This is a genomic window from Alteromonas sp. 1_MG-2023 (assembly GCF_030547075.1).
GTDB lineage: Bacteria > Pseudomonadota > Gammaproteobacteria > Enterobacterales > Alteromonadaceae > Alteromonas.
Map to the genome: position 1 here is coordinate 1 of NZ_JAUOQH010000004.1, position 115343 is coordinate 115343.

91 protein-coding genes and 1 tRNA gene (1 of these 92 running past the window's edge) are annotated in these 115343 nt (G+C 42.8%); 41 read left to right on the plus strand and 51 right to left on the minus strand.

Going from position 1 to position 115343, the window contains the following annotated elements:
* Positions 1–144: 144 nt before the first annotated feature.
* The 10 genes from Q4561_RS05210 to Q4561_RS05255 all read right to left on the minus strand — a co-directional run bounded on the left by Q4561_RS05210 (position 145) and on the right by Q4561_RS05255 (position 11280).
* Positions 145–735 carry a hypothetical protein gene (locus Q4561_RS05210; RefSeq protein WP_303458134.1) on the minus strand — a complete coding sequence of 197 codons (591 nt, stop codon included), beginning with the start codon at positions 733–735 and terminating at the stop codon, positions 145–147.
* A gap of 214 nt (positions 736–949) precedes the next feature.
* Positions 950–1477: an acyloxyacyl hydrolase gene (locus Q4561_RS05215; protein WP_303458136.1), complete on the minus strand. Its 528-nt coding sequence runs from the start codon at positions 1475–1477 to the stop codon at positions 950–952.
* Positions 1478–1615: 138 nt separating this feature from the next.
* On the minus strand, positions 1616–2422 hold the full coding sequence (locus Q4561_RS05220; RefSeq protein ID WP_303458137.1) for a hypothetical protein: 807 nt from the start codon (positions 2420–2422) through the stop codon (positions 1616–1618).
* Positions 2423–2486: 64 nt separating this feature from the next.
* Positions 2487–3284: a hypothetical protein gene (locus Q4561_RS05225; RefSeq protein ID WP_303458138.1), complete on the minus strand. Its 798-nt coding sequence runs from the start codon at positions 3282–3284 to the stop codon at positions 2487–2489.
* Between the two features lie 44 nt (positions 3285–3328).
* Positions 3329–6403 carry an error-prone DNA polymerase gene (locus tag Q4561_RS05230; RefSeq protein WP_303458520.1) on the minus strand — a complete coding sequence of 1025 codons (3075 nt, stop codon included), beginning with the start codon at positions 6401–6403 and terminating at the stop codon, positions 3329–3331.
* Positions 6400–7803: a DNA polymerase Y family protein gene (locus Q4561_RS05235; protein ID WP_303458139.1), complete on the minus strand. Its 1404-nt coding sequence runs from the start codon at positions 7801–7803 to the stop codon at positions 6400–6402. Before Q4561_RS05235 ends, Q4561_RS05230 begins: the two co-directional genes overlap by 4 nt.
* The gene (imuA, locus tag Q4561_RS05240) at positions 7803–8516 is read right to left on the minus strand and encodes a translesion DNA synthesis-associated protein ImuA (RefSeq protein ID WP_303458141.1); all 714 of its coding nucleotides are present in this window, start codon (positions 8514–8516) and stop codon (positions 7803–7805) included. The genes Q4561_RS05235 and imuA overlap by 1 nt, the downstream gene beginning before the upstream one ends.
* Before the next feature lie 117 nt (positions 8517–8633).
* Complete coding sequence (locus Q4561_RS05245) at positions 8634–9149, minus strand: hypothetical protein (RefSeq protein ID WP_303458143.1); 516 nt, start codon at positions 9147–9149, stop codon at positions 8634–8636.
* Complete coding sequence (locus Q4561_RS05250; protein WP_303458145.1) at positions 9149–10903, minus strand: DUF885 family protein; 1755 nt, start codon at positions 10901–10903, stop codon at positions 9149–9151. The genes Q4561_RS05245 and Q4561_RS05250 overlap by 1 nt, the downstream gene beginning before the upstream one ends.
* A gap of 41 nt (positions 10904–10944) precedes the next feature.
* Positions 10945–11280, minus strand: a complete 336-nt coding sequence (locus Q4561_RS05255) for a DUF1820 family protein (protein ID WP_303458146.1) — start codon at positions 11278–11280, stop codon at positions 10945–10947.
* A gap of 151 nt (positions 11281–11431) precedes the next feature.
* Between Q4561_RS05255 and Q4561_RS05260 the strand changes: the two genes are divergently transcribed.
* Complete coding sequence (locus tag Q4561_RS05260) at positions 11432–13069, plus strand: M28 family metallopeptidase (RefSeq protein ID WP_303458148.1); 1638 nt, start codon at positions 11432–11434, stop codon at positions 13067–13069.
* 376 nt (positions 13070–13445) lie between these two features.
* Entirely contained in the window at positions 13446–14282 is an 837-nt protein-coding gene (locus tag Q4561_RS05265; RefSeq protein WP_303458150.1) for a glycosyltransferase, read from the plus strand.
* 117 nt (positions 14283–14399) lie between these two features.
* On the opposite strand, the gene slmA is transcribed toward Q4561_RS05265, so the two are convergent.
* Both slmA and coaBC read right to left on the minus strand, forming a co-directional pair.
* Positions 14400–14987 carry a nucleoid occlusion factor SlmA gene (gene slmA, locus Q4561_RS05270; RefSeq protein WP_303458151.1) on the minus strand — a complete coding sequence of 196 codons (588 nt, stop codon included), beginning with the start codon at positions 14985–14987 and terminating at the stop codon, positions 14400–14402.
* 158 nt (positions 14988–15145) lie between these two features.
* A complete protein-coding gene (gene coaBC, locus Q4561_RS05275) occupies positions 15146–16363 on the minus strand; it encodes a bifunctional phosphopantothenoylcysteine decarboxylase/phosphopantothenate--cysteine ligase CoaBC (RefSeq protein ID WP_303458152.1) in 1218 nt (405 codons plus the stop codon).
* Between the two features lie 231 nt (positions 16364–16594).
* On the opposite strand from coaBC, the gene radC reads away from it, so the two are divergent.
* From radC to Q4561_RS05300, 5 genes are all read left to right on the plus strand, one after another.
* Complete coding sequence (gene radC, locus Q4561_RS05280) at positions 16595–17272, plus strand: DNA repair protein RadC (protein ID WP_303458153.1); 678 nt, start codon at positions 16595–16597, stop codon at positions 17270–17272.
* A gap of 94 nt (positions 17273–17366) precedes the next feature.
* The gene (locus Q4561_RS05285) at positions 17367–17714 is read left to right on the plus strand and encodes a hypothetical protein (RefSeq protein WP_303458154.1); all 348 of its coding nucleotides are present in this window, start codon (positions 17367–17369) and stop codon (positions 17712–17714) included.
* Positions 17715–17812: 98 nt separating this feature from the next.
* A complete protein-coding gene (locus tag Q4561_RS05290) occupies positions 17813–18496 on the plus strand; it encodes a YjbF family lipoprotein (RefSeq protein WP_303458155.1) in 684 nt (227 codons plus the stop codon).
* 5 nt (positions 18497–18501) lie between these two features.
* On the plus strand, positions 18502–19242 hold the full coding sequence (locus Q4561_RS05295) for a capsule biosynthesis GfcC family protein (protein ID WP_303458156.1): 741 nt from the start codon (positions 18502–18504) through the stop codon (positions 19240–19242).
* Positions 19239–21353: a YjbH domain-containing protein gene (locus Q4561_RS05300; RefSeq protein WP_303458158.1), complete on the plus strand. Its 2115-nt coding sequence runs from the start codon at positions 19239–19241 to the stop codon at positions 21351–21353. Before Q4561_RS05295 ends, Q4561_RS05300 begins: the two co-directional genes overlap by 4 nt.
* A gap of 96 nt (positions 21354–21449) precedes the next feature.
* Here Q4561_RS05300 and Q4561_RS05305 read toward each other — a convergent pair whose 3' ends face one another.
* Entirely contained in the window at positions 21450–21848 is a 399-nt protein-coding gene (locus tag Q4561_RS05305; protein ID WP_303458159.1) for an adenylyltransferase/cytidyltransferase family protein, read from the minus strand.
* Between the two features lie 12 nt (positions 21849–21860).
* Entirely contained in the window at positions 21861–22937 is a 1077-nt protein-coding gene (locus Q4561_RS05310; protein WP_303458160.1) for a CDP-glycerol glycerophosphotransferase family protein, read from the minus strand.
* A 364-nt stretch (positions 22938–23301) separates the two neighbouring features.
* Here Q4561_RS05310 and rpmB point away from each other — a divergent pair, with 364 nt between their 5' ends.
* From rpmB to mutM, 4 genes are all read left to right on the plus strand, one after another.
* Positions 23302–23538, plus strand: coding sequence for a 50S ribosomal protein L28 (gene rpmB / locus Q4561_RS05315; protein WP_013786149.1), 237 nt, complete (start codon positions 23302–23304; stop codon positions 23536–23538).
* Between the two features lie 11 nt (positions 23539–23549).
* Entirely contained in the window at positions 23550–23705 is a 156-nt protein-coding gene (gene rpmG / locus Q4561_RS05320) for a 50S ribosomal protein L33 (RefSeq protein WP_013786148.1), read from the plus strand.
* A 136-nt stretch (positions 23706–23841) separates the two neighbouring features.
* Entirely contained in the window at positions 23842–24318 is a 477-nt protein-coding gene (locus Q4561_RS05325; protein WP_303458162.1) for a hypothetical protein, read from the plus strand.
* Between the two features lie 114 nt (positions 24319–24432).
* Positions 24433–25242 (plus strand): bifunctional DNA-formamidopyrimidine glycosylase/DNA-(apurinic or apyrimidinic site) lyase, encoded by an 810-nt coding sequence (mutM, locus tag Q4561_RS05330; protein ID WP_303458164.1) that lies wholly within the window; start codon positions 24433–24435, stop codon positions 25240–25242.
* 98 nt (positions 25243–25340) lie between these two features.
* Here the strand turns inward: mutM and coaD are convergent, their stop codons facing one another.
* Complete coding sequence (gene coaD, locus Q4561_RS05335; protein ID WP_303458165.1) at positions 25341–25829, minus strand: pantetheine-phosphate adenylyltransferase; 489 nt, start codon at positions 25827–25829, stop codon at positions 25341–25343.
* 65 nt (positions 25830–25894) lie between these two features.
* Complete coding sequence (locus Q4561_RS05340) at positions 25895–26611, minus strand: 3-deoxy-D-manno-octulosonic acid kinase (protein ID WP_303458166.1); 717 nt, start codon at positions 26609–26611, stop codon at positions 25895–25897.
* A 94-nt stretch (positions 26612–26705) separates the two neighbouring features.
* On the opposite strand from Q4561_RS05340, the gene Q4561_RS05345 reads away from it, so the two are divergent.
* The 8 genes from Q4561_RS05345 (at position 26706) to glpG (ending at position 35520) form a co-directional block, all read left to right on the plus strand.
* Positions 26706–27707 (plus strand): glycosyltransferase family 9 protein, encoded by a 1002-nt coding sequence (locus Q4561_RS05345; RefSeq protein ID WP_303458168.1) that lies wholly within the window; start codon positions 26706–26708, stop codon positions 27705–27707.
* A gap of 94 nt (positions 27708–27801) precedes the next feature.
* Positions 27802–28275: a substrate-binding domain-containing protein gene (locus tag Q4561_RS05350; RefSeq protein WP_303458170.1), complete on the plus strand. Its 474-nt coding sequence runs from the start codon at positions 27802–27804 to the stop codon at positions 28273–28275.
* On the plus strand, positions 28272–29465 hold the full coding sequence (locus Q4561_RS05355; protein ID WP_303458172.1) for a hypothetical protein: 1194 nt from the start codon (positions 28272–28274) through the stop codon (positions 29463–29465). The genes Q4561_RS05350 and Q4561_RS05355 overlap by 4 nt, the downstream gene beginning before the upstream one ends.
* An 8-nt stretch (positions 29466–29473) precedes the next feature.
* On the plus strand, positions 29474–31933 hold the full coding sequence (locus tag Q4561_RS05360; protein ID WP_303458173.1) for a bifunctional diguanylate cyclase/phosphodiesterase: 2460 nt from the start codon (positions 29474–29476) through the stop codon (positions 31931–31933).
* A gap of 176 nt (positions 31934–32109) precedes the next feature.
* Entirely contained in the window at positions 32110–33306 is a 1197-nt protein-coding gene (gene kbl, locus Q4561_RS05365) for a glycine C-acetyltransferase (protein ID WP_303458175.1), read from the plus strand.
* Positions 33303–34328, plus strand: a complete 1026-nt coding sequence (tdh, locus tag Q4561_RS05370) for an L-threonine 3-dehydrogenase (RefSeq protein WP_013786138.1) — start codon at positions 33303–33305, stop codon at positions 34326–34328. Before kbl ends, tdh begins: the two co-directional genes overlap by 4 nt.
* Positions 34328–34645, plus strand: coding sequence for a thiosulfate sulfurtransferase GlpE (glpE, locus tag Q4561_RS05375; protein WP_013786137.1), 318 nt, complete (start codon positions 34328–34330; stop codon positions 34643–34645). The genes tdh and glpE overlap by 1 nt, the downstream gene beginning before the upstream one ends.
* The gene (gene glpG / locus Q4561_RS05380; protein WP_303458177.1) at positions 34642–35520 is read left to right on the plus strand and encodes a rhomboid family intramembrane serine protease GlpG; all 879 of its coding nucleotides are present in this window, start codon (positions 34642–34644) and stop codon (positions 35518–35520) included. The genes glpE and glpG overlap by 4 nt, the downstream gene beginning before the upstream one ends.
* Before the next feature lie 19 nt (positions 35521–35539).
* On the opposite strand, the gene Q4561_RS05385 is transcribed toward glpG, so the two are convergent.
* Positions 35540–35953, minus strand: coding sequence for a flagellar basal body-associated protein FliL (locus Q4561_RS05385; protein ID WP_303458179.1), 414 nt, complete (start codon positions 35951–35953; stop codon positions 35540–35542).
* A 199-nt stretch (positions 35954–36152) separates the two neighbouring features.
* Between Q4561_RS05385 and Q4561_RS05390 the strand changes: the two genes are divergently transcribed.
* Together Q4561_RS05390 and ubiA are read left to right on the plus strand one after the other, a co-directional pair.
* The gene (locus Q4561_RS05390; RefSeq protein ID WP_303458180.1) at positions 36153–36770 is read left to right on the plus strand and encodes a chorismate lyase; all 618 of its coding nucleotides are present in this window, start codon (positions 36153–36155) and stop codon (positions 36768–36770) included.
* Positions 36771–36792: 22 nt separating this feature from the next.
* A complete protein-coding gene (ubiA, locus tag Q4561_RS05395; protein WP_368411521.1) occupies positions 36793–37650 on the plus strand; it encodes a 4-hydroxybenzoate octaprenyltransferase in 858 nt (285 codons plus the stop codon).
* A gap of 191 nt (positions 37651–37841) precedes the next feature.
* On the opposite strand, the gene Q4561_RS05400 is transcribed toward ubiA, so the two are convergent.
* On the minus strand, positions 37842–38105 hold the full coding sequence (locus Q4561_RS05400; protein ID WP_303458182.1) for an accessory factor UbiK family protein: 264 nt from the start codon (positions 38103–38105) through the stop codon (positions 37842–37844).
* A gap of 172 nt (positions 38106–38277) precedes the next feature.
* Between Q4561_RS05400 and rep the strand changes: the two genes are divergently transcribed.
* Positions 38278–40293, plus strand: a complete 2016-nt coding sequence (gene rep / locus Q4561_RS05405) for a DNA helicase Rep (protein WP_303458183.1) — start codon at positions 38278–38280, stop codon at positions 40291–40293.
* 135 nt (positions 40294–40428) lie between these two features.
* Here the strand turns inward: rep and Q4561_RS05410 are convergent, their stop codons facing one another.
* Together Q4561_RS05410 and Q4561_RS05415 are read right to left on the minus strand one after the other, a co-directional pair.
* Entirely contained in the window at positions 40429–43029 is a 2601-nt protein-coding gene (locus tag Q4561_RS05410) for a GGDEF domain-containing protein (RefSeq protein ID WP_303458185.1), read from the minus strand.
* A 106-nt stretch (positions 43030–43135) separates the two neighbouring features.
* Positions 43136–43543 carry a cytochrome c5 family protein gene (locus Q4561_RS05415; protein ID WP_013786129.1) on the minus strand — a complete coding sequence of 136 codons (408 nt, stop codon included), beginning with the start codon at positions 43541–43543 and terminating at the stop codon, positions 43136–43138.
* A 277-nt stretch (positions 43544–43820) separates the two neighbouring features.
* On the opposite strand from Q4561_RS05415, the gene Q4561_RS05420 reads away from it, so the two are divergent.
* Positions 43821–43897 (plus strand) — tRNA-Arg (locus Q4561_RS05420).
* 72 nt (positions 43898–43969) lie between these two features.
* Here the strand turns inward: Q4561_RS05420 and Q4561_RS05425 are convergent.
* Both Q4561_RS05425 and Q4561_RS05430 read right to left on the minus strand, forming a co-directional pair.
* Entirely contained in the window at positions 43970–45256 is a 1287-nt protein-coding gene (locus Q4561_RS05425) for a type II toxin-antitoxin system HipA family toxin (RefSeq protein WP_303458187.1), read from the minus strand.
* A 1-nt stretch (position 45257) separates the two neighbouring features.
* Positions 45258–45518 carry a helix-turn-helix domain-containing protein gene (locus Q4561_RS05430; protein ID WP_303458188.1) on the minus strand — a complete coding sequence of 87 codons (261 nt, stop codon included), beginning with the start codon at positions 45516–45518 and terminating at the stop codon, positions 45258–45260.
* A 429-nt stretch (positions 45519–45947) separates the two neighbouring features.
* On the opposite strand from Q4561_RS05430, the gene nhaC reads away from it, so the two are divergent.
* The gene (gene nhaC / locus Q4561_RS05435) at positions 45948–47333 is read left to right on the plus strand and encodes a Na+/H+ antiporter NhaC (RefSeq protein ID WP_303458523.1); all 1386 of its coding nucleotides are present in this window, start codon (positions 45948–45950) and stop codon (positions 47331–47333) included.
* 151 nt (positions 47334–47484) lie between these two features.
* On the opposite strand, the gene Q4561_RS05440 is transcribed toward nhaC, so the two are convergent.
* On the minus strand, positions 47485–47733 hold the full coding sequence (locus Q4561_RS05440; protein ID WP_303458189.1) for a DUF2960 family protein: 249 nt from the start codon (positions 47731–47733) through the stop codon (positions 47485–47487).
* A 338-nt stretch (positions 47734–48071) separates the two neighbouring features.
* Here Q4561_RS05440 and Q4561_RS05445 point away from each other — a divergent pair, with 338 nt between their 5' ends.
* From Q4561_RS05445 to Q4561_RS05455, 3 genes are all read left to right on the plus strand, one after another.
* On the plus strand, positions 48072–49877 hold the full coding sequence (locus Q4561_RS05445) for a BCCT family transporter (protein ID WP_303458191.1): 1806 nt from the start codon (positions 48072–48074) through the stop codon (positions 49875–49877).
* Positions 49878–50027: 150 nt separating this feature from the next.
* Positions 50028–50654, plus strand: coding sequence for a hypothetical protein (locus Q4561_RS05450; RefSeq protein ID WP_303458192.1), 627 nt, complete (start codon positions 50028–50030; stop codon positions 50652–50654).
* Between the two features lie 67 nt (positions 50655–50721).
* Complete coding sequence (locus Q4561_RS05455; RefSeq protein WP_303458194.1) at positions 50722–51717, plus strand: restriction endonuclease; 996 nt, start codon at positions 50722–50724, stop codon at positions 51715–51717.
* A gap of 106 nt (positions 51718–51823) precedes the next feature.
* Here the strand turns inward: Q4561_RS05455 and Q4561_RS05460 are convergent, their stop codons facing one another.
* The gene (locus Q4561_RS05460) at positions 51824–52174 is read right to left on the minus strand and encodes a hypothetical protein (protein WP_303458196.1); all 351 of its coding nucleotides are present in this window, start codon (positions 52172–52174) and stop codon (positions 51824–51826) included.
* Between the two features lie 76 nt (positions 52175–52250).
* Between Q4561_RS05460 and Q4561_RS05465 the strand changes: the two genes are divergently transcribed.
* From Q4561_RS05465 to Q4561_RS05485, 5 genes are all read left to right on the plus strand, one after another.
* The gene (locus tag Q4561_RS05465) at positions 52251–52478 is read left to right on the plus strand and encodes a hypothetical protein (protein WP_303458197.1); all 228 of its coding nucleotides are present in this window, start codon (positions 52251–52253) and stop codon (positions 52476–52478) included.
* Positions 52479–53395: 917 nt separating this feature from the next.
* Positions 53396–54982 carry a DNA phosphorothioation-dependent restriction protein DptF gene (gene dptF / locus Q4561_RS05470; RefSeq protein ID WP_303458198.1) on the plus strand — a complete coding sequence of 529 codons (1587 nt, stop codon included), beginning with the start codon at positions 53396–53398 and terminating at the stop codon, positions 54980–54982.
* A gap of 4 nt (positions 54983–54986) precedes the next feature.
* Entirely contained in the window at positions 54987–56294 is a 1308-nt protein-coding gene (dptG, locus tag Q4561_RS05475) for a DNA phosphorothioation-dependent restriction protein DptG (protein ID WP_303458199.1), read from the plus strand.
* Positions 56275–61368, plus strand: coding sequence for a DNA phosphorothioation-dependent restriction protein DptH (gene dptH / locus Q4561_RS05480; protein WP_303458200.1), 5094 nt, complete (start codon positions 56275–56277; stop codon positions 61366–61368). The genes dptG and dptH overlap by 20 nt, the downstream gene beginning before the upstream one ends.
* The gene (locus Q4561_RS05485) at positions 61369–63126 is read left to right on the plus strand and encodes a DUF262 domain-containing HNH endonuclease family protein (protein ID WP_303458201.1); all 1758 of its coding nucleotides are present in this window, start codon (positions 61369–61371) and stop codon (positions 63124–63126) included.
* 64 nt (positions 63127–63190) lie between these two features.
* Here Q4561_RS05485 and dndE read toward each other — a convergent pair whose 3' ends face one another.
* The 10 genes from dndE to Q4561_RS05535 all read right to left on the minus strand — a co-directional run bounded on the left by dndE (position 63191) and on the right by Q4561_RS05535 (position 77505).
* Complete coding sequence (dndE, locus tag Q4561_RS05490) at positions 63191–63541, minus strand: DNA sulfur modification protein DndE (RefSeq protein ID WP_303458202.1); 351 nt, start codon at positions 63539–63541, stop codon at positions 63191–63193.
* Positions 63541–65529 (minus strand): DNA sulfur modification protein DndD, encoded by a 1989-nt coding sequence (gene dndD / locus Q4561_RS05495; RefSeq protein WP_303458203.1) that lies wholly within the window; start codon positions 65527–65529, stop codon positions 63541–63543. Before dndD ends, dndE begins: the two co-directional genes overlap by 1 nt.
* The gene (locus Q4561_RS05500; RefSeq protein WP_303458204.1) at positions 65526–67151 is read right to left on the minus strand and encodes a DNA phosphorothioation system sulfurtransferase DndC; all 1626 of its coding nucleotides are present in this window, start codon (positions 67149–67151) and stop codon (positions 65526–65528) included. Before Q4561_RS05500 ends, dndD begins: the two co-directional genes overlap by 4 nt.
* Positions 67148–68233 (minus strand): DNA sulfur modification protein DndB, encoded by a 1086-nt coding sequence (gene dndB, locus Q4561_RS05505; protein WP_303458205.1) that lies wholly within the window; start codon positions 68231–68233, stop codon positions 67148–67150. The genes Q4561_RS05500 and dndB overlap by 4 nt, the downstream gene beginning before the upstream one ends.
* Before the next feature lie 173 nt (positions 68234–68406).
* Positions 68407–70275, minus strand: a complete 1869-nt coding sequence (locus tag Q4561_RS05510) for a DNA phosphorothioation-associated putative methyltransferase (RefSeq protein WP_303458206.1) — start codon at positions 70273–70275, stop codon at positions 68407–68409.
* The gene (locus Q4561_RS05515; protein ID WP_303458207.1) at positions 70275–70955 is read right to left on the minus strand and encodes a hypothetical protein; all 681 of its coding nucleotides are present in this window, start codon (positions 70953–70955) and stop codon (positions 70275–70277) included. The genes Q4561_RS05510 and Q4561_RS05515 overlap by 1 nt, the downstream gene beginning before the upstream one ends.
* 110 nt (positions 70956–71065) lie before the next feature.
* Positions 71066–71512 carry an L-lactate permease gene (locus tag Q4561_RS05520; RefSeq protein ID WP_368411519.1) on the minus strand — a complete coding sequence of 149 codons (447 nt, stop codon included), beginning with the start codon at positions 71510–71512 and terminating at the stop codon, positions 71066–71068.
* A gap of 59 nt (positions 71513–71571) precedes the next feature.
* Positions 71572–73512, minus strand: coding sequence for a sialate O-acetylesterase (locus Q4561_RS05525; protein WP_303458208.1), 1941 nt, complete (start codon positions 73510–73512; stop codon positions 71572–71574).
* A gap of 40 nt (positions 73513–73552) precedes the next feature.
* Positions 73553–75832, minus strand: a complete 2280-nt coding sequence (locus Q4561_RS05530) for an FAD-dependent oxidoreductase (protein WP_303458209.1) — start codon at positions 75830–75832, stop codon at positions 73553–73555.
* Between the two features lie 17 nt (positions 75833–75849).
* Complete coding sequence (locus Q4561_RS05535; RefSeq protein WP_303458210.1) at positions 75850–77505, minus strand: sodium:solute symporter family protein; 1656 nt, start codon at positions 77503–77505, stop codon at positions 75850–75852.
* A 433-nt stretch (positions 77506–77938) separates the two neighbouring features.
* On the opposite strand from Q4561_RS05535, the gene Q4561_RS05540 reads away from it, so the two are divergent.
* Together Q4561_RS05540 and Q4561_RS05545 are read left to right on the plus strand one after the other, a co-directional pair.
* The gene (locus tag Q4561_RS05540) at positions 77939–80572 is read left to right on the plus strand and encodes a TonB-dependent receptor (RefSeq protein ID WP_303458211.1); all 2634 of its coding nucleotides are present in this window, start codon (positions 77939–77941) and stop codon (positions 80570–80572) included.
* Positions 80573–80678: 106 nt separating this feature from the next.
* Positions 80679–81428, plus strand: coding sequence for a hypothetical protein (locus Q4561_RS05545; protein WP_303458213.1), 750 nt, complete (start codon positions 80679–80681; stop codon positions 81426–81428).
* Positions 81429–81452: 24 nt separating this feature from the next.
* Here Q4561_RS05545 and Q4561_RS05550 read toward each other — a convergent pair whose 3' ends face one another.
* From Q4561_RS05550 to Q4561_RS05605, 12 genes are all read right to left on the minus strand, one after another.
* A complete protein-coding gene (locus Q4561_RS05550; protein WP_303458214.1) occupies positions 81453–82316 on the minus strand; it encodes an alpha/beta hydrolase in 864 nt (287 codons plus the stop codon).
* Between the two features lie 123 nt (positions 82317–82439).
* Positions 82440–84143: a BNR-4 repeat-containing protein gene (locus Q4561_RS05555; protein WP_303458215.1), complete on the minus strand. Its 1704-nt coding sequence runs from the start codon at positions 84141–84143 to the stop codon at positions 82440–82442.
* A gap of 430 nt (positions 84144–84573) precedes the next feature.
* A complete protein-coding gene (locus Q4561_RS05560) occupies positions 84574–85491 on the minus strand; it encodes a PEP-CTERM sorting domain-containing protein (RefSeq protein WP_303458217.1) in 918 nt (305 codons plus the stop codon).
* Positions 85492–85642: 151 nt separating this feature from the next.
* On the minus strand, positions 85643–87304 hold the full coding sequence (locus tag Q4561_RS05565) for an L-lactate permease (protein ID WP_303458218.1): 1662 nt from the start codon (positions 87302–87304) through the stop codon (positions 85643–85645).
* 104 nt (positions 87305–87408) lie between these two features.
* A complete protein-coding gene (locus tag Q4561_RS05570; protein ID WP_303458220.1) occupies positions 87409–88290 on the minus strand; it encodes an electron transfer flavoprotein subunit beta in 882 nt (293 codons plus the stop codon).
* Positions 88283–89833 carry an electron transfer flavoprotein subunit alpha/FixB family protein gene (locus Q4561_RS05575; RefSeq protein WP_303458222.1) on the minus strand — a complete coding sequence of 517 codons (1551 nt, stop codon included), beginning with the start codon at positions 89831–89833 and terminating at the stop codon, positions 88283–88285. Before Q4561_RS05575 ends, Q4561_RS05570 begins: the two co-directional genes overlap by 8 nt.
* Entirely contained in the window at positions 89826–91898 is a 2073-nt protein-coding gene (locus Q4561_RS05580; protein WP_303458224.1) for a (Fe-S)-binding protein, read from the minus strand. The genes Q4561_RS05575 and Q4561_RS05580 overlap by 8 nt, the downstream gene beginning before the upstream one ends.
* Before the next feature lie 147 nt (positions 91899–92045).
* A complete protein-coding gene (locus Q4561_RS05585; protein ID WP_303458226.1) occupies positions 92046–94106 on the minus strand; it encodes an NADH:flavin oxidoreductase in 2061 nt (686 codons plus the stop codon).
* Between the two features lie 57 nt (positions 94107–94163).
* Complete coding sequence (locus Q4561_RS05590; protein WP_303458228.1) at positions 94164–94694, minus strand: 4-vinyl reductase; 531 nt, start codon at positions 94692–94694, stop codon at positions 94164–94166.
* Between the two features lie 2 nt (positions 94695–94696).
* Positions 94697–95677 (minus strand): dipeptidase, encoded by a 981-nt coding sequence (locus tag Q4561_RS05595; protein WP_303458230.1) that lies wholly within the window; start codon positions 95675–95677, stop codon positions 94697–94699.
* 490 nt (positions 95678–96167) lie between these two features.
* Positions 96168–97238, minus strand: coding sequence for a GlxA family transcriptional regulator (locus tag Q4561_RS05600; RefSeq protein WP_303458231.1), 1071 nt, complete (start codon positions 97236–97238; stop codon positions 96168–96170).
* Positions 97239–97617: 379 nt separating this feature from the next.
* Positions 97618–98895, minus strand: coding sequence for an aromatic ring-hydroxylating dioxygenase subunit alpha (locus tag Q4561_RS05605; RefSeq protein WP_303458232.1), 1278 nt, complete (start codon positions 98893–98895; stop codon positions 97618–97620).
* 341 nt (positions 98896–99236) lie between these two features.
* Between Q4561_RS05605 and Q4561_RS05610 the strand changes: the two genes are divergently transcribed.
* The 6 genes from Q4561_RS05610 (at position 99237) to purU (ending at position 106839) form a co-directional block, all read left to right on the plus strand.
* Positions 99237–100334, plus strand: coding sequence for a hybrid-cluster NAD(P)-dependent oxidoreductase (locus Q4561_RS05610; protein ID WP_303458233.1), 1098 nt, complete (start codon positions 99237–99239; stop codon positions 100332–100334).
* 282 nt (positions 100335–100616) lie between these two features.
* Positions 100617–101867 (plus strand): sarcosine oxidase subunit beta family protein, encoded by a 1251-nt coding sequence (locus Q4561_RS05615; RefSeq protein ID WP_211069236.1) that lies wholly within the window; start codon positions 100617–100619, stop codon positions 101865–101867.
* A gap of 17 nt (positions 101868–101884) precedes the next feature.
* Positions 101885–102178 carry a sarcosine oxidase subunit delta gene (locus Q4561_RS05620; protein WP_062085503.1) on the plus strand — a complete coding sequence of 98 codons (294 nt, stop codon included), beginning with the start codon at positions 101885–101887 and terminating at the stop codon, positions 102176–102178.
* Entirely contained in the window at positions 102175–105318 is a 3144-nt protein-coding gene (locus tag Q4561_RS05625; protein WP_303458235.1) for a sarcosine oxidase subunit alpha, read from the plus strand. Before Q4561_RS05620 ends, Q4561_RS05625 begins: the two co-directional genes overlap by 4 nt.
* Positions 105311–105910: a sarcosine oxidase subunit gamma gene (locus Q4561_RS05630; protein ID WP_303458236.1), complete on the plus strand. Its 600-nt coding sequence runs from the start codon at positions 105311–105313 to the stop codon at positions 105908–105910. Before Q4561_RS05625 ends, Q4561_RS05630 begins: the two co-directional genes overlap by 8 nt.
* A gap of 38 nt (positions 105911–105948) precedes the next feature.
* Positions 105949–106839 carry a formyltetrahydrofolate deformylase gene (purU, locus tag Q4561_RS05635; RefSeq protein ID WP_303458237.1) on the plus strand — a complete coding sequence of 297 codons (891 nt, stop codon included), beginning with the start codon at positions 105949–105951 and terminating at the stop codon, positions 106837–106839.
* A 52-nt stretch (positions 106840–106891) separates the two neighbouring features.
* Here the strand turns inward: purU and Q4561_RS05640 are convergent, their stop codons facing one another.
* From Q4561_RS05640 to Q4561_RS05660, 5 genes are all read right to left on the minus strand, one after another.
* The gene (locus Q4561_RS05640; protein WP_303458238.1) at positions 106892–108244 is read right to left on the minus strand and encodes an MFS transporter; all 1353 of its coding nucleotides are present in this window, start codon (positions 108242–108244) and stop codon (positions 106892–106894) included.
* A gap of 74 nt (positions 108245–108318) precedes the next feature.
* Positions 108319–110019 carry a BCCT family transporter gene (locus Q4561_RS05645; RefSeq protein WP_303458239.1) on the minus strand — a complete coding sequence of 567 codons (1701 nt, stop codon included), beginning with the start codon at positions 110017–110019 and terminating at the stop codon, positions 108319–108321.
* 863 nt (positions 110020–110882) lie between these two features.
* Complete coding sequence (locus tag Q4561_RS05650; protein ID WP_303458240.1) at positions 110883–111779, minus strand: LysR substrate-binding domain-containing protein; 897 nt, start codon at positions 111777–111779, stop codon at positions 110883–110885.
* A gap of 260 nt (positions 111780–112039) precedes the next feature.
* The gene (locus tag Q4561_RS05655; RefSeq protein WP_303458241.1) at positions 112040–113005 is read right to left on the minus strand and encodes an NAD(P)-dependent oxidoreductase; all 966 of its coding nucleotides are present in this window, start codon (positions 113003–113005) and stop codon (positions 112040–112042) included.
* Positions 113006–113355: 350 nt separating this feature from the next.
* Positions 113356–114120: an IclR family transcriptional regulator gene (locus Q4561_RS05660; RefSeq protein ID WP_303458242.1), complete on the minus strand. Its 765-nt coding sequence runs from the start codon at positions 114118–114120 to the stop codon at positions 113356–113358.
* Positions 114121–114505: 385 nt separating this feature from the next.
* Here Q4561_RS05660 and aldA point away from each other — a divergent pair, with 385 nt between their 5' ends.
* Positions 114506–115343: the 5' portion of an aldehyde dehydrogenase gene (gene aldA / locus Q4561_RS05665; protein ID WP_303458243.1), read on the plus strand. 587 nt of this gene lie beyond the right edge of the window; the window shows 838 of its 1425 coding nt (coding positions 1–838); it begins with the start codon at positions 114506–114508; its stop codon lies beyond the right edge, outside the window.

Below are 115343 nucleotides of genomic sequence, written 5' to 3' on the forward strand. Positions count from 1 at the left end.
ATTCCGAACTCAGAAGTGAAACGTATTAGCGGCGATGGTAGTGTGGGGTTTCCCCATGTGAGAGTAGCACACTGCCAGGTCCCATTCGAAAGAAGGGCTATCCTAACGGATAGCCCTTTTTTTATGCGTGAAGAAAAGCGAAACTTAACGAGAAGCCCGTTGTTGGAGGTACTCATGAAGCTCAGTTTTACTGATAGACTGGTTTCGGTCAGTATCGAGATCCGTAAACTTGGCATCTATATTAGCGTTGTCTAACTCTTGCTTAGATAAACTACCATCAGCGTTAGTATCTGATTTATCGAAATTAGCCATCACGGCCGCTGACATATCACTGTTCTCAACCGCTTTTAAAGCATCATCTTTTGCTGTTTCCGTATCTGGTTCGCTGCGAGCTTGTTCTGAAATCTTTTGAGCCTCTACCGCATCTGTTGCATCTTGATCGTTTGCTTCTGAAGATACATCATCGCTAAATAGTGTAGGGTTGGCTTTAACAAAGCTGTTAAATTCATTTAGATTAATCGCCTTATCTCCATTCTCATCTATCCTATCCAAAAAATTAGTCAATTGATTAGCGTCTAATTCATCTTCAGAAATAAGAGAATCGCCATTTTTATCTAATTTAGCGAAATCCGTGTCTATCTTCGAACTATGTTCTTTTGTAGAAGAATTCCCATCTGCAAAAGAAAATGTTGATAAGGCACTACTTAAAACTATAGCTAAAGTGAGCTTTTTCATCACATGCTCCAAAGTGGGTTACACAGTAAAAATTAAGAAAATCATTTATCACTAGTAAGTTAAGCTACAGATTTCATGCCATAGCTTATCTATCTGTTTTAAAACATAAGTTTTTAAATTAACTAATTTATATGTTCCCATAAGGCTCACCGAGTGAAATATATACATGAAAGGATTAATCAGCATCAACTCACAAAAATTGAAGTAATGACTATTAGAAGCTGTATGCGTACGATAGATTCATAAAATCTAATCCAGGATTATCACTATTAAATCCGCCATTAGAAAAGTGCATGTAGCGTAAGGCGACATGTTGGCTTTCATCTAGCTCAAGCACTAAACCGAGCCTATCTTCAAATTGGTAATTAGAACCTATATCCTTACCTGCTACTTTCTCATCATTGATGAAACTTGCACCTATACCTGCTTCAACATACAAGGGGTAGTCGTACACGGTACTAATTTGCTTCATGAAAATTGGCGTGATTGATAGCGCGTAGCTTGTGCTATGGTGATTTTCTTCACCGTATTCCCAGTGGTATGCACTGAGTTCCCAGTAAAGGTTGATGTCACCAAACCATCCGGTGCTTAAGTTATGTTCTATGGGGCGATAAGCAAAGCGAATACCGTCGATATCGTCAAAGCCGTTCATATAGTCAATGCTAACGGTTTGCCTAGCTTGAGCTAAGCTAGGTAGTAAAAGCAAAACTAGTGCGGTAAGTTTGAATGTGTTTTTAAACATTGATGTCTCCTTAATATATAAGGAGAGAAGCAATATTATTACCAATCTATAAATTTCAATATTATCAATAGGTTATGATTTTTAAATAAAAAGAGTTCATTTAAATACTTTTTCTAAATTTCTTAAAATAAGTAATTATTACAGAGGCTTCCATACATCTTCTTTGTTCACCATTTGCTCTTTCCGAAACTTCTCTATAAGAGCATCGGGTAGACTAATGTCATATTGTTCGTAAATACTTGTTATTAATTTTTGGTTGTTTTCTAAAAAGAGGTTTAGTTCTTCTATCACGTCGGGGTGACGTAAAGTAGATAACAAAAAGGGAACATCGATAAAAGGAAGCGTAACATCTACTGAAAAAGGACCTAGTTGGGGATAACTCTGTGTGAAATACTTTCCCACGTGATATTCAAGATCTACAGCATCTACTTCTTTTTGTTGAAGTAATGAAATTGCATTGTAGGTTTTTTCAAGGGGGACTAAAGTCAAAAGGTTAGCGTCTAATCTGTTTTGCCATTTAACCGGTGTAAAACCTTGAGGAATGGCTAACTTCTTAACAAAGTCTATCCCTTTTCCAATATCTTCTGAGCGAACCAGAGTGCCAGATAGTGTATAAGCGACGGGGTTTGAGAAAGTTTTTTCACCAAGAGTAGTACCTTTACTATTCCAGCGAGGGTTATCAGGATAAACGAAATCTACATTCCCTTTATTTAATTCAATTTGTAACCTACGTACAGGCATATCTAAGTATACAAATTCGTGGCCAGAGGCATCAGAAAAAGCTTCTAATATTGCCCAGCCAACACCTTTATCTACTTTCGAAGTAAAGTCATAGTGGGGAAAGTATTCAATGTTCTGAGCACCAACAACGTATTGTTCTGCTTGGACTACATTTACAAACAAATACAAGAAAAGGCAGGAACAAAGCCGTTTAATAAAGCCCACTAATATTTCCCTGTTGAATTTTTCGAATAGTTAAACATACCGCTTAATAGTAGCGTAAAAACAACTATTGTGGCTGCCATATCTGTTCAGCAGTAATACCGTACTCATTTTTTATCTGTTGTTTTAGATTTTTTAAAGAGGTTATGCCGTAGCGGGCTTTTATTGAATTAATGAGAGGCGCATTATTTGTAATGAAATCATTAAACTCTTCAATTATTTCTGGGTGCCTTAAGGCTGAAAGCATGAATGGAATCTCATTGTGGGGAAGAGTGATATCTAATACAAAAGGTCCTATTTGAGGGGAGCGGTCAGTGTAGTAACTCCCAACATGATATTCAAAGTCTATAGCGTCAACCCGTTCCATTTGAAGTAATGATAAGCCAGCATAAGTATCCGAAATCGAAACAATTTCAACTAAGTTTTTATCTAATCTTATTTGCCAATTAACCGGCGTGAATCCAAGCGGCATAGCAATTCTTCTTATCGAATTGATGCCTTTATTAACATTTTTCGGTTTTACAAATGTACCGGTTACTGCATGTGTGAGTGCCAGAGAAAAAAACTTTTCTTTGGTTTTGGTGACATCGTTATACCAACCAGGATTATCTGGGTATACGAAATCAACATGGCCTTTTAACATTTCCATTTGAAGGCGACGAATGGGCATATTTAAATAGGAAAACTCATGGCCGGACGCTTCTGAGAAAGCTTCTAAAATTGCCCAACCCACACCTTTATCTATGGATGAAGCAAAATCATAATGAGGGTAATACTCAATATTTTGTGAGCCAACAATAAATTTTTCAGCATTTACCGTCGTACTAATCCACATCAGTAAAAGGCAAAACAACCCCTGTTTCATGCCGTACTCCTACTAATTTTAATGACAAAATGCGCAATCTAAACCTAGTGAAAATCTCTAGATGCCATATTGATTTTCTCCAGCCATGGTGTGCGGTCAATTAACTTTCCCGCAATAATATGAATAACTCCTTCCTTAGAGCATTCGATAATACCATTAACTTGCATAAGTTTTGCCTTTAAAAAGGTTTTATGCTGTGCACGAGAAGTGGCTTGCCAAACCACCACATTCATATTTCCGGTGTTATCTTCTAAAGTAAGGAAGGTAACGCCGGCAGCACTACCTGGAGCTTGTCGTCCTGTAACGCATCCAAGTACTTTTACCACAGATTTATGAGCCTTTAATGGTAAAGCGCTAGCGAGAGTGATAAACCCTAACTCTTGTTCTCTATGCAATAGTGCCACGGGATGGTCATTAACGGAAAGCCCAATAGATGCATAATCTTCAATTAGGGTTTCAGCTGTAGTTGGGGCAGTGGTAAAAGTGTCGGTATCGTGGGAATTCTCGAATAGAGGCAAATCGGCTTGTTTGTTCATAAGGCGCCATCGTGTTTGATAGCGATTGCCCGCTATATGTCTAAACGCATCAGCACTGGCCAGAGCCTCTAGCTCATCGGAGCGCACAGATAGTTGTCGTACTGCTTCTATATTTGAATAACCGATTGATGGTCTCTGGCTCACAATATGTATGGCGCTTTTTTCACTTAAGCCTTTAACCAGTGTCAGGCCAAGTTGAATTTGCTTCTCTCCCTTGTATTCAACGATTAAGTGTTCGTAGTTTGATGCATTCACACAAGGGGCATGCACGCTAATATGATGGCGTTTGGCATCTAGCACTAGCTGAGATGGAGTATAGAAGCCCATTGGCCAGCTATTTAATAAGGCGACATAAAACTCCACAGGGAAGTAGTACTTTAACCAGCATGACACATAGGCGAGTACAGCAAATGAGGCAGAGTGAGATTCTGGGAAACCATAGCCCGCGAAGCCTTTTATTTGTTCAAACAAGTTATTTGAAAAAGACGTATCGTAACCTTTCGAAACCATGCCTTTTATCAGTTTTTCTTTGAATTCGAAAATGCGGCCATCTTTTTTCCAGCTAGCCATCGCTCGGCGTAGTTGATCTGCTTCACCGCCGCTGAAGCCAGCAGCCACCATAGCGAGTTTTATTACTTGCTCTTGAAATATAGGCACGCCCATGGTGCGCGATAGCACTTCTTTTACTTCTTCTGATGGGTAGGTTATGGCTTCTTTCCCATGCCGCCGAAGTAAATAGGGGTGCACCATGTCACCCTGAATAGGCCCCGGCCTAACAATAGCTATTTGCACCACTAAGTCGTAATAGCGACGAGGTTTTAAACGAGGAAGCATCGACATTTGGGCACGAGATTCAATTTGAAAAACGCCAACGGTATCGGCTTGGCAAATCATATCGTAAACCTGTTTGTCATCGCCTAACTTGGTAATGAAAGGAATATCGACACCAATAGGAAATTGCTTGTTGAGTAAATCAAAAGTGCGGCGAATGGCGCTTAGCATACCTAAAGCCAATACATCTACTTTAAGCAACCCTAAGGTTTCAATATCATCTTTATCCCATTGAATAATAGTTCGCTCGGGCATGGCCGCGTTTTCAACGGGGACCAACTCATACAAGGGCCCCGAACTGATAACGAAACCGCCAACGTGTTGAGAGAGGTGGCGTGGGGTACCTAATAACTGCTCAGTAATATTAATCAGTAACTTCACTCTCTCATTCTTAGGATCTAGCCCTAAATTCTCTAGCTGGGACTGCCAAGGTATAACACTGTCTCGGCGATTTATTTGCTTCATAACAAAGGTTAATTGCGACTCGCTGAAACCCAAGGCTTTGCCTACATCTTTAAATGCAGATTTAAATCGGTAACAGATAACAGTAGAAGCGATGGCGGTTCTTTCTCTGCCATACTTTTCATAGATATATTGGATAATTTCTTCGCGGCGTTGATGCTCAAAGTCTACGTCAATGTCAGGTGGTTCGTTTCGCTCCTTAGAAATAAACCGTTCAAACAGCACATTGATTTGACGTGGATCGACAGCGGTAATCTCTAAGCAATAACAGACAATAGAGTTAGCCGCTGAACCTCTGCCTTGGTAAAGAATTTTGCGCGCTTTGGCGAATTGAACAATGTCGTAAATAGTCAGAAAGAAGTATTCGTATTCTTGCTCACGAATAAGAGAGAGTTCTTTTTCAATAAGCGCTCTAAGGACATCGGTAAGACCGTTAGGAAAACGCACTTTTATTCCAGCTTCTACCCGTTCTCTTAAATACCTAGTTGGTGAAGAACCTTCGGGAATAAGTTCAGAAGGGTACTGGTAGCGTAGCTCTGCTAAGGAAAACAAACAGTCTCTGGCGACGTCTAGCGCATTAGATATCCATTTTGCAGGGAACAACTTTTTTAATTTTGAAATCGTACGTAAACTACGTTCAGCGTTGCTTAGGGCACTTCGGCCTAGTTTGCTCACCGTCGTATGTGCTTGGGTAGCATGAAGTACGTGTTGTAGTGGCAGGTTATCTACATGATGCATAAGCACACCAGTGCAAGCCACTACAGGTAGCTCAAACTGATCCTGTAATTGGGTATAAGCCGCAAATCTATGATGGTCTTGGCCGTCTAATAAACGCTGAGCACCTATGTATGCGTTAATATTTGGTTGGCTAGTAAGCCACGTTGCCCAATAAGCATCTTTTTCTTGCTGGGTGCTAGGAAGCCAAATAAGCGTGCAGTGGCGAATAGTCCGTAAGTCCCACTCTGCGAGTTGATATTCTCCTTTTGAGCTACGTCTTCTGGCATTGGTAATAATGCGACATAGCTCGGTATAGGCTTCTTTATTAGGGCAGAGTAATACAAAAGACAATGAATCATCGAAGCGAAAATAACTGCCTGCAATAAGCTTGATAGGTAACTTTTGCTGAGTGATTTCAGCATAAGCGCGCACCACACCAGCCACGGAACATTCATCGGTAATAGCTATAGCTTCGTATCCAAGAAAAGAGGCTGTAGTTACTAACTGTGCAGGAGAAGATGCACCGGTTAAAAAACTGAAATGGCTCTGGCAGAAAAGCTCACTATACATCAGCTATACAGGCCTTGCGTCCACCAGTGGGCTTTTGCATCTTTAAAAACTAACAAGCGAACCCCGTGACTGGTTTCGGCAATGAAATAGTCTTTTTTACTCGGGTTATTGCTCCACCATTCAGTTTGAATTCGTATAGGGCCAAAGCAAATACGTGTAGATAAGTGCAATGGCATAGGTTCGCAGAACAAAAACGCTGGTGTTATATCTGAAGCGTAAGAGGGCGAGGTTTCTTCTATGTGGTTTACAGTCATGCCTTCAAAGGTATGACTGTCTCCCGCTTTAGGGTGAAGCGTGCTGCCATCACCTAGTTTTGCTTTTAATCTACCAATAAGTTGCTTTTGCGCCACTGTAGTAAACCGGTGGGAGAAGAAATCATTTCCATCGTTTTCTATTGGTTCGAATTGCTGGCAGGTTAAAGATACAGCAATGGCTGGCTCTGGTAGCAAGAGCGTTTCAACTTTAAGCTCAACCAGCACCAGCCAGTCTTTTTGTGTCGCAAAGGGCATAGCCCCATTAACCTCTATAGGTAAAGGCTCTTCTTCTCTAAAGTGCACTTGAAATAAAATGGATGAGGAGAGTAAATTTCTAGCTCGAAGATAGTGTTCTAATGACTGCAATAACGCTTTAATGCTCGGTAATAAGTGTTGGGTATTTTCCACCTCAAACGACAGGGTTTTCGTTTGCTGAAAACTTATCGAGGGCCTAAACAATACATACTGTGGAAAAGTTTCACCTCGCAGTGCGGTTAAGTAGCGAATGGTATCGTTCGAAAATCGTTGTCCGAGTTCATGAACAGGAAGTTTGAGGAGTTGGCCTATTTGCCTAACCCCAACTTTTGCTAGTGTGGCTATGGTTTTCGCATCGAGCTCGGTTTGCTCAAGCCTACAACCCGAAAGCAGCAAGGTGATAGTTTCTTTCTTGTCAGTGCACTTATTCGTTTTATTTTTAGCGAGGAGTCGGGCTGCTTCTACCCCCCATGCCGTTGAGAAATAAAAGTGAATACCAGCGATAGTAATTTCATCAAACAGTACACGCCATAAAGCTTCAAGGTTGCCGTAGTACTGAAGCAAATTGTCTAACCGTATGGCGATAGCATTGTGAGAGTCAATAACAATGTCAGATGCTAATGGGTACAGTCGATTTGCCAGCGAGAGCAGTGTTTCTTTTTCTGCATCACGGTTATATTCCAAAATATGAACTTGTGGGCAGAGCGCCGCGGCTTGTGCAAGCCCATGGCCGCATTCAATTCCTTCGTTAATGGCTAGCGTGTTCGCCTGTAAAATCTGATTCGCTTTTTCATGGTAAACCACAGTAGGCACTTCACTGCCTGTGGCGCTTTCCACTTTTTTGTACGAATCAAGGGTAAGTTGATAACAATAAAAATAAGCCCACAACATCATTAAATCACCGAGTGTAATGACGGCGTAGCTTCTTTATTATTTTGCATAGCCCATTGAATAGTATGATTGCTTGGGGTCCATGAATGTGAAATCTCAATATTTGAAACGGGCCATCCGTGGCGTTGTTTGACGATATTTACCATGAGTTTTGAATCTCGAATCTGAAGGTTCAAATCTAGAGAAATGGGAAAAGAAATAGCTTGCTGATCGGGTGAGGTAAAAAGTAAGCAAAGCGAATCGTTATGCGATGCGGCCACTTGCAAACGCCGAGCTGCTTTAGCGTCCATCGTGTTATTCCACAGCAATACACAGTGACAAGCTGTACTTTTCAAGCATTGCTCTGCGGCCCATAAGGCCTCTTTGTCTGTTTTTGGAAGCACAACGATGATTTGGTCTAGCGTTAAACCTAATGCGCTCAACCACGGTGCTTGGAGTTGAGCTGGGGGCTTTATAAAAACACGTAACTTATGTGTTCGAGGCGCTGCTAATACCTGTTTAAAAAGCGTGATTTCCCCGATTCCTGTTAACGAACCAACTCTTACTACACCAGATGTCACGATACCGCCATGAAGCGCTTCATCCAAAGCACTGACACCTAGCGAAAATTTATTTTCGCTTAAAGGCTTTTCTCGGGCACGCCATATCTGAGGGTGCTTATCAAAAATAGCAGCCTTTGATTGAGCATTATTTAATGGTGAAGTAGGTAGTTTCATAACACTATAATACTGTATGTATGTACAGCATTATAGTGTAGTGAGTTGCCTTTTCAAGTTAGGTAACGAGTAAAGGCTCAGAGGGATTTATAAATATTTGAAGTTTAAAGCAAATTTTTAAGCTGCTGTGGTTTCACTCTTAGCGGGGTTTTTTTTAGTATTACCACCCACCGAGCTAGTAATTAATTGGCAAGCGGCAATGAAACCATCGGCACTGTTTTTAGACCAAGCCATACGAATGGGCCCGGGCATTTCTTTAATTACGTCTCGTACATCGCTTTGTGATACATCCGTGCTGCTTAAAGCAGAATCTAATGCTTCTTCCAACGTAGCCCCTTTTTCACAGCAAGCCATTACGATACTAGAGAAGTTAAGCATTAGCGGCATCAGAGCAGTATGTTGTTGCTGACTTATCAAACGGCTTTTATAAGCACTTTCGATGCGAGCTGTATAAGACTTCTCTAATGCATCTGTCACTAAAACTAAATTTTTATAGGCATGGTTAACTTTATTGCCATTTTGTTTTGCAGATGAGCGAGTAAGCGTAAGCTCTCGTTGTAAGGTTTGTACACGAAGCGCCAGATAGACTAAAAAGAGAACAAGTAACACTATAACTACAAATGCAAATATCATTACATTGCCGCCTTTTGTTCTTCTATAAATTGATTAATTTTTTGTTCTAAAATAAACAGGGGTATAGAGCCATTTTCTAATACTGCTCGGTGAAACTTACGCACATCGAAATGCTGGCCAAGTGCCGTTTCTGCTTTTTTGCGTAGTGCTTTGATTTTGATTTCACCAATTTTATAAGATAGCGCTTGTGCTGGCCATGAGATGTACCGGTCAATCTCGGTATTCACATTATGTTCCGATAGTGCTGTATTAGACATCATAAAATCAACCGCTCTATCGCGACTCCAGCCCATGGTATGCATGCCGGTATCTACTACAAGGCGACATGCCCGCCACATTTCGTAGCTTAAGCGACCGAAATTATCATAGGGGTCTTCATAAATTCCCGCTTCTATTCCTAAGAACTCTGAATACAAGCCCCATCCTTCACCAAATGCCGAAATATAAGTATTACGACGCACCATGGGCAAATTTTCTAACTCTGCAGCTAAAGAGATTTGTAAATGATGGCCAGGCACAGCCTCGTGCAATGTGAGTGCAGGAAGGGCATAAAGTGGGCGCTTATCTAACGCATAGGTGTTTACCCAGTAGTAGCCTGGCTGGTCATCACGACTAGGGTGAATATAGCGGCCAGTCGTATACTTCGGGGCGATACTATCTGGAACAGGGGCTACGCCGTAGGGAGTACGTGGTAAGTATTCAAATAGCGAAGGTAATTTTGCATCCATTTTTTTTGCAATAAAAGAGGCTTCTTTAAGCAGTTCTTCTGCGCTGGTGGCATAAAATTGTGAGTCTTCACGCAAAAAAGTAATGAAATCGTTAATGCTGCCGTCGAATTCAAGGCTATCCACTACGTTCTGCATTTCAGAACGAATACGTTTCACTTCTTTTAAGCCAAGTGCATGAATATCTTCAGGGCTCATGTCAGTCGTGGTGTAGTGTTTGGCACGGTTTGCGTAATAAGCTTTGCCATCGGGCCACTCGTTAGCGGCAATAGCAGCTCTGGCACCAGGAATGTATTCTTCAACCATGAAGTCATAAAAAGCTTGGTAAGCAGGCATTACGCTGGCGGCGATAGCTTTTTGGCCTTGCTGCTTCAGTGCTGCTTGTTGTGAGGTATCAATGTGTTTAGAAAACTGCGTAAATGGTTCGTAGAAGCCGCTCTTAGTTACATCGTCCACAATATAAGCGGCTACAGCGTTTTCAAAGCCTTTTAAAACCACCTTAGGTTGAGTGTAACCTTCTTTGAGCCCTTGACGCATGTAGGTAATTTGCTGTTCAAAATAAGGCTTCAGTGCAGTTAAACGAGAGATATAAGCTTGGTAATCTTCCACAGTTTTAAACGTGGACAAGTTTGGCAATGAAGCCATCGCACCATGAAAACCATATTCAGAGTTAATGGGCACCAAGTAAGCACGAAAGTGATATTGGCTAATATAGTTTTCTAGCCGATATTGCTGCATCAGCAAGGAAATAAAGGCTTCATCAGATAGGTTTTCTTTAGAATAGGCTTTAAGTGCTTTGCTGTACGCTTGCCATTGCTGGTTTTGAGTTGCCAAGCCTTTGGGGGAGATATCAGGTAGTTTACTACTTTGTGTACTGTCGCCTTGTCTCGATGCCAAAAGCGGAGAAACGCTAAGTTCGTATTTCCAAATTTCATCTAACAAAGCGTAAAAAGGCTTATCTTCATTGGTACTGGCGAATGAAGTGAAGCTAGTAAGCACTAGTGTAAAAAGTAACAGATAACGATACATGAAAATCTCCGGCAACCTTAAACCGGATACTTCACGGCGGGTTACTCTTTATTAGGTGTATAGATTGGGCTAGGGAATGGAGTTACCTTATCAGATTTACCGTCTAATTTAGTAATTTTGGCTGTGCCTTTTTTACTGACCGCGTCAATTCTAAGTACATTATGCAAAGGAATATATGTACTAGTGACATCAGCGAACTCTGATTTTAGTTTTTCGTGGCTTGGATCTACCACTATGCCGGTGTGGGTATCCCATACAAAATCACCTATTTCAACAAACCCAAATAAGCCGCTTTGTGAAAGTGCTTTTACGTAAACATCGTAGCGTTCGCCATTACTGATAAATTGTACTCGATACAAAGGGTCAGTGTTTGTCATGAGATTTCGTTAACTTCGTGGTGCATGAAAAGGCGTGAATTTTACAATGGTCTAAAAATACGGGCAATAGTCGAAATTCATTAGGCTTAATCGTTACGCAAACGTTTGGGTAAGGTAATATATAAAGACCTAAAGAAATAGTGGAAATACAATGATAAAAAAACTATTACTTGGAAGTGCGATGACAGCATTGGCATTTACAGCCAGTGCGCATAACCATGAAACGACAGAAAATAGCTTTAACCCTGATACTCAGCGCATCAAATCACATTTATTCTTCTTAGCCGATGATCTTCTTGAAGGGCGCGACACGGGCTCACGGGGACATGAAATTGCTGCATTGTATATTGCTACTGAATTCGCAAAATACGGCTTAAAGCCCGCGGGAACAGATGGGTATATGCAACAAGTAAGCTTTCGCAAAGCAAATCTATTGCAAGAGTCGCCAGAATTTACGCTTACTCGTAATGGCGAAAAAATTGATTTTGCTTATCCAAAAGAATACTTAGCTAGCCCAAGTTTGCTTAGCGTAGACGCTAATGTTTCAGGCGAACTTGTGTTTGTTGGCTACGGCATAGTGGCGGACGAGTTGTCTCACAACGATTATGAAAATATCGATGTAGAAGGCAAAATCGTGGTCTCGCTAGCCGGTAAACCAAGTGATTTTCCTTCAGAAGAAGGTGCTCATTTTGCCTCAGGGTATCAAAAGCAAAAGTACGCCGCTGAGCATGGTGCAATTGGTATGATTACCATTACCACGCCTAAAAATGAAAAAGTACGGCCTTATCAAAGTCGCTTAAGCTATATTCATACACCGCGTATGGCTTGGTTAAACGACAAAGGCCAGCCAGCCAATACCTTTCCCCAAATTAAAGGTGGTGCGTATTTAAGCGAAGCTGCGGCAAAAACTTTATTTGAAGGCGCTGAGAGAGAGTTAGACGATATTTATGCCGACCTTGAAGCAGATAAAGTCCCAACAGGCTTTGCATTACCTGGCACAGTAAGCTTAAGTAAAAAGAGCACTCACGAAGTAGTCACCAGCCCGAACGTTGTTGGCGTGCTTGAAGGTTCAGATCCAGCGCTTAAAGATGAATATGTTGTATTTTCTGCCCACTCTGACCACATTGGTTTTGCCAAAACAGTGAAAAAAGACAATATCAACAATGGCGCTATGGATAATGCTTCTGGCACGTCGGTAATGCTAGAAACTGCACGCTTATTCAGCGAAATGGATGTAAAACCGAAGCGTTCAATCTTGTTTGTTTCGGTAACAGGTGAAGAAAAAGGATTATTAGGTGCAGATTACTTTGCTCGCAATCCTACCGTGCCAGTGACGTCAATGGTGGCAAACGTTAACCTTGATATGCCTATTTTAACCTATGAGTTTGCTGACGTAATTGCGTTTGGTGCTAACCACAGTGATTTGAAAGCCTCGGTTGAAACTGCCGCAAGTAATGCTGATATTTCATTAAGCCCAGATCCATGGCCAGACCAAGCGCTGTTTACACGCTCCGACCATTACGCGTTCGTAAAACAAGGCGTACCAGCAGTATTTTTGGTTCCAGGATTAACTTCTAAAGATCCAGAGGTAGATGGTAGTAAGGTATTTGGTCATTTCTTATCGACGAATTATCATAAACCTAGTGACGATATTAACCAGCCATTTAATTGGAATGCTGCTGAAGCCTTTACCAAAGTAAATGCTCAAATCGGTTGGACGCTAGCTAATCAAGAAGACAAGCCGAAATGGAATGAAGGTGACTTCTTCGGTAATACGTTTAGTAAGTAACGTATCTTTATTCTAAATAGAAAAGCAGCATATCTATGCTGCTTTTTTTGTAGGAGTTTTCTAATAACAATACGGGGTTTAAAAGGCAGTTGAGAATAAAAATATCCTATATAGATGTGCCCGGATAGTGCGGTGATTAGATAATGTTGCCCGGGAAAACGTTATGGCTTTAAATCACCATAGGGAATAAAGAATGAGTACACATGAGTAAGGTTGCACTTGGAACTTGATGCAAGGGAATATTAAAAAATACATTTTCTTACTAACACAGAACTAGTAAGCTTTTTATTACTCTAAATTTGGTATTACATGGAATTTTTACGTTTGAGTTGTCAATTAGTAAAAAAGTATCTTCTAAATTTTTAATGGCAGCATTATGTTTCAGCACTTTATATTGACTCGCTTTAATCTTAGGAAAAAAGGTTGGGATGAGACAAAATCTCAATCTAAAGTTTTAACCGACAGTTGGATGGAAAATAGACTAAAGCTGTTTGAACGGTATTGTTATTCTTCGATAAAAGCGCAAACTGAAAAGAATTTTGAATGGCTAGTGTTTTTCGATACAAGTACGCCACAAACATTTCGTGAAAAAATCAGTGAGCTCTCATCAAATTTTTCTAAATTCATACCTATTTATGCAGATGGAATGGACGATTTTTTACCGTCTATTACCAGAGAAATAAAAAGTCGCCTTACAGAGCCCTATTTAATTACAACTAGGTTAGACAACGACGATAGCCTTCATCAAGATTTTGTAAAAGAAGTACACAACCAATTCTCTGAGCAAGAGTTTAGGGTTATCGATTTTGTTGACGGATACACATTGCAGGTTGCGCCTCGGGTAAGGTTTGGTCGACATTCACATGTTCACAACCCTTTTATGAGTTTGATTGAAAAGAGTGAAAACTTTAATACGATATGGACTCAAGAAAGGCACGGCTATTGGCGCAGCGTAAAAGAAGTTACTCCTGTCCGCGGTAAAAGAATGTGGATGTCAGTTATTCATTTTGAAAACAAAGTAAATGAATATAAAGGGTATGGTAACGTAGCAAAGAGCGCTATTGAACCGTTTAATCTGCACCCAGAAGCATTAGAAAACTTCAAATGTAATGCAGAAGACCCTCAGTTAAGTAGGGTCAGTGCTTTTAAGCATAAGCTAAAAACAAATTGGAAAGTTAATCTAAAATTATTAGAGAGAAGGTTATTTTTCTAGCTAATTTATTACAGATGAAAATAGATAAATAAAATCTAATTTACAGAAAGTTATTTAACCTATCTAAATTAAAAAGGCGCTGTTTTAATGCGCCGTGTTTCTCAAGCGTTATTCGCCTTAAACAAACATCTGCTTAAAAGCAGCCCATTGCTCGTTAAATTGTTCAGTAGGTTTACGAGTAAAACCACTTCGAATAAACAAGTTAATGCGACCATCGGTGTAACAAATAAGCATGTTAGCAATTACAGCTTCGTCGGCCGACAAGGTTTTTCCTTCGCGCAACTTGCGCTCACGTAATACCTGCTTAAGCTGAGTCTCAAGGCGTTCAAAGAGTTTAGCTATGCGAGCACGCAAACGCTCTTGTTCACCCATTAATGCATCACCATTTAGTATGCGGGTAATGCCGGGATTTTTCTCAGCAAAGCCTAAGATAAGGTGAAGAATAAGCTGGCAGCGAGTTACTGAGTCTTTCTCTTCATTAACTATTTTATTAATGCGGGTAAACAAGGTTTCTTCGATAAACTCAATAAGTCCTTCGAACATTCTGGCTTTACTCGGGAAATGGCGATATAACGCCGCTTCTGAAACGCCTACTTTTTCAGCAAGTTTTGCTGTAGTGATACGTTGACCAGGGTTTGTTTCCAACATTCCCGCTAGGGCTTGCAGAATTTGCGCTCTGCGATTAGTTTTTTTGACAGCAGGCATGATGAGAGTAATTCCTCCACAACCGGACAAAAGAGGTCCGTTCCATGTTAAGTTGGCTGAAGCCAAATCGTTATTATGAGTTATTGTTATTATCGACACGCTAGATACGAGTATTAGCGTATATCGTTTTTTATTTTATATGTTTTATCATTGTTCGGTTATTGGACACTGTGCGTGTTGGTATATTGATTTGCAATGAGCACCAACAAAGCCTTTGCCAATTCAGATTTAGTGGTGGCGGGTAAGTGTTTATCACCATCCTCCCAAATCACATGCAATGCATTATTTTCGCTGTTAAAGCCAAGCCCTGGTGCCGTAATGTCGTTCGCCGCAATCATATCCAGCTTCTTGTTTTTCAACTTGCCACGGGCATACGATTCGACATCTTGGCTTTCTGCCGCAAAACCGACACAAAAAGGTCTGTCAGTTCGCATTGCAATCGTAGCTAGAATATCAGGGTTTTTCACAAAAGTAAGTGTTAACTCATCACCGATTTTCTTAATTTTATTTTCGGCAACCTGTACGGCTTTATAATCAGCTACTGCGGCAGTGGCTATAAAAATATCCGAATCAGAGCTAGCTTGTTCGCATGCCGCTAACATTTCATCGGCGGTAGACACATCAATTCGCTTACACCCTTCTGGCGTAGGTAAAGCTACTGGGCCAGCAATTAAAGTAACTTTTGCACCTGCCTTTATTGCCATGTCGGCAATCGCAAAACCCATTTTTCCCGAACTATGATTAGAGATATAACGGACAGGATCGAGTGGTTCTCGAGTGGGGCCTGCTGTAATAAGGATGTGCTTGCCCGCCAATATTTGTTCACTTGAAGAGCTTAAGGCTTGGCTAAGGGTAGTGGCAATATCTACAGGTTCCACCATGCGGCCAGAACCTACGTCACCACAGGCTTGCTCTCCGCTAGCTGGGCCTATAAACAAAGTACCATGCTGCGTCAATATTCCTAGATTAACCTGTGTTGCGGTTGCCTTCCACATTTGTTGGTTCATTGCCGGAGCAATAAAAACGTTTGCTTCTGTGGCTAAATATAGGGTGGTGAGTAAGTCATCCGCTAACCCATGGGCGAGCTTAGCCATGATATTGGCTGTAGCGGGAGCAATCAAAAGAGCATCAGCCCATTTTGCTAACTCTATATGACCCATTGCTGCTTCTGCCGAAGGATCCAGGAGGTGCTGGTGGACTGGATTACCTGATACCGCCTGCAAAGATAAAGGGCTTACAAATTCAGTAGCAGAGCCCGTTAGTACTACACGTACATTAGCGCCAAGGGCGGTGAGCTTGCGTACTAAATCTGGGGTTTTATAGGCAGCAATACCTCCGCTAACACCAAGCAGAATATTTTTATTGGCTAAAGACATAGTTCAAACATTATTTTTTACATGCGCCAAGCGTACCATGAAGCCTATTTTTGCGGTAGCTGAACAAAAGTACACGTAATAATTATTAAGCATTAACCCCTACCAACAAGCACTTCTCTTCTAGCAGCTTTAATCGGTAATTTTCAAAAGAACTCGCCTAATGACCAGTCGATTGTGAATAGGCTAGTGCGCTATAACCATAAACAAAATTGAGCGTATGAGAAATTAGAGATGTCGATAAAAGTATGGCCTACCAAAGAACGCCCCAGAGAAAAGTTACTTTACTACGGGGCTGAATATTTAAGTGACGCCGAATTAATTGCCGTTATGTTAGGAGCCGGTGTTGCTGGGAAAACAGCATTGGGTTTGGCTAGAGATCTGTTACAAAAGGTAGGATCGCTGCGCGGAGTAGTTGCCGCTAATGAAGCCGAATTTACCGATGTGAATGGGCTTGGTGCATGCAAATTTGCACAATTTCAGGCCGCCTTTGAGATATTCAGACGAAACTTAGAAATCCCTTTAGCACGTCAAGACGTATTTAATAATGTGGATGACACAAAACGTTATTTGCAAGCGAAGTTGCGTGACTGTCAGCAAGAGAAATTTTTATTGCTAATGCTAGACAGCCAGCATCAACTTATCGCAAGTAGGACTATGTTTATAGGTACAATTAATAGCGCTGCTGTGTATCCCCGAGAGCTTTTAAAGCAAGTGATGAAAGATAATGCAGCAGCGGTGATCTTAGTTCATAATCACCCCTCAGGTGTGGCAGAACCAAGTCAGGCAGATATTAGACTGACTGGGGAGATCCGAAATGCGATGGAAATGATCGATGTTTCAGTTCTAGATCATTTTGTCGTCGGAGACACGGAAACGGTATCTTTTGCCCAACGAGGCCTGTTAACATAGAAATTGTTAGTCATTCATCGAATATAATCTAGTCAAATCGTTGAAAATGATTTAGCATATGACTCTAATGGGTAAATTTTCTGAAAGGACTGATATGAAAAAGTCAATTATTGCATTGTTTGCAGCAGCTGTTATGTCTGCTGGTGTTAGCGCACAAGATTCTGAAGGTGGTGCTGGTACATCTGGGTTTGGTGCTGTAACAGCTCCTACTATTGCAACTGCTGCTGTTGTAGCTGGTGTTGTAGCTGGTGTTGTATCAAACAACTCTTCAAGTACTCCTGATATTGATGACGGAACTACTGCTTCTTGTGAAGGTGATGACCCATTGGTAGACGGTGTTTGTGTAGGCACTACTGACACTGTAACCGTAACGGGTACAGGTACTGCGACTACAACTATCACTGTTCCAGTGACATTTACTTACGCACCGACCGTACAGTAATATAAAATAGTTTCGAAAAAGCCGCTTTCATTAGCGGCTTTTTTATTGATGCAAAGAAAGTGTTCTCATTACTTAAATAACAGTTGTCGAAATTTTCAATGAAATCATCCCTATTACTGATATCTATCAGCCTGTTATCGCTGCTTGTTACAGGGTGTTCCTCTACCATCCAATCTTATGTCAAAACCATCAATCTCGCGCTTGAAGATCGCACAGTTTCCTACACGGTAGATGAAATTGAGGCAAGCAAAGCTGATTTATTACAAATTAAAGCAGGTGGACGAGATGCAGCCTCGTTAGCACTTGCCTATATTGATGGTGATAAATACCGCTGGGTATCAGGCGACAAGGTTATTTTTACCATGCATCATGGGGTAATTATTCAGTCTGAAGGGCTCGATAATGAACTGTATTACACTGGGAATTTAAAGCATAACCCATTGGCTAGTAATGATATTCTGCCCTATTCATGGGCACGAAAACTAGATTTAGAAAATGTAGGTTATGGTTTACCTATTAGCTCTACTTGGCGAGTTCAAGGAGAGGAAAGTCGAACCTATTTAGGTGCTACTTTTACGGTAACTAAAATTACGGAGAGTGTCATTTTTCCTGAAACAACTCCTTTTATTGATACCAGTTTAGAATGGGAAAATACCTATTATCTTGATGCAAAATCAAAACAACTTTTAGCATCGAACCAAAAGCTTAGCCCTCAAGGCGATGTGTACGAGATGGTATATTTGAGTCGTATCGTCAGACTAATGAAAAGTAAGGATCTGTAATTGAAATGAAGATTATTAGCACCTTTTTAGTGAGTCTTTTGCTTTTCACCAGTTCAGCTTTTGCTCAAGTTACTACTATTATAATTAATAAACAATCTTACGAATTCGCTCAGCCTATTAGACTGAACAGTGTTTTATCGATTGTGGCTGAAGCCGGTGATTGGTACTGGCCAGCTTCAGGTATTTACAATTTAAATGACGCGTATGCAGAGCGTGAAAAAGATGCTGTTTTATCTGACATTCGTATCGTTATGAAAGGCTATAGTGCGGATAGTGATACTTACCAGGCGCTAGAAAACCTCTATCAACAAATTTCTTCTTGGACAGTATCTACACGTGTGATCACGCCAATATCCTATAACCGTGCGCGGTTAATTGCTGACGAAAACCCTATGTTCCAACCAGGCCGGTATTTACTTCGAATTAGCCCAAGACCTTCAGTCGTACATTTTTCAGGATTAGTTCTTAAACCTGGTGCTTACGAACACAGTAGTGATCTTTCTATTTTTTCTGTCGTCAAATCGGTCACTAAAGCCCCTGACGCAGATAAAAGCCATGTTTTTGTGGTTACCCCAACGGGTGATATAGAGAAACGAGGTATTGCTTACTGGAACCTTGATTATTCGCAGTTAATGCCAGGCAGCCAGGTTTACGTGCCCATCACAGGACAGATATTCAGTTCAGCGTTAGATGAACTCAACACCCGCATCGCAAATTTAGCAGTACATAGGATCCTTCCTCAATGAGCGCTTTTCCATATAAGAAAACATCTCTAGCACTCATCATTAGCAGTGCGTCAGCCTTTCCGGCCTTGGCAGATACAGATACCGTCGATACTGAACTTCGCGTTACCCCATCGCAAATGGTGCAAGGCGGTAATGGACTTATACAAACACCTACGGCGCGTATGCGTGAAGAGGGTGGATTAGCGATAAATTATACTGACAATGGTGAGTACCGTTTTTGGTCGGTAAATCTACAACTATTTGATTGGATGGAAGCTACCGCTCGCTATACCGATGTACGTACTCAATTTTATAGTGATGTAGAATCTTTCAGTGGTGACCAAACCCTGAAAGATAAAGGCTTGGATGTAAAGTTCAGGCTATGGAAGGAAGGTTACTATACGCCAGATATTTCGGTCGGTTTTCGCGACTTTGGGGGCACTGGCTTCTTCGAAAGTGAGTATATTAATGCCAGTAAGTCATTCGGCCCATTTGATGTCCACCTAGGTTTAGGTTGGGGTTACTTAGGTACGGCTGATGATATTACTAACCCATTATGTGAATTTAGAGATAGTTTCTGTGATCGGCCTGCTGGATATTCTGGCGAGGGTGGGAAGGTTGATTACGATCAGTTTTTCAAGGGGACAACTGCCTTTTTTGGTGGTGTTGAATACCAAACACCTTGGAAGCCGCTAACTCTTAAACTTGAATTCGAGGGCAATGACTATTCCCTTGATAGAGCCGGTGAGCTAGAACAAGACACGCGTTGGAATGTAGGTGCTGTCTACCGCTGGAATGAATTTGATTTCAGTATGAATTACCAGCGTGGGAATACCTTTGGTTTTGGCGTAACTTATCGCTTCAATATGAATACCATAAGCCAAATTAAGTTCGATGAGCCACCTAAAACGCTAATGGCTAGGAATGTACCAGAAACGATAGATAAAGTAGATAAGTCAAGATTATATAATACGCTTTATCGCTCGGCGGGGTTCGCATTATCAGATGCCAGTATTGAAGAAGATAAAGCCGTGTTATACGGCACTCAATTCGTTTATCGAGATCAAGATGAGGCAATAGAGCGCATAGGACGTATTGTCGCGTCAGAGCTTCCTGACACTGTGGAAAACTATCACATTGTCGAGAACAGTGGTGGCCAGCCAATGGTTGATACCACAATAAAAGCTGATGAGTTTATTGCTGCAGCGCGCTATGAGTCGATAGATGCTGACATTACCAAATCATATGTACGTACTTCTCCTTCTAAAGAGGTGATGGATGCTTATGAACCGACTAATACACACGGGTTCTACTATGGCGCTAACTTCTTCTGGACTCAATCGTTTGGAAACCCTGAAGCTTTCTACTTATATCAAACAGGTTTAGTTTTAAGTTCGGGCTACGCCTTTAACAATAAATTGTCTGTTGTAGGGAGTGCTCGGGTTACACTATTAGATAACTTCGATAAATTTAACTTCTTGGTAGATAACGAAGAAACCGCATTGCCTCGAGTAAGAACCCGAGTGCGTGAATACGTATCTGAAAATACAGTAGGTTTAGATACCGCCTTTATTCACTACAAAGATTCAATTAGTGAGAATGTATTTGGGCAAGTCTACGGGGGTTATCTTGAAACCATGTTTGCAGGGGTAGGTGGAGAGATTTTATATCGACCTGTCGATAGCAAACTGGCCTATGGTATCGACATTAACTATGTAAAACAGCGCGATCCATACAATCAATTTACTACCTTGGATTATGATGTCATTACCGGTCACGCCAGTGTGTATTGGCAACCTGAAATGCTAAAAGGTACCCAGTTGACGGTAAGTGCAGGGCAGTTCTTGGCAAAAGACAAAGGTGTAAATATTGATTTCGCAAAACGTTTTGATAGCGGTATTGTAGTAGGGGCTTACGCTGCCTTTACCGATGTATCATCAGAAGAATACGGAGAAGGGAGCTTCACGAAGGGCTTCTATATTTCTATTCCTTCCGATTTATTCTTACTGCAACCGTCTAAAGGGCGTGGCACCTTCCCTTGGGTTCCTATCTCGCGAGATGGTGGTCAAATGCTTGGAAGACCAGTACGTCTTATCGACTCCACTGCTGTGCGTTCACCGTTTTACGATTAGTTAAAGGTATAAGCGCGGAGTAATCAGTATTCCGCGCTTACTACCACTGCAATTTTTTGCTTTTCCACCCGAAAATTTATAAAGATAAATAACCGCTTACTCGCTACTTTCCTTTATTATTTCAATTATTTCTGTGGTTGAAATAGAGGGCGTTCGCGGCAGGTAGACTACTTCACAGATGTCTTTAAACTCATCGAATTTACCGTCCCAGTCATCCCCCATTACCAACACATCCGCTTTATGCTGAATAATATAATCACGCTTTTTTTCTAAAGATTCTTCCATAAAAAGGCTATCGACAAAGCGTAAAGAGGTTAGCAATTCTTCTCGGCTTTTGTAGGGGTAGATAGGATTGCGGCCTTTTTTACTAAAGTTGAGTTCATCAGAAGAGAGACCCACAATAAGGTAATCACCTTCAGCTCGCGCGCGCTTAAGTATACGTATGTGACCAATGTGTAATACGTCAAATGTACCGAAGGTTATTATACGTCTCAAAATACCACCTACTTATTGGGTTGTAAGGTATTCGGCAATGCGCTCACTGCATTTACCATCAGTAACTCCCACCATATTTTGGGTTATTCTTTTGCGCTCAGCGCTTAATTCCATCGGTTGTTTCAAGCACTCCGCTATGAGCATATTTGCTTGAAATGGATTGCCCGCTCGGTGAGATATCTCATTAAACAGTGCGATATCTGGGTCGAGTCGTTTCTTCAGTCTGAAATTGAAAAAGCCTGAGTAATTCCAGCGAGTTCGAAAAAAATCACACCAAACGATGGGCCTGTCAATGGCAGCAAATTCGAAAATAGCAGATGATGCATCAGAAAGCATAATGTCAGAAACCTGCATAAAAGGGAGTAGGTCGAAATCTTTTACGTTTGCCAGATAAACATTGTCATAGTGGCTCCATGCTTCAACTTTCTGCTTTTGTGAACTGTATTTGCTTTTTGTCAGGCTAAAAAAGTGAGGTTTAACAATGATATTTACATTACTAAGGGTTTCAGGCCAATTTGAAGGGAAGCACTCGATACTTGAGGGAAAAAAGGTTGGGGCATAAAGCACCGTGGGCTTAGTGCTATCTAGGCCTAAGGCCGCAATGTCGATAAGGGGTTCTGTTGCGCCAAAAATGGGGTCAAGTTTCGCATAGCCTGAGTCTATAAAACGTCTATCAGGGTACATTTTTTGTAAGCGAGTAAGGCGATTTTCCCCTTCTACGAATCTCACATCAAAGGGAAACCTTGATACATCGTAGTAGCAAGCTTTAGGGCCTATGCCATGTAACATAAGCGCAAAGCGCGCTTTAATGTCTTTTTTCTGTTCGGCTTTAAAGTAAGGCCGGTTTCCAAATATTATCCAGTCAGCATCACTTTTGCAGTAAAAAGAATAAGTATCAGACTTACCCTCGATAAATTGAAACCGAAAGCCTTCTTTTTCTAGCACTGTTTGCTTTAGTACATCTAATCCATGCTCTTTATGCAAAATAAACTCACATAAAATGCCTTCTTGCATTAGCGCACGAGCGACAGGTAAATATTGTGGAAGGTAGTAAAGGTGTTGCACATCAAAAAGAACTTTACCCTGCATTATTAAAGCTCCATATCGCGGCAGTAAAGTTATTTAGTACACGCACCGCCGATTATTATTATTTTTATTGCGTATGTCCTGCGTTTAACGCAGTATAGCGCGCGTTCATAAAATAGTAACAAAATTTTAAGGGCGGCGAATTTACACTTAAGTGCAAATATTTAGCTTTTTTCTGAGATAAATGTCACTTTCGACAAAAAATGTGACAAAAATTGAGCTTTTTTCCATTTCTTATTGAAATTGGGATCTGTTTGCTGTATAAAATGCGCCCTCTAATTTATAGTAATACGTCATTTGATCCAGTGACCTTTTGATAGGTGGAATCGATTGACGCGACAGTTATCGTTGTTCTGGAGACAAATCAATGTCAAGAGTATGTCAAGTAACAGGTAAGCGCCCTACGGTTGGTAATAACCGTTCGCACGCAAGAAACGCGACTCGTCGTCGTTTTTTACCAAACCTTCACTCTCACCGTTTTTGGGTTGAGAGCGAAAACCGTTTCGTTAAGCTACGTTTATCTGCTAAAGGTATGCGTATCATCGATAAAAATGGTATCGATTCAGTACTAACTGACATCCGTGCCCGTGGTGAGAAAATCTAAGGAAGCCTACAATGCGTGATAAAATTAAATTAGTTTCTTCAGCAGGTACAGGTTTCTTCTACACCACTGATAAGAACAAACGTAACATGCCTGGTAAAATGGAGATCAAAAAGTTTGATCCTGTTGTACGTAAGCACGTTATGTTCAAAGAGGCCAAAATCAAGTAATAAACTTGCTTTTGTCTCCACGAAAACCCAGCCTTTGCTGGGTTTTTTGCTTTTCAGAGTGTGAAAATATTGCCGCTGGAATATGATAGTGCTAGGCATTACCATATAAAACCGTATTCATGAAATAGGATTGTAGGTGGCCAGACTCTCACAGCGCGCCATGAACAACGTGGTTATTGTTGCCATGTTGGTGATGATTGCCCTTTTCAATTTAGACAGCTTCCTTCCTAAACGCAGTGTTCCCGAATTAAGCCCTCTACTGCCACCTGACGCCTATGTGCTTAAAATAGAGCATGATGGTAACAAGTTAGAACGAAATGGCCAGCAGTGGCGTCAAGTGTCCTCTGAAGGGGAGTTATCAATAACCGCAAGCGATCAAATTGCGCAATGGCAAGCTGCACAGCTTAAAACCGCAACACTAGTAGACGATGCATTTCAATCAGTTGAACCTATCGTGGTGGTTATCTGGCTAGCGGGGCAACCGAATGGCCATGTTTTCGCGTTTTATGCCAATACGCACCCCGTCACAGTGAAGTACAACGGAATGTGGTACACCCTTGAGAATGCGGAACTCAAAGTATTACTGCCTTGGGTGAGTGAACCTAATAGTTAACGTTCCGTATCAGTCTAGCTTTTATTCTTTCTACACTGACTACTGTAATCATTAATGCAACTACGACAACAATCATGACCACAACGAATTTAATATTTAGCGCGGGAGGGGAAAATGCCTGAGTTACCAGAAGTTGAAGTAAGCCGTTTAGGTGTTTCCCCTTACCTGCTAAACGAAACCATAGACAATATTATTGTGCGCGAACGCAGAATGCGCTGGCCTATTCCCGAAGACGTGGCGTTAGCTATCGGCGAAAAGGTAATAGCCGTTAAGCGTAGAGCAAAGTACCTCATGATAGAAACCGAGGCGGGTACGCTTATTTTGCACTTAGGTATGTCGGGTAAATTGCGGGTTATTGATGCGTCTACACCGGTTGCGAAACATGATCATGTTGATATTGTGATGGCGACAGGGAAATGCTTACGTTTTAACGATCCTAGACGTTTTGGGGCCTTCTTATGGCAACCCCCAGGCGAGGCTCTGAAATTACTTGCTAACCTAGGTCCAGAGCCGTTGACTGACGATTTCGATGATGCGCGTTTGTTCGCGCTATCTAGAGGCAAAAAAAGTACCGTAAAAAACTTCATTATGGACAATGCCGTTGTGGTGGGCGTAGGGAATATTTATGCCAATGAAGCTTTATTTCTAGCGGGTATCGACCCAAGAAGAGAAGCAGGGAAAGTCAGTAGCGCTCGTTACAAAAACCTTACGCAAATTATTAAGCAAGTATTAGCAAAAGCGATAGAGCAAGGCGGCACTACACTAAAAGATTTTGCGCAAACCGATGGGAATCCTGGCTACTTTGCACAGCATTTGAATGTGTACGGCAGAAAAGGAGAGCCGTGTGAGGTATGCAAAACAGAAATACAAAGCAAGGTGATTGGCCAGCGAAATACATTCTTTTGTAAACAGTGCCAACGCTAGTTTAAGTACACTAGATAGAACACGTTAGATAAAACAGACTGCGCTCAATAGGCATGTTGAGCACGGTATGTTTAAAAATGGTTTTTATATACAGTGCTTTAGTCTTCTCGGCGAAGTCTATCTTGCAAAGCTTGATCTACCACTGGATGGCAAAAACCACCCACTTTACCGCGATGCAGCGCCACTTCTTTCACTAACGTAGACGATATAAAAGAGTTCTCTTCGGCGGGGGTTAAAAACACACTTTCTAGTTTTGGATTCAAACGACGATTCATGTTCGCGAGTTGGAACTCGTACTCGAAGTCAGATACCGCACGCAATCCGCGAATAAGAATGGTTGCTTTCAATTCATCAGCAAAATCTGCCAATAAGCCAGTAAACCCCATCACTTCTACGTTAGGTAAGTCGGCGGTTACCTTGCGAATCATTTCCACTCTCTCATCAAGGGTGAACAATGGTTGCTTGTTGGGGTTAGCGGCAATACCAACTATTACATGAGAGAAAAGCTGTGATGCCCTTTCTATCAGGTCTGCGTGCCCATTGGTAATGGGGTCGAAAGTGCCTGGGTAAAGTGCTCGTGTATGCATGTTAATCTAATCTTTATTGTTGTAAGGCAACAGTATCTATAAATATGCGTAGATGCAATTGCAATTCAGTTGCTTCTATAACCCTCTAAACAATACTGCCAGTCATCCTGTGTCCAGTAAAACTGAGTATTTAAGCCTTTCTCTTTATTTAAAGAACGCAGTAAACGAGAGAGGTTATCTTTCTTCCAATGATTGCCTCTACGCTGGTGGCAGCGATCAAAATCTATCAACCAAATATTACGTTCGTTATCCATCATAATGTTTCTGATGTTGGCATCGTGGTGATAAATTTGGCAGGCATGCATCTTTGCTAAGGCTTCGCCTACGGCATACCAGTCAGCTTTAGTTAATGGCTCGCGGGTAAGCATGTGATGCAAGTCTTGGCTTGCAGGAATATTTTGGGTAATAAGATTCCCGCGGTAAATAAAGCCTCGGCGGTGGATATGGGCACCAACAGGTACAGGCACGCGTAGGCCATGCTCTCGCATTTTGGCGAGCAAGCGAAACTCTTCAAACGGACGGGAACGCTCAACGCCTAGAAAAAAGTACTGATCGCTTAAGCATTTTCCTACTAGGCCACCGCGTTTGAAATGACGTAGTACCCAATGCTGTGCATCATGCTCAATAAAAATAGTGGTGCCACGGCCTTTGGCCTCACCGGTTATTTTATTTTGGAATAGCCAAAATTCATGACTGAACATATCTACGCTAGGTTCAGTCATTAACTCATCGTTGTATAAGAAGTGATGCCCTGCACCTAAGTCTCGTCGTATTATCGCCATGACGTCCGTTACTTATGGTAAAATTTACCATTCTAATGAATTATTTCGGCATTTCAGCAACGAGAGAGCATTTGTGGGAAAAAAGATTTGCTTAATGCGTCTATCTGCTATTGGTGATGTGTGCCATGCAGCCGCTATGGTAACACGTATTCAAACCCATTGGCCTGACGCTGAGTTAACTTGGGTCATTGGCAAGGTAGAGTATCAACTGGTTAAACTAATGCCGAATGTGCGTTTTATCATTTTCGATAAAAAACAAGGCAAGGCGGCGGTTGAACACTTAAAAAACGCTGTAAAAGGTGAGACCTTCGACGCACTGCTTATGATGCAAGTTGCCTTGCGCGCGAACATGGCCTCTAGAGTCATAAAGGCGAAGCGCCGAATCGGTTTCGACTGGGCTAGAAGCAAAGAACTGCATTGGTTATTTGCTAATGAGCGAGTAGCACCACGCCAACACTCTCATGTGCTTGACGGTTTTATGGACTTTGCAGATGCCCTTGGTGTACCGAAAGTCGACACACCCTCGTGGAATATTCCTATCAGCGAAGAAGACGAACGCTGGGGCGAAGAGCAGGCCGCAGCGCTAGGCGAGTATGTAGTTATTGCCCCAGCGGCCAGCAAAGCAGAACGAAACTGGCTACCAGAGCGATATGCTGAAACTGCAAACTACCTATCAAATAAAGGTAAAACGGTGATATTGGTGGGTGGGCCAGGCGAGCTGGATAAAACTACTGCCAATGCCATTTTAGCTTTCCAGCCTAATATTAAAGCTAACTTCACTGGGAAAACCAGCCTTCATCAACTATTAGTATTACTTAAACATGCCAGCTTAGTTATTGCCCCTGATACCGGTCCTGCGCATATGGCCACCACGGTTCATACGCCTGTCATTGGCTTATACGCTCATTCTAACCCCATCAGAACGGGCCCGTATAATGATATAGACCACACGGTGTCAATTTACGACGAATGTATAGCTAAACAAAAAGGCAAAAAGTGGCAAAATCTACCTTGGGGAATTCGCGCTAAGGGCGATAACCTTATGGAAGGTATTACCAGCGAAGCAGTATTTGCACAAATAAACGCAGTGCTTTAACGAATACTGACTATTTTCAGGAAAATCTTCTAACCGTTATCTACACTTAGCCTAGCCGTGACACAAATATAGACGACAGGGAGCTCGCCCTTTGGTGACGATACTCAAGTTGATGAGGCAATCACGTGTATTCGTAGGTCACTCTGCTTACACGTTAAGCCTAATCGGTATACTACTTTTAGTGTGGTGCCCCGTTGTACGCGCAGACAACGTCATTGTTGTTGCTAGCGAATCTGTGGAAACTCATTCACTTACACGTTCTCAATTGCGACAAATATTTACGGGCCATCTTCAATATTGGGAAGACGGTAAGAAAATTCATGTTTTCGTTTTAGAAGATGAGAACGGGCTGCACAAAACGTTTTGTCGTGAAACGCTGCAAATGTTTCCTTATCAATTATCTCGTTTATGGGACCAGCTCACCTACTCTGGTCAAGGGGTAACCCCTACTCGAGCTGAATCACAGGCTAAACTAATTGAAATGGTAGAAAGTACTTCCGGCGCCATTGGCTATGTCACGAGTGGGAAAATAATAAAGGGGCATCAACTTGAGGTACGTGAACGATGAAAAAGCATATATTCACAACGCTATATTGTTCCGCATTGTTCATCTTGGGTTGTCGCGCAGTCTATGCAGATGAAGCGCCTAGGTTTAATTGGCATGGCTATATTTCCCAAGGGCTAACCCAATCTATTGATAGTAACTTTATTACGTCTGATAACAATATTACTGGTGAGCTAACTGAAATAGGTATAAATGGCCATTACCGTTTAACCAGTAATTTGTCGTTAGCTGGGCAAGTGGTTTATCTAGATGGTGGAAATAGATTTGAACAAGGCACTCGAATAGATTACCTCTTCCTCGATTGGTCAATTGCTGACATTGGAGGTTGGCAGGGGCAAGTTCATTTAGGGCGCTTCAAAAATAGGCATTGGTTGTATTCGGTTACCCGAGATGTTCCTCAAACACGAGATACTGCGGTACTTCCACAATCAGTTTACTTTGACAGCTTTCGCGATGTGGCACTTGGTAGCGACGGTATTCAAACTAGTTTCAAGAAATATTCGAATGACAATATTTGGGAAGTAAATTGGAGCTATGGTAGTTCTGATATTAACGAAGCGCAGAAAAATTTCCTTTTGGGGAAGGTCGCGCTAGGCGAGATTGAACAAGATTTTGTCCATCAATTCAGCGTATTTTGGCAGCCTTCTACCATGGCTTGGAAAGTAGGGCTTAGCTGGCTTGAATCAGACTTTACCTACGAAGCCTCAGATGTCGATAATCGGTTTGATGGTCAAGCCAACATACGCCGATTCATGCTGTCTGCACAATATTTCAGTGAAAACTGGGAGTTGAGCTCTGAAATCCTTAAAGAGCTACAAGACTCGGAAGGGCTTTTTGCGCCAAACTTCCGGGATAAAAGAACTGCCGAAGGAGGGTTCGTTCAGTTTCGCTATCTATTCAATAGCCAAGTAAGTGGGCTAATTAGCTACGATACTTACGTTAATGACGTATCTGATCCTAACGGTAAACAACTTGAGGAAAATAGCTTCGGACAAATCCCTGCTTATTTTGGTTACGTAGATACGGTAGCCGTAGGCGGTCGCTGGGATTTTGCACCTGGTTGGCGTATTCAAGCAGAACATCATTGGGTAGAAGGCGCGACAAGAGCGGTAAGCCTGTTAGATCCCAACATTAAAGATCGTAGTGATAAACACTGGCGTATGTGGTCAGTACAATTGATGTATTGGTTCTAGGTACTCCCATGAAAGTGGAGATGTCTTTCACCACTAAAACCATCGTCATACTGCTGGCGATGGTGCTTACAGTCACCATAGTTATTTCAATGATGCTCATACGAGAAGCCGATTCTAGCTTGGTTTTTCAGCAGCAAGAAGAGCGATTAATAAACCAGCGAAGGCTACAACTTTTTGAAGATATCTTGCATAACCGGATGGTGTTGTGGGTGGACATGTTTAGTCATGTAGAAATGATGGAACATGATAGTTTAGATGGTTTCTATGAAAATCTTCAACGAAATCAAGAGTACTTGATGTTGAATTTTCATGTTGAAAGGATGTATCTATTTGACCAAAACGGTGTTGTAGGTGAGCAGGAAACGCCGATAAAAGATTTTATCGTAAAATTAGTGCGAAGCACGCAGCATTCTCTCGATAGTAGAGCGCTCATCCATTGTGACCTTGTTTGCACCCATTATTTGTCCGTTCCGATTATGACCGATGATGACGTGGTACCTGTGGTTATTCTGTCAGCCTCAATGCGAGAACTGCTGTCGCTATTTAATCGCTCTACCGATGCACACAAGATAGTAATGGTACAGCATAAGCAAGACGAAGCCAGTGTGCCAAATCTAACCCTATCTAGCCAACTATCTCAACTGAATCAAGATTACTTAACCGAACTCATTGCCACATTTCCACAAGACTGGAGCGTAGAAAAGCTGGTGGTGAAAGGGCTGCGTGTGTCATTTCAAGGCAAAGAGCTTTCGGTCAGTTTGTTACCTTTTCCTCATGCTTTATCCGAACAACCCTATTTGATGGTAGTGCAGGACATTACTGCACTTGTGCAGCAAACAGAGCAGTACGAGTTACTGGTTATTGTTAGCGCAATTGTGTTGTTTATTGTATTTGCATTGTTGCTAAGACTATTTCTGAATCAATACCGAATACGGCTTCTGGGTATTAGTGAGCGCTTGCCCATGCTTGCCGATCATAAATTCAACGAATATCACAAACTCGTTGAAAAAAGGCAGCGGCCATCGCTGTGGCGATTGAATGATGAGCTCGATGTAGTAGAAGATGCTGCAAATGCACTAGCCAAACAGCTTGAAGACTTTGATGGCCAAATGGCTGTTAATACCGCCAAGCTTGAAAAAATGGCCATGTTCGATGTACTTACCGGCCTGCCAAATCGGAATATGCTAACGTTTCAAATTGAGAATTTGCTGGCACACTCAACCCGAGACGATAAGTTAGTGGCGCTGATGTTCATGGACCTAGACGATTTCAAAAAGGTTAACGACAGTTATGGGCACGATGTTGGCGACAGGCTGTTAAAAGCTGCGGCTATGCGAATATCACGCCCTCTTAGAGAAACCGATATAGCCACGCGATTCGGCGGCGATGAATTTGTGGTTTTGCTGTCGAATGTAGATAACAAAGAACAAGTAGAGCGAGTGGCAGAGAAGATTATTGAAGAGTTTTCTCAGCCTATTGTAGTCGATGACATGGAATTCTATGTTTCCATCAGCATAGGGGTAGCGGTTAGTCGTCTTTCAAGAGCTACGCCTGTGGAGTTACTGCGCCATGCAGATATAGCCATGTATGAAGCTAAATCGAAAAAAGGGGCGGCCTTTAGAGTTTATGATGCCACCATGAACTTAAAAGCCATGAAGAAAGTGGAGCTTGAAGCTGAAGCGCGGGTGGCGTTAAGAGAGAGCCAATTTAGCTTAGCGCTGCAGCCACAAATTGACCTTCGTACCAACGAATTGATAGGGTTTGAGGCATTGCTGCGTTGGTATCATCCTGAAAAGGGGCATATATCACCGGCCGACTTTATTCCACCGCTAGAAAATACCTCGTTTATGCTGGAATTAGATTACTGGGTAATAGCGAAAGCAACGTACTTAATTAGAGAGCTTAACGCGAACGGTTACCCCAATATCAAATTGGCGATAAACTTGTCTGCGGGGCAATTTTTAGACCCAAGTCTGCCTGACTTTCTTCAGCAACAAATTATTCGTAACGATATTTCGCCATCTCAGGTATGTTTAGAGCTAACCGAGACCGTATTGGTGACAGATATTGATCGAGCCACCGCTATTATGCGTAAAATTCGTGATATGGGGTGCACATTAGCTATCGATGATTTTGGTACCGGCTACTCTTCTTTAAGTTATTTAAAATCTTTACCGGCCGACTTTATTAAAATAGACCGTTCGTTTGTGGCTAATATTGTGGATAACGCCGACGATAGAAATATTGTGCATTCAACTATCGCTATGGTACGTAACATGGGCTTGATAGTTGTTGCCGAAGGTATTGAAACAGCCGAGCAATTTGAAATGTTATGTCATTTTGATTGTCAGATGGGGCAGGGGTACTTAATTGGTCGCCCAATACCAGAGCCAGATATTTGGACCACTCTAAGCAAAAACGTATACATGGGCATATGGGACACAACCCGAGCTAGTCAGCCTGTTTAATCGCTACCAGCGATAGCCCAAACAGCTAAAAAATGCCAAGTAACGCATTGTTATATCTACAAGTGTGCTAAAAAGTTTACACCTACGTGTTTTAATAAAGTAAAAACACCCTCTTCCCTGTGTAACCTTTATATCGCTTTCTTTAAAATACATTTTTATCAATTTCGGAGTCTGACATGTCAGCGGCATTTATCTCTCACCTGCAAGCGCAAATTGCGGCCACTAAAGAAGATGGCTTGTATAAAAAAGAGCGCGTTATTACTTCACAGCAACAAGCAGATATAGACGTGGCCAACGGCGAGCATGTCATTAACTTCTGTGCGAATAACTACTTGGGCTTGGCGAATCACCCCGACCTTATTGCCGCCGCTAAAAGTGGCCTTGAAACCCACGGGTTTGGTATGGCCTCGGTGCGCTTTATTTGTGGTACCCAAGATATTCACAAGCAACTAGAAACTGAAATTAGCGCATTTCTTGGTACAGAAGATACTATTTTGTACCCATCTTGTTTTGACGCCAACGGCGGGTTATTTGAAACCTTGCTAGGCCCAGAAGACGCTATTATTTCTGATGCGCTAAACCACGCTAGCATTATTGACGGTGTTCGTTTGTGTAAAGCTAAGCGCTACCGTTATGCCAATAACGACATGGACTCACTGGAAGATCAGCTTAAGCAAGCTATTGCCGACGGCGCACGATTTAAAGTCATTGCCACCGATGGCGTGTTCTCGATGGACGGTGTTATTGCCAATCTTGCAGGCATCTGCGACCTAGCTGAAAAATACGATGCACTTGTGATGGTAGACGATTGTCACGCAACGGGCTTTTTAGGCGAAAACGGCAAAGGTAGTCATGAATACTGCGACGTAATGGGCCGAGTGGATATTCTCACTGGTACTTTGGGCAAAGCGATGGGCGGTGCATCTGGCGGTTATACGTCAGGCAAAAAAGAAGTGGTTGAGTGGTTACGTCAGCGCTCTCGCCCGTACTTATTCTCAAACTCTGTTGCGCCACCTATCGTATCGGCTTCACTGAAAGTATTCGAGATGATGAAAGACGGCGCAGCATTGCGTGAACAACTTTGGCGCAATTCAGCCCACTTCCGCTCTCGTATGGAAGATGCAGGCTTTACCCTTGCAGGTAAAGATCACGCTATTATTCCTGTAATGCTTGGCGATGCACGGGTTGCTAGCGACATGGCAGACAAGCTACTTGAAAAAGGTATTTACGTGATTGGTTTCTCATACCCCGTAGTGCCAAAAGGCCAAGCCAGAATTCGTACCCAAATGTCAGCTGGGCATTCTATTGAACACGTAGACAAAGCCATTGATGCATTTATTGAAGTAGGCCGTGAAATGGGAGTCATTGCATGAAGTCGTTAGTTAAAGCAAAAGCTGAAAAAGGCATATGGCTTCAAGATACCCAAGAGCCTGAAGTTGGCCATAACGATTTACTAATCAAAATTCGTAAAACCGCCATTTGCGGAACCGATATGCACATTTACAACTGGGACGAATGGTCGCAGCAAACCATACCTGTACCTATGGTAGTGGGCCACGAGTACGTAGGTGAAGTGGTTGGCATGGGCCAAGAAGTACGCGGGTTTGCTATCGGCGATAGGGTGTCTGGAGAAGGCCATATTACGTGCGGCCACTGCAGAAATTGTCGTGCAGGCCGTCGCCATTTATGCCGTAACACCGAAGGCGTTGGCGTAAACCGTTCTGGCGCATTTGCAGAGTATTTGGTTATTCCTGCGTTTAACGCATTTAAAATACCGGACAACATTAGTGATGAACTGGCGTCTATTTTCGACCCATTTGGGAATGCTGTGCACACCGCCCTTAGCTTCGACCTAGTGGGTGAAGATGTATTAATTACCGGTGCTGGTCCTATTGGTATTATGGCAGCTGCAGTGGCGCGTCACGTTGGTGCACGCCATGTGGTTATCACCGACATCAACCCGTATCGCTTAGAGCTTGCTAGAAAGATGGGCGCAACTCGCGCCGTAGATGTTAGCAAAGAAGACCTGCAAGACGTGATGAACGAGCTTGGTATGAGTGAAGGCTTTGATGTTGGCCTTGAAATGTCGGGCGTACCGGTAGCCTTTCGCGACATGCTAAAGAAAATGAATCACGGTGGTAAAGTGGCAATGCTCGGCATTCCGCCACAAGATGTATCGGTTGATTGGAACCAAGTTATTTTTAAAGGGTTAGTAATCAAAGGTATTTACGGTCGTGAAATGTTCGAAACCTGGTACAAAATGGCAAGTTTGCTACAAAGCGGCTTAGATTTGTCGCCAATCATCACGCATACCTTTTCTGTAGATGACTTTCAGAAGGGTTTTGATACCATGGGTTCAGGACAATCAGGCAAAGTTATACTGGACTGGCAATAATGACAGCATTTTCACACATTAGTGTACAAGACGTAGCGAACTTTAATGGCGATGTCGCCATTGTAGATATTCGTGACCCGCAATCTTTTGCCAATGGTCACATGCCAGAAGCTAAGCCGTTAAATAACGATAATTTCGCAGCTTTTGTTGAACAAACGCCAAAAGAAACCCCTGTGGTCGTGGTGTGCTATCACGGCGTAAGCAGTCAGCAAGCCGCACAGGTTATAGCTGAGCAAGGCTTTAATACTGTTTATAGTATGGACGGTGGTTTCGAAGCATGGCGATTAGGCCAGTCTGTGGTGTCTGAAAATTCGTGAGCCATCCTTTAATTGCTTTTCGTCAGCAAGGCGTGGCGCATTTACTGGCTAACTACTTAGGTAGCCAGAATATCACCGCCACGGTAAAGCCTACTGAAGCGGGTGATGAGTTTGTTGTATTGTTGGCAGACGACAACGATGCACTTAAAGCCCGCGCCATAACTGAAGAATTTATTCAGCAACCGAACAATCCTAAATATCAGCAAGCTGCTTGGCAACATGGCGAGAACGTTGATTTAGTGCCTTCACGTCAGTTCGATATGAAAGGGTTCATCAGCAATGCATTATCGGTACCTTTAACCAGTATTGTGTTTGTACTTTGTGTGCTGGTGTATGGTTTGTCGTTGCTAGGTTTGTTCAGCCCCATCGCGCAACACCTACTCATGCAGCCGTTAAGTGTACTTGCCGAAAACCATGAATGGTGGAGGCTATTAGGGCCCGCGTTTATTCACTTCAGCGCACTGCATATTATCTTCAATCTGCTTTGGTGGTGCATGTTAGGCGCCAAAATAGAAAGCACCTTTGGTAAAAGCATGCTGTTTGTGGTGTTTGCGCTATCGGCCATTATATCGAACGTGGCTCAAGCCATGTTTACCACGCCAGTTCAGGGCAATTTAATGCTCTTTGGCGGCTTGTCAGGCGTGGTATACGCCGTAATGGGCTTTGTATGGTGGTTAGGTTGGCTGAAGCCACAGTGGGGCTTGTCGCTGCCTAAATCGGTAATCGGTTTTATGTTGGTGTGGTTAGTATTGGGCTTTGCCGACGTATTGTGGGTAAACATGGCCAATGCGGCACATACTGCAGGGTTAATTACCGGCTGTTTGTTGGCTGGGTTATTAAGCTTAGGGGCTGATAAGCGAAAGCAGGGGCAATAGGCGCCTGCTTAGCCTTGACTTAGCCCTGATATAAATACTTGGTAAAGATAACGTCTTTAATAATTTCGCCGCCGGTTTCTTTCTTCATATGATCTTGAAGTGCTTTTAAAATGGCGCGGCGAATATCTTCACGGCCGGTTAACGACTTCACTTTTTCTTCAGGCTGACTACCAAAAATATCGATAGCTGTAGCACGTAATAACGGCATATGGTGTTCCGCAATTTCTAGCTGCTCAACTTTGTAAATCATAAGCTCAACAGTAACGCGAACGTATCCCAGCTTTCTTGAAGACTCACCAATATAGTTGGTGACAATATCAGGCTCTAGCCCAAGATAAGCAAAGTTAGCTTTTTCTTGCGCAAATGCAGGTGTGAAAGCACTACTAACCAATAAAGCGGTAGCTATTAAACGTGAAGCAAGTGACTTTGTCATGATTTGAGCCAAAGATACCAAATAAATTAAATGATCAAGCTGTAGTGTAGCAAAACATAGCTTAATGACACTACTGCAAAAGTACAAAGGTATATGTAAAATCAATATGCTAGCTATTCGCAATCAGATAAACCACCTAGTAGCCAACAAGTGATATGATACTTTTTTATCGTCTTAAATTTATGACAGAGATTTGGTAGTGAGTTTTCCAAGCAGCTTTCCCGTTGGCTTAAACGTAGAGTGGATGCAAGCCGACAGTGCGCCCCGTAACAATCCTTATTTAAAAAATTGGTTGTTAGATACAGGCTCGTTAACCGAGCGTGTACAATCACTTTGCCATCAGTTTTCTCTAGTTGTGCTAGGGCAGGCCGCCACAGCACTGCATCAAAGTGAGCAAACACTGCTTTCCAAAGGGCTTCCGAATACGTTATCCACACAGCTTTCTAATCAGTCCGCTAGTGAGCCTTCTACTCAGCCCTCAATGCCATATCAAGTTCGTGAAGTACTGTTATGTGGTAATACCGTTCCTTGGGTTTTTGCCCGTTCGGTTATTCCTCAGCGTTTGATTGATGCAGAGTTAGCAAACTTAGGCAGTGAACCCTTAGGTAAGCGACTGTTTAACGATGCTAGATTTATACGCTCTGAGTTTGAATTGTGCCAACTGCCTGCCACGGCACTAGGCTTTGAGCGCACTCAACAATTGTGGGGCCGACGCTCATTATTTACGTTAGGTGAAGACAGTATGATAGTGGCCGAAGTTTTTTTACCCGAGGCGCCCGTTTATTATTCAAGGTACGACAATGGCACTGAATCTTAATTTAGCCCAGAACCTCAACCATATAAAACTGCATCCATCTGCGTATATTCGCCTGATGCGTTTAGACAAACCTGTGGGTATTTATCTGCTGCTTTGGCCTACCTTTTGGGCATTGCTTATGGCATCTGAAGGCTTACCCAGTATAGGCATAGCGCTTATCTTTACCGCTGGCGTGGTAGTGATGCGCTCAGCGGGCTGCGTCATTAACGACTACGCCGATAGAAAAGTAGATGGCAGTGTAAAACGTACCGCCACGCGGCCATTAGCCACAGGGGAAGTTACCCCTAAACAAGCGTTAAACCTGTTTGCTGGGCTAATTATCTTGGCCTTTTTATTAGTGCTAATGCTGAATTGGCAAACCGTGGCCTTGTCGGTAATCGCACTGTTACTAGCTGCTAGTTACCCCTTTATGAAACGCTACACCCACTTGCCACAAGTGGTATTAGGCGCTGCCTTTGGATGGGCAATTCCGATGGCGTTTATGGCGGTGTCTGAGACCGTACCTGCGTATGGCTGGTGGCTGTTTGTGGCTAATCTATTATGGACGGTAGCTTACGACACCATGTATGCCATGGTAGACAGAGACGACGACCTAGAAATAGGGGTTAAATCTACTGCCATTTTATTTGGTAAGTACGACGTGCCCATTATTATTGGGCTTCAAGCTATTACACTAACCATTTTATACTTTATTGGTGGGGCTATTGAAGCGCATTGGCCGTATTACCTATCGCTAATAATTGGGGCAGGGTTGTTTTATCGCCAGTACCAGTTTATTAAGCACCGGCAGCGAGAAGGGTGTTTTACTGCTTTTATCGAAAACCATTATGTAGGCTTGGTCTTTACGTTAGGTTTAGTCGCGAATTTTTGGATAGGTTAAGCTTTTTGGAAGATAAGAGGCACTTTGTGAAAGCTGAGGGCTTTTTATAAATTAAGAAAGCTAAGGGCTTTTTGTAAATCAAGAAAGCTTGGCTTGCTAAAGGCTTTGCAAGTAAGCATCCCCTTGCATCACATACGTTGTATAGAGTTATTGCGATGTGTATGCAAGGGAGTGTGGAAATTAGCGTTTAGCTATTCAGATTTAGCCGCTTCTGCCGCTTTAGCTTCTAATTGAACAATGCGAGCTTCCATTGCGTCTAACTTTTCGCGAGTGCGAATAAGTACTTGGCTTTGAATATCGAACTCTTCACGAGTGACTAAATCAAGTTTTGAAAGCTGCGACTGTAAAACCTGTTTAATTTTACCTTCTGCGCCTTCAGCCATGTTACGCACACCCGGTGGTACGGCGTCAGCAATCTGTTTCGCTAAATCTTCGAGTTTTTTCGGATCCAACATGGATTTCCCTTATAATGCGCTTCGTTAGAATAGGCTTCTATTCTATCGGTATCGCCACTTCTTGCAATGAAAAAGCACGTTAAACAAAAACAAGCCTTAACGTAAGGCGCTTTGAAGTAAGCACGGCACACATTACACCTGTTAGGTTTTAGGAACGTAATTTAGGAACGCGATGAAATTAAACGATGCGCAACAATCAGCTGTCACCTTTGTGTCTGGCCCCTGCTTAGTATTAGCCGGCGCCGGCAGTGGTAAAACTCGGGTTATTACCAACAAAATTGCGCACCTAGTTAGAAATTGCGATATGCCAGCACGGTATATTGCAGCGGTAACCTTTACCAACAAAGCCGCTCGAGAAATGAAAGAGCGGGTAGCTGAAACCTTAGGTAAGCCAGAAGCACGTGGTTTAAAGGTATGTACCTTTCACACCATGGGCCTAACCATTATAAAAGGCCATATTAAAGAGCTAGGCTTAAAGCCTGGTTTTTCATTGTTCGACGATAAAGACTCGTTGGCACTGTTAACCGATTTAACCGAAGACACGATAGATGGCGATAAAGATCAGCTTTCGTTATTACAAAGCTGCATTTCAAACTGGAAAAACGACTTACTGCTGCCCGAAGCATTACTAAAACAAGCAACCAGTACCGGTGAGCGAGAGTTTGCAGAAGCTTACAAGCGTTATCAAGATAACTTACGCGCTTATAACGCCCTAGATTTCGATGACCTTATTTTATTGCCCACACTGCTATTAAAAACCAGTGAAACCGTACGGGCCAAGTGGCAAAACAAAATTCGTTATTTGCTGGTGGATGAGTACCAAGATACCAACACCAGCCAGTACGAACTGGTAAAGCTATTGGTAGGTGAGCGTTCGCGTTTTACCGTGGTAGGCGACGACGACCAGTCTATTTATTCATGGCGCGGTGCCAAGCCACAAAACTTAAATTTGCTACAGCAAGATTTTCCGCGCTTGAACGTTATTAAGCTTCAGCAGAATTACCGCTCTTCAGGGCGAATACTGCATTGCGCTAACATTCTTATTCAGAACAACCCGCATCTGTTCGACAAAACACTGTTCTCTGAACTGCAATACGGCGAACCGCTTAGAGTTATAGAAGCGAAAAACGAAGAACATGAAGCTGAACGAGTGGTAGCAGAACTGCTGGCGCACAAGTTTATGAACCGTACTAAGTTTAAAGACTACGCTATTTTGTACCGAGGGAATCATCAAAGCCGCTTGTTCGAAAAGCTATTAATGAGTAACCGTATTCCATATAAAATTAGCGGCGGTATGTCGTTCTTCGGGCGTACCGAAGTAAAAGACATTATGGCTTACTTGCGATTGCTGGTGAATCAAGATGACGACAACGCCTTACTACGAGTAATTAATACCCCAAGTCGCGGCATCGGGCGCGTTACATTAGAAAAGCTAGGTAACTTCGCGAACAGCTTAGGCGTGCCAATGTTTGAAGCGGCCACTCACCCTAATTTAAACAGCGTGTTGTCGGATAGAGCATACGATGCTGTATCGGGGTTTGCCCGCTGGATAGTAGAAGTATCTGACAATGCGACTCGTGGCGACACTAAAGATGCCCTTCGAGGCATGATCAAATCGATGAGCTACGAAGAGTGGTTATACGAACAAAGCGCCAGCCCTAAAGCGGCAGAAATGGGCATGGCGAACGTAAGTACGTTGTTTGGCTGGGTAACCGACATGCTAGAAGGCAACGAGCTTGATAGCCCCATGAACCTTACCGAAGTAGTGAACCGCCTTATCTTGCGTGACATGATGGAGCGGGGCGAAGATGACGGCGATGGCGACCAAGTTCAGCTAATGACGCTGCACGCGTCTAAAGGGCTAGAGTTTCCAATTGTGTTCTTAGTGGGGATGGAAGAGGGCTTGTTACCCCATCAAAGCAGTGTAGATGAAGACAACGTAGAAGAAGAGCGCCGCCTTGCGTATGTAGGCATTACCCGCGCGCAGCGAGAGCTTATTTTCAGCCTAGCCAAAGAGCGCCGCCAGTTCGGTGAAGTTATAAACCCCGAACCAAGCCGCTTCTTGTACGAGCTACCCATAGATGACCTTCAATGGGAAAACCAAAAGCCGAAAGAAAGTGCCGAGGTACGACAGCAAAAAGGCCAAAGCAGTATTGCCAACTTAAGAGATATGCTAGGTAAGAAATAGCGCGGAGGGCTATGGGCCTAAGCCCGTAAGGTAATACAAGCCTGCAGCAAACTACGCCTTTTAATCTAAATTAAAAGGCGTTAGTGATAATTAGCAGGGGAAGATAGCAACAAACCGCTAGGCTTAGCTAGACAGCTAGCCAGCTAGCTGTTTCATATCAAGTACAGTAGCGCGAGTAAGCACTTTACCTTGGGCGTAATTACACTCAATGTCGGTAAGTGCATTTAGCTGTGCAGGAGAATCTACCCCTTCGGCAATGACCTTAAATTTAAGGTGCTCTGAAATAAGCATGACCGACTGAATAAGCTTAAGGTTACGCTGTGAACGAGGCAGAGAACGCACAAATCTGTGGTCAATTTTGATGTAATCGAATGGATATGCAAATAAGTAACTAAGCGACGCTAACCCACTACCAAAGTTATCTAGCACTAAAGTCACTCCAGCACGTTTTAACTTCTTGATGGCAGGCAATATAAACTGCGAACGACGGTTTAAATCATTTTCATCAAATTCAAAAACAAGTTTATCTGGCGATATATTATGATCGGCTATTAGCGAAATCATTTGGTTCACCATAGATGCTTGCAGCAAATGAATAATAGAAACGTTCACCGCAATACGGCCCGTGTCTTGGCCAGTCTTTTTAGCATGGGCCAATAGCTCACAGGCTTTTTGTAACTGAAACATGTCTAAATCTAAAGTTAAGCCGCTTTGTTCTGCTACTTGGCGGAACTGCTCTCGGGCTATTTTACCAAATACCGGATGGCTCCAACGCACATACATTTCGTTGTAAAGCGTTGAGTTGTCTCTTAAATCTAGAACAGGCTGCAAGAAGTACTCGAATTCTTCATCACGCAAAGCACGGCGAAATTCGTTTTCTAACTCAAGCTCTTCAATAAGGCGATCGCGCATGCTTTTATCAAACATAACAAATCGGCCACGGCCCAATGTTTTCGCCTGATACATAGCTGCATCAGCATCACGCAATACTTCATCGGCACTGCGATAATACGACTCTAAATTAGCAATACCAATACTGGCACCCGAGTACATTTCTCGGTTTTCTAATATGAAAGGCTCTGAAATAGAGTTAATAATGCGCGAAGCCACTTCTTGCACATCGGTTAAATCTTCAAAGTTATCTAACAGAACAACAAATTCATCACCGCCTAAGCGAGCCAGTAAATCGTGCCCGCGAATACACAGAGCAATACGCCTAGCCACTTCTACCAAAAACTCATCGCCAGCATGATGGCCTAGGGTATCGTTTATCATTTTGAACCTGTCTAGGTCGATAAACAAAACCGCAAAGTAGTTTTCGGTATAACGCTGCTTGCTGGCAATAGCTAATTCAAGGCGGCTGGTAAACATCGACCTATTTGGCAGGTCGGTAAGTGAATCGTGATGGGCGTCGTGAATAAGCTTAAGCTCAATTTCTTTACGCTCTTCAATTTGCTGTTTTAAGTATTTGTTGGCTCTATCAAGCTCGGCGGTACGCGCAGCAACTCTAAGCTCTAGTTCGCTGTTATGGCGATGAATTTCTTCAGTACTGCGCTTACGCTCCATGGTTACTGCAATGTGGTGTGATACAAAGCGCAGTAACTCTAAGTCTCGCGCTGTATATTTTGCATGCTTACCGTAGGTTTGCACTGCAATAACACCAAATACTTCACCATCTACCACTAGAGGCGAACCCAACCACGAGTTAGCGCTATTAAGCATACTTTGGGCAACCGACACATCAATTTCACCCGCTTCGGCAAGTTCTAATACCCGTGGCGGGTTAATCAGTTCAGCTTGACCTGTGCGCAGTACAAATTCCGTTAACCCCAACCCCATAGGCCTAGCTTCAGCGTCGGTGTATTCAACATCACTGAAGTACGGAAACTCCAGCATTTGTTTCGGTTCATCAATAATAGAGATAAAGCAGTTTGGCGCGCTGATAAGGCGGGCCAGAATTTCGTGCAAGCTAGAATAGAAGACCGACATATCGCCTTCTAAATTAGCTGCTAACTCAGAAATTTCAAATAAGGCTTGTTGTAACGACTCTACCTTTTGGCGCTCAAGAATTTCTTCCTGAAGGTCATCATTAATTTTTCGAAGCTGGCGAGTACGTTCACGAATGGTACGTTCGGTTAACTCGCGGTTTTTAACCCGGTCTACCGTAGTAACAATGTGCTGAGAAACAAACAAGAGTACTTCTAAGTCTTCTTGAGTGTAATGCACACCTTCATCGTAGGTTTGAACGACCATAGCGCCAATCACTTGGCTGCCACGTTTAAGTGGAACCCCAAGCAGCTCATAAGGCTGCGAACCTACTAGCTTAATGCCGTGATCTTCAGCAAAAACTTCTTCTTCTTCACGCTTATAAAATAAGTGCTGACCGGTACGCAGTATAAAACCCGTCATACCACCCATTAATGAATCGGCAGGTAATTGCTTTACGGTTTGTTCGTCGAACTCGTCAACGAAATAAGCGAAGTCGACAATTTGACTGTCTTGTTCGTAGAAGGCAACAAAGAAGTTATCGGCGTTCATGAAGTCGGCAATGATTTCATGAATAGCGGTATAAAGGCGGTTTAGGTGACTAACAGAACTTGCAAGCTCGGAAATGTCGAATAGCGCTTTCTGAACACGTTCAGCACGCTTATATTTATTAGTGAGTTGTTGAAGCTGCGGTATAATTTCCCGCAGCTCTTCTTCTGACAACTCATATTGCGTTGAATCTGATGACATTCCGCTCGCCGGCAAGTAAAAAACGCTATTTTTAGATGCGGTTAAACTACCCGATCTACTACAAAAACGCTACTTTTTCCAACGCATTGTTTGTAAATGAAAAGGGTTAGATACCCTCAATCATGTACTCAATTGCGGCTTTAATTTCATCATCAGAGCACGAAGCACAGGTACCACGAGGTGGCATAGCGTTAATACCGTTAAGGGCATTTTGCCATACGCCATCTAGGCCTTTTTCGTCTAAACGCGGCTGCCAATCAGCGGCTACGTGAACTTTAGGTGCACCAAGCACACCAGAACTGTGACATGCTACACAGGCAGAGTTATAAACATCTTCACCCGACTTAGCACCACCACCTGCAGCAGCAGGACCAGCAGCTTCCGCGCCAGCTACGTGTATCTGACCAACCGGTTTAATACGGTTAGCAATATCGTCGTTACTCATTTCTTGTGCTTGCGCTGCAAACACAGTAAGTGCTGTAGCTGCAACAATAAACCAGGTTTTCAATTTCACATCTGTCTCCAGGCAATCATGAACTTTAAATTAAAGTATAACTGGCCAGATTATAACGGGAATTCAAGCCCGAACAACTATTTGCTACCAATTACCTATAAAAAGTAGGGATAAAGTACCTTCAAAACCTATTAAAGTAAGAGAATTACACAAACCAGTTGATGCGAGCCCATGGCCTAAGTATTATTACGCCGCGCTTAAGCAGGAAGTTTAATCACACCACGTTCTTATTCCCTTAGAACAGGTTAAATTTTTATCATATTAAGCCATTTTCAATGCACCCGTAGCTCAGCTGGATAGAGCGTCGCCCTCCGGAGGCGAAGGTCACAGGTTCGAATCCTGTCGGGTGCGCCATTTTCCTCGAATTCTCGTGTCGAACTTTATCAGAGCAACTGGTCAAGGTAGCTGCGCTTAATCTCTAGCTATTTATAACAACTTTTTAGAGGCTTGCTTTCTCAATCCGGAAAAAATTGCCTCCGCTACGTAGGGTGGAAAGTTATCGGGAATTTTACCTTCGACTTTAGCAATCGCGTTTTCAACATTATCGACAAAGTATTCGTAGTGCAATGCAGCTTTGTCTGAGGGGTATTTCACCTGAACTGCAGTCGATACAAAATGACGAGGCTGAATATCGTTCCATTTCCAGTGAGTGTTTTTGCCTTTTAAAGACATGGCCATCTTGATCTTTTGTGGCTGTAAGGCTTTTTTAGTCATAACAGGAAACGCCGACAAGACGTCGTACATAGGGGTCATTCTATATGTGTTTTCAGGCTCTAAAAACACGCTAAAATTCTTACCATGGCCGTCAATAGCAGCAATTAGCCAAAAGAATATCTGAGTCCTAAAAAAAGTTTCTCTATCTTTCCCGTTAGACGAAGCCGTGAGCAAATTTAGGCAGTCTGTTATTCCTGGGCCACCATCAGATTGGTATTTTTGAGCAGATGAAATGCCCATTGCCTGACAAAAATCTTCTTGGGGCAACCGCATGAGCCATGAACCGTCAGATGCATATTTACGGTCAAAGCGTTCAACGCTTAAAACTTTCTGATCGCCAAAATAAAGCACCTCTGAATTAGCCACATTAAATTCAAAGGCTCTCGCCAGCTCTAGGCAAATAAATTCGTTCTCACAGCTATCGGTTAAATCGATACCCACTTGCGGTAACTCGCCCATGGGTAATTTCATTATGTGACTTGTTGGTGTTGAGCCCGTCGGCTTCGTCCATTGTAGGCCAATTTTAAGCAGCGCAGTTTTTTCTTGAGCGCCAGCAATTGAAATCCGAAAGTCATCATCGTCATTTTCCATTCCAAGCGCTGTATGTTTGTAGCCTTGCAATAACTTCTCAACGTCTAAATCTGACAACACCCTGTAGTTTAGTTGTTGTGCGGACTCAGGTTGTTCTGAAGATAATTGAATAGCACCCACACAATCTTTGCCTATCGCCGCTAAAAGATCGAACGCATGTCCAGAGCCTACATTGAATCTAGCTTGTATTTTATTTCGTATGGATGGATTGTCGGGAAGCAAGTTATCAAAGAAGTTATAAACGAGATCGCCAGAGTATTTTTGCTTTGTAATAGGTAACGACAAAGAAATAGGGCGTGCGCCTGCGCGCTTCATCCAATGTTCGGTATAAGCAAAATGAAGCCCACCGTTCTTATCTTTTAACAGTGTACCTACTTTTACCCCGTTAAGGCTTACCATCAGCTCCATATTACCACTCCTGATCCCAGCCACTTTCGGTCTTTTGGTCGCTTTCATTTTCTTGCTTTGGCTTAAGCTCAATAGAGAGGCCTAGTTCATGGGCAATTTTAAAGAGGGTATCAATACGGGAGGTACCGGCGGAATTTTCAATAGCCGAGATGGTTTTTTGCTTTAAACCAACATGCTCGGCCACATCGGTCTGCGTTCGTGCCAGATTATTTCGATGCAGCTTTATATAATCAGCCAGTTCTTTTGAGTTATTAAGCTTCATTATGCCTCTCCACTATTAATCCCTTTAAGGTATAATGTTAATCCTAGCCCCTAAAGGGTATATTGAGTTTAATATACCCTTAACGGTATAAGTGTCAAATTATACCTTGTAGGGTTTATCTATTTTAAGCATTTCCCGTGACGTAACCGTGACCAACGGTGATAATCGTTGTAAATCGGCTAGCGGTCATGAAACTCTCAATCCCTTTATACACGCTGTGTAGACGCTTTTCGCCAGGGGAGACCGATTAAGCCCTTTTCGACGGGCCTCCGTTGGAGGCGAAGGTCACAGGTTCGAATCCTGTCGGGTGCGCCATCTCTTCCAAATGTATTAATTTTTCTTAGTCACAAGACTTTTCAAAGTAGTTATACTACTTTTCACTACTTCATTTTTAAGTGCGCCAACTTGCCTTTAACTTCGCCTCACTCTATGCGTAGCCCCAGCTTTGCCCATTCATTGCTATGTTTCAGCGTTATTGTAGCGTTGATAGCGGGCGGTTTGTTTGGCTTAGGCATTAGCCTTCATGCATTAATTTTCTTGTGTTTGCTTTGGGCTGGTATTAATGCCTTTAGTTTAGGGTACAAGTACCTGCAAATCCGTGAACTAATGACCAGTGCATTAACGCGGGCAATGCCGGCAATATATATTTTTATCCTCATTGGAATGGTTATCGCCAGCTTCATGCAAAGCGGCACTATCTCAACCCTAATTTATTTCGGCCTTAATTGGCTAAACCCCAGTATATTCTTAGCGGTGGGGTTAATTCTTTGTGCGGTAATGTCGGTAGCCACAGGTACGTCGTGGGGCACGGTAGGTACTATGGGGGTAGTGCTAATGGGCATTGGCGAAGCCATGAATATACCGCTACCTATTATTGCCGGCATGGTGGTGTGTGGTGCTACGTTTGGCGATAAAATGTCTCCGGTTTCAGATACCACCAATCTCGCGGCAATGAGTGCGGGCACCACTATTTATCGGCATATGTATGCCATGCTGCTAACTACACTGCCTAGCTTTCTTATAACATTTGTAATTTTCTTAGTTATGGGGTTTACCTACGCAAGCCAAAGTTTAAATGTTGAAGATATATACAAAATTAAAACAGCGCTTGCCAGCCACTATAACCTTGCACCTTACATTACCTTGTTACCGCTAGTGTTGTTAACGGTAATGAGCATTAGAAAAGTGCCAGCTGAAGTTGCCATGTCATGCAGTATTCTTCTAGCAGTCATCATCGCTATTTTCTACCAAGACACCAACACAATTAGCGTACTTAATGCACTTTGGGAAAACACCCCACAAAATACAGGTATAACAAATTTAGATGCATTACTAGGCCGAGGCGGCATCAGCAGTATGAGTTGGACGCTATTACTTGCTTTAATGGCTATAGCATTGGGCGGTATATTGCACGGTGCAGGCTTTTTAGCGGCATTATTGTCGGGCATTATTAAACGGGTAAAGCGCACCGCAACGTTAATCGCCGTTACCATAGCATCAGGTTTCTTAGGTAACGTGGCAATGGGCGAAGCGTATATCTCTATTATTCTAAATTGCCAACTGTTTCAATCAAAATATCAGCAACAGAAGCTTGATCCCTCCGTGCTGTCTCGGTCCGTGGAAGAAGGCGCCACCATGACCACGGGCCTTATTCCTTGGACAACAGCGGGGGCGTTTTACTCTGCAACTCTAGGGGTTGAGGTTCTCGACTACGCGCCCTATGCATTTTTTAACTATCTAAATGGTGTTGTTGCGATAGCCATGGCTACATTGGGCGTAGGTTTATTGAAAGAAAAAAGGGCACAACACCACTGACCTACCAATAAGCAGCCCGTCTGCTTAACCGGCTAATGGTTCAAACGGGGTTGTTGTCCAGTTTTCCAACGCGTTCTTAACGTTTAACTTTGCACGTACTAATGCCCACAAATCATTTAAGCATTGTTGTGGGTCGCAGGGACGTGAACCATCATTCTTGGCCATTTTTTAAGAAGTACAAATCAGAAAAGCCCATTTTTAAAAATTCGGCATCTCTAAAATTTCTTGCGGTTTTTTTGTCTTTGCTGATTGAGGCTACTTGCTGTTCAGTTTGCAAAAACTGGGTAAGGTCTATTCCCTCAGCATCGGCCACTGCTTCATGCATATTTTGATAACGGCTGTAAGAAAAATTTATCTCTTTTGCCACACCATTAAACTTATAACGTACTTTATGGGCCATGTTCTACTCAGGTTGGTCGATGTAATTCAAAAACGGTTTAAGCGCCATTATAAACTCAATTAGCGGTACGTATTCAAAAAGCTTAACAATAAAACTATTAAGGCAAGGTGAACATTAAGCGTAAACTCGCCGCAACATTTGTCATGTTCAAGCGTCATTATGTATCTCGACTCTACGCGTTGAACACCAAACGTAGCTATTTGCAGCAAGCTGCGCCAATTATAGCGAGCTACGCCAAGATACCCATCGCGTTATTCTGATAAACTGTTTTACAAGATTGCCCGTTTAAAGCTTCAACGCGTAATGGCATCTATAAAAAAACAATAAAAGGATCGTGTATGAGTAGTAATGCCCGAGATACTTCTTCAAAGAAGGCCATCAAAGAACACGAGAGCGCGTTTAGCGTTATCGACAAGCCAACGTTTTTTGGTTCTCTTATCCTTCTTCTATCGGTAACCATTCCTTTAATTATTTGGCCAGATCAAGGCGCACAATGGGTGGCGGCCGCAAAAGACTTCGTTACCAGTAAATTGGGCGTTTTATACTTATTACTTGGTGTTGGTGCGGGTGGCTTCATGGTGTTCATCATGTTTAGCGACATAGGCCAAATAAAACTGGGCGACCCTGAAGAAAAGCCCGAGTTCTCGCCAGTATCATGGGCGGCTATGCTGTTTTGTGCGGGCATTGGGGCGTCTATTTTGTACTGGTCTATGATTGAATGGGTGTATTACTACCAAGCGCCACCGTTTCATATAGAAGGCGGAACGCCAGAAGCTGCCAAGTGGGCTGCCGCCTACGGTATATTCCACTGGGGCCCGCTAGCTTGGGCTATTTATCTTATTCCCGCGGTGCCTATTGCTTACTTCTATTATGTGCGTAAGCACAGCGTATTAAAAATATCCGAAGCGTTAATGCCGGTCATTGGCGAAAAGCTAGCTCACGGCTGGCTAGGTAAAATTATCGATATCAGCTTTATCTTCGGCATGTTAGGCGGCGGAGCCACCACGTTAGGTTTGGCTGCGCCTATGATCAACGAAGGGGTGCATGAGTTATTCGGTGTGCCTAAGTCGCTGACTACCCAAATTATTGTGCTTATAACCTGTACCGCTATATTTGGTTACAGCGCGTATGTAGGGTTAAAAAAAGGCATCAAGCTGCTGTCAGACATTAACTTTTGGCTGGCCGTTGGCTTGCTGCTGTTTATCTTTATTGTAGGCCCAACCCTATTTATGGCCAATACTGGCCTAGATGCCCTTGGCCGCGTACTAAGCAACATTATTAAAATGGCCACTTGGTTAGAGCCATTTGCCGAATTCAACGGTTTTCAGAACACGCACTTTCCTCAAGACTGGACCATATTCTACTGGGCTTGGTGGCTAGTATTTGCACCTAGCGTAGGGCTTTTTATAGCACGTATTTCCCGCGGCCGTACCATTCGTACAATGGTGGCCGGTTCAATGTTCTTTGGCACCATGGGCTGCTTTTTATTCTTCATGGTAATGGGCAATTACGGTTTGTATTTACAGCTATCGGGCGAACTAGACGTAGTCAGCATACTCAACCAACAAAGCCCAACTGCGGCCATATTCGCCATGCTACATACACTGCCCATGGACTACGTGGTTATCTTTGTATTTACCCTATTAGCGCTAATATTCACAGCAACCACTTTCGATTCTATTTCTTACATTCTTGCCGCCGTAGTGCAAAAAGAGGTAGATGAAGAGCCGTTGCGCTGGAACCGTTTGTTTTGGGCGTTTGCGTTATCGTTCATGCCCATTGTACTTATGTTTGTAGGCGGGTTAGAAACGCTACAAACCGCATCGATAATAGGGGGCGTACCCTTATTAGCCGTGGCCTTATTACTGTGCATTTCCATAGTGCGGGCCGCGAATTACGACATGCGCTACCAGCCCGACTATTCCATGAAAGAAATTAATATAGGTGAATTCCCCGACGACGACCCATGGAGCGAAGAAGGCACCTGGCATATTGATGAAGAAGATGAGGAAGGGCAAGAGGGCCATGAGGGTAAAGAAGGCAAGGGGGGTGAAGAGGAAGTGCCTATTGCGGCCAAACCTAAACCTCGTGAACCAAAACCCCATGTTGAAGGCGACCCACACAGCAAGCCATCGCGGCTGTAGTTTTTACCGTTCATATGTGAAGCAAAGCGCTGCCCAAGGGCAGCGTTTTTTGTTTTTAAGACGGCACAATTAACTTTTCCTAGAAATTAGCTGTGTTACCGTAATTAGTACCAAAAGCCCTAAACTCTTAAACAAATAGCAAGTAGCAGCATGTCAGTAAAGAATTATCAAAAATTCTACGAACCACTAAACGCGGTACATTCGGCTGACTTTAACCGTTGTATTTACTGTGGCTGCGAAGCAGCCCGCCCCGATTTTATCCCCCCCATAAAATTTATTCACGACTGGCGAGACGTAAACTCAAGCGCTGATTTTATTTGTGTACCCTCATGCAATGAATGCTTCGACCTGCTTAAAAATGAAAACAACGGTACGTTAGAACCCAGAATTACTGTGTTGAAAAAACTATTGGCAGCAAAGTATCAAAAAGCCATTAGAGTGTTTAACCACTGGAGCATGGATGAAATTGAAGAAATGGATATCGCATTTCAAATAAGCCTTAAAGGCGGCATACGGTTAGGCAAAGAAACCCTTTCACGGCTTCACTTTGCTGGGTTCGACTATGAAGTAAATGGCAGTATAACGCGGGTAGCAAAACCGCAGCGCGAAGTGTTTAAGGTGTTCGATGAAGAATTTGAGAGCTTTAGAGAAGCGCTAGCATTTGCCAGCGAAACCTACCAAATAAAGAAAAGCCGACTAAGTCAGCTATATTTTGAGCATGATGAAAGCTTTGATAAGGCGGTTGAAGTTTTTCATGGGTTGGTTGATAAAGGGTAAATACTTTGCCTTACTATAATATTTAAAACTAAATACCAATGTAGTTTACCTAATATACGAGGGATGTATGGGGCTTGATTTCGAAAATAGTAAAGTACTTCTAATGAGAGGGCCTGTTGAATTGATCAGCGAAGGATATGCTGGGATTGGGTGGGGGCAATTCGAGCTTTTTAAATTTAAAACAGCCGATGATCTGTATAAGCACCTTGAGAGCACACAGCAAAGTGTTGGCCGTAGTGGTAATCAGTTGCGTAGATATATCGAAGTTAAGCAAGGCGACCTTATTGTGGTGCCAGCCCCCGCTCGTATATACATAGGTATCGCTACTGGGGAAAAACAATTTTGTGCTGACAAACCTTGGGGTGAAAATCAAATACAAGTAGACTTTCCCTGTGATGCAGATAGCAAGCCCATTTCGATCGCACGTACAGATTTAAAACAAGGTTTACAGTCTAGGCTGCGTATACGTTTAACAGTGGCTGATTTAGACTATTTCAAAGATGAAATAATTGAACGTTACAATGATACTAAAAACAATGTCAGCAGTGGTGCTTTATCTAAAGTTAACGAACAAATTGGTGAAAAATTCGAGCAGTTCAAAGCAAAGTTGTTAAATAACCTTCGAAATAGAAATCATTATTTGGAAGCCGGTGGGCAGGGGCTAGAACACCTAGTAAAAGAGTTGCTCGAGATTGAAGGTTATACAGCTATTATCCCTAGTAAGCAAAGCCATGAGGTTGGTGTTGATGTTGATATAGAAGCTCAGTCACGTAACCCTTTCATTACTCAAGAGCTGCTGGTTCAAGTGAAAGATCACGTAGGCTATACCGATAAGCATGCCATCACGCAGATAGCGGACGCTAAGAAAGGAGATGTCTGCTCTCGATGGGTAATATCTCTGGCTGATTTTAATGAGGATGCAAAAAACTACGCCGATGAATTGAGCGTTAAGTTGATGAACGGAAACGAGTTTGTCGATTGGCTAGCCGAACGTTGGCAAGATTTGTCGCCTACAACCCAACAAAAGCTTGGTATCGCTTCGGCACCTCAAATTGTTCTCTAAGTACGTCCCCCAAGGTTGAAGCTGCCTTCCTGCAAGTATGCATATGAAAAGGAATAAGCGTTTCTCTTGTAAAGAAATGTCACTGACACAATAATGATTCAAGTGATTATTTTCCATAAGTTAAATCAAGCTCTTCCGAGAGCTTACTCATTTCCTTTGCTATGAATTCACTCAATTTTTTAGGCTTTACGGCGCTAGGCTTTTTCTTGTTGCCGTTTCTAGTCTCATAGTGATTCTTTAAGGTGGCTAGGTAATCCTGCAAGCATTCCGGTTTAGTCGTTTTCCTTTGTAGCTTTTTCTTAAAACTCTCTTGAAAGCGCCCAATCTCTTCGTCGTCATCGAAATCATGTATTTCAGTATAAATATACTTAGCTGCTTGATTTTGAGTCATACCCAGTTGACCAATAATTTGTCTAATTTCGTCTTGTAACTGAATAGTTTGTAGTTGTGTCCCCATTTGTCTTTTTCGTCCTTTTAATATCGTTACTGTCCTAGCGAGGACATAATAAAATTTACTACAAGGATATAAATTTATGAAACAACCTATGACCTTAGAAGCCGCTCGCCGTATACAGTCAGTAACCGCTAAACAGCAGAAGGGAAATGTTCCTAAGGGTTCATTCGCAGCGCGTGCCATGTCTGTAGCTATGAAAAATGAAGCTCAACTAACTTCAGCGTCAAAAACGCCAGTACGCAATGGCCCTAGTAAAACGGGTGGAAAGTCCGGAGGGCGCCGAGGAAATAATCCCCCGCGCAAGTAACACTGCTAGCACTTTTTTGCGTTTGCATAAAAGTTATTCATAAACTCCGACTCACGTTCGTCTATATCTCTGTATTCAAATGTAGCTGTCGTAGTTTTAAGTGCACAGAGGCAAATGTCTGTTTTGTCTCTGTGCCAACTATTAGTAACTTTTCTGACTGAGGAGTTTACACATAGGTCTATCAACTCATACTCAAACTCAAGCGGGTATCTTGGCTCTTCAATAAAGTGTTTGTCTAATTTATAAGTGCCAATTATCCCGAGCAAAAGTGCAGATCCTGCTGACAATAGTGGCTTCTTAAATCGTTTAAAGAAGTGGCCTTCAAAAGACTTTTTGCATTGGTGGCAACAAACATGTTTGGCAAACTCTATATCATTGTTTGTGTTGCATTCTGGGCATTCGATTATCATTCTGTCTTCCGTGTTCTTCTGCCTTTCCTAACTTTTTAGCCTACCTTTTAAACTTACTAATTTAAAAGTCTTCTTTTGATTACATAGGTATGAAAAAGTACTTTTATGCGGATGAAAATTTAGCGCTGAGTACAACAGAACTAAAGCGGAAAGTTTAAAACGTCTGGAGCTTAATAAAGCCGGAGAATAAGGTAAAAAATAGTGCAGTGAATTATCTGAAAAGTATTCGGAGACTAGTAATCTTGCATTTCAGGAGATTAGTAAATTAATGGTAACTAAGGAAGGGTAGACAGTCGAACAAGTGTTAGATAAGCATTACTGAGAGCGAGTTTGGTTATTGTAAAACTCACAGCCAATGTAGAAATATGAGAAAAGTTTATATATTAAATAGGCTTAGCATCATACCCAGCATAGTTTATTCATACCAGACTATTGATACATACTATTGTAATGTGAAAACAAACAGTGCTACTTTATTAGACTAAAGACCAACTATAAGGATGTAGTATGCGTTTCCTCGATATTCTAAGCGTATTATCCAAATCTTCCCCCTATGCGGTATCTACCGAGCGACAAGACTCCATTTCTGCTGAGCTTGATGAAGTGAAGAAATATCTCTATATCGAAACAGATATCCAGAAAGACTTCGAAAGTCATCTAACTTCATTATCTCCTGGCAGTAAAAAAATAATATTTCTTTGTGGAAGTAGTGGGGATGGTAAATCTGAAATTCTCACTCAGTATGCATCCAAATTTTCTCATAAAGCAGAGTTTCATTTAGACGCAACACACAGCTTTGAACCTGATGAATCTGCGATATCTACACTCGATAGAGTTTTTTCGGCTTATGAGAGCAGTAGGCAAGCGCTGGTGGTTGGAATTAATATCGGCATGATGGGGAATTATGTTGAAGAAGGCAGTAGTGCAAGCGTACGCAATGCCATAGCCAACTATTTAGACTCGAAGGTATCAAGTTCGGAATGTGTATTCTTGAACTTCGAAGACTATCCAAAGTTTGATTTAACAAGCGCCGGGCATTCATCTAAGTTTGTAAAAGCAATTTTGAATCGTATCACGAAGCAGGAAGGGAATATTATTCGTCAGTACTTCGATAGAGAGAAGGGGGGGCATGACGGTAACAAGTTACTTTGTACTAACTATCAACTTCTCTCTATACCTGAAATCCAAGATCGAATTGTCGATGTATTGTTTAAAGCTCGTTTAATCAAAGACCAGTTTCTTACTGCGAGAACATTGTTAGATTTCATTCATACATTGTTATCACCAGAAGGTTATCTATTCGATAATATGTTCGATGCGAGCGATAACGAAATATCATCGAAAATTGTAGACTTTGACCCTGCTGACATAAGAACTGAAAATGTTGACAAGTTCCTTTTAAGTACTAGTTTAGGGCTGCCTGATAAAGGCTTCGAAGAGTTTAAATCATATTTGTCGTCTGAGTTCGGTATTAGCCCGTCAAAAAATTCGCATTCATACTTAAGGTTGTTCTATTTGCTTGGAAGTGCAGATATGGCAAACAACTACCACAGAGATTTTTGTGAAGATTTTGAAGAGCCGCTACTCGACAAATATGCCAAGGTGTGGAACTTGCACACTCATTATGTTGGCGACAAAGAAGAGAAAAGACAACTAAAAGCATTTTATAAAGAAACTATATTTTCTGCTATTCACACTTATATAAATAGAAATGCAAAGTCGATTGCAAAAGGGAAGTTTCTTATCTCATCTCATAATGGCTACCAAATTATGAGTGAAGTAGAAATGGAACCTGATTTTATGGCTATTCAGAATGCATCTCCAACAAACACCTCATGCTTCGTTGCTCATATCTCTGTTGAAGGAAAAAGTGTTTCAATGCCAGTTAATATCAATCTTCTTAATATGATGAATAGAATTATTGGTGGCTATAGGCCAAATAAACACGACAAAAACACTATCGTTATTCTAGATGACTTTGCCGACCACATAGCAGATATTGCATCAAGCAAAGATAGACTAACAATAGTAAAAGGTGGGTTAACTATAAGCCTGCGTCATGATGACGATGAAATTGAAGTAAGTGGGGTTTAATGAGATGTTTAAACTCAAAACAGAGCTGAAGCCTCAAAACAATAAATTAACGTCTTTCTTTCCAATAAATACTAAAGATAGAAAGGGGATCTTTGATTGGGACATAGTGCTTGGCCATTTTGTAAAATATGCCTACCGGAAAAGTATTGCTAGTGATCAATTCGAGCAATTTAAGTTAAAGTGCAAAGAAAATTTTGAGTCAAAACTGGATGAACCCCAGTTTTGGCAACATCTTGAAAGCATGTATTTTAGTGGTGACGAACTATATAAAATAAGCCCAGAGCTATTGCTGTTCAAAGCGCAAGACATCAAAGGTAGCTCGGCAAATAAAAGGTTGGGCGACTTATTTTTGAATTTATTGCAGGAGCATCACTTACAAGAATCCCCAAGCTTAAGTTTGAATTTTTTGGAAAAAGAGCTGGTTGAAACGTTCAATAGCTTCACATTTTCAGGATCAAAAGCTGGGACAGTTTCAAAAGCTCCAACGGAAACGCCCTATCTACCTTTTCTGAGAGATTTGTTTGTCCAAGACTTAGATTTTATTGCTTCGAAACCAAAATACTTTATAGAAAACATCATAGACTTTTTAAAGCTCTACACATTTCTCTATACCGCGCAAATCACGCTCAATTTAAGTGAGTGGAAAGCCGGCCCACCTTCTGCGAAGCCTTGCTATTTCATTCTAGATACTGAAAAAGCATCAGATGAGCGAAGTTATGTGAAAAGTTACGGTTATCGTCAATTAGCAAATAGCTTCGATAAAGTTTTCCCTTATTTAGCGATGAATGAAAGCCTTCAAGACCCTAGTGCTGTGAAACAACCACTGTGGGCTGTTACTGGCCTTGAAAGTACACAGACTGTACTAGAAGCGCTAAATACTTATGCGGCCGAGTTTAAAGATGAACGACAGTTACCTCTAGAAATCAATGACGCTCAAGAAGTAGAAGACGCGATTGAAAACTTACTACTACTTTCCCACGCGCAATTTAAAAGAGGGGAATCTCGACACGAAGTTAACGTCCACTATTGCAAAGCTATAGAGTCAGAGTTATGTGGCCACTTCGTCCAGAGCCGAGGAAGATCTGGGAGAGTACTTGTCTTAAACCAAGACTACATATTGCTGTTAACTAATATAGTTATCGGAAACCGAGAGCGTTTGCGATTGCATGAGTTACTGGTGGAATTCGAAGCAAGAGGACTCTCTTTTGACAAGCAAACACAAAAAGTACTCGTGAGTTTTTACGAGCGAATAGGGAATGTAGAGAGAATGAGCGACAGTGGAGATGCAGTTTATGTCAGAAAAACAGTTTGAAGATTTTTTAGCTGAAAAGCTTATCGACTGGGGCGCTGAACATTTCTACAAAGGTTATCGCTATCAATTTCAGTCCCCAGATAAAGAAAACAGCAAAAAGTTGTTTCAAGCCCTTAACGCTAAAAAAGCGGGTTACGTATCAGTCAAAAACGTGGAGATCCCCTTTGTCCATGTTGGCGCTTTTAAGCTTTTAGTTGTCCTACATAGTGAAGAGAAAGGTGAAGGCTATAGTGAAAACTTCATTTCTCACATTCGTGATGTAGTTGCTTCCCAACAAAAGGAAGTTAAAAACTCCTGTCTGTTGATTATTCATAACTCAATGCTCGATACGCTGATAAATTCCGCTGAAAATATTGCCCAACCCAGTTGGGTTTGGCATCCACTAAAGATAAAAAAAGCTCTAGAAGGTGAAATCGATCCTCTAAATGAAAACAAGCTTGTTACACAGTGTTTATTGAGTCACCGTTTCGAGCAAATTGTCGATGATGGTGCAACGATGTTTGGGTTTGAAGAGCTCTTTAATGCTCTTGTTGATGATGGTGAAATCAGCTTCCATGAAATTGCTCTGTTGAACGACCCTTTACTAAAAGGTTGGGACTCGCCAAAACAGATTTCTAATAGGCTTGAGCAAAACAAGCAAATGTATGAAAAGCTCGATTATATAACTCATCATTTCCCTACAAGTTTAGAAGAGAAGCTCGGTGAGGAAGACTTTAGCCCATCTTTTGTTAAGAAGTATTTTGATGAAAATAACTCCGAGTCATGGAAATACAAATTAGAATTAGAAGCTTGTTTACAAGAACAAAAGAGGAATAAAGAGAATCTTCTAGAACTAGAGAAAGAATCAATCTCCGAGGGTAAGTTACTAGTTAGAACCCAAGCAGATACCAAAGCAGGAAGGCGTACTAAAAACATCATTTATGTGATTCCAGATGGAAGGGATACATTTGAGCTTGAGATAAGCTTTATTGGCGGAAAGGTAGAGAAAAAAGAGTGTAAAATTCTCAACCCTAATCAACCAAGTATCGATTTTAGTGCACCTGATAATTCTGGTGGAAAACGCAGTCGCGTTACAGTTTCAGGCAACTATTACGACACCGCCACTTTCTTTACATTTCGCGTCAAGCGAGATAAATCCGCTGAAACTCATAATTTTAAAGTGTTAGTCCTTAAAGAAAATGAGTTTTATCTAGGTGCGATAGAGAACAGTTTCCTGATAGACCCAAAACGACAGTTAATTACTATTCAAACAGAAGATAACAAACTTCAAGTTGCTGAGCACGGCAAAGAAGATACGCTGACTGAAAATGAGCAGACTTTTGAAAACAGCACAGTAGGTGTTGTTGATTTCGAGCAGTTAGCTTCAGAATCTGACAATGTTGAGTTTGTAGTAAAAGGTAACGAAACACAGTTGAAGTTTAGTATAGAAGGGGCGGTAGCAACTGATGCGTTGTCACTGCCTCTTTTGTTCAATCAAGAACGTTACAATAAACTCTTTAGTAAAGACTATTTTGCTGTATTTAATAAGAGCAAAAATAAGATCCAACTCGACAATCATGAAATAGCGCCTAAAGGAAAGCGACTAACGCTTTTGCAGTGGGAGCAAGAACTTCTTGATCAAGATAGTCTTTATTGCCCAGCACCTGACAATGCGCATGTGACCGTCGCAGACATATCAACAAAATATCCCGAATTATCGTCTGCGTACGCCACTTACTTTGCATACTTAAAGGATAACAATACTTTGCCCAGCCTGAGTGGCTGGGATAGCGATTATCAAGGGCTTGTTACGCGTATAGTAGACGCATATAACGAAGCACTAAATAGTATTCAGTACGATACTCTACTTAGTCAAACACAAAAGCAGCTTGTAAATATAGGCTTCGCTGTGTTCAACAGCATCGAGTACATTACGCCGTATCACCCTATGGTTTTAGCTTATCATCTGTATCTTGTTCAAAAAGTCATTCAGGATGAAACCAATAGTTTTAAGACGTTACCCAAAGTCACACTTTCGCGTTTGAATGCGCAAGGTTTAATGCCCTTCATATATGACCCAAGTAATGAATTTGGTTACAGCCAGTATGAATCAGAAAATGCTATGTGGATACGCATTGTTCCTCATCAAGAAACCAGCTATGACTATGTACAGAAGCTAGTTAGAGATAAGGTATCTGAGTTCAGAGATGCGTTTTCAAGTCTTTTTGAAAACGGCGAACGTTCAAAGCTAATTATCAACTCGATAAACAACGGGCAGAACAGAGAAGTCTTTCTTGGTCTGGTAGATTTCATCAAGCAATACAAAAATAAAGCCTGCCAGATTCACGTAAATATTTATGATGATGAAATAGAGTATTGTGAGTTTGATCGCTTTTCAGACACTGCAAGTTACGACGTTATAAAAGCAGAGTATGGCTTAAGCAAAGGAAGGGATAAGGATATTGCAGATACAGTAATTGACCTACTTAGAACAAGGTTAACTTACAGTAAGTTTGAAAATGATAAGTTAGAGAACGGTACTTTTAAGCCCCATCACTATGCTCATATTTCGTTTTTCAAAAACAATGATAAAGTACAATCTCGAGATCGTAACGTCAATGAAGAACTGAGTGGCGTAGTTGCTGATGGCCTATTAGCTGGCGAAGCATCGTCTAGTGAGGAAGATAGTTATTCAACCGCCTTTGGCCTTAAAGGTATCGACTATGATGATAAGCCTCACCTGCAAATCGCAGAACGTCTAAATGGGCTTATAAAACCAGCGCGTAAACCTGATGAGCAGTATTCACGCTCAAAATCTACAGCACTAGTGGTCAGCGGTAAGTTTAGAAAACTTCTTCAATGTGCTTATTCGAGTTCAATTTGGACGACAATTATTGACCCCAAAGTGACATTGGATTTCTTTGATAATGATAAAAATGTAGTACTGATCCACTATTCGGATAATTACACTAACTCAATAAACTATGACGCGATAACCGTTACTGAAGAGTCTGAGTTATACAAAAAAGTCTTAGAGCGTGATCAGGGTGGCATTATTGAAGAGTTCAACGCTTTCAATGGTGAGTGGCTTCTCAAAATGATCACCGCTAATGATAACGAGCGTAAAGAAAAGCGTGGAATTATTGGTGCTTACAAGTTTATAAACTGCTTGCTCAATAAGTCGGATATCACATGGGTACCGCTTTCAGTGGCCGAGATGTTAAGAGTTGCTGGCAACATTGGTCTAAAAATGTCAGAAAGTGACTTTTCGAAAAGCAACGTTGCTGGGACTATCAAGGGTGTTATTTCAGACGACGTTTTATTTGTAGGCTTCAAACAAGATGCAATGGTATTGCTACCTGTTGAGGTTAAAACAGGTAAAAAGCAAACTCACAACAAAGGTGTACAACAAGCCAAAGAGCTTAAGCGCTATCTTGAAGAAGACGTGTTAAAAGGGGATAGCTTAGCAGCCCAACTTTATCGAGGGTTATTTGTCAGACAGTTGTTGATGCAAATAGATAAGTACAAACTGTATAATCTTTACAGTGATAGCTACTTCGATGAATTACATTCTCGTCGTGAATGGTGGCTGCAGGGCCAGTATGCTATTGCTGATTTGGCGAATTACCCTGCAGGGTTTCTAGTATCACATGTAGAAAACGACACGTTCTTTGAGCCTTCTTTTGAGCTAAAAGAAAACATTCTTAAGATTGAGCTACCCATAAGTAACCTTTCAACATTTATAAAAACACCATTAACGAAACTTTTCGAGCAGCAGCCTGAAAAGCTTTGTCATATCGATAGCAAATACATTTTAAGAGATTCTAAGTTGCTTGTTGGTAGCCAAATACAAAGAGGTGAAGATACTTCATTAAATGTAGAAGAGCAGAAACCCAATTATGACAGTGACGCTGAACCTCACGCAGTGGAACCAGAGGTATACACTGATGATGAAAGTGGAACAGAGACTGACGAAGCCTTAAAGGTACTAGTGGGTCATTCTGTACAAAACGAAGAGCCTGTTTTTTGGGAGCCAACAAATACTGCAAAATTCATGAATACCAACTCAGGTATTATTGGAACAATGGGGACAGGTAAAACCCAGTGTACGAAGTCAGTTGTTACACAACTTCACCGTAATCAAAAAAGCAATGTTGATGGTAAGCCCATTGGAATTCTTATTTTCGATTACAAATCGGATTATGTGGATGATAAATTCATAAATGCAACAAGCGGCAAAAAATACAATTTATTTAGGCTTCCATACAACCCGCTGAGCCTGTTTGGTTCTACTCCAATGTTGCCTGTGCATACTGGTCGAGGGTTCTCAGAAACAATGGCAAAAGCCTTTAATTTGGGGCAGAGGCAGCAACTTAAACTAAGACAGTTAATTTCTCAAGCTTACGATTTAGCAGGAATTAGCAGATCTGATCCTTCAACATGGAGTAAGGCCGCTCCAACGATTGCAGATGTGTGGGCGTTGTTTTTAGACAGCGAACCAGCTGAAGATTCTCTTTACGCTGCGCTTGAAAGCCTTCATGAACTTGAAGTATTTGAAAGTGACGTAAGTAAATGCACAAGTTTGTATGAGCTAATAGACGGAATTACCGTTATCGAGTTAGCGGGCTACCCAAGCGAAATTCAAAGCCTTGTCGTTGCGTTAACATTAGATTTGTTCTATTCACAAATGCAAAAGCAGGGTAAGCCTTTAGTTCAAGGCGACTTTCGACAAGTCACAAAGCTTATCCTAGTGGATGAAGCCGATAACTTCATGTCCCAAAACTTCCCTAGCTTGCGGAAAATACTTAAGGAAGGGCGAGAGTATGGTGTCGGCGTAATCCTGTCGACTCAAGATATTACCCACTTTAAAACTGGCGATAATGATTACTCTGCTTACATCCTAAGCTGGATTGTTCATCGCGTTTCTCAACTTAGAAATCAAGATATTAAGTCACTTTTTAATAAAGATGATCGGACTGATCAAGAGTATTTAATGAAGTCGATACGTGAGTTAGAGAAGCACCATAGTTTGTATGTAGATGGTGATAAGAAAATAACGAAAATTAAAGATAAAGCTTTTTGGGAGCTGGCTTAAATGGATATTACACCTAAAAGTGAATCACTGGAAAAAATATTGACGGGATTGGAGACTAATTTTTATGTACCCGACTATCAACGGGACTATTCTTGGACTTCCGACGAAGTTGAGACACTCTGGATTGATTTGAAAAATGCTTTCAAAAATAAAACAGATTATTTCATGGGCACTGTCGTGCTGAAAGAGCATTCTGAATCGGAAGAGAAGTTTGATATTGTTGACGGACAACAAAGGTTAGCCACATTCTCTATTCTTTTTTCGGTTTTTAATATAATAGGGTGTCGTTTTCATTTACAGCTTGATTTACTTCCAGATGTAGCAAGAAATGAACATAATAAAAAGTTCGCTGAGAAAATGCGGAATATAGCTATCCAAAGGCTACGAGAAGCAAGTGAACCTGATAACTATTTTCTGCACCTCAATAAGAAAGACAGCCCTAGCTTCCGTGGAATAATTGAATCAGATGGTCCTTTATTAATCACCGATGAAGATTTAAAGATAGTCAAAAACGAAAGTAGACTGATAAAAACAAAGAAAATATTCATAAAAAAAATTTTAAATGACTTCAAAGGTGCTGACTCTATAGAGCAGCTCTATTCATTTCTAGTTCACATCGTTAAAAAGCTAAGATTTATCTCTATTAGAGTAAAGACCGATTACGAAGCGTTTTTGCTATTCGAGTCCCTTAATTCCAAAGGAATGGACTTAAGTGTGGCTGATTTAGTAAAGAATAAAATATTAATGCACGCTAACGGGGCTTCAAGTGCTGAGCTTCTTGATAACTGGGAAGAGATGATGAGAAGCATAGAGTCATCTAGGGTATCGCCTGTAGATTTTCTTAGGATATATTGGGATGCGATAAGAGGTATAAATACAACTAAAAAAGAGCTTTATAAATTTATTTGTCACTATATAGAGAGCCTCCCAGCCACTAAAACTGCTGTGGAACAGTTTTCGTTAGACATCAAAGATAAAGCAGAGTCTCTTTCTAGCTTTGCAAATTCTCGACTTATATTCCCAGATTGTATTCAAAACTCAAATAAGGCCCTTAAGTATTGCGGAGAAATAAATCAGTTAAGATACGCTACATGTTACCCTGTTCTATTATATGCATTTTCTAATCGAGAAGACCTTATAGATAAACTAGCTGAGCTAAGTCTATCTTTTTTGTTCAGATGGATAACTGTGGGAGACTATTCTGTAGGAGGAGCGAAAGCCGTATTTGATGAGGTTCTAAAGTTATTGAACGACCCATCAAAAACAGAGCCAGATATTATAGCGCCGTTTTTCAAGCATGAGGATAAGGTTGGTGACATTGCTTTCCAAAGCTCATTTAAGCAACTTAAACTCCAAGACAATGCTTTGGCAAAATACATAGTGTCAAAGGTTTATCTATACAGTAACAAAGCTCAAGCCATACCTAACTATTCTGAAATACACCTCGAACATGTTCTCCCGCAGGTAAGTAAAAGGTGGGAAGCAGCAGGGTTCACTATACCCGAAGGCACCTTAATAAAAGACTGGGTTTATCACATTGGGAATATGGTTTTATTAGATAAAACTATAAATACAAAAATCAAAAACTCTGTGTTTAAGGTCAAGTTTCCAGAGTATAAAGGTTCACCGTTTCCTGACACTAATATGATATACAATGTCGCTACGTCTGGTCGAGATTGGTCACCCGAATGGATTATAGAAAGAGCTGACGAAATATCTAAATCAGTAAGTGATATATGGCCGCTTAAGAAGAATTAATATTATAAATCAGAAGAAGAGCTTAGTAGGAATAAACTGCAAAGCTCTTTCCACGATAACGACTTCACAGATAGCTAATAAAATTGGTAATAGATTTAATATTACGCAAAGAGCTAATACCATGCTCAACATGAGCCGCCCAAGCTTGTTGAAGCTGCTTACCCTCTAACTCTGGGTAAGTATGCTTCAACAACAGCTCTGTTATTTCTTGGGTTTGTCCTAACCAAGTAATCTTGTCCAATGTTAGGCTACCGTTGGTAGCGTAGTCCGTTGTTGGATCATATATATAATCAGACTCTATCGAACGGAAAAAGGCGATACGCGCTGACACGTTTGGGGTTACACCCGTGTAGCCTTTCAATTTCTTGAGTTGCTCTTCTACAGTACGTGATAGTTGCATTCTATTAGGTAGCATTAGGAAATCTCCGCTTTTTTATTTGCCCAAAAGTAACCCTCGGTTACTGATGAACAGCGTGTGGCTTCGTCAAAATTGATTTCAAACGCATGCGAAACTTCAGGCTGTAAAATAGAGTAGAAGTCTGCGTCAACTTCTGTATCCGTAGATAGAAGAATGACCTGCTCTCCAGCTTCTGGGAAATAATGCTTTATTAGCTTGTCTCTGTGCTTAGAATCGAGTCTACCAAGCGGAGTATCCACAACAACAGGAAGTACTTTTCCTGATAACTTGCCCAAGGCTTCTAGTATAGCGAAGGCAAAAATTTGCTTTTCACCAGCAGAAAGCGATTTTCTATTAATTTCCATACCGTCGAGGTCGACTAGTGCTACGTCGAAAGTTTCCGGGTCGATCTTAGCTGTCAGCTTCAGGTCTTCTTTTCTAGCGAGTTTCCGGTAGGCCAAGGCAAATAGCTCTTCAAGTTGAGACACTCTTAGCTGTGTTAATTTATTAGAAAATTCGTTTAACGCTCCTTGTGTTGAGTTAACTCGTGCCACTGCTTTTTGTAACGATTTCTCATTCTTCTGTTGGTTGAAAAGCTTTTCTAGCCTTTTAGCCAGCTCTAATGCCTTAGCCATGGCCACTTGAGCTTTCTGAAGTACGTCTTTGTAAATGTCCTTTTCTTTTACTATCGCTTTATCTAGTTCTCGTAGGCGCTCATAAAGGCCAACCAGTTCCTTTTCGTCTGGCGCTCTTTGAATTCTAAGCGTTAGCGAGTCTAAATCGGATTCAGCTGCAGTTAATTCAGAAAGGGTGTTGCTCAACCTAGTTTTTGATTCATTTGAATCGTCGCGTAAGCTTTCAAGCCGATGGAACTCTCTATCAGAGATATCTAGGCTTATAGTGCCTTCAGCACTTATACGCCCATCAGTTTCTACATAGGTTTTAAGTAGCTCATTAACTTGCGCTTCATCTGCCTCTAGAGCTGCTGATAATGTAGTCGCAAGCTTTTCAGTTTGTGCTAGAAACTGCTCGTTGAAAGATTTATTTGCTTTAAGTTTTTTCTCACTTTCAAGTTGTTGGAACAGCCCGCTTATGGCATTTGGCGCTAAGGATAAAGGAAAAGCACCATCTAGTTCATGAAGTACCTTACCTTTAATGGTATCTATTTCACGCTCGAGCGACTTTTGTTTACCCTTTTCTTCGTCCCTAGTAATAGCAAAAGCGCCGCCACGTTCTTGAATGCTTTTTTCGATTTGACTCATTTCAAAGCGAAGGCTGGTGATCTTCGGATAAAGCTCATTCGCCTGTTCTTTGTAAGCGTCTGCTTCTGCTTTAAAGCTTTCTTTTTGCTTTTGAAGGTCTGTAATTTCTTTTTGAATAGTGGCTGAAGCTTTACCCTCACTTTCTTTATTCAGATATATATCTAAATCAATATTCAGCCTTTCTATAATATCTAAGCCCAGCAGCTTTTGAACGGCTTCTTTAAGGTAAACACCGGTATCATCTTCAGCTAATTCAGCGATTTTCTCACCGTCAAAAAAGAACAAGTCTCCTATACCTGGAGGAATCATTTCTGAAATAATTGACTGGATTTGCTCTGAGGTTAAGTTTGAATCTTCGTCTGCGTGTTCAAAGCTTATATTTTCTTTACCATCAACGCCCCAAGTTCGAGTGATAGTAAAAACGCCGTGTTTACCTTGGTGAGTGTGCGTGAACTCCAGGCTAATTGACGCTTTAGCCGAGTTGTCTTCTTTCTTTGCTTTATTGTTTAACTGCTGGGAAAGGTAATCTGCATACTCTTTATTATTTGGAATAGAGCTAAGTGCGCGTCTTCCCAATAGAAGCAGGCGTATGGCAGTAAGAATAGATGTTTTGCCAGCACCATTTAAACCACCGAAAAGAATGATTGGCTTAGATAGCAGCCCGTCTTTTTTAGGCTGTACATCAAGAGAGTGCTCACCGTTGAACACCCTAAAGTTTTTCATGGTTAGCTCTTTAAAAATCATAACTGCATCTCCTTATTCAAAGATGCTGTGATGGCGGCTAACTCTGCTTCGTAGTCTTGCACTTCTTTCGACTGATTAATCTGATTTTGCCTACTGTCTTTATTCTGTTTGATAATTTCTTCAGCTGACTCCCAATCTTGCTGAATAAGTCTTCCTATTTTTTTGTAAATACCAGTGCGTCGGGAAAGGCCAGACATTGAAATTTCAAGACTTATAAGCTTTCTAACTAAATGCGGAGATACGCCATACTCTGGTGCGATATCTGATATCAGCGCCGAGTCTTCGCGACTAAATTGATTCGTATCATCAATGGCCCAATCGAGGTCGAAACCGAATACTTCTCTGAAAATTACTGGCAAATCATCGTCCCAATCAGGCTCATTCGGGTCATTGAGCCACTCGTGCCTTACAGCGTGAAGTTCTGGAATAGTAATTAACTCAAGGTCTTTTTGTATAGTTGATAATTTCTTCTGTATTGTAAGCAGTAATTTCAAAGCTATTTTGCGATATTTAAGTTTGTAAGGGCCGGTCGTATAGTCATCGGTAAGAATTTTTTCACCGTCTTCTTTCAGCGTTTTAAATGCTAATCGCCCGTCTCTTCGTATATGGCTTCGATATTTTTTCTTGAGTGTTGGAGAAGTACTTCTAGATAAAATGTTACGAAACTTAAGCAAGGGGAGCATCCATGTCTCGCCATTTTGGATAAGACTTTCCATGGCTCTATCTTTTGTAACTACTGTACATGTCCAACATCCAAAACGAGAATTTCCGCATGAAGGAGTAGTTTCATCTATTACCATTGGGCACTCGCCCTGCCCAGAAGAGTCTTTATATAAGTTCCACAACACAAGATTTTTACCGCCCCACGGGGTTTCCCATTCGAGGTCGTATTTATCAAACCATTTATTTTTGATTCCGTAAGGAGTCTCTGTTTGCGTAAGGTGACAGAAACGTAAAATCTTCCACACATCATCAACGGCCCACATATCAATGGGCGTGTAAATAAACGCATTTGAAAGTGTAGTGTGCTTTGCCAAATCCGAGCCATCTATTTTGTGCTTTGCAATAACTTGAGCTCTTGATGCACTCTCTTGCGAGCGTGAACCTAAAACAACAACGACTTCATCATATTGGCTTACTTTATCGGTTATAAATGAACTTACCGGATCAATCTTCATCCGTTCGGTACACCATCTAAAGTTACGAGTTGGTGCTGGATAACCTTTTCCAAGTAAATTGCTCCAAAACGTTTCATTTGTTTTGGGTACAACTTTATGTGAAGTTATAGGAAGGTTATCTCTCGCAGCCCCGCGCTGAATGGCCTCTAAAGAACGATTTACGTGGTTTACTACAATGGGAGTCTCAACTAGAGTGTCTGAGGCGACAACAAACACTTTCTTATGACGCTCCTCTGGCTTCAGGCCCAACAGAGCTAAATATATGAGCACTACCACTGCTGACGAGTCTTTACCGCCGCTATAACCAACTACCCAAGGCCGTGAATCTTTCAGATACACTCGTTGCACACTAGCAACATATTCAGCCAGGGGCTGGCCTGCAAAATCTTCTTGGTCTATAAATTCAATATAATCGTCGAGGTCGAATTGTTTGGCTAATGTCATGTGTTAAGTAAGTCTTTTTCTTTCTGCAGGTCTTCTTGATCTAAGTCGAGACCTAATTGACGTTTAATTTCTAATGCTGTTAGAAATATGTTTGAGCTGGCTTTGGATAGCTTTCCGTGCATCATTGCTCTTTTAACCCATTCGGGATTCGACTTTCGCCAATCAATGGCTTGAAACTTTTTAATTTTTTCTATCTGTTTGTCTTCTGGAAAGTCGAGAAGCTGGTGACCGACGATTGCAATGGCCTGAAGCGCAATCCCATGTGCAGTGAGATACTCTTGGCGAAATTCGCTTACAGCGAGCTTCTTTTCCTGAACAAGAAGCCATTCGGTCATATTATCATTAATACATTCCCAAAACTGCAGTGCTACTTCTTTTTCATCATCTGAAATGTCATCCTTTGGCCCTTTTGCTAAAAGCGCTCGTGTCGCGTGTTTAATCGCGCTCAGTGCAAATATTTTATTACTTTTAACAGGAATACTTCCTTTTTCCATTTCGGTAAAACCAAGGAAAGGTTTTGCTGAGGTGGCCAAGTATTTAGCTACTCTAGCTCCAGGATCTCTTTCATCATAAAGAGTGGACAGTGATGAGGACGGTCGGATAGCGTGTTGGTTCAAATCTGCAAACATTTGCTGACTTCTGTTTAGGCCCTCATCGATATAAAAAACGATTGCAATGTTATCTTGGCCAAGTTCAGGCTTTAGTTTTATAGCTTCTTCTATAGCTGCCCGACGATGTTGCCCGTCGTTGATCAAAATACTCGTATTCATTGAAACTTTTAACGTACCGATGTTAGGTGCATTATCTTGTTCTACGAATGAAACATCGCTGCCCACCGATGCCGTTAATGCAGAGAAAACATAGTCATCAGGATTGTCGACTAAATACCTACTCATCTCTGGTATGCGTGCTTTATTCAGAGTTCGCTGTGCGCGCAACTCCGGCGGTACTTCTTCTTCATCATATATAAAGATTTTAGGTATAATCCTTAAAGGGCAGGTGGCGATGTAAAACGGTCGCCCAGCCTGCACGCCTCTTACGGCGGGAAAGGAGTAACAGAAATCGTTGTCTAAAGAAGTCATTTATTTACCTTCCATGATTAATTACGTAAAATTTTTACGTAAAAATGATAAAAAGTAAACTATTTTTACGTAAAATTGTTATTTTTACAGATATGTTATTTGAGGGATAGCTAGATAGCTGAGGTTAACGTGTTGAGAGGTGAATAACTATTTGGACTTGAGAATGGTTTTATTTAATGAACAAAATCTTGTTTATTTGCTAACTCGACTTCGCTTTGGTCACCAACATAATCAAAAAAATCGACATCTTGCTCAGCCATTTTTATTTTAACGCGCTCCTTTAATAAGGGAGTATCTTGGGTATCAAATTCCTCATAGCCTAGAAGCGTTAGCTTGCCTGATGTTATATGAATTTTAATCAGTTGAATATCTTCCAGTTCCCCATAAAGCTGCAATGCAGAACTTACATAAACTCGTAAAAGTGGAGATAGAAGATCAAGATACATCTTATGAAAAGTAAGAGAGTGTGGATTTCCAAGTTCTTCTGCCAATACACTTTTAGGCAGGGTACTGTGTGCCTCTAAACATTCCTCTTCAATAAGCGCTACATCTGCTATTTGAAACAACAGTTCTTTAGCTTGGGCTTGGGCGTTTTTGTTTGTATCAAAAAATGCTTTTATATCTCGTTTCGTTTGTTCTGATTGATATCGATATGGCTTACGTTTTCCAAAGTATCCCACCGCAAAGTAAACTAGTAAATCTTCTAAACGCATTTGCTGTGCTACTTTGAAATCATCATTAACATAGTAGTTTTGACAAAGTCTAAATGCCTTTTTCATAGTGCCCACTAGCTCAATAAGCTCGTCGGCTTTTGCAAACTCTTCTTTCGCTGGAGCTCGCCCTAGTAATAGGCAAACTTTCCAATATTCATCGAATAATTCACTATGCTTAGTAAACAAAAGCTGAGTGTTGGCTTCTTTAATATCTATTGGCTTAGATTTATGTTCCCAATCTTGCTTTCGTCTATGTCTGTTTTGTAAGTAGTCTTGCTCAAGAAGTTTATCTTTGAAAACAAAATAAATACCGGGTGCTACAGCTATAGCCGATTCCTCTAGGCTAAGCTCAATGAACATCTTAAGTTCGCTTTGCGTAAAGTATTTTTGAAACGTATTTCGGCTAGTGATAATGCCGTCTTTGTATGGCGTGAAGCGTGCCAAGTAGCTTTCGTTTGCTAACATTGCTGAAATTACTAGTAATTTATCTGTTAGCTCCCATGCACCTTGTATGGCTTCCATTCGCTCATTGCGTTCTTCAATAACATTAATTACGAAGCCAATATTTACAAGGTCAGCGTTTACTTTATCTGCATCGGGTAAGAAGTTCGGATCCCATCCAAGTGCATCTAGTCCATGAGCTTCTAATTCGCGAAGGTCATCACCTCTGCCGCAGCCATAATCAAAAATAGTGTACTGACCATCTAAAAAGCTATGTTTTGCTAGCACTTTCATAGGTGCTGACAAGTCATACCGAACGATGGCCGTTTTATCGCGTTCTATCTTTTTCTTATCTGGGTTTGATATAAGCGCTGAGTTTCTAAATAGTCTGCCATCTACAAGTTCATAGCCATGAGAATTAATGAGTGCTTCCCATGAAGCTTTAAAGCCAATATGCCGAGAGTTGTCATAAAGGCCTGCTTGCTCGCCTTCTGCTGTAATTTGTACGAATTCTTCGTAGTAAGAATAACCAGGTAACACCATCGTTTCTTTGCGATGAAGAATAGGAGGGTTATCGTAGTTCGAATAATCTGTAATTTTATGCGACAACTTGTGAAGATCTACAGTTACACTTTGTTGTAAAGCCGGATAAGATTCTTCGTTAAACGTTGGGTAGTGCAACAAGCTAAGCGTAAATTGTTTTCTAGAAAGCTTAACTAAATTCCACTGATCACGCGGTATTTTTAGCGCTTTTCCTATCGCCAAGATTACATTACGAAGCTTTTCTGGAATTTTAGGTAGTGTGCTGTCGTGAATGTAAATAGCATCAGAAAGCTTCTTGCCGAAGTCTAGCTCTGCTACTTGTGACTTAAATAGTTTCGCGTCCATTATATTTGCTCCGCAAGCTGCTTTGCTTGTTCTCCATAAGCCCTTTTCGAGGGATATCTTCTGCCATTTTCACTAACATTCATTAGCTGTAAATGTTGTTGAGGATCCGTTAAATGAATACTCACATGAAGCGGCCTATCATCTCCGTAATAATAGATACGGTCGAAGTTAAACTGATTAACGATGAGGCGAACTATGTCTGAAGTTGGAACACCCTTGATATAGAAATCACAGGCAGCTCCACCTCTACTGCAAATTTGTTTGCCTGCGCTATTTTTCTCGTAAGCAGAATGCTGATCTAGCGAGGGAGCAGTGCCACTGGATGAAAATTTTTGTACATAACTTTTAAGCGCAAATGATGTAAAGCCATAGGTTATTGATGGGGTGCCTAATTGCCTTTTGAGTGGCATTAAAATTTGATGCACCATGCTTTCCAAAGCCGCTCTGGAATCTTCAGCTATTGGTTTATTTGATTGCTCAAAAGAATGCTTATTAGTATGCCAATTGATGAGCTCTTTACCTGAAGGGTGGTCTAGCAACGAGTATTCTGAAGGAATCGAGTAAAGGTATGAACGCCCTTGTTTTTCAAACTCGATACCGCCTTCTGAGCGCAGATGCATTAGCTGGCAATCGGAAATTTTTAATATCGCTTTTATTTCGTCGCTATTCAGTTTAGTCATTTATCTTTAGGCTGTTTTTTAGCAAAACACGGTTGGTTTAATACTACCCGTAATTTCATTAAAAAGTGAATAGCACCTTGCCTTCCTATTGAGATGCTGTCCGATATGAATTACCCACCAACCCCAAGCCCAACTCGAACTAATAAGACCCCCATGCCCCCAGCCACAACAGCGAACACGGCCAGTATCAATGATGTGCTTTTTAAAATGTCGCCGTCGCGGTTTTGCAAACCGAGAATAGCGGTTACTGCCACTATGTTATTTATGCACACCATGTTGCCCATGGCTGCGCCTACACTTTGTAGTGCCAGTATTGTAGTAAGGGGTAATGACAGTTGTTCGGCAATCGTGGTTTGAATTCCAGCGAAGGTTAAATTCGAAATAGTGGCCGACCCTGAAAAAAATGAGCCTAGCGCGCCTAATAGCGGCGCGAAGAAGGTCCAGTTTGCGCCGGTTATTTGTGCCAGATGATGGCCTATTTGGGCTACCGCTGCGCTGTTTTGGCCAGAACTGTCGCCAAGCATCATCATGTTTACAAAGATAAGTGCACCTAGCATGGCGAAAAAAGGTGTTCATATGTGTGAGAGTGTTTGCGTTTCTTTACCTTTATCGAAAACTATTTTTCGTCGATGTTACATCGGCTTTTTACAGGTAACTTGGCTGGATACGCAGGTAGTCGTTTGTCATTCGATAAATTTGCGCGGGTTGGATTGCTTTGCCACGCATAGGAAATAGTGGCGATCTTGTGGGCATCTTTTACCTTCAAAATTACAGAGGTTGGGGTTAACTCACCTTCTACCCATCGATAATGCGAGCCATTTTCACTAATAGCGAAGCCTTGTACATTATTATCTGACCCTGTTATCTCCAGTGGATAAAATTTACTGTGAACTTCTATTTTATTATCGCTCAATGTTTGTGCGCAAGTAAGTGCAGGTCCTTGAAAAGCAAAGCTGGGTTTGTTGTAGACTTTATTTAAAGCTGCAAATGCCAAGCGCTGACCTACAGCCGCTTTGTTTTTAGGGTGAATGTCGTTCCACTCTCCTAAATCTATTGCCGAAATCATAGCGGTATTATTCAATACCAAACCGCTGGTTTGTGCGGCGCGAATATCCGCCCAGCCAGCATTGCTAGGGTCTTGCTGCGCTTCTAAATAGTTTGCTAACTGCACATATATAAAAGGCAACGTTGGCTGAGAAAGCAATGTGCGCCATTGGGTAATCATGGTGGGAAACAGGCTTCGGTATACAGCGGGCTCCTCGACATTACTCTCACCTTGGTACCAAATTACGCCTTTAAACTGCATGTTAGCTAATGGGGCTAACATGGCATTATAAAGCACCGATGGTTGTTCGTTAATTTTGAACTCAGGACTCGGCATTGGCTTGTTCATACGATGCCCCACCTGATAGCGCCAAAGGCCACTTAGTGAAATCAGTGAATCTTCAAATTTCAATTGATAAGGTTTCGACGGTACAAAACCGGCATGTCCGGCAAGGTGGTGCGACACAACTCTTACCGTAATTTGGTTTGTTCCGGGCTTGAGCACACCAGGGTTTAATGAATAAAGCCGTTGGGGGTATTGATAAAGCGTGCCGCCCACCTTTTCCCCATTTATATACACCTCATCTTGGTCAACAATGCGGCCAAGTTCGAGACGTGTTGCTTCATTGGCTTGTTCCGCAGAAACCCAAAATGTTCGTCTAAACCACATACTGCCGCTAAAGGGTTCTTGTCCTTGGCTTGTCCAGAACCCAGGCACCGTAAGCTGTGGCCAGTGGCTATCGTTAAGGTGTTCTGTGAACCATTTATGGCGTAAACCAAGGTCTTCAAACGCTAATTTATCTTGCCACTGTTGATAGCGGGTTTCATCGATTTGTCGCAAGTGCTCAATGTTACTGGGTTCTTTATTGCGTTTAAGCAAACTTGTTTCTTTAGGGTAGGCCGCTAGCGCACTTTCGCTCATCCAGGCTTGAATACGAGCACCAGCAAATGCGTTGTTAATAATGCCAATAGGTATACCTGTGTGCGCTTGAACATGTTTCGCGAAGAAGTACCCTACAGCGGAAAATGCTTTTAATTCATTTCCCTGCGCAGTTGTCCAATGCCCTTTGGCGATGGTATCTAATGGGCCTTGATAGGCGGCATTACGCTCTACTCTAAATTGGCGAATTTCCGGGAAGTCAGCTGAAAGTACCTCTGTCTCATAGTCACTACCAGCAGTACCAAGAGTATACTCCATGTTAGATTGTCCAGAGGCGAGCCATATATCCCCAAACAATATATTGTTTAATTCAATCCATTGACTGGATGTTCTTATACCTAACTTATGAGGGCCGCCCGCGGCCTGTGCAGGAAACGTAAGGTTCCAAACCCCTTTCTCTATTTCAGCGGATTGCAGTTTTATCCCGTCCATATAAATATCTAGGGTTTCAGGTTTGTCGGAATAACCTTGCAATATAGTCGGCTTATCTCGTTGCAACACCATATCATTCGCAAACTGCGGGGAGAGTGTGACGGCTGCTTCAGCGGAAAATGCTGCGATAAAAGCGAGCATTTTCACCGTGAAATTTAGTCTCATCCTCATAGCGGAGCGATTATTTGACAATGATTTCATAAATTGCAATTGGACAATCTTCGTGGGCTTTCCAAAGTTTAATCCTAAGATTATCGGAAGTTATAGGTGCACTGAAAACGCATGCAACTACTGCCTGATGGTTATCATGTTTCTCGTATAAGACGACGCCCTGATCATCTAAAACCTGAAAACGCTCAACACAAAACGGCACTCTATCTTCAGGGTGGCCGTAAAGCGAAGACTCAAGGGCATGATCAAAGTCTGCGTCAAAGTGCAAAATCAATTCGTTTATGCGCTGTGGTTGTTGCCACTGAAGTGTTAATTCTGCCTCAGAGTGTTCTGTTGCAGCGCACCAAACGTTGCTACGCTGATACGCACGTGTATAGCCATTAGTCAGGTTAGACGTGGTAAAACAATTTAACGGAGGGTTGATTGATAAAGCAATGTTGTGACCGCCAGGACGCCTCTCGGGTGTCCAAAATTCAAACTCATCAACACCTTTGTCACCTTCTACCGTTTGCTTACCTGTATTAGACACTGCTTTGTTAACTCCATTAAACACTGAAACCAGTGATGAAACACGACGAGTAGTACAGGCAATTTCAATGTCAGGGTTTGCCAAAAAGCACAATAACGCATACTGGTCTTCAGCTAGGGTTTCAGCGAATTTAATATCGAGTTGATGCTCGCCGGCTTCTAACTGATATCGCTGCTGCCCAAGAATAACCTCAGGGGTATAGTTGGTTGCTTTTTCACTGTGGCGTAACTGGACACAAAGGGTAGTGGGCTTAGCAGCTCGCACGTTAACCGTGAATTGATAGGCTGTGCCCTGTTGCAATGGCAACAATTGACCTGCTGAAATGTTAAGTGGCCGCCACGGGCCATTGCTTGGCAGTTCATCCAGTAGAAGCTGGCTGGAGGCGCTAATGTTAGCCTTACTTGCCAGATTAAATTGGGGTTGCATCGGCACATTGGGGATAAAGTGCCCTTTTTCGTTAAGATTTTGCTGCAACTGCTTTATATGTGAGGCTTGCAGTAAATCTGTGGTGGAACAGTTTTGCTGAAGACAATAGGCAACTGCTTCACCAACCGCATGGCCACCGTGTCCGCAGGTTGCCATTACACGGGTAGATCCAAACGCAATATGTGAGGAGCTAATAATACGCCCCGCATAAAATAGGTTATCAATATCTTTACTGACAAATGCGCCTAAAGGGATTTGGTAAACCCCTTTGGTGTGATATTGGGTGCACGGCGGTTTATTACTGTAAACGCCATCGCCGGGGTGGTGGTCAATTGCCCAGCCTCCAAAAGAAACTGCATCATCAACATCTCGCTGTTCTACGATATCCTGTTGTGTAATAAAAGAATGCCCAATAAACCGGCGGCTCTCTCGTTTACCAGGGATTGTACCTACCCACTCTAATGTGAGGTTGTCGACGTTTTCAAAATTGCCACTGTTTTTAATGTAATCCCATATACCGTAAACCACTTTCCACAATTGCCATTTAATTTCTTCCGATTCGCCAATAGTCTCACTATTGCCTCCGTATTCGAGCCACCACAGGCGAGGGCCAACATCTTGACTGCGAATACGCTTCATTCTGTCTTCGGTCATGCCGTCAATTGATGCAAACGAAGGTGCTACGTATTTAACAGGCTTACCTGCATCTTTGCTGTAGAAATAGATTGAGTGCCCTAACAGTTCCTTTCCTGGCTCGTCTGGCGCCATTTTTTCCGAAAACTCGTCTTTTGCTTCTGCGCCCATACGAAACTCTGCACCCGCCTGAAATGCTACAATTCCATCTCCAGACGCATCACAAAAATAAGTCCCATGCAGTTCATAAAATTTACTGTTTTGGGAACAAAAACCTTCCACAGAGGAAATTTTATTGTCTGTATTTTTGTATGTGGCATGTACTGAGGTATTGAGCAATAAGGTAATGTTTTTCTCTTCCACCACCTTTTCTAACATGATGGTATCGAAAATTAATGCGTTGCCTTCTTTATTTCGAAACAAGTTTTCTAATAGCAGCTCACCAATTACTCCCCCTTCGCGTGACCAACGATTGTTATTACCCATGTGGGAGGTTGCTCCTAATACCCACAAGCGAACTTCGCTAGAAGCGTTACCGCCTAGGACAGGACGATCCTGCACTAGTGTTACTTTCACGCCAGCTCGGGCTGCGGATATAGCACAGCAAACGCCAGCTACCCCTCCTCCAACTACAACTAGGTCTGACTTAATTGTTTCTACGGTAGATGTCCTGCCTGTTGGTTCGCTCAGTTCGTGATACATGATTGCGTACTCCTAAATTATTTTAATCTTCTTAACAAAAACCATAGCGAAGGCAGGGCAATGCTAATTCCAACACTAAAAGTTTCGGTATTGGCTGAGTTGGATACAGCACTTAAAATCATCAGTAATATGCCGATAGCAAGTACGCCTATTGCAAGTACCTTTTTGCTGTAATCGTTGTCAGTGGTTTGTACTTCACTATTTAATTGCTGTGCGGATGCCCGGTTTAATTGGTATGCCCGATAGTTATCGTAGTCAGGATTAGCATTGCGATTACGAGCGAAGTATATTTCAAACCCAATGAGGCATAGTACTGGGGTGACAACCCCTAACATCATTTCCCATTCTCTGCTTAGCGATAGGTCAAATAGTGTTGGTGCTACAAATTTGAAAAAACCATTAATCAATAAACTAAAAAAAGTGGTTAACAGCAGACTTTTGCCAGTTTGGCGTCTTGAAAAAATTGCCCATATAGGGGGTAAATAAAGTGATGCACCAGTAAGTGCTGCGATGCTTAGGACGACTTCAACAATTCCTCCCATGCTTTGTACCGCCACGGCCACACCTATCGCTAAAAATCCGAAAACAAAGGTTGAGATTCGTGCTGCCTTCATAAGGCGTTGAGGGGGATAGTCAGGTTTGAACGACTTCAGTAGATCATTGGTGAACACACCCGCCGCGATGTTGATTGCAGTATTCACTGAGCTTGCGGTCGCAAATACCATAGCAGCTAGTATCAAACCTAGTAGTCCTTCAGGTAGCACCAATTTGCTCATAAGCAAATAGGCTTCCTCTGCTTCTGTGCCAGATAAATCTGGATTAATAACTCGATATATCATCGGAGGGACCATCCAAATTATTGGCGCTACTAAGTACAAGCTACCAAATAGTAAACCTACTTTTCGGGCTTCTCTGGGCTTAGCTACACTGGTGTAGCGTTGCACGTACGCCCAGTTACCACCAATGAAAACGGTGTTGTAGATTAAAAATGCCACCAGAAAAAGCCAGCTGTAGTTTTCATTCTGTAAGGCTAAAAAACCTTGTGGTAGCTTATTGATAAAGGTATTAACCCCGCCAACTTCACCAAATGCCAAAGGAATCATGATAAGCACGGCTGCGGTTAGCACCACAAACTGTAATACATCAGTTACTAATACTGCCCAAAGACCACCAACAGTGGTGTAAGCAATAACGAACAACCCTAATACCAAAATAGCCAGGTTCAGAGGAATGCCAGTGGAAACCTCAATAATCTTTCCTACTGGATAAAGAAAAGCGCCCGCAGTAAACAAATTAATAAACAAAAAAGCGGAAGAGTAGACTTTTTGCACCGATTTTCCGGCTCGATGTGTAAGAAAGTCAGCAACAGTTAAGGCTCGGGTTTTATTCCAAGCAGGCGCAATAATGTAGCCAATAATGAGCCCAGCAACAGCCATGGTAGATTGAATAACAACTGCCACCAGGCCGTCGCTATAAGCAATAGAGCCCCACACTACAAAGGTGCCTACTGAAAAAAAGCTCATAAAAAGAGAAAGTCCGCTTATCCACCAAGGCACCGCGCCGCCAGCAGCAAAAAATGACGACATGCTCTTACCACTGCGAGAGAACATTAGCCCGAGAAATAAAATAATTAATGCAAATGCGATAGCAACGTAATAATCAAATTGGTTCATAAAGATTCTTTTAAACGATTGGAGCCATAAACCCCAATAATAACGACAATACACTGCAATCAGAGGGTTATCGGTTTAACCTAAGCAATGTAACGATATATTGTGGTTAGTCATAAAGGTGTTGTTACCACACGAATAATATAAATAATGTGTCACTATTAGAAACAAGTCAATGTGAATTTATTGTTAATATTGATTGTTTTTATAAAGAGCTTTTCTTTGTAATGCTATGTTCTGTTATCTTAACTTCATTTTAAGTAGGTTGGGCGGGTTTTTGTTGCTGGTTAATGAAATGTTTAAAATGTAAAAAATTTGATCCAAAATTCCTTGTAATGTGTCTATAATAGATTTATAAGTATTTTAGGTATACGGACACACGTGATGAGCCAGATTACTCTGTCAAGTGTGATGTCTTGTTAATCAAGGGGGCACAATGAATAATTTTAAAATACACAATTTAAAGCGTAATAGCATAGCTACAGCAATTATCACTATGAGTACTGCAGCGTTGACGTTGCCGGGCTACGCACAGGCTCAGCAAGATGAAAAGAGCACAGAAGAAGTTGAGCTTATTCAGGTAACCGGTATAAGAAGCCAGCTCACTCAAGCCGTTGCCACTAAACGGGATAGTGTCCAGTTTGTTGATGCGATTTCCGCAGATGATATGGGTAAGTTACCGGATACTAATGTCGCTGAGTCTTTACAAAGGGTTTCAGGTGTACAATTGGAACGGGGAATTGGAGAAGGTAGCGCCATCTCTATTCGTGGTTTAAGTCAAAATGTAATTTTGGTGAATGGCCGTCAAGTGACTACAGCGGGTGGCCGCGGTGATAAGGGGCCAGATACTCTGGAGTCTTCGTCATATAGTATGTTATCCCTTATTCCTTCTAGTTTGGTGTCTAGCTTAGAGGTGTCGAAATTACCCAGTGCAAGGGAAATTGAGGGCGCGTTGGGTGGGGTTGTAAACATCAAGACTCGTCGTCCATTAGACAATGATGGGCAAAAAGTTGTAGCTAGCGTTACTGGCTCCTACAATGATTTGTCGAAAGACAATGGCACTGAAGCATCTATTTATTATTCAAATAGTTTTTTTGAAAATACCCTAGGTATACAAGTTGCCGCCTCAAAAGCTAGTTTGGTTTTTCAAGAGGAAGGACTTAATACATTCTCAGGCTATAGTTATGATGCCTCGGTAACTGCCGACCCAAATGAAGAAACGTTGGTTTTTAATGATATACGATATTGGGAAATCAATGACAAACGTGAAAGGACCGGCTTGAATGCCATGATACAGTGGCAACCAACCGATACGTTGGACCTGTATATCGATAGCTTCTATAGCAAAGTAGATTCAGACCGTGATCGATTCTGGACAGGGTTTTGGACGTGTTGTGGTTATGATAATACCGAAATCTCCGATAATGGGGTGTTAACGTCAGCCAGTATAAACCGACCCGTGCAAACCAATACCGAATTTGCGCCAGCGTTTATGGAATTTACTAGTACTGCAGTAGGTTTTAGGTGGTTTGCAGACGATTGGGAAGTTGAGGGGGAGCTTGCTTACACAGACTCAACTTCTAATTCGCAACAGGATTTCATGCGTTTCCAAACAGCAGAAGCGGCAGAAGTTGATTTTGATTTATTAGCCGGTGATGACGCACCTGATATCATGTTTGGGGGCGCTGATTTAACCTCACCAGAAGGGCTGAACCTAGCCATTATCTATGATAATACGTCTCATAATGAAACCACAGATACCGCGGTTAGATTAGATTTTACGCGTTATTTCGATGATGATTTTTTTACCTCAGTAGAGTTTGGTGGTCGTGCCAATTCTCTCGAGACCGATCATGATTATGTCGCTAGAGCAATTACTCCTAATTTTGCGTTAACTGCGCTACCGCAAATCTATACCATGTACAGCAACAGTAACTTCTTCTCTGGTGATGGCCCAGCAGTTAACGATCAATATTTGGTGGTGGACAAAAGCCAATGGCAAGGTTGTACCACACTGAGTGAGTTTTACGATGCAGCGCAAACCGCAGAATGTGCTACCACCCATGATCTTTCACCTTCTTACGATATCGCTGAGGATTTACTGGCTTTTTATACGCAAGCAAACTTTTCTGGTGAATTAGGCGGCTATGAGGTTTCTGGTAATTTTGGCGTACGTTATGTGCAAAGGGATTTAACTTCAAAAGGTCACTCTGAAGACGTGACTACAGGAGCCGCAACACCATTTACAACCGAAGTGTCACATTCAGAATTTTTGCCTTCTGCTGTGGTCAAATTAGATTTGACCGATGACGTGGTATTACGCTTTGGCGCTGCACGTACACTCACTTTTCCTGATACTTCAGATCTAAGTAGCGGCATCTTTGTCAGGGGAGATTTTACAGCTAACGGCGGTAACCCTGAATTAGATCCATTTGTTATCAATCAGCTAGACTTTTCTGCTGAATGGTATTTTGGTGAAACTAGTATTTTATCTGCTGGTGTGTTTTATAAAGATGTAGAGTCGTTCATTGTAAATACAATCCAACCCCGAGATTTGCCCAACTATAGTCAGCAAGTATTTGTTGAACAACCAATCAATGGTGAAAGCGGTACGATCCAAGGCTTAGAAGTTCTTTATCAGCAAGCGTTTACGGCACTACCAGGGTTTCTGGAAGACACCGGTATTATGGCAACTTATTCCTTTATAGACAGTGAAACACCATTTGAAGATGGTCGTGGCAATAGTTTGCCCATCCCTGGTTTGTCTGAAAATAACATCAATATGGTGCTCTATTATGAGATTGAGTCTTTTGGTGTGCGGCTTGCCTACAACTGGCGAGATGACTATTTGGGCTACTTAGGTGCTGGTGATAACGGCGTATTTTATGAGAGTTATCAGGATTTAGCAGCTACTGCGAACTATAAAATTAATGACCATGTAAGCTTAAACTTTCAAGCTGTTAATTTACTGGATACCAGACAAAAGCAATACGCTGCTTATGAAGAAGCGATACAACGCAATGTTGAGTTTGGAACTACATACAAATTGTCTGTTTCAGTTAACTACTAATGTAAGAGTAGGGAAGCCGCTGTGACAGCGTGACCGTATTTTTAGTACGGTCTAGCTTTCTTTTATGTAAAATGACCTTAACAAAAATAACTTTAACAAGACGATCATGTTCAATTCAAGTTCAAGCCTTAAAAAACACGGTAGCCAGTTAAACCATAGCCTCATTGAAGGAATAAATGTTTTACAAGGCTTAGCTTCATTTGAACGTCCAGTGGGATGTCGTGAATTAGCGCGCTTTTTGGAGCTGGACACCACACGAGTAAATCGCCTTTTGCGAACGTTAGACTATATTGGCTTAGTGCAAAAAAATAATGATCGTAAGTATGTGACGGGACCAGCAATGCTGGTTTTAGCGGCGCAAGGTTTATGTGCTTCAGGTGTCACCACAAAAGCTATTAAGCCATTAGAAGAGCTACGGAAATATGGATTAGTTGTGGCCATGGGAGTGTTATGGCACGACAAGGTTACTTACCTTTATCATTCACTTCCCGATATGGGGGAAGAGAGTCCGCTTGGGCGTTTGGGCTATTTTCCTGCCACTGAATGCGGTACCGGTATTTCTTTATTGTCTGAGCTTGAAGATGAAGAAGTGAGAGGGTTATATCAAGATCGCGATATTCCAGGGTTTCCAGAAGGTGTTGAAAGTTTACTAAGTTCACTTAAACAATTCCGCGAGCAAGGTTATGTGAAGATGCAAACGCATTATAAAACTCACTTACCACACCATTCGGTTACCATCGCCGTCAATGTGAAAGGTAATATGCACAGTTCTATCGCGCTTTCCGGCTGGATCCCAGAAGAAGCTACGGAAGAATTAGTTACGTTATTAAAAAATAAAGCCAAAGAAATTGAATAAGAATAAGTAATTATTTAACCAACGTTAGTCAATAAGTTTATACAGCTTCAGCCACATTTTTAATGCCTCGAACCAGTTGTATTGGTGATACATACCAAAGCCATGCCCGCCATATGGCAATATCAAAAGTTGCACTGGTACCTGTGAATTACGTAGTGCTTGATAATATCTTAGGGAGTTTTCAACAGGTACGTGATTATCGTCATTAGCATGTAATATGAATGCTGGGGGAGCATCTTCGTTTACCTGCATGTCGTTTGAGAAGTAGCGAATATCTGCGGCGCTGGCACGCTCGCCTAATAATAGTGTTTTCGTTCCTAAGTGCGTTATGGGTTGCTCCATGCTGATCACAGGGTAAATTAAAATTTGAAATGCTGGTTTAAGCATTTTGGGATCAGTGGTTAACAGTACCGGTCGGCTATAGTGTACTGCTGCACTTGAGGCTAAATGCCCGCCTGCAGAAAACCCCATTACTCCGATTTTTTTGGCGTTCAGTTTCCATTTAGTCGCGTGAGTATTAACAACATGCAGCGCCTGTTGAATGTCTTGCAAAGGCCCCATCTGGGGGTTGTCCATAGTGTTAGTGGAGGGCATTCGGTATTTAAGAACAAATGCACTAATGCCTAGTTTAACTAACTCAACGGCAATGGCATGGCCTTCCATGTCCACCGATAGACCTCGATAACCACCGCCCGGACAAATGACTACTGCGCTGCCATTGTGCAATTTCGCACTAGGCCAGTAAGCGGTTAATTGTGGTTGGCTAATGTCTATCACAAAACGGCCAGTGGCCTCTTGCGATTCAATAGACTCGTGATCGATAGACGCTCTGGCTCCGGGAATTGGGCTAGAATAAAGTGCCATGCTTTCACTTGTCTCTTTTTGCATTTTATATTCTACTCATTGCACGCAACCGTGCTTTCAGTGCCACAGAATCAATGAACGTTGGACATAGATGTCGCAGGTCATTGATACTACTAACATGTTGCTTTAAGGTTTTTAACGCTTATTCTATTCAAGCACAATTTTATCTATGGATATTTTGTATCCTGAACTGCTTGGATTCTGGCCTGTAACGGTAAACCTCAGTAATTTATCGCCAGCGGTGGAAACGTTAATTGTCCCTAGTATTGCGAGTGGCCAGTTCACCCCAGTATTGTATTGATCAACTGAACTGGCAAAGTCATTGCCTTCATAACCGGTTGTTGCTATGCCGCGAGTACTATGAGTTTTATAACTGTACTTGACGGTGTAAGTACCAACCTCAACATTTGGCAAGGTAAATTCAATCCAGTCATTGACTGTATTATCTTGCAACATTACATACTTACCCTCACTTGCATTCACATCAGAAAGAACGGTTACCGTCACCGTGTTAGTAAAGTACAAGTCTTCAGCTTCGTAGATGGTGGGCACCACAGGCTCTGGGATGTCGGTTAAATCGCTATCTACAAAAAACGCATATAATTTACCCGAATTTGAGCTCACCGAAGTAGGCGCTGACGCGTAAACAATGTCTTCATTAGTCTCTTTAACTTTAACATTGACCCGTTCAATAGATTTGTCATTAGACAAAATGTAAGAAGCCCATGCGCTACTGCCAGTTTTCTCCGCTACATACAATTGCTTGTCGTTGCTAACAAAGTAAGCTCTTACGCGATTACCAACAATAGTATGACCCAACGCAGCGATGGTCTCTTGAGCGCTGTATATACTCGTTTTGTCGACCCAGCTGGTGCCATTCCAGCGAATACGAAACACCTCATAATCTCGTCCTCCACTACTTGCGCCATCGGTACGAAAGCGATAAACCACACTTGGCCGGCCAGTGCTGCCTAGTGCTATTTTAGCGGACTGAATACCCTTACCTGTGTCTGAAGAAGTGAATGACTCACCGCTTTCTAATCCTTGGTAGAAAAGATTAGGCGTTGATAAGTTTACTGGCGCACTCACTGTGCTGCCATTGGCCGTTTTAAATAAACCGGTGTTCGGTTCGTACTTCAAGTAACTCCCGTAGTGTCTATCTGCTCGAGGGTGACCGTACGCCCATTCCCAGATAATGTGCACATCCCCGTTACTATCAACTACCAAATCATCCGGATAAACCCGTGTATTGGTTTGACTCGCAAAAGTCCCTATGTGGCTCCACACATCGGTATTGTTATTCCAATAGAATAGCTGCCCTTTACCAATATCAGATCCATTTGTGTCTCTAACAATCAAATAAATATCGCCATTCTCAGATGTTGCTGCAACTGGGTAGGTGTATATTCCAGTGTTATTTACCATGTCAGAGCGTTTCAATAAATTATTAACATCAGTAGGGCTTGAAGAACGAAAATATCGCCAATTGTTATTGTGATGGTCGGCAAAAACATGGATGTCGCCATCTCCATCAACCGCTATAGTAGGTTGATCATGGCCGTTGTCATCACTGTGTTCCCAAATGCTACCGTCAGCATTTTTTAAGAACCCAGAAACCCAAACTCCTGACGATGATCGTTTAGCTACTTTTACTTTATGCTTGCTATTTGTCGAGCCAGAAGAGTTAAATGAAAAATAGGCATCACCATCGTGGATAGCCAAAGGAACCCACCAACCAGCCTGATTGCTCGAATCCACCCCTGCCACTTCTTCAACGATTACGTCCGCAAATACAGAATGAATAAAAAACAGACAAATCAAGCCACTAATCAATTTTGATGATAAACGCATAGTTCACCCACTTGTATCTATAAAAGATTTAACTTTATTTAAACATTCAATTCACGATTTAGCAACAAAGATCGAGGTTAAGTGGTTTTTTATCGATTTAGTCGTTTGGTTAGGCAATATTTCCAATATTTTTCAGAATGTAAGTAATCGAGACATAAATAGGTTATATAAAAGTCACCTACTAGGAATAGGTTGTTTGTATCTATTTAAGATACGAATTAATGTTTTTATTGGTATGAAAGTGCAGGGTGAAGAATGAAAAGTGCTTAGTGTTATGACGAGAACTTAATCACGAGACGAGAGCGCTTACGTCATTAGTTCGCTGATAATCCAAAGGTTAAGCAGCACCTAAGCCCTACGTTTCAGTGTCTACATCTCTTAGTCACAAGTATTGAATTGTGTAAAACGGCTTTATGCCTTTTCATTGTGATTAAATGGTTGCGCAATTTTTTTGGTGTAGTGGTTTTTTAGAATTTGGCGGTGATGAGGGCGTTACTCTCTTTTCTTTAATAAGTTGGTCGAAAGCTGCTTGTTGTAACATTTTTATTTGACGCTGAGACATGCCAAGTTCGAAACCTGAGCATTCATATTCACCTAGAGAACGTGGATCTAAACCCGTTAAGTTTCCGAACGCCATTAATGCGTGCAAGTAATATCCGTATGAACTTCCATGGTAGTAATCCCATGTCCACAAGCTAATTTTTCCAAATGCAATGCCATCGTAGGGGTTAGTATCGGCAATTCCTAATTTCATTGCTTGAGTCCAAGCTTCGCCTACAGCATTTACCGCTGTAACATAAGGAGATTGCGCAGCTAGGTCATAGCCAGCTCGAACATCTAGTGCCATTTTTTCTATTGGCGTGCCAGACCATTGGCGATCAGCTTTATAAATTAAGTCTGGTCGGGACCAAGTTGCCGTAATATAGACTTCTACTTTTGAGTTCAAACCATATAAAAACTCTGACATTTTTGCAGTTGATTTAACAAGTGCATTTGGGGCGCCAGGTTGTTCTTTATCCATCGTACTATAACTATGCATAACAACCTGATCCCAAGGTTGAGAGCCAATAACATCCAACTTGTTGTTTAAGTGATAATCTAAATCGCTACCGCCATGGGTTTCTAGGTATACATCGTAATGTAGACCAACTTGCTCTGTAAAAGATTTAAAAAGAGCAGGTACGCCACCAATTCCTTCGCTATTTAGGTCAGTAACCGAATTCGTACGGTAGTGTTTAGTTGCTGAACCGTAACCGAATGTAAAACTATTTCCTATAAACAAAACCTTTGTTTCTGCATTTACAAACGAATGGTTCAGTATCAAAAATAGGGCGGTAATGTTAATCATGCAACGTTTCATGTTTTATTCACTCTCTCTATCTATCGTATTTCTTTGTCGGAGATGAAATGAAGATCCGACTCATTTTTTAATGTAAGCCTGTGTCCACCTAGCTAATCATATAGCTCACGCTTAAAGAAGCAGTTTCTTACTTCCATCATCACCCACCAACTCCAACCCGAACCAACAACACCCCCATGCCCCCAGCCACAACAGCGAACACGGCCAGTATCAATGATGTGCTTTTTAAAATGTCGCCGTCGCGGTTTTGCAAACCGAGAATAGCGGTTACTGCCACTATGTTATTTATGCACACCATGTTGCCCATGGCTGCGCCTACACTTTGTAGTGCCAGTATGGTGGTAAGGGGTAGTGACAATTGTTCGGCAATGGTGGTTTGAATTCCCGCGAAGGTTAAATTAGAAATAGTGGCCGAGCCTGAAAAGAATGAGCCTAGTGCGCCTAAAAGCGGGGCGAAGAAGGTCCAGTTGGCGCCCGTTATTTGTGCCAAGTGATGACCTATTTGGGCTACCGCTGCGCTGTTTTGGCCAGAACTGTCGCCAAGCATCATCATGTTCACAAAGATAAGCGCGCCTAGCATGGCGAATAAAGGCGTGCGCATGCGCGCTAGGGTTTGTTGGCTTGCTGTTTTTAATGAGTTCGATGCTGATGAGTGCCGAAATAACCACAAGGTTACGCTGCCTGTTACCGCAAAAGGAATGATAGACGGAATATACAAAACGCTATGTTTCCAGGTTACCGTGGTATCTAAAATGCTGGTTAAGCTGGCCACTAAACTGGTGCTTATGTGGAAGGTGCCTAAAAAACCTAGGCTAATGTGTAATGCAGGTTCGGTGGCTTGTAAAAGCGCTTTTAACCCTAGCTCGGGCAGGCGAGTTAATACCAAAAGTAACACAGTGCCCCACAGCGGGAACGCGGCTTTTATTAGTGTTTTTAGTGGTACTGTATTCGCTGGTACTTGTTCTGGGGTTTGTTCGGTGGCTGCTGGTCGATTTACTGCTTGTTGATTTGTTGTCTCTGTCCCTACTTTATACTTCGCCAGCAACAGGGTAATAACTAGGCCAATTAGCCCGCCCAGTAACGAAGGGAATTCTACGCCGAAGTAACTTAGCCCCAAATAGGGCAGGGTGCATGCGCAGGTGGAAAGCAGAATAAAAAGCAGGTTCTTTTTAATATCTGCGGTATCGCTCACTACTAATCGTAATGCCAATATCACTATTATAGGTGCGGCTATGGTGTTAATTAGGGCGGCTTGCTGGGCTATTTCTAGCACGCTTTGTTGTGGAAGTTCTAGTAGCGATAAACCGAACCATACGGGGGTGCCCATAGCCCCAAACGTAACGGGAATGGTATTAAGCACTAAACAGAACAGTGCCACCCGTAACGCGGGAAAACCAAGGCTGTACAGTATTGGGGCGGCAATGGCGGCAGGTGTACCAAAGCCACTGGCTCCTTCAATTAGAAACATAAACGCCCAGCCCACAATCATTAGCTGGGCTACAGGGTTTGAACTTACGCCGTCTAACGCTTTGCGTAAAATAGCTAATGCACCGGTAATTTCCATGCACTTAAAAAGGAATATAGCGCCTGCGATAATAGAAAGTGGGGTAAGTGCTAGCAATGCGCCACTTATTACATTGGCATTCACTAACCTTGCGTCTTGTTTGAATACTAATAGCACCACTATGTAAGCGACTAAAGCGCTTAAAGGTAAGGCTTTGCTTGATGGCATAGGTTTCTTTTTTACCATTAAGGTAATAAGCAAAATAAGAGGTAGGTAAGAGAACGCTAAATTCATCATAGTGAGAAGGCTTCGCTTAGTGTAAGCATCTCTATACTCTGCTAGTTGCTTGTTAACTAGTCAAATTATTAGCGCATATAAGTTACAGCGCAATAAAATAGTTGCTATAACACCTTTTCATCCGTCAGCATTTTCAAGATAGCGTCGGCAGCTTCTTGGTTGTTGTAAATAACTTTGCCTGCGCCGCCTTGGGCTTTGGCGGTGGCGGCTTTAAATCTATCGGCTGCGGTTTTAGCTTTTACTACTTTTAGCCGTTTAGGGCGGGGTTGAGCAGGGGTTATTTTCCATTCGGTATTCGCATTGTTTGTAGTGGCAGTAGCAATGGCATCCACTACAGTAATTTTACCCCGCATGGCTGCGCCAAAAGCACTTTGTCGTGGTGCTTTGGCGGCCATATCAACGGTGGCCACAAAAGGTAGTTTTACCCTTACTTTTCTGCGCTGTCCTCTTGGCAAGGCTTGAAGTAACTCTGCGAATCCCGCTTTTTTATCTACGCTTAATATCTCGGTTATGCTTGGTACTAATGCCATACCTAATTGTTCAGATAATACGTAAGGCAGCATGCCTGACGATTCCCCATTTTCGGCACGTATTCCTGTCAGTATTATATCGGGGTTGCTATCAGTGAAGTTGCTAGTTAACGCGGTAAGGTTATCAGCTTCTTGCGGTATGTTTAGAACCTGAATTTCAGGTAAGCCCATGCCTAAATAGTCTTTTAATACAGTGTTGGTTTGCACATTGTCTGCTGCGCCTGCGTGCATAACGTGTAACTGGGTACCGGGTAAATTCAGCCCAATCTCTATGGCCCTCGCGTCTTGCTCGGCTCGCCGTGGGCGCTTTGATAGTGGATGCTCTCCAACCGACACCAATACGGTCACATTTACGCTTTCTTTGCTCGCCGTGTTTACCATTTTCACGACATTATTGTGTAAACCCTCAGTGTTTTTATTAATCTCGGTGCTTGCTGAATGAGTTTGTTTACGCATGTAGAGCCTCCAGCATATGTATAGGTGTTGCTTGATGCGGGTTTTGCCCTGAAGTATCGCTGGTGGATGTGCTTTGGTTGTTTTTATCGCCTTTCAGGTCGGTGTTTAGGTCGCTTTTAGGCTCGCCTTTTTGCTCAGTCACTAAGGTGAGCAACGCGGCTAATATTTCTTGGCTATCGCCAATGGCGCTCAAATCGGCGCGCTTAACCATGTCGCAGCTAGCATCGCTGTTAACGGCGATTACTTTTTCACACTGTGCTATGCCTTGCATGTGCTGAATAGCGCCCGATATACCTACCGCAATATAAACTTTTGCCGTAACCCAAGTGCCGGTTGCGCCTACTTGTCGTTCACGTGGCATAAAGCCATCGTCTACCGCTACACGGCTTGCGCCTTCGGTAGCACCCAATATTGCAGCTGCGTGGTGGAACTGATCCCAATCGGTAATGCCGTTACCGCCAGATAAAATAAACCCAGCTTCGGCCAGATTAATATCGTTAGGGTTCACGCTTACATTGCCTAAGTCTGTAATTTTCTGCTGGCTGATACTTTCTACAATCTGATCTGGCGTTTGCTCTAGTACAGGGCTCGGTTCTTGATTAGGAAGGTATTGAGTATTGATGTTAGGAAGCTGATTCAGTGACTGCTCAAGCGGCCGCTCAAGCGCTAGGCACTCGTGGCGAGTATCACTTACCGGCTCGCTGCATTCTTCAAGTACTAGCATGATGTTTGTTATGGCACGGGTAATATCGGTTTTACCTGCAGAGCCGCGACATACTATTTGGTTGTTATTCACTTTCCATACATTGCTGGCCACCGTGGTATTAAGCTTTGCGGCTAATCGGCGGCCTAAATCTGCTCCGCCATGAATGCTATCTGGAAATAAAACATGTTTTGGGTTTAGCTGGTTTACTAGCTTGTATAAATCGGCGCACCGCTGTTCAGGGTTATAGTGCTGATATTCATTGCCTTCAAAATTAACCAGCCTGTCTATGCCTGTGATATCTAGCCGTTCTTCGGTAATAGCATCGAAGAATACCGCTACTACTGCGCCTGTTCTTTCGCCTGCACTCGCACCTGCACCTGTGCGTACTTCATTGCCTTCAATTCCTTTATCAAATGCTGCGTTATTTTCGGCAAGCACGCCGTTTTCAATATGAGCTTCGTGGGTTGCCAATTTATGAGCTAAGCCTAGGGTATCTCTATCATGGCTAGATAATCTGCCTGAAACGCCATCTACCACCACTAGAATATAAAAATCTGGGTTAGCTACTTTGTGTAGCGGCAGCACAACCTCTTCTTGGGCTGCTGAATTACTACCTTGAGCCGATTGCCTGTTTAGCTGTTCAAATGAGTCTGCAGCGCCCGACCTATCAATTCGCTTTAGGCCATTTGGGCCAATAAAACCGATGGTATGTACGTTTTTACGCAATAGGCCAGTAGGGCCTCGTTGAACTAGCTGGCCTTCAGGTACATGCAATGGATGCAGCCTATTTCGGGCAATCCACTGTGCTCGCGGGTCGCGACGATATAGGTTAGACATCGGCCGTGCTCGTTATTTTGTGCGAAACTTTTACATTCACCACTTTTGCGGCGGTGGGTTCAAGGTTTACGGCTGACAATTTAGTATCAACGGCAGTTTCTTCTTCTAATACCTGTTTACCTAAAATCTGTGCATCTAAAGTCTGAGTATCTAAAACAAGCGCATCTAACATTAGCTCAGCAATGTCTTTTACTTGTGGGCGGGGCTCTACAACCCCCTCAAGCATTAAGCTACATTGCGGGCAGCCCACTGCGATAATGTCAGCCTTGGTAGCTTTAGCGTCTTCCATTCGCATATCGGGAATGCGCTGCGTGCCGGGTATGTCGGTAATGGGGGCACCGCCACCGCCGCCGCAACAGCGCGCTTTCGTTTTGCTTCGCTCCATTTCTTTTATACTAATGCCCATCGCTTCTAGTAAGTACCTAGGGGCATCGTATTCGCCGTTGTATCGGCCTAAATAGCATGGGTCGTGATAAGTAAGCGATAAGGCTTTATCGGTGCTTAAGCTTAGCTTTTGGCTTTTTACTAATTCGGCGAAAAAGCCGGTGTGGTGATACACATCGTAATTGCCGCCAAAATCACCGTATTCATTTTTAAGGCAATGAAAGGCATGAGGGTCGGCGGTAACAATATGCTTGAATTTATACTGGGCCATGGTGGCAATATTGGTTTTCGCCAAGCGCTGGAAAGTGGCTTCATCACCTAGTCTGCGTGCGGGGTCGCCGCTGTCGCATTCGCTATCGCCTAATACCGCAAAATCTACGTTAGCCGCGCGCAATAAACTTACCATGGCACGCAAGGTGCGTTGGTTTCGCATGTCGAAGGCGGCATCGCCTATCCACAATAATACGTCTGCTTGTTCTACCTGTTGGCCAAATATGGGTAAGTTCTGATCTGCTGCCCAGTTCATTCGGCTGTTTGGCGCATAGCCATTGGGGTTGTCGGTGGTTTTTAAGTTCTCGAGTAACTCGGCACCTTTGCCCGGGGTTTGGCCTTTTTCTAAGGTTTCAAAACGGCGCATATCAACAATGGCGTCTACATGTTCAATCATCATGGGGCATTCTTGGACACAGGCCCGGCAGGTGGTGCAAGACCATACGGTTTCAGATGGCACTAGCACGTTCACAATAGGAATAATCGCGCCGCCTTTATGAGTTCCTGCCTGCACGCCAGGGTAGGGGCTGCCAGCAAACTGGGCATCGCTGCCTCCGGCCATGCCAACTACCATGTCTTGAATAAGCTTTTTGGGGTTAAGCGGTTGGCCTGCGGCAAAGGCAGGGCAGGCTTTTTCACATCGACCGCATTCTACGCATGCGTCGAAGCTAAGGAGCTGGTTCCATTTAAAGTCTTCAGGCTTTTCTACACCTAGCTTCCCTGTTTCAAGGTGAATGCTTTCAAGGTTAATGCTTTTAAGACCCGTTGAGCGCCCGCCGCCAAAGCGTTCTTGCCTGCGGTGAAAGCCTAAATGCAGTGCGCCAGCAAAGGCGTGCTTCATGGGGCCGCCCCAAGCCATGCCTAAATACATTTCGCCCACGCCCCACGTTATGCCAATCAATAACACCACGGCCAATAACCAACCGCCTGTGTTTGTGGGTAATAGGCCGGTGGCGGGTAAGCTTAAAATAAAGAAGCTACTTGCATAGGTTAACAAGCTATAGGGCAAGCGCGACCACGGCCCTTTAGACAAATTAGGCGGTGGGTTCCTGCGCCGTAAAAACACAAACACAGCGCCAATAAACATAAGGGCGCTACTGGCTAACAAAGCATAATTTAAAACAGGGCCTGATATGCCGAATAGGTAAATGCTCAGCACTAAAATAGTGGTTAAAACGAAGCCGCCCGCGGTGGCCACGTGGGTATTTGAAATGTATTTGTCGCTCGCGACTACGTGATGAAGGTCTACTAAATAGCGCCTTGGAATAGAAAGTAACCCAGCCCAATGCACAGTAGAAGCTTGTCCTTGTCGCCACAAACGTACGCGGCGGCCTGCGCCAACTAGCGTAAGCAATACCGACACTAACAACAGTACAAATAATACAGACGGTAAAAAATCATCAGCAAACATGACAAAACCTACATTGGTTAGATTTCTTATTTTTAATGGCCAACCCCATGGGCTGATTGGCTGTGTACAGCGCTGCTATAGAAAGCGATATTGTGGAAAAGCCGGCTAAGGAAAAGCAGGCCATTAACGCCATACTTTTCCATTTCATTAGAAATCTTTGCATAGCCTTAAGGCGTCATAAATGGCGGCGTGTGTATTACGCTGAGCTACACAGTCGCCAATTCTATACAGCAAATAGCCGCTCGCTTCTTCTGCAAGCATAGGTTGTGGCTTTGCGTCATATAGGGCTTCAATATCCATTTGCCCTTTGTTGCGAGAGTCTTGCTTAAGTTGGTAGTACAGCAGTTCGTCGGGGCGGGTACCGTTTTCTACTACAACTTGGTCCACCACCCGTTCTTCTTGCTGCCCTGTGTATTCGTTTTCAAGCACGGCCACAAGTTTGTCGCCTTCCTTGTATACCTTTTCTAGTAACAAGTCAGAGGTCATGATGACTTCGCGCTCGTACAAGCTGCGATAATAAGTGGGGAAGGTGGTGCCGCCTACCGCTGCACCTGGCTTAATATCATCGGTAACTACTTCTACCAAAGCGCCGTTGTGGGCCAAGAAGTCGGCAACCGATAACCCGCTGAATTCGCATATGGTGTCGTACACTAATACGTTTTTACCTGGCGGTATTTCGCCATTTAAAATATCCCATGAACTTACCACCAAGCCGTCATCAGCACCCCAATGTGGGTTTTGATTAATGAACGGCGTCGCGCCGGTGGCCAGAATGACTACATCGGCATTAAATCCGCGAATACTGGCTTCATCGGCAGCGGTATTAAGCTGAATATCTACCCCTAATCGCGCAAGTTCTAGGGCGAACCAGCGAGTAATGCCTGCTATTTGGTCGCGCTGCGGCGCTTTGGCGGCAATAGAAATTTGCCCGCCTAGCTCACTGTTTTTTTCTATTAGGGTTACTTTATGGCCGCGTTCAGCGCTAACGCGGGCCGCTTCCATGCCCGCAGGGCCGCCACCTATAATTACCACTGTGCGAATAGGGCCGTCGGTTTTTTGAATAATATGGGGCATGGTAGATTCGCGGGAAGTGGCCGCATTTTGAATGCAAAGTACATCTAACCCTTGGTATTGGCGGTCTATGCAATAGTTCGCGCCCACGCACTGCTTTATTTGATCAACCTGGTTAAGCTTAATTTTGGTAATGAGATGCGGGTCGGCAATATGCGCCCGAGTCATGCCAACAAAGTCTACGTAGCCTGCTTCTAGTATGCGCTGCGCTTGGTTAGGATCTTTAATATTTTGTGCGTGCATCACCGGCACGCTCACCACTTCTTTAATGCCCGCCGCTAGGTGCAAAAATGGTTCTGGTGGGTAGCTCATGTTAGGAATAACGTTAGCAAGGGTATTGTGGGTATCGCAGCCCGAGCCTACCACGCTGAAAAAGTCGAGCAGGCCGGTATTGTTGTAATAGGCCGCTATTTCTTTCATGTCGTCGTGGTTAAGGCCATCGGCGTGAAATTCATCGCCGGTAATGCGTAAACCTACGGCGAAATCGCGTCCTACTTCTTCACGTACGGCTTTTAGCACTTCCATGCCAAAGCGCATGCGGTTTTCAAAGCTACCGCCCCATTCATCGGTGCGCTGGTTTACCCGAGGGCTCCAAAATTGGTCGATTAAATGCTGGTGTACTGCAGAAAGCTCAATGCCATCTAAACCGCCTGCTTTCGCACGGCCAGCAGCTTTGGCGAAGTCGCCAATAATGCGCTGCATTTCTTCTATTTCAATGGTTTTGCAGGTAGCACGGTGTACTGGTTCACGAATACCACTTGGACTAAGCAAGGTGCTCCAATTGCCCCCGTCCCATCTAGAGCGTCGGCCCATATGCGTAATTTGAATCATAATTTTGCCGCCGTGTTTGTGCACGGCATCGGCTAAATTTTGAAAATGAGGAATAATACGGTCGGTAGATAAATTAACGGATTTCCACCAATCTTGAGGGCTATCAATAGACACCACGCTCGACCCGCCACAAATACAAAGCCCTACGCCACCTTTGGCTTTCTCTTCGTAATATTTTACGTAGCGTTCTGTGGTCATGCCGCCTTCGGTGGCATACACCTCTGCGTGAGCAGTACTCACTACTCGATTTCGAATAGTCAGTTTATTAATTGCTAATGGCTTAAATAAGGCTTCAAACTGCGCCATGGTGTTCCCTCAAGAAATACATATTTGCTACTTAGTGTTTCAATCAATATGGTGTGGCTACAAAGGAGACACTTCAAAAATGCCATAGTCGCAGCCTTCTTCGGCGGCGCATTGGGTTTGTTCAGCTTGGGTTTTTACCGTGTAACCTAGACTTTGGGCTATTTGATCCATAGCGCCAGCAAACCAGCCGGTAAACATATAATCGACCTTGCGGTTCACATTGCCGTACTGATAAACAAAGGCGGAGTTTTCTAAGCGAACTCGGGCAGTGCCCGCTTTTAAATCGAGAGCTTCGGTAATGAAAAAGCCCCAGCCGCGCTGAGATAAACGCTTCATGTAATGCTCAAATACCGCCTCGCCAGATATGCCGTGGGCTTCTGCTTCTTTTTCGCACCAGTAATAGGCCGATTTATAGCCTGCTTTGTAAAGAATGTCGGCGTACTTTTCTGCGCCAATTTCTTCTTCAATACCCATGTGGTTATTCACAAAAAAGTGGCGTGGTACATAAAGCATGGGTAGGGCGTCGGTGGTCCATACGCCTGTTTTATCGTCTACTTGTATTGGCATTTCAGGGCTGTGATACGACATAATTATTCTCCCCACACTTGTTTTAGAACGTTAACCCAATTTTCACCCATCACCTTTTTGATTTTTTGCTCCGACCAACCGTGTTTTAACATGGTGGCGGTTAAATTGGGGAACTCGCCAAGGGTACGAATACCAAGTGGGTTCACAATTTTTCCAAAGTTAGTGAGGTTACGTGCGTAGCCTTTGTCGTGAGTAAGCATGTCGAAGAAGGCTTTGTCGTGGCCTTGGGTGAAATCTGTGCCAATACCTACACAATCGACTCCTGCAATATCAATCACGTAGTCCATGGCTTCTACGTAATCGTCTACGGTGGAGTCGATGCCTTTTGCCAAGAAAGGCGCAAACATGGTTACCCCAATAAAGCCGTTTCTGTCGGCAATGAATTTAAGTTCTTCGTCTGACTTATTGCGAGGATGATCTTTTAAGCCTGATGGCAAACAGTGGGAGTAACACACAGGTTTGGTAGATGCTTCAATGACTTCAATTGAGGTTTGTGGGCCTACGTGGCTTAGGTCGCACATAATACCTACGCGATTCATTTCGGCTACAATTTCACGGCCAAAACCCGATAGGCCACCGTCGCGTTCATAACAACCCGTACCCACTAAGTTTTGTGTGTTGTAGGCCATTTGCACTATGCCTACACCCAGCTTTTTAAATATTTCTACATAGCCAATTTGATCTTCAAAAGCATTCGCATTTTGAAAACCTAAAATAATGCCGGTTTTACCAAGAGCCTTTGCGGTGGCGATATCAGCAGTTTTAGTTACTGGCATGATCAAGTCGCTGTCGGTTTCAAAGTACTGATTAAATTCCACAATGTTATCTATGGTGCTTTTAAAACCTTCCCATACAGATACGGTGCAGTTAGCTGCGGTTAGGCCGCCGCGATGCATGTCTTCAAACAAATCTCGGTTCCATTTAGCTATCACTAAACCGTCGAATATTATCGAGCTGTCGTGCAACTCTTTTGCGTCTTGCATGGGAAATTCCTTAACTAAAAGCCGCTTTTAAAATGTGCTTCGTGCTTACGATTTGGAAATTAGAATAGCACTAGCAAAATGGGCGATTAGAGCTAATACGACTCATTATTTGCTAAATGCGTCGCGCCCTTAAGTTTAAAAGCAGTTAAGTGCTGTTAAGTGAAAATTAATATCGACGGAAAATTCACTGATGAGATTTGAGAAAGCTAAATAGGTGAGGGGGCTTTGTAGAAATAAGCTTGAATAAGGGTAATGCTAACGTGAAGTTTGTATGTTTACAGGTAGGATGCTGACTTCTCGAAGAGCGTTTTACTGTTTACTTTTGAGCGAGGCGATTGTAATTTTATGCTTGATTTATAAATCTTTGGTAGTGAGTGGGTACTTACTTAAGGGTTTGTTTCCACAGATGCTAAGTGTACGCTACTTGCCTATGTGCAAATAAAAGGCGCCTTGAAATAAGGCGCGCTCCTAAGCAAAAAGCATGACGCTTTTAGCCGCATTCTAATTGAGTCGGGGGAAACTGGTGAAGTTTTACCGTGCCATAGGTCGATTCGCCGCCACTGGCATTATCGAATTGTAGGCCTCGGTTTGCACGTTCTTCTCGCGGTGGAATTTTAAATGCATTGCGATAACATTTACTGAAATGAGGGGTAGATACAAATCCGCAGCAAATAGCTACTTCAATAATAGAAATATTGGTTTGCTTAATAAGTTGCCTTGCGCGAGTTAAACGAATTTGCATGTAATACCGATGAGGAGAGCAGTGCAAATAGCGTTGAAACAAACGTTCTAGTTGCCTGCGAGACAAGTTCACAAAACCGGCTAGCTCGTTTAGGTTCAAAGGTTCTTCAATATTCGCTTCCATCAAATGCACGATATCTTGAAGCTTAGACTGATTAGCGCCTACAACATGCTGAAGCGGAATGCGCTGCATTTCTGACTCGTCGCGAATATGTTCATGGGCGAACATTTCACAAATCGCAATTTGCAGCTCTTTTCCGTATTCTCTGCCAATAAGGCAAAGCATCAAGTCCATAGGGGCTGTGCCACCGGAACTACACCAACGTTTATGTTCAATGGTGTAGAGTTGGTTGGTGCTTTTGATTTTGGGGAAGTCTTCTTGCCAGCTGGCTAGCATTTCCCAGTGAATGGTGCAGTTTACGTTATCTAGCAATCCCGCTTTTGCTAATGCATAACTTCCCGTGCAAATACCACCTAAAATCACGTTCTTTCTGGCTAAGTAATTTAACCAGTTCAAATCGAGTTTGGTAATACCTTCTTTCACCGCAACGCCGCCGCAAACCATTACCGCCGAGTAGCTCTCATGGTTTTCGTACCTGGCACTTACGTTCACACTCAAACCATCACTGGCAACAACGGGCTCACCGCTGGCGCTTATGGTAGCCCAGGTGTACAAGGTTTTACCTGAAAGGTGGTTTGCCATGCGCAAAGGTTCAATAGCAGATGTCAATGCCATCATGGTGAAATTTGGCAGTAACAAAAAGCCAATATGACGAACACGGTCGCCCTTTCCTTCGTACTTTGTCTGTATAGGTATCATTGCATTAGCCTCTAGCTTGCCATGTTTTTATTATTTTTAGTGGGTCTATTTTTTGATCAAAATTTGATTCAAATAACAGTCAAATTAGCGATGAGGCTAGGTGACGATTATTGAATCACTACAGGCAAATGCAGTATAAAAATAACGACTTTATCTATTCTAATTGCGTCATTTTTATTCAAAATACAAAGTTATTGATGTTTTATTACACAAAACGAAAGTTTTTTCTACAACGAATGTGCGCTCTCGTTAGTTTGTGTGTACAGGTCGATAAAATTAGTATGGTGAAAGCTGGTTGATTTAGGTCTCTTAGGTTAAACCTCTTGTTTTGTATCTTTCAGCTAAGCCCTTTTAGTCAAAGCCCTTTTAGTTAAAGGCCTTAACTGCGAGAAGTTGATGCCGCAATGTTCACTTGCATGGTATAACTAAACCAGTCGATAAAGTTAATCACACCAAACTCATAAGTCGCAGAATATGGGCCTGGTTGATAGGCTATCGAATTAATGCCTCGTTGGTTGTTTTCTACTAAACGTCTGTCTTGTTTATTGGTTTCATCCCATACGTAAGTAAGTCTTTCAGTGTCGTAATCTACGCCTTCAACTGCGTCTTTATTAACTACCCACTTTGTCGTTACTTCGGTTTTACGTGGTCCTAGGGGCTTAACTTGAAAGGCAACAATATGATCGCTTTGTGCATGGTTCCACGAATTAGGCAGGTGCAAAATACGCATGGAGCCTAACTCAGGGTTTTTAATCCTTCCCATTAATTTCTTTACCGCTAATTGGCCATCTACTGTCATTGCTAGCGTGCCCTCTTTTAGCGGCATGCGAACAATGCGGTTGCGCTTAGCGTATCCGTGAGAAACATGCTTATGAGGAATGGCTTCGGCGTCCCATAGGGCTTGCTTTGACGCTACTAAAAACTTAAATTCATCGCTGGCTCTTGGGTCTTCCGTATCGTCCCACTCTAATAACGAGCCCAAAAGCTCTGGATGCGAGCCGCTACAGTGATAACACTCACGGTTATTTTCTATTACCAGTTTCCAATTTGCCTCTTCTACTATGGTCTTTTCAACGGCCACTTTTGCATTTTCTAAATCGTAGGGTTCAAGGTAATGGGTAAGATCTTCAAAGAAATCATCAATATTGGTTGGGTTGTCGCTAAGTGAGATATAAATGTACCCGCCCGCATTTCGACAATGAACGGGGCGTAAACCGTATTTCGATTTATCAAAATCGTCGCCCATGTCGGTGCCAGCATAAAGTAAGTTGCCGTCTAGTTCGTACGTCCACTGGTGGTACGAACACACTAGCTTGGCGGCTTTACCTTTTTCGGTTAGACACAGTTTCGAGCCGCGATGTCTGCAAACATTATGGAATGCGCGTACTTCGCCGTTTTGATCGCGCACTATCGTGATGGGGCTATTGCCAATTTGCTGAGTCATGAAATTGCCCTTTTTGGGAATTTCGCAGCTAAGCCCTACAAATAACCATTCTTTTTGAAATATTTGCTCCATTTCAATATCGAAGTTGGCTTGCTCGGTGTAGAAGGGCTGGGGTAGCGACAATGACACTGGGTGCGCTTTTAGGCTATCCGCTATCGCTTGCTCTTTGGTACAAGGTATTGTCGAACTCGGTATAATGTTTAGGTTTGCCATTCTATGTGTTTCCTTGCCCTGTATAGTTTCCAGCTTTTTTATATGGTTAGGCTGGTGGAGTGTAGGTTTGTACAGAGCCTTTGTATGTTCGACATATGCTCTACCTGAATTTTGTGATTTTGCAGCGCCTTAGTGATTAAAGCATTGCCAAAAACGACAAAACTAGCGTGCAATTCCGACCTATCCCGTTTTTTCTTAATCCGTTTAATTTGCGCAAGCGAGTTTCGATTTTTACTGTTGGTGTTATTGGTTATAGGCTTGTCGTTTTTGAATAAGTGGGGCAATTCCTACTAGTAGATATTGAGCGCATATCCTGTTTAGTTTTATGGAATGTGTTCGCAATGAGCGAGAATTTTTTAACCGATGTAAATACCCAGAGCTGGGCCAACGGGCGCCACGAAGTGCAGTGCGTTAACGTTATCTATGAAACCATGGATGTGCGTACGTTTTGTTTTAAGGCAAGTTCACCGGTTATGCACTTTTTTAAGCCGGGGCAGTTTGTTACCTTCGAATTGCAGATAAACAGTGAGCAAGTATTTCGTAGCTACACTATTTCGTCTTCACCATCGGTGCCCTACAGCTTTTCCGTTACCATAAAACGCATACCCGGCGGCCAAGTGTCTAACTGGATGCACGACAACTTAAAGCTGGGCGATTTACTCACAATTCATGGCCCGGTAGGGGCGTTTAACTGCTTTGATATTGTTAGCGACAAAGTACTACTACTATCGGGCGGGGTAGGTATTACGCCCATTATGTCGATGACACGCTGGTGGTACGACACTAACGCCAACGTAGATATCACCTTCGTTCATAGCGCCAGAACACCCAGAGACATCATTTATTACCGCGAACTAAAATTGATGGATGCGCGCATCGACAACTTCAATTTAAATATCGTGTGTGAACGCTATGAAAATGGCGAAAGTTGGAATGGTTATTATGGGTTTGTGGATCAGCGCCAACTAGAAATTATTGCTCCTGACTTTATGCAAAGAACCATTTTTTGCTGTGGTCCGCCAGCTTACATGGACGCCATTAAAAAGCTGCTCACGGTGGTGGGGTTCAACATGGAAAATTACCATGAAGAAAGCTTTGGCTTGCCGCCGACCGAAGCGCATTTGGATGCACAGCAGCAAGCTGATGATAATGCGAATATCGACATTGATACCGACGACTTATTGCAAGTTGAGTTTAGTAACAGCGGTAAATCAATCAAAATTCAACCCGATCAAACCGTGCATACCGCGGCTGCGCTTGTGGGCTTACATATTCCCAAAGGCTGCGGGCTAGGCATGTGTGGCACGTGCATGGTGAAGAAAACAGCTGGCGAGGTTGAAATGTCACACAACGGCGGTATTACCGATGAAGATGTGGAAGATGGCTACATTTTAAGCTGCTGCAGCATACCGAAGGGCGATGTGGCCATTGAATATTAAGCACCCCACGTAGCGCTAAGATAACGCTTATTTCCTATCGAAAATTCCGACTCGCTCGGAATTTTTTGTTTTTGATATCCGGTTTCAGTAACGCCTTTTTTACAACTCAAGTAGTTCATTTACCCTCACTTTTTAAACCTCAAAATAATGTCGTTAATGGTGGTAATTGTGGCGTTAGCAGAACTATTAGACGGTGAAACGAGGGCTAATATGCTGCTACAAAAACCGAATTGGTATCAGCAAAAACGCCAATGCTGCGCGCAATTAATGAAAGGTAGAACCATGCAAAAATACTCTGGGTTCGGACTGCTAAAGCATTCCTTGAGTCACCACGAAAACTGGCAGCGAGTATGGCGAAATCCAACGCCTAAAAAGCACTACGATGCCATTATTGTTGGCGGTGGTGGTCATGGTTTGGCCACGGCCTATTACATGGCAAAAGAGCATGGCATGACCAATATTGCTGTGGTTGAAAAAGGCTACCTTGGCGGCGGCAATACGGCCCGTAATACCACCATTATTCGTTCCAACTATTTGTGGGATGAAGCGGCGCATTTGTATGAACATTCATTGAAGTTGTGGGAAGGCTTGGCCCAAGACTTAAACTACAACCTGATGTTTAGCCAACGAGGCGTTCTAAACCTTGGCCATACATTACAAGATATGCGTGACATTGAGCGAAGAGTAAGTGCTAACCGACTCAACGGTATCGATTCACAATTACTTAATGGCCAAGAAGTACAAGATCTTGTGCCTATTCTAGATTGTTCTAAAAACGCACGTTACCCCGTGATGGGCGCATCGTGGCAACCCCGTGGCGGCACAGCCCGCCATGATGCCGTGGCATGGGGATATGCCCGCGCCGCTGATGCCTTAGGCGTAGACTTATTGCAGCAAACCGAAGTAACCGGAATTCGTCGTAAAGACGGTGCAGTTTGTGGTGTAGAAACCAATCGTGGCTTCATTTCTACCGATAAAGTTGCCTGCGTAGCCGCAGGTAACTCAGGTACGCTAGCCAAAATGGTTGGCATGGAGCTGCCATTGGAGTCTCATCCTTTACAGGCCATGGTGTCTGAGCCGATTAAACCCATACTCGACACGGTTGTTATGTCTAACCATGTACATGGTTACGTAAGCCAATCGGATAAAGGCGACTTAGTCATAGGCGCGGGAATCGATGGCTACTTGGGCTACGGGCAACGTGGCTCATTTAACATTCTTGAACACACTATTTCTGCCATTATCGAAATGTTCCCTATTTTTAGCCGAGTAAGGCTTAATCGCGCGTGGGGCGGTATTGTTGATACGTGCCCTGATGCCTGCCCGATTATTTCGAAAACCCATATTAAGGGGCTGTACTTCAATTGCGGTTGGGGCACTGGTGGGTTCAAAGCTACGCCGGGGTCGGGCCATGTTTTTGCACACACAGTGGCAAAAGATGAACCACACCCACTTGCCAAGGCCTTTGACGTGAATCGTTTCACATCGGGCAAACTAATTGACGAACACGGCGCTGCCGGTGTTGCGCACTAAGTCAGGGAGATTAAAACATGTTGCATATCTACTGCCCTTATTGCGAAGAATATCGCGAAGAAGAAGAGTTTCACCCCCACGGTCAAGCCCACATTGTGCGCCCCTTGGCACCCGAGTCGTTAACTGACGAAGAATGGTCTCAGTATCTGTTCTTCCGCAAAAACCCCCGTGGTTTGCATCATGAAATGTGGGTACATGCAGCCGGGTGTCGAAAGTTCTTCAATATGACGCGACACACCGTGACCTACAAAATACTCGAAACTTACAAAATGGGGCAGCAGCCCAGTATCACTGCTGAGGACACACAATGAGCCAAGTAAACCGTCTTGAATTGGGTGGCCGCATTAATCGGCATAAAACCTTAAACTTCACTTTTAATAACAAAACCTATCAGGGTTTTGAGGGCGATACCCTTGCGTCTGCATTATTAGCTAATGGCGTAGATGTAGTAGGCAGAAGTTTTAAATATAGCCGCCCTAGGGGCATTATTACCGCTGATGCCCAAGAGCCCAATGCCATCTTTCAAATAGGCTCGAACGACGCTTCTACTATTCCTAACCCGCGGGCAACGCAAACCGAGCTATACCAAAACCTTGTGTGCAACGCCACTAACGGTTGGCCTAATGTAGATTTTGATTTAATGGAAACGGTAGGCAAAGTAGGCGGCGCAGCTATGCCCCCTGGTTTTTACTACAAAACCTTTATGTTTCCGCAGTCTATGTGGATGTCGTATGAAAAAATTATTCGCAAAGGCGCGGGTTTAGGCAGTAGCCCATTGCAACCCGACCCTGATACCTACGACAAAATGCATCATCATTGTGATGTGATGGTAGTGGGTGCTGGCCCTGCTGGTTTATCTGCAGCATTGGCTGCAGCGCAAGCAGGCAGCCGCGTTATTATTGCCGATGAACAAAATGAAATGGGTGGCAGCTTACTGTGCTCTACCCAATTGCTTGATGGCATGAGTGCATCTGCATGGGTGGCAAATACCCTAAGTGAATTAGAGCAAAATGAAAACGTTACGCTACTTCCTCGCAGCACCGTATTTGGTTATTTCGACCATAACTTTTTAGGTATTAACGAACGCCGTAGCGATCATATTGGTGAAACCGATAGTAATGGCACCCGTCAGCGACTGCATAAAGTGCGGGCTAAACAAGTTATTTTGGCCACGGGCGCTCACGAACGGCCATTGGTGTTTGGTAATAATGATGTGCCGGGTTGTATGTTGGCGTCTGCGATTTCTACTTATATTAATCGTTATGCGGTAGTGCCAGGCAATACACTGTCCCTAATGACCACCAACGACAATGCTTATAAAGCCGCAATCGCTTGGCATGATGCTGGTAAACAAGTGACAGTAATAGCTGATACACGGCCTATTCCAGAAGCAGGTACTGAAGGCGATTTAGTTAAACAAGCCATTGAACTCGGGATTAAGGTTTTGTTTGGCCACGCCATTATTAACGTAAAGGGCAGTAAGCGAGTTAAATCGGTGGAAGTGGCACCTATTAGCAGTAATGGCGAAAAGGTTGAGGGTGAAGTGGTGAGCTACACCTGCGACACCGTGGCTAGTTCTGGCGGTTGGAGCCCTGTACTGCATTTATCGTCGCACACGGGCAGCAAACCTGTTTGGCGAGATGATATTCAAGGTTTTGTACCAGGAAAAACCGAGCAAGCACAGCTTATCTGTGGCGGCGTTAACGGCGTATATTCGTTAACGCAGGTGTTGAACGAAGGTATGCAATGCGGCGCTAAAGCATCGCAAGCAGCAACCGGTGAACCAGCGCAAGAGCCTTTGGCGGATCAAGAGCCATCAGCGGCTCTAGAACTTTCAGCAGAGCTAGAGCCTTCAGCGGGTAAAAAGCTTTCAGCTGAACCAGCCCCGAAGCTAAAGCTTGTAGAGCCAAGCAGTGCGCCTGTTATCAAAGAGCCCGTTGAAGCACCCGCCATGGCACTGTTTCATATTCCGCATGTGAAACCTACCAGCCGTGCTCCTAAACAATTTGTCGACTACCAAAACGACGTGACCGCCGCAGGTATCGAGCTTGCGAATCGCGAGGGCTTTGAGTCTATCGAACATGTTAAGCGTTACACCGCGCTGGGTTTTGGTACCGATCAAGGCAAGCTAGGTAACATTAATGGCATGGCAATTACTGCCAAGTCATTGGGTAAAACTATTCCTGAAACCGGTACCACTATTTTTCGGCCTATGTATACGCCGGTTACCTTTGGGGCACTGTCGGGCAGTGATGTGAAGCATCTTTTCGACCCCGCTCGCTTTACCGCTATGCATAGCTGGCATTTAGCCAATGGCGCAGAGTTTGAAGATGTAGGCCAATGGAAGCGTCCATGGTATTTCCCTAAACCAGGTGAAACCATGCAGCAAGCACTTCAACGTGAGTGCTTAGCAACGCGCAATAGCGTGGGAATTTTAGATGCTTCAACGCTGGGCAAAATAGATATTCAAGGTAAGGACGCTCGAGAATTTTTAAACCGTATTTATACCAACCCATGGAGCCAGTTAGCCGTAGGGAAATGTCGCTACGGGGTAATGTGTAAAGAAGACGGTATGGTGTTTGACGACGGGGTAACCTCGTGTATTAACGATAACCGCTTCTTAATGACCACCACCACAGGCGGCGCGCCTGCTGTTTTAAGTTGGCTAGAACTGTGGCATCAAACTGAATGGCCTGAATTAGAAGTGTACTTCAGTACAGTGACCGATCATTGGTCTACCATGACCATATCGGGGCCCAATAGCCGTAAGGTGTTGGAAAAACTCACCGATGCTGATGTGAGCAACGAGGCCTTTCCTTACATGGGCTGGATTGCCACCGAAGTGGCGGGCGTGAAGGCGCGTATATTCCGTATTTCGTTTACCGGTGAATTGTCTTTTGAAATAAACGTGCAAGCCAACCATGGTCTTCATACCTGGGAAGCGGTAATGGCCGCCGGAGAGGAGTTCGATATAACCCCCTACGGCACGGAAACCATGCACATATTACGGGCTGAAAAAGGGTTTATTATAGTGGGGCAAGATACCGATGGTTCGGTAACGCCGCAAGATTTAGACATGAATTGGGTGGTAGGGAAGAAGAAAGAATTCAATTACCTAGGTAAACGCTCTTGGACCCGAGAAGATAATCAGCGCAGCGATCGCAAGCAATTCGTAGGGTTAAAACCTAAAGATAAGAATTTTGTATTGCCCGAAGGCGCACAGCTTGTGTTCGAACCTAACCAAAGTATTCCTATGACCATGGTTGGGCATGTTACCTCTAGCTATTACAGTGCGTGCTTGGGTCACTCATTTGCACTGGCTGTGGTGAAAGGAGGTCTTGATCGCATGGGGCAGTCTGTTTTTGTCCCTCTGGCCGATGGCACCACAGTGGAAGCCGAGATATGCAGTTCAGTATTTTATGATGCCAAAGGAGACCGTCAAAATGTCTAATATCGTTAATGTACAGTCACCTTTGTACCATGCAGATTTTGAGTCTTTAGCCAGTGTAACTAAAGAAGGCGGCGTGTCTCTTCGTGAAGCTAAGTTGCTGGGGCACCTTAATTTGCGAGGCAATAGTGACAGTCCAGAATTTAAAAACGGCGTAGAAAAAGCACTGGGTTTAACGCTACCGCTAACCCCTTGCACGTCTCTACAAAATGATGACGCGACTATCATGTGGTTATCGCCCGATGAGTGGCTCATTATTGTTGAAGGCGGGCAAGAAGCGACGGTGGAAGAAACCCTTAGAGCCAATATCACTGGGCATTTTGCGGTGTCTGATATTAGTGGCGGGCAAACTATTCTTGAGATCAGCGGGCCTGATTGTATCAAGGTAATGCAAAAATCAACGGGCTACGATTTTCACCTTAAGCAATTTCCTGTGGGTAAGGTTATCGGAACCGCATTCGCTAAATCGTCTACTTATATTCGCCGCACTAGTTACGACAGTTTTCAGCTTGTGGTACGACGGAGCTTTGCCGACTACTTTTGGTTGTGGCTGCAGCAAAGCAGCAAAGAATACGGTTTACGTATAACCCTTTAAGCGTGTTTAACAATTTTACTTGGTAATAAGGAACAGCAATGGCGCTGCCGACAAACGCTCAACAACAAAATGCGCAAGCACAAATTATTACCGCTAGCTGTTCAAGTAAGTTAGGTACGGTAGATGTGGTCACCCGTTATTTGTATGAAAACGGCTTCTACATTACCGAGATTCACTCGTTTGACGATACCGAGAACGGACAGTTCTTTATTCGCATTGAATTTCGGCCCGACAATGGTGCGAACTTCGACAGACAAGCCTTCTTTGAAGGTTTTAGCCCGCAAGCAGATAAGTTTTCTATGCAGTGGCAGTTGGTTGCAAAGGCATATAAACCTAAAATTGTGATCATGGTGTCGAAGCAAGATCATTGCTTAAATGATTTGTTATATCGTTGGCGGGTGGGCAGCTTAGCGGTTGATATTCAAGCTATAGTGTCTAACCACCCCGACTGCGACAGCCTAGCAAAATGGCACAATATTCCTTACTACCATTTTCCCATTAGCAGCGAAACTAAGGCTGAACAAGAAGCCTTGGTGTGGGGAGTCATTCAGCAATACGATACAGATTTAGTGGTACTTGCACGGTATATGCAGGTGTTGTCGAACGACATGTGCGTGAAGCTAAAAGGCCGAGCGATTAATATTCACCATTCGTTGCTACCCGGCTTTAAAGGGGCGAAACCTTATCATCAGGCGTATGAAAAAGGCATTAAGTTAGTAGGTGCAACTGCCCATTATGTTAGCGATGAACTAGATGAAGGGCCTATTATTAGTCAAGGAGTGGAAACGGTCGATCACGGTTTCTTACCGCAAGATTTAGCCGCAAAGGGGCGTGATGTAGAGTGCTTAACTCTGGCTCGAGCGGTACAAAATCACATTGAAAATCGCATATTTCTGTATGGCCAAAAAACTGTGGTGTTTACAAAGTAACGCCACGGCAGTATATGCGCGAATGTCTAAAGCTTAGTGTCTAAAGCTTAGCCTAAGCATCTGGTTTTGGTTCGTGCTCATCATAAGCGGCTGACGTAGAGTCCTGTTCTAGTTCAGAAACGGGCTCGTATTCTGTTACTGGCTCTGACTCTGAAACTGACTCAACAGCTGAAGCTTCTTCAGAATCAACAGGCTCTTCTTCATCAATACCCACTTCAATAACCTCATGGGTAGTTTTGCTTACACTTACGAAAGGCATAAAGTGTTCACGATCCACTTTGTGGAATTTAATGCGGTATATGGTCCAGCAGGCCAATATAAAAAACGCGAAGGCAGACACTATGAACAAGGCATGTTGTGTGTACTTAATTAAAGACGACACCACCATGGGCCCAAATACACTGCCTAAGCTGTTCATCATTAGCACGCCACTACCAATCTCAATCACCGAAAGGTCGGTATTATCGTTCGCGTGGGCTAAGCACAGTGCATAAAGCGGAAAGACCAAACCGCCGAATAAAAACATGGTGATGAATATAAATGATGGGCCTTCAAAAAATGGCTGTACAGCAATAATACAAATAATGAAGCCAACAATAGCTAGGCCAGCAATAACTAGGCGTCGGTCGATAAAGTCAGATAATCGACCTAATGGGTATTGCAATGCAGCCCCGCCTAATAGGGTAACCGCCATAAAAATCCCCACTTGCCCTGCATCAAGGCCATTGCTGTTAGCGGCCACAGGCCCTAATGCCCAAAAACCACCCGTAACAAAGCCGCCTAAGAAGGCTCCTACCATGGCGATTTGTGAAACCGACATAATACGTTTGAAACTAAATTTTATATCTGGGATGGGGTTTGGTGCTGTGCGCGAGGTTAAGCCAATAGGCAATATGCCTATTACTAGTAGCGCAGCAGCCAGCATGAATAGCCTTTCAAAGCCAATATCGAAGCCGACCAGCAATTGCCCTACACAGATGGCGAATAATGTAATAACCGCATATATCGACAATATACTGCCGCGATGATCAGAACTGGTTTTCTCGTTTAGCCAGCTTTCAATTACCATGTAGATACCTGCCATCGACCATCCCATCAGCAATCGCGCTATCAACCACGATTCAAAATGGTTCACCATGCCAATGAACAGCATAGAAGCCGTGGTCAGGGCAATTAACACAGTAAACACTCTGATATGACCTACTCTAGCCACAAGCTTTGGCACACTTAAACAGCCAAATACGAAGCCAAGAAAATAGCTAGAACCGATATAGCCTATGGTAGAGGGGGCCCAATCAAGGCTTACTGCATATAAAGGCACAAGGGTATATTGTAAACCGTGGCCCATCAGTAAAATGGCCGCAGAAAGCAGCAACGAGAACATAGATTGAAGTAAAACGCGCATAACTCTACTCAATGTAAGAGGCGTTAGTAGGGTAGTTTACTAACGCCATCTCTATAATTGGTTAACTAGGAAGGTTAAAAACCTTCAGGAGGATCTATATTCCTGTGGTTTTTAGCCGGTTTTGGTTCCAGCATATTGCCACGAGCCACGCGGTATACCAGCACTATTAATGAAACGTTTACGCAAATAATGATAAACATGGCGGGCAGACCGCCCAAATTCGACATCATCTTAATGCCATCAATGCTGGCAAAACTCACCATTACCCATGCGATAATGCCAATACTAATGCCCCACACGAATTTAAGCATTAACAATGAGCCCGAGTTTGCACTTGCATCTTCGGTGGTATCTGTGGCGCATTCAACACTGGCAGCTGTCTCTGGTTCATCGGCATCTGTAGAGCACAAATTGCTCATAGTGTCTGTATTAGAATCCGCCGCAGTTACGTAAGAAATAAACGTGATACAAATGAATATAGTCGCCACGATAGCGCTAATTGGTAGGTTATCAAATAGCGAATAAATAGCGCCTTCAGCCCCATTGGCATCCATCGCTTGGCGAATACCGCCATTTAGTTCTTGGTCGAAAAATAAGGTGCTGCCAGAAAAGGTCGACATCCATATCATGGCGAATAAGGCAGGCAGTACTAAGTTCACCACAATGAACTGCCTTACCGTGTAACCGCGGGCTATTCTGCCAAGGAACAAGGCAACTACCGGTGCCCAGGCATACCAATTTGCCCAGTAAAACACTATCCATAACTTCGGCCATTCGTCGTTCGGGCCGGTGTAAGTATTTAGGCTTCGGGCAAAAAAGTTAGTGCCGTAGTCAATTAACCCTTCAATGCCTAACGAAAATACATAGCTGGTGGGGCCAAAGAAAAGCACAAATATACAGGCGACTATGAAAATCTTAGCGTTAAGGTTAGATAACTTAGCAATACCTTTTTGCAACCCGCTTACCGCAGATGCCACGAAGGTAATAACAATGGCGGCACATACTAATGCCATTACGGTTTTGGTATTGGGCAGCCCTAATACCGACTCTAACCCACCACTTAACATCAACACCCCTGTGCCTAACGATGAAGCCATACCGGCAACTAACGCAAACAGCGCAATAGCATCGATAACCTTGCCGGTAGCTGCGGTGATCAACTTCCCTAGAAATGGCTTAAGTGACGAGCCAAGGGAAAAGGGCATTTGCAAGTTATAGAAACACAGGGCGAACACCAATGCAGGCAAGCAGTAAATAGCATAGGGGGTGAACGTCCAATGCATAAACATGGTGGCCATGGTAAATACGGCGGCTGCTTCGCTTTGCGGTTCAATATTTAGTGACACAGGCGGTTCGTAGAAATGGAACATGGGCTCGGCCGCACTCCAAAATAGAATGCCGGTGGCCAAAGTGGTACATAAAGTAATAGAAAACCACTGCCATTTAGATAGCAAAGGCGTAGCGCGGCTACCACCAATTCTAATTTTACCTAATGGAGAGAAGAAAGTAGCGACAAGCGACAGCAGTAAGCACAGCGTAGAAAAGCTAAATAGCCACGCAAAGGTATCTAATATCCAATCATTAATGCTAGTGACCACACGAAGGAAGTGCGGTAGGTCAATGAAGCTAAACACCATAGCGGCCAGCAGGAGGAGAAACGGAGGCCAAAATACGCTGTGCTTTATATCGTTTTTAAAATCAAAGCGTAGCCATGTAGGGGGCTTATTTGCGAGGCCTTTTTTTGCTTTTAATGCTTTAGCTGCATTATGAGACATTTTTTACCTTCTTTTACTTATAGTGCACAACAATCAGCTGTGCTTTAAATTTTTAAGGTAAAGCCAAGATTTGGAGAATACTTATTGGATAATGCATTTATTTTATGAATGCGCTATTTTACCCAATTTTTATCATCACCGTGATTCTTGTCGATTGAAATTAGTGAACAAGCGTTGTACAAAACTTTGCAGTGATTGCTTGTTATTCACACAGTAGTTATCGCCGTAATAGGGCTTTTTCTTCGCTAATAATAGTTCTAAAAAAGTGGTGCTAGTCACATTCTAACACTCAATAATAGCGATATTTTAATTATTACGACTCATCACTTTCTAAATGCGTCGTTACCAATTTAAAAATTATTTCCGTAGAATTTTATGACATATTTCATTACTGGGAATTAATTTTTAAACGTGTAATGCATCTAGTATTTTTAATTTTACCCAATCGCGGCTTTAAATCCCTATCTTGACTTTACCTGTTTTTATCTATTTTATTAGTTTGAAATTAATACAAACCAAAATTTAGTATATAGAAATAAAAATCGTATGTCTTATGTGAAAAGATAAATCCTTCGTTTTGAAAAGTAGAATATATCTACAGCGCTTTAATTGACTACGCTATAGCGTATGAATTAATTTAAAAGTATTGGTTAATCATTGAGGTGGTTTGTCTTTTTGGGCGGGATGTGGGTTAACGTCATGGACTAACACCGTTAATCATCGCCCTAGATTAGGACTATGTTGCTAATCAATTGATACCGATGGTTGTGGGTATAACGCGTCTTGCGCCATTAATATAGGCGCAGGGCAGGGTCAGAACGTTATACGACATGCGTGTGTCGTAACGGTCAGTTGGGCGGCCTTTATACCTGCGAAGTGATTTTAAGCATCCAGTCAAAGAAATGTTTTATATCAGGTTTATCTTTGTCTTCTTTACGGCAAATAATGCCCCAGCTTCCAGAAAATGTGGTTTCATGCTCACAGGGTTTCACCAAACGGTCCAGTCGTAAATCATCATCAACAAAGGGCCCGTTTACTAAAGCTACCCCTTCATTGTTAATAGCCATTTCAAGGGCAACGGCTTTGGTGTCTACCACCATGTATGGAGTAATGACGCTGGGTGTTAAATTGGCGCTCTCAAACCATCGCTTCCAGTAATCCACTTCGGTTTCTACTGAAAGCAAAGGTAAATCTAATAAGTCTTTTGGGGTTAAATTACCTTGGTATTTTTCAAGTAATGTAGGGCTACACACCGCGTATACTCGAGAGTCGAAAATAGGTGCCCAATGATACCGGTCTGATGGCGCGGTATCGCAATACACAATGCCTACATCAGAAGACTCTTCGTCGAACTCCCATTTCGATGCATAGGTATCGAGCTGAACATTTACCGTGGGGTGTTCTTCATGAAAAGCGGGTAACCGGCGAGCAAGCCAGCGGATAGATAATGTGACATAGGTTTGCACTCGAAGCGGTGCATGTTCAACCGCATTTTTAACTGTGGCTACACCTAAAGCAAGTTGCTCAAGTGCTTCTAGAACATAGGGGTAAAACAACTTTCCTTCATCGCTAAGAACTACATTTCTGCCGTCGCGATTAAATAGTTTTACGCCTAAGCTCTCTTCTAAGTTTTTGATTTGATGGCTAATAGCAGGGTGGGTTAAATTTAACTCTTCCGCCGCCGCGCGGTGGCTCAGCCTACGTGCAGCCGCTTCAAAACCGCTGATGGTACTGAGTGGCGGAAGTAACCGACGTTCCATTTAAATCCCTTTGTCGTTGAAATGATTGTCTCACCATAACTATCAAACAATGGCGCAAGATCCAACTAATAACTACTGATAGTAACGCTAAAGTATATGTTTCTCGTGCCACCAATCGCTATAACCTGTAGGTCGTCACAGCGTCATCAAATGCAAAGGCAACCCTTTCAGGTTGCCTTCTAGCGCAGATGTTTTTAGGCTTAGATATTAAGCGCTTAGGTGGTACTGCGCTCAAAATTTATAAGGCTTGGCACTTTGGCTTAATAATCACTTCTAAGCGGAACTACCACTTCATAACCTTTTTCTTCAGGCTCATCGTCAACCATGAACGCAGGGAAGCCTTTGCCTAGTACTTTCACGTCGCATGCATCTTCCATTCTGCGGATGATATTGGGTGAATATTCACGAGGGCCGTAGCGCTTTTCGCCGTCTTTGAAAATATCTACCATCAAAGGCGCAAGTTCCAAAGGTATGCCAGCGCGTTTAGCTACTTCGTCAAATAGACCCACATCTTTGGATACTAAATCCATAGTAAAGCCAATATCTCGGCTACCGTTTAGGATAACCTGAGATTCAGTTTCATGAACGAACGAATTACCTGACGAGGCTTTAATGGCTTCATAGGCAACGTTCATATCCATACCCATGACTTTAGATACGGTTAGCGCTTCTGATAACGCAGCAAGGTGCACTGTGCAAAGGTAGTTAGTTACCACCTTTAACGTTGATGCTGAACCAAGCTCACCTGTATGTAGTACGCGTCTGCCCATGATGGTCAGAATAGGCAATACGATATCGAAGGCTTCACGATCGCAACCTGCAAAGATTGAAATATTACCCGTATCGGCACGGTGACAGCCCCCTGACACTGGGCAATCCACAGGCAGTGCACCTTTTTCTTTTACTAGGCCACCAATACGGCGAACTTCAGCTTCATCGGTGGTGCTCATTTCTAGCCAAATTTTGCCAGGGCTAATACCTGCTAGCACACCGTCTTCTGCTTCCATAACGTGAGAACACGCCGCCGGAGAAGGTAAGCATGTGAATATCACATCACACTTTTCAGCTATTTCTTTCGCTGAATCGGCAGACTTGGCACCACGAGCAACAAAGTCAGCAACGAATTCTGGATTTAAATCTCTAACGGTAAGGTCGCAGCCGTTACGTATTAAGCTTCCTGCTAATTTGCCACCTACATTACCTAATCCGATGAATCCTATTTTCATGTGTTTACCTTTTTTATTATAGGGAGATATTCGGCTAAGAAGCACGCCTGTCAGCCTTTTGAAGTTTTTTGGTTTCAATAAAACCGATAGTTATATAAAAATGGATTAGGTAAAAATGATTAATTTTGGGTGTATGGTTAATTTTTCTAACCAATCACTTTTTGTGTGTTTAAGCTGCTAATTAGCCATTAGCCATTAGCCATTAGCCATTAGCCATTAGCCATTAGCCATCAGCCATTAGCCATTAGCCATTAGCCATTAGCCGTTAGGAGGTATGAGTTAAGCGAAAGCGAATACCCAAGGCAGCGCCGAGAGCTATTACACGGCGAGTACGAATAAATTTTGGCGTGTTATACGATATGGGCTGACAGTTGGCGCGCAGCTTGTACAAGGTTTTTAGAATAATCCCGGGCACTCTGCTTACTTAAAAAGTCTGCGTTTATCACTACACTAATTGCCGCAATAGGCTCGTTTCTTAAATTCAGCACAGGGGCTGCTATGCAACAATAGTGGCTGCCATTTTCCCTCTGAGTAACCGCATAGCCCAAGCGCTTTGCCCTCGCTAATTCTTCATTAATTTTGGGTAACTGACTGTTAATACTAGGGTCATGCTTCGCCTCAACCTCAAAATAGCTTCTTTGAAGTGCTTCAGATTGCATAGATAAAATAGCCACCCCAGAAGCAGAGCAGTGCATGGCGGTTGTTTCCCCTAAGTGAAACGTAAGCGGGCCGCTTAGCGAAGAGTCTACCTTTGCAACAGTAACCACTCGATTTCCCACGGGTGAATACAGAAAAATAGATTTATGAATTTCGTTTTTTAAAATTTCAGCCACGGGGTAAAAGAAGGGGATGATGCTTTGCTTGTTGTAAATCGTTGATGCTATTTGAAAAATTTTAGAACCAATGCAGTAAGCTTTCTTACGATTAGGATCGAGGGCAATCATTTGATGCTCTAACAAGGCGTTAATAATGCGGTGGCCACTGGCCGGCGGCATGTCTAATTGTGAACAAATTTCTGAAAGGGTTAATGGGTAAGATGACGTAGCAATCAAATTTAGCATTAAAATAGAGGCATCTACCGCCGGCGCTTTAGACTTTGCTTTTACCGTTTCCATTAACTATTTAACACTATTTTATATATAAAAAAATAATCTTACGTTATCTCGTACCGTAAAACCAGCAAGCACCTCAGCCTTCAAATTCGATGTGACAAGTAACCATTTACTTAATAGCTATATATTTAAGGCGCTTGAAGCCAAAGTTCACAATAATGAAAACCCGTTGGAAGCGCTATCTACAGGCTCTGGGCCTATTCCAGCCGGTGAAATAGCGCCAATACAGTACGATAAGTATAAATTACCGAGCGATATTTATCTTCAAAATCACCCAATAAAGCTGAAATGTTTTCATATATGGAATCAAAATTCTAAATATAATAAAAGTTTGACTTGAAATTTTAACCCTGCTTACAATGAATTAACTAAGATCTAAGGCATGCCCATGAGAATCGAAAAGAACTTCATTAATAATGAATTTGTTAGCTCTACTCAAAATTCATTAATAGACGTTTATGATCCTGCAACTGAAGCGTTAATTGCTCAAGTGCCTGCGGCAAGCCCAGAAGAAGCTGCATCGGCCATTGAAAGTGCTACCGAAGCGCAGCGCGCGTGGCGAAAGCTCACAAGCATTGAGCGTGGTGGCTACTTACAAAAGTTGGCCGACACCCTAGTATTGCGCAAAGATGATATTGGTGCGGCGCTGGCTGAAGAGTCAGGTAAAAGCTTAGAAGATGCCACCAACGAAGCAGTATATGCCGCCGATATTACCCGCTATCACGCAGAGTGGGCGCGTCGTATCGAGGGTGAAATTATACCCAGCGATACCCCAGACGAAAACCTACTACTACAGCGAGAAGCCATAGGCGTTGTAGTGGCGCTTATTCCGTTTAACTACCCTGTTTACACTTTTCTTCGCAAGATTGCGCCGGCGTTAATTACCGGTAATACCGTGGTAGTAAGACCTAGCAATAACACCCCTTGTTCAGCATTTGCTATTGCCAAAGTCATTCAAGAAGCTGGTATTCCCAAGGGCGTAGTGAACGTGCTTACCATGACTCACGCTACGGCTGAGCTTGTATGTACTCACCCTAAAGTTGGCATGATTACGCTAACCGGAAGCGTAGGTGCAGGGCGAAAAGTTTTAGAATATTCACAAGTGAATATTGCAAAGTCGTCGTTAGAGCTTGGCGGTAAAACCCCCGCTATTGTAGAGCCTGATGCCGATATCGAAAAAGCCGCAAGAGAAATCGTTGGCTCCAAAAACACTAACTGCGGCCAGC

Coding starts and splice junctions, on each gene's coding strand:
- Q4561_RS05210 (WP_303458134.1), bottom strand. CDS start 735: ATGAAAAAGCTCACTTTAGCTATAGTTTTAAGTAGTGCCTTATCAACA.
- Q4561_RS05215 (WP_303458136.1), bottom strand. CDS start 1,477: ATGTTTAAAAACACATTCAAACTTACCGCACTAGTTTTGCTTTTACTA.
- Q4561_RS05225 (WP_303458138.1), bottom strand. CDS start 3,284: ATGAAACAGGGGTTGTTTTGCCTTTTACTGATGTGGATTAGTACGACG.
- Q4561_RS05235 (WP_303458139.1), bottom strand. CDS start 7,803: ATGATGTTGTGGGCTTATTTTTATTGTTATCAACTTACCCTTGATTCG.
- imuA (WP_303458141.1), bottom strand. CDS start 8,516: ATGAAACTACCTACTTCACCATTAAATAATGCTCAATCAAAGGCTGCT.
- Q4561_RS05245 (WP_303458143.1), bottom strand. CDS start 9,149: ATGATATTTGCATTTGTAGTTATAGTGTTACTTGTTCTCTTTTTAGTC.
- Q4561_RS05250 (WP_303458145.1), bottom strand. CDS start 10,903: ATGTATCGTTATCTGTTACTTTTTACACTAGTGCTTACTAGCTTCACT.
- Q4561_RS05255 (WP_303458146.1), bottom strand. CDS start 11,280: ATGACAAACACTGACCCTTTGTATCGAGTACAATTTATCAGTAATGGC.
- Q4561_RS05260 (WP_303458148.1), top strand. CDS start 11,432: ATGATAAAAAAACTATTACTTGGAAGTGCGATGACAGCATTGGCATTT.
- Q4561_RS05265 (WP_303458150.1), top strand. CDS start 13,446: ATGTTTCAGCACTTTATATTGACTCGCTTTAATCTTAGGAAAAAAGGT.
- slmA (WP_303458151.1), bottom strand. CDS start 14,987: ATGCCTGCTGTCAAAAAAACTAATCGCAGAGCGCAAATTCTGCAAGCC.
- coaBC (WP_303458152.1), bottom strand. CDS start 16,363: ATGTCTTTAGCCAATAAAAATATTCTGCTTGGTGTTAGCGGAGGTATT.
- radC (WP_303458153.1), top strand. CDS start 16,595: ATGTCGATAAAAGTATGGCCTACCAAAGAACGCCCCAGAGAAAAGTTA.
- Q4561_RS05285 (WP_303458154.1), top strand. CDS start 17,367: ATGAAAAAGTCAATTATTGCATTGTTTGCAGCAGCTGTTATGTCTGCT.
- Q4561_RS05290 (WP_303458155.1), top strand. CDS start 17,813: ATGAAATCATCCCTATTACTGATATCTATCAGCCTGTTATCGCTGCTT.
- Q4561_RS05295 (WP_303458156.1), top strand. CDS start 18,502: ATGAAGATTATTAGCACCTTTTTAGTGAGTCTTTTGCTTTTCACCAGT.
- Q4561_RS05300 (WP_303458158.1), top strand. CDS start 19,239: ATGAGCGCTTTTCCATATAAGAAAACATCTCTAGCACTCATCATTAGC.
- Q4561_RS05310 (WP_303458160.1), bottom strand. CDS start 22,937: ATGCAGGGTAAAGTTCTTTTTGATGTGCAACACCTTTACTACCTTCCA.
- rpmB (WP_013786149.1), top strand. CDS start 23,302: ATGTCAAGAGTATGTCAAGTAACAGGTAAGCGCCCTACGGTTGGTAAT.
- rpmG (WP_013786148.1), top strand. CDS start 23,550: ATGCGTGATAAAATTAAATTAGTTTCTTCAGCAGGTACAGGTTTCTTC.
- mutM (WP_303458164.1), top strand. CDS start 24,433: ATGCCTGAGTTACCAGAAGTTGAAGTAAGCCGTTTAGGTGTTTCCCCT.
- coaD (WP_303458165.1), bottom strand. CDS start 25,829: ATGCATACACGAGCACTTTACCCAGGCACTTTCGACCCCATTACCAAT.
- Q4561_RS05340 (WP_303458166.1), bottom strand. CDS start 26,611: ATGGCGATAATACGACGAGACTTAGGTGCAGGGCATCACTTCTTATAC.
- Q4561_RS05345 (WP_303458168.1), top strand. CDS start 26,706: ATGCGTCTATCTGCTATTGGTGATGTGTGCCATGCAGCCGCTATGGTA.
- Q4561_RS05355 (WP_303458172.1), top strand. CDS start 28,272: ATGAAAAAGCATATATTCACAACGCTATATTGTTCCGCATTGTTCATC.
- Q4561_RS05360 (WP_303458173.1), top strand. CDS start 29,474: ATGAAAGTGGAGATGTCTTTCACCACTAAAACCATCGTCATACTGCTG.
- kbl (WP_303458175.1), top strand. CDS start 32,110: ATGTCAGCGGCATTTATCTCTCACCTGCAAGCGCAAATTGCGGCCACT.
- tdh (WP_013786138.1), top strand. CDS start 33,303: ATGAAGTCGTTAGTTAAAGCAAAAGCTGAAAAAGGCATATGGCTTCAA.
- glpE (WP_013786137.1), top strand. CDS start 34,328: ATGACAGCATTTTCACACATTAGTGTACAAGACGTAGCGAACTTTAAT.
- Q4561_RS05385 (WP_303458179.1), bottom strand. CDS start 35,953: ATGACAAAGTCACTTGCTTCACGTTTAATAGCTACCGCTTTATTGGTT.
- Q4561_RS05400 (WP_303458182.1), bottom strand. CDS start 38,105: ATGTTGGATCCGAAAAAACTCGAAGATTTAGCGAAACAGATTGCTGAC.
- rep (WP_303458183.1), top strand. CDS start 38,278: ATGAAATTAAACGATGCGCAACAATCAGCTGTCACCTTTGTGTCTGGC.
- Q4561_RS05410 (WP_303458185.1), bottom strand. CDS start 43,029: ATGTCATCAGATTCAACGCAATATGAGTTGTCAGAAGAAGAGCTGCGG.
- Q4561_RS05425 (WP_303458187.1), bottom strand. CDS start 45,256: ATGGAGCTGATGGTAAGCCTTAACGGGGTAAAAGTAGGTACACTGTTA.
- Q4561_RS05430 (WP_303458188.1), bottom strand. CDS start 45,518: ATGAAGCTTAATAACTCAAAAGAACTGGCTGATTATATAAAGCTGCAT.
- nhaC (WP_303458523.1), top strand. CDS start 45,948: ATGCGTAGCCCCAGCTTTGCCCATTCATTGCTATGTTTCAGCGTTATT.
- Q4561_RS05440 (WP_303458189.1), bottom strand. CDS start 47,733: ATGGCCCATAAAGTACGTTATAAGTTTAATGGTGTGGCAAAAGAGATA.
- Q4561_RS05445 (WP_303458191.1), top strand. CDS start 48,072: ATGAGTAGTAATGCCCGAGATACTTCTTCAAAGAAGGCCATCAAAGAA.
- Q4561_RS05450 (WP_303458192.1), top strand. CDS start 50,028: ATGTCAGTAAAGAATTATCAAAAATTCTACGAACCACTAAACGCGGTA.
- Q4561_RS05455 (WP_303458194.1), top strand. CDS start 50,722: ATGGGGCTTGATTTCGAAAATAGTAAAGTACTTCTAATGAGAGGGCCT.
- Q4561_RS05460 (WP_303458196.1), bottom strand. CDS start 52,174: ATGGGGACACAACTACAAACTATTCAGTTACAAGACGAAATTAGACAA.
- Q4561_RS05465 (WP_303458197.1), top strand. CDS start 52,251: ATGAAACAACCTATGACCTTAGAAGCCGCTCGCCGTATACAGTCAGTA.
- dptF (WP_303458198.1), top strand. CDS start 53,396: ATGCGTTTCCTCGATATTCTAAGCGTATTATCCAAATCTTCCCCCTAT.
- dptG (WP_303458199.1), top strand. CDS start 54,987: ATGTTTAAACTCAAAACAGAGCTGAAGCCTCAAAACAATAAATTAACG.
- dptH (WP_303458200.1), top strand. CDS start 56,275: ATGTCAGAAAAACAGTTTGAAGATTTTTTAGCTGAAAAGCTTATCGAC.
- Q4561_RS05485 (WP_303458201.1), top strand. CDS start 61,369: ATGGATATTACACCTAAAAGTGAATCACTGGAAAAAATATTGACGGGA.
- dndE (WP_303458202.1), bottom strand. CDS start 63,541: ATGCTACCTAATAGAATGCAACTATCACGTACTGTAGAAGAGCAACTC.
- dndD (WP_303458203.1), bottom strand. CDS start 65,529: ATGATTTTTAAAGAGCTAACCATGAAAAACTTTAGGGTGTTCAACGGT.
- Q4561_RS05500 (WP_303458204.1), bottom strand. CDS start 67,151: ATGACATTAGCCAAACAATTCGACCTCGACGATTATATTGAATTTATA.
- dndB (WP_303458205.1), bottom strand. CDS start 68,233: ATGACTTCTTTAGACAACGATTTCTGTTACTCCTTTCCCGCCGTAAGA.
- Q4561_RS05510 (WP_303458206.1), bottom strand. CDS start 70,275: ATGGACGCGAAACTATTTAAGTCACAAGTAGCAGAGCTAGACTTCGGC.
- Q4561_RS05515 (WP_303458207.1), bottom strand. CDS start 70,955: ATGACTAAACTGAATAGCGACGAAATAAAAGCGATATTAAAAATTTCC.
- Q4561_RS05520 (WP_368411519.1), bottom strand. CDS start 71,512: ATGCTAGGTGCACTTATCTTTGTAAACATGATGATGCTTGGCGACAGT.
- Q4561_RS05525 (WP_303458208.1), bottom strand. CDS start 73,512: ATGCTCGCTTTTATCGCAGCATTTTCCGCTGAAGCAGCCGTCACACTC.
- Q4561_RS05530 (WP_303458209.1), bottom strand. CDS start 75,832: ATGTATCACGAACTGAGCGAACCAACAGGCAGGACATCTACCGTAGAA.
- Q4561_RS05535 (WP_303458210.1), bottom strand. CDS start 77,505: ATGAACCAATTTGATTATTACGTTGCTATCGCATTTGCATTAATTATT.
- Q4561_RS05540 (WP_303458211.1), top strand. CDS start 77,939: ATGAATAATTTTAAAATACACAATTTAAAGCGTAATAGCATAGCTACA.
- Q4561_RS05545 (WP_303458213.1), top strand. CDS start 80,679: ATGTTCAATTCAAGTTCAAGCCTTAAAAAACACGGTAGCCAGTTAAAC.
- Q4561_RS05550 (WP_303458214.1), bottom strand. CDS start 82,316: ATGCAAAAAGAGACAAGTGAAAGCATGGCACTTTATTCTAGCCCAATT.
- Q4561_RS05555 (WP_303458215.1), bottom strand. CDS start 84,143: ATGCGTTTATCATCAAAATTGATTAGTGGCTTGATTTGTCTGTTTTTT.
- Q4561_RS05560 (WP_303458217.1), bottom strand. CDS start 85,491: ATGATTAACATTACCGCCCTATTTTTGATACTGAACCATTCGTTTGTA.
- Q4561_RS05565 (WP_303458218.1), bottom strand. CDS start 87,304: ATGATGAATTTAGCGTTCTCTTACCTACCTCTTATTTTGCTTATTACC.
- Q4561_RS05570 (WP_303458220.1), bottom strand. CDS start 88,290: ATGCGTAAACAAACTCATTCAGCAAGCACCGAGATTAATAAAAACACT.
- Q4561_RS05575 (WP_303458222.1), bottom strand. CDS start 89,833: ATGTCTAACCTATATCGTCGCGACCCGCGAGCACAGTGGATTGCCCGA.
- Q4561_RS05580 (WP_303458224.1), bottom strand. CDS start 91,898: ATGTTTGCTGATGATTTTTTACCGTCTGTATTATTTGTACTGTTGTTA.
- Q4561_RS05585 (WP_303458226.1), bottom strand. CDS start 94,106: ATGGCGCAGTTTGAAGCCTTATTTAAGCCATTAGCAATTAATAAACTG.
- Q4561_RS05590 (WP_303458228.1), bottom strand. CDS start 94,694: ATGTCGTATCACAGCCCTGAAATGCCAATACAAGTAGACGATAAAACA.
- Q4561_RS05595 (WP_303458230.1), bottom strand. CDS start 95,677: ATGCAAGACGCAAAAGAGTTGCACGACAGCTCGATAATATTCGACGGT.
- Q4561_RS05600 (WP_303458231.1), bottom strand. CDS start 97,238: ATGATACCTATACAGACAAAGTACGAAGGAAAGGGCGACCGTGTTCGT.
- Q4561_RS05605 (WP_303458232.1), bottom strand. CDS start 98,895: ATGGCAAACCTAAACATTATACCGAGTTCGACAATACCTTGTACCAAA.
- Q4561_RS05610 (WP_303458233.1), top strand. CDS start 99,237: ATGAGCGAGAATTTTTTAACCGATGTAAATACCCAGAGCTGGGCCAAC.
- Q4561_RS05615 (WP_211069236.1), top strand. CDS start 100,617: ATGCAAAAATACTCTGGGTTCGGACTGCTAAAGCATTCCTTGAGTCAC.
- Q4561_RS05620 (WP_062085503.1), top strand. CDS start 101,885: ATGTTGCATATCTACTGCCCTTATTGCGAAGAATATCGCGAAGAAGAA.
- Q4561_RS05625 (WP_303458235.1), top strand. CDS start 102,175: ATGAGCCAAGTAAACCGTCTTGAATTGGGTGGCCGCATTAATCGGCAT.
- Q4561_RS05630 (WP_303458236.1), top strand. CDS start 105,311: ATGTCTAATATCGTTAATGTACAGTCACCTTTGTACCATGCAGATTTT.
- purU (WP_303458237.1), top strand. CDS start 105,949: ATGGCGCTGCCGACAAACGCTCAACAACAAAATGCGCAAGCACAAATT.
- Q4561_RS05640 (WP_303458238.1), bottom strand. CDS start 108,244: ATGCGCGTTTTACTTCAATCTATGTTCTCGTTGCTGCTTTCTGCGGCC.
- Q4561_RS05645 (WP_303458239.1), bottom strand. CDS start 110,019: ATGTCTCATAATGCAGCTAAAGCATTAAAAGCAAAAAAAGGCCTCGCA.
- Q4561_RS05650 (WP_303458240.1), bottom strand. CDS start 111,779: ATGGAACGTCGGTTACTTCCGCCACTCAGTACCATCAGCGGTTTTGAA.
- Q4561_RS05655 (WP_303458241.1), bottom strand. CDS start 113,005: ATGAAAATAGGATTCATCGGATTAGGTAATGTAGGTGGCAAATTAGCA.
- Q4561_RS05660 (WP_303458242.1), bottom strand. CDS start 114,120: ATGGAAACGGTAAAAGCAAAGTCTAAAGCGCCGGCGGTAGATGCCTCT.